General features: G+C 67.3%; 105 protein-coding genes, 3 tRNA genes and 1 riboswitch (2 of these 109 running past the window's edge). Of the genes, 52 read left to right on the top strand and 56 right to left on the bottom strand.

The genetic code is table 11. From position 1 onward, the window contains the following. Both C4N9_RS07925 and C4N9_RS07920 read left to right on the top strand, forming a co-directional pair. Positions 1-1,063, top strand: the 3' portion of a protein-coding gene (locus tag C4N9_RS07925; protein ID WP_109532775.1) for a sulfatase family protein. The gene continues 554 nt to the left of window position 1, outside the view; only the last 1,063 of its 1,617 coding nucleotides appear in the window; the start codon falls outside the window, past its left edge; the stop codon is at positions 1,061-1,063. 10 nt (positions 1,064-1,073) lie between these two features. Further along, positions 1,074-2,252, top strand: a complete 1,179-nt coding sequence (locus C4N9_RS07920; RefSeq protein ID WP_109532774.1) for an FAD-dependent oxidoreductase — start codon at positions 1,074-1,076, stop codon at positions 2,250-2,252. 22 nt (positions 2,253-2,274) lie between these two features. Here the strand turns inward: C4N9_RS07920 and C4N9_RS07915 are convergent, their stop codons facing one another. Genes C4N9_RS07915 through C4N9_RS07895 form a run of 5 tightly spaced genes read right to left on the bottom strand, consistent with a single transcriptional unit; the run spans position 2,275 to position 5,888 of the window. Beyond that, positions 2,275-2,796: a hypothetical protein gene (locus tag C4N9_RS07915; protein ID WP_109532773.1), complete on the bottom strand. Its 522-nt coding sequence runs from the start codon at positions 2,794-2,796 to the stop codon at positions 2,275-2,277. After that, positions 2,793-3,518 (bottom strand): SDR family oxidoreductase, encoded by a 726-nt coding sequence (locus C4N9_RS07910; RefSeq protein ID WP_109532772.1) that lies wholly within the window; start codon positions 3,516-3,518, stop codon positions 2,793-2,795. The genes C4N9_RS07915 and C4N9_RS07910 overlap by 4 nt, the downstream gene beginning before the upstream one ends. Next, the gene (locus C4N9_RS07905) at positions 3,518-4,552 is read right to left on the bottom strand and encodes an aromatic ring-hydroxylating oxygenase subunit alpha (protein ID WP_109532771.1); all 1,035 of its coding nucleotides are present in this window, start codon (positions 4,550-4,552) and stop codon (positions 3,518-3,520) included. Before C4N9_RS07905 ends, C4N9_RS07910 begins: the two co-directional genes overlap by 1 nt. A 38-nt stretch (positions 4,553-4,590) precedes the next feature. Then, positions 4,591-4,917, bottom strand: coding sequence for a recombinase-like helix-turn-helix domain-containing protein (locus tag C4N9_RS07900; protein WP_210403995.1), 327 nt, complete (start codon positions 4,915-4,917; stop codon positions 4,591-4,593). Positions 4,918-4,934: 17 nt separating this feature from the next. Further along, positions 4,935-5,888 carry a cupin domain-containing protein gene (locus tag C4N9_RS07895; RefSeq protein ID WP_109532770.1) on the bottom strand — a complete coding sequence of 318 codons (954 nt, stop codon included), beginning with the start codon at positions 5,886-5,888 and terminating at the stop codon, positions 4,935-4,937. An 85-nt stretch (positions 5,889-5,973) separates the two neighbouring features. Between C4N9_RS07895 and C4N9_RS07890 the strand changes: the two genes are divergently transcribed. After that, positions 5,974-6,720 (top strand): IclR family transcriptional regulator, encoded by a 747-nt coding sequence (locus C4N9_RS07890; RefSeq protein WP_210403994.1) that lies wholly within the window; start codon positions 5,974-5,976, stop codon positions 6,718-6,720. 7 nt (positions 6,721-6,727) lie between these two features. On the opposite strand, the gene C4N9_RS07885 is transcribed toward C4N9_RS07890, so the two are convergent. From C4N9_RS07885 to uraD, 5 genes are all read right to left on the bottom strand, one after another. Next, positions 6,728-7,636, bottom strand: coding sequence for a BMP family protein (locus C4N9_RS07885; RefSeq protein ID WP_168192164.1), 909 nt, complete (start codon positions 7,634-7,636; stop codon positions 6,728-6,730). Positions 7,637-7,746: 110 nt separating this feature from the next. After that, a complete protein-coding gene (locus C4N9_RS07880) occupies positions 7,747-8,712 on the bottom strand; it encodes a Bug family tripartite tricarboxylate transporter substrate binding protein (RefSeq protein ID WP_168192163.1) in 966 nt (321 codons plus the stop codon). Between the two features lie 44 nt (positions 8,713-8,756). Then, positions 8,757-10,271: a tripartite tricarboxylate transporter permease gene (locus tag C4N9_RS07875; protein WP_109532767.1), complete on the bottom strand. Its 1,515-nt coding sequence runs from the start codon at positions 10,269-10,271 to the stop codon at positions 8,757-8,759. A 3-nt stretch (positions 10,272-10,274) separates the two neighbouring features. After that, positions 10,275-10,772 carry a tripartite tricarboxylate transporter TctB family protein gene (locus C4N9_RS07870; RefSeq protein ID WP_168192162.1) on the bottom strand — a complete coding sequence of 166 codons (498 nt, stop codon included), beginning with the start codon at positions 10,770-10,772 and terminating at the stop codon, positions 10,275-10,277. 35 nt (positions 10,773-10,807) lie between these two features. Then, complete coding sequence (gene uraD, locus C4N9_RS07865) at positions 10,808-11,356, bottom strand: 2-oxo-4-hydroxy-4-carboxy-5-ureidoimidazoline decarboxylase (protein WP_109532765.1); 549 nt, start codon at positions 11,354-11,356, stop codon at positions 10,808-10,810. A gap of 102 nt (positions 11,357-11,458) precedes the next feature. Here uraD and C4N9_RS07860 point away from each other — a divergent pair, with 102 nt between their 5' ends. The 3 genes from C4N9_RS07860 (at position 11,459) to C4N9_RS07850 (ending at position 13,691) form a co-directional block, all read left to right on the top strand. After that, on the top strand, positions 11,459-12,394 hold the full coding sequence (locus tag C4N9_RS07860; protein ID WP_109532764.1) for a LysR family transcriptional regulator: 936 nt from the start codon (positions 11,459-11,461) through the stop codon (positions 12,392-12,394). 91 nt (positions 12,395-12,485) lie between these two features. Next, on the top strand, positions 12,486-13,280 hold the full coding sequence (locus C4N9_RS07855) for an SDR family NAD(P)-dependent oxidoreductase (RefSeq protein WP_109532763.1): 795 nt from the start codon (positions 12,486-12,488) through the stop codon (positions 13,278-13,280). An 87-nt stretch (positions 13,281-13,367) separates the two neighbouring features. Continuing rightward, positions 13,368-13,691: a 2Fe-2S iron-sulfur cluster-binding protein gene (locus C4N9_RS07850; RefSeq protein ID WP_109532762.1), complete on the top strand. Its 324-nt coding sequence runs from the start codon at positions 13,368-13,370 to the stop codon at positions 13,689-13,691. Between the two features lie 29 nt (positions 13,692-13,720). Here C4N9_RS07850 and C4N9_RS07845 read toward each other — a convergent pair whose 3' ends face one another. Continuing rightward, the gene (locus tag C4N9_RS07845; protein WP_109532761.1) at positions 13,721-14,209 is read right to left on the bottom strand and encodes a MarR family winged helix-turn-helix transcriptional regulator; all 489 of its coding nucleotides are present in this window, start codon (positions 14,207-14,209) and stop codon (positions 13,721-13,723) included. Positions 14,210-14,281: 72 nt separating this feature from the next. Here C4N9_RS07845 and C4N9_RS07840 point away from each other — a divergent pair, with 72 nt between their 5' ends. The 5 genes from C4N9_RS07840 to C4N9_RS07820 all read left to right on the top strand — a co-directional run bounded on the left by C4N9_RS07840 (position 14,282) and on the right by C4N9_RS07820 (position 20,365). Then, the gene (locus C4N9_RS07840) at positions 14,282-15,958 is read left to right on the top strand and encodes a dihydroxyacetone kinase family protein (protein ID WP_109532760.1); all 1,677 of its coding nucleotides are present in this window, start codon (positions 14,282-14,284) and stop codon (positions 15,956-15,958) included. Between the two features lie 106 nt (positions 15,959-16,064). Further along, positions 16,065-17,276 (top strand): cytochrome P450, encoded by a 1,212-nt coding sequence (locus C4N9_RS07835; protein ID WP_146195135.1) that lies wholly within the window; start codon positions 16,065-16,067, stop codon positions 17,274-17,276. A gap of 56 nt (positions 17,277-17,332) precedes the next feature. Further along, positions 17,333-18,448: a TRAP transporter substrate-binding protein DctP gene (dctP, locus tag C4N9_RS07830; protein ID WP_168192161.1), complete on the top strand. Its 1,116-nt coding sequence runs from the start codon at positions 17,333-17,335 to the stop codon at positions 18,446-18,448. An 82-nt stretch (positions 18,449-18,530) separates the two neighbouring features. Next, a complete protein-coding gene (locus tag C4N9_RS07825; protein WP_168192160.1) occupies positions 18,531-19,049 on the top strand; it encodes a TRAP transporter small permease in 519 nt (172 codons plus the stop codon). Then, the gene (locus C4N9_RS07820; protein WP_109532756.1) at positions 19,049-20,365 is read left to right on the top strand and encodes a TRAP transporter large permease; all 1,317 of its coding nucleotides are present in this window, start codon (positions 19,049-19,051) and stop codon (positions 20,363-20,365) included. Before C4N9_RS07825 ends, C4N9_RS07820 begins: the two co-directional genes overlap by 1 nt. Positions 20,366-20,494: 129 nt before the next feature. Here C4N9_RS07820 and C4N9_RS07815 read toward each other — a convergent pair whose 3' ends face one another. Further along, positions 20,495-22,204, bottom strand: coding sequence for a thiamine pyrophosphate-requiring protein (locus tag C4N9_RS07815; protein WP_109532755.1), 1,710 nt, complete (start codon positions 22,202-22,204; stop codon positions 20,495-20,497). 161 nt (positions 22,205-22,365) lie between these two features. Between C4N9_RS07815 and C4N9_RS07810 the strand changes: the two genes are divergently transcribed. Then, the gene (locus C4N9_RS07810; protein WP_109532754.1) at positions 22,366-23,292 is read left to right on the top strand and encodes a LysR family transcriptional regulator; all 927 of its coding nucleotides are present in this window, start codon (positions 22,366-22,368) and stop codon (positions 23,290-23,292) included. Between the two features lie 200 nt (positions 23,293-23,492). On the opposite strand, the gene C4N9_RS07805 is transcribed toward C4N9_RS07810, so the two are convergent. After that, positions 23,493-23,582: transfer RNA gene (locus C4N9_RS07805), tRNA-Ser, on the bottom strand. A gap of 523 nt (positions 23,583-24,105) precedes the next feature. On the opposite strand from C4N9_RS07805, the gene C4N9_RS07800 reads away from it, so the two are divergent. Beyond that, positions 24,106-25,599: a Do family serine endopeptidase gene (locus tag C4N9_RS07800; protein ID WP_109532753.1), complete on the top strand. Its 1,494-nt coding sequence runs from the start codon at positions 24,106-24,108 to the stop codon at positions 25,597-25,599. Between the two features lie 74 nt (positions 25,600-25,673). Here C4N9_RS07800 and C4N9_RS07795 read toward each other — a convergent pair whose 3' ends face one another. Both C4N9_RS07795 and C4N9_RS07790 read right to left on the bottom strand, forming a co-directional pair. Then, positions 25,674-26,471, bottom strand: a complete 798-nt coding sequence (locus C4N9_RS07795) for an endonuclease/exonuclease/phosphatase family protein (protein ID WP_109532752.1) — start codon at positions 26,469-26,471, stop codon at positions 25,674-25,676. Continuing rightward, entirely contained in the window at positions 26,471-27,031 is a 561-nt protein-coding gene (locus C4N9_RS07790; RefSeq protein ID WP_109532751.1) for a gamma-glutamylcyclotransferase family protein, read from the bottom strand. The genes C4N9_RS07795 and C4N9_RS07790 overlap by 1 nt, the downstream gene beginning before the upstream one ends. Positions 27,032-27,158: 127 nt before the next feature. Beyond that, positions 27,159-27,250: riboswitch (glycine riboswitch) on the top strand. A gap of 142 nt (positions 27,251-27,392) precedes the next feature. Here C4N9_RS07790 and gcvT point away from each other — a divergent pair. From gcvT to C4N9_RS07750, 8 genes are all read left to right on the top strand, one after another. After that, complete coding sequence (gene gcvT, locus C4N9_RS07785; protein ID WP_109532750.1) at positions 27,393-28,481, top strand: glycine cleavage system aminomethyltransferase GcvT; 1,089 nt, start codon at positions 27,393-27,395, stop codon at positions 28,479-28,481. Positions 28,482-28,491: 10 nt separating this feature from the next. Then, on the top strand, positions 28,492-28,851 hold the full coding sequence (gene gcvH, locus C4N9_RS07780; RefSeq protein ID WP_109532749.1) for a glycine cleavage system protein GcvH: 360 nt from the start codon (positions 28,492-28,494) through the stop codon (positions 28,849-28,851). An 18-nt stretch (positions 28,852-28,869) separates the two neighbouring features. Further along, the gene (locus C4N9_RS07775) at positions 28,870-29,220 is read left to right on the top strand and encodes a VOC family protein (protein WP_109532748.1); all 351 of its coding nucleotides are present in this window, start codon (positions 28,870-28,872) and stop codon (positions 29,218-29,220) included. Further along, the gene (locus C4N9_RS07770) at positions 29,213-29,704 is read left to right on the top strand and encodes an SRPBCC domain-containing protein (protein WP_109532747.1); all 492 of its coding nucleotides are present in this window, start codon (positions 29,213-29,215) and stop codon (positions 29,702-29,704) included. Before C4N9_RS07775 ends, C4N9_RS07770 begins: the two co-directional genes overlap by 8 nt. Before the next feature lie 8 nt (positions 29,705-29,712). After that, positions 29,713-32,553 (top strand): aminomethyl-transferring glycine dehydrogenase, encoded by a 2,841-nt coding sequence (gcvP, locus tag C4N9_RS07765; RefSeq protein WP_109532746.1) that lies wholly within the window; start codon positions 29,713-29,715, stop codon positions 32,551-32,553. Then, positions 32,550-33,449 carry a ketopantoate reductase family protein gene (locus tag C4N9_RS07760; protein WP_109532745.1) on the top strand — a complete coding sequence of 300 codons (900 nt, stop codon included), beginning with the start codon at positions 32,550-32,552 and terminating at the stop codon, positions 33,447-33,449. The genes gcvP and C4N9_RS07760 overlap by 4 nt, the downstream gene beginning before the upstream one ends. A 130-nt stretch (positions 33,450-33,579) precedes the next feature. Further along, a complete protein-coding gene (locus tag C4N9_RS07755; RefSeq protein WP_109532744.1) occupies positions 33,580-34,608 on the top strand; it encodes an LLM class flavin-dependent oxidoreductase in 1,029 nt (342 codons plus the stop codon). Positions 34,609-34,888: 280 nt separating this feature from the next. Next, complete coding sequence (locus C4N9_RS07750; protein ID WP_109532743.1) at positions 34,889-37,813, top strand: valine--tRNA ligase; 2,925 nt, start codon at positions 34,889-34,891, stop codon at positions 37,811-37,813. Between the two features lie 51 nt (positions 37,814-37,864). On the opposite strand, the gene C4N9_RS07745 is transcribed toward C4N9_RS07750, so the two are convergent. From C4N9_RS07745 to C4N9_RS07735, 3 genes are all read right to left on the bottom strand, one after another. Further along, positions 37,865-39,181, bottom strand: a complete 1,317-nt coding sequence (locus tag C4N9_RS07745) for a DUF3422 family protein (protein WP_245902492.1) — start codon at positions 39,179-39,181, stop codon at positions 37,865-37,867. Between the two features lie 135 nt (positions 39,182-39,316). Next, positions 39,317-40,270, bottom strand: a complete 954-nt coding sequence (locus C4N9_RS07740; protein ID WP_109532742.1) for a YcjF family protein — start codon at positions 40,268-40,270, stop codon at positions 39,317-39,319. A 3-nt stretch (positions 40,271-40,273) separates the two neighbouring features. Then, positions 40,274-41,662 (bottom strand): YcjX family GTP-binding protein, encoded by a 1,389-nt coding sequence (locus C4N9_RS07735; protein WP_210404004.1) that lies wholly within the window; start codon positions 41,660-41,662, stop codon positions 40,274-40,276. Between the two features lie 123 nt (positions 41,663-41,785). Here C4N9_RS07735 and C4N9_RS07730 point away from each other — a divergent pair, with 123 nt between their 5' ends. Both C4N9_RS07730 and truA read left to right on the top strand, forming a co-directional pair. Beyond that, positions 41,786-42,607, top strand: coding sequence for an NAD-dependent epimerase/dehydratase family protein (locus tag C4N9_RS07730; RefSeq protein ID WP_109532740.1), 822 nt, complete (start codon positions 41,786-41,788; stop codon positions 42,605-42,607). Positions 42,608-42,711: 104 nt separating this feature from the next. Continuing rightward, positions 42,712-43,479, top strand: coding sequence for a tRNA pseudouridine(38-40) synthase TruA (truA, locus tag C4N9_RS07725; protein ID WP_109532739.1), 768 nt, complete (start codon positions 42,712-42,714; stop codon positions 43,477-43,479). A gap of 150 nt (positions 43,480-43,629) precedes the next feature. On the opposite strand, the gene C4N9_RS07720 is transcribed toward truA, so the two are convergent. From C4N9_RS07720 to C4N9_RS07705, 4 genes are all read right to left on the bottom strand, one after another. Next, a complete protein-coding gene (locus C4N9_RS07720; RefSeq protein ID WP_109532738.1) occupies positions 43,630-47,097 on the bottom strand; it encodes a DNA translocase FtsK in 3,468 nt (1,155 codons plus the stop codon). A 7-nt stretch (positions 47,098-47,104) separates the two neighbouring features. Continuing rightward, entirely contained in the window at positions 47,105-48,283 is a 1,179-nt protein-coding gene (locus tag C4N9_RS07715) for an aminotransferase class I/II-fold pyridoxal phosphate-dependent enzyme (RefSeq protein WP_109532737.1), read from the bottom strand. Positions 48,284-48,525: 242 nt separating this feature from the next. Continuing rightward, positions 48,526-49,086 carry a 16S rRNA (guanine(966)-N(2))-methyltransferase RsmD gene (gene rsmD / locus C4N9_RS07710; protein WP_109532736.1) on the bottom strand — a complete coding sequence of 187 codons (561 nt, stop codon included), beginning with the start codon at positions 49,084-49,086 and terminating at the stop codon, positions 48,526-48,528. A gap of 7 nt (positions 49,087-49,093) precedes the next feature. After that, positions 49,094-50,299 carry an NAD(P)/FAD-dependent oxidoreductase gene (locus C4N9_RS07705; RefSeq protein WP_109532735.1) on the bottom strand — a complete coding sequence of 402 codons (1,206 nt, stop codon included), beginning with the start codon at positions 50,297-50,299 and terminating at the stop codon, positions 49,094-49,096. 103 nt (positions 50,300-50,402) lie between these two features. On the opposite strand from C4N9_RS07705, the gene C4N9_RS07700 reads away from it, so the two are divergent. Further along, positions 50,403-50,888 carry a peroxiredoxin gene (locus C4N9_RS07700; protein WP_109532734.1) on the top strand — a complete coding sequence of 162 codons (486 nt, stop codon included), beginning with the start codon at positions 50,403-50,405 and terminating at the stop codon, positions 50,886-50,888. Positions 50,889-50,975: 87 nt separating this feature from the next. Here C4N9_RS07700 and C4N9_RS07695 read toward each other — a convergent pair whose 3' ends face one another. The 7 genes from C4N9_RS07695 to C4N9_RS07665 all read right to left on the bottom strand — a co-directional run bounded on the left by C4N9_RS07695 (position 50,976) and on the right by C4N9_RS07665 (position 58,241). After that, positions 50,976-51,869: a mechanosensitive ion channel family protein gene (locus C4N9_RS07695; RefSeq protein WP_109532733.1), complete on the bottom strand. Its 894-nt coding sequence runs from the start codon at positions 51,867-51,869 to the stop codon at positions 50,976-50,978. A 146-nt stretch (positions 51,870-52,015) separates the two neighbouring features. Then, on the bottom strand, positions 52,016-52,315 hold the full coding sequence (locus tag C4N9_RS07690) for a 4a-hydroxytetrahydrobiopterin dehydratase (protein ID WP_109532732.1): 300 nt from the start codon (positions 52,313-52,315) through the stop codon (positions 52,016-52,018). A gap of 18 nt (positions 52,316-52,333) precedes the next feature. Beyond that, positions 52,334-53,491, bottom strand: coding sequence for a GNAT family N-acetyltransferase (locus C4N9_RS07685; RefSeq protein WP_425440798.1), 1,158 nt, complete (start codon positions 53,489-53,491; stop codon positions 52,334-52,336). An 83-nt stretch (positions 53,492-53,574) separates the two neighbouring features. Next, entirely contained in the window at positions 53,575-54,354 is a 780-nt protein-coding gene (locus C4N9_RS07680; protein WP_109532730.1) for a glycerophosphodiester phosphodiesterase family protein, read from the bottom strand. Next, the gene (locus C4N9_RS07675; RefSeq protein ID WP_109532729.1) at positions 54,354-54,818 is read right to left on the bottom strand and encodes a RidA family protein; all 465 of its coding nucleotides are present in this window, start codon (positions 54,816-54,818) and stop codon (positions 54,354-54,356) included. The genes C4N9_RS07680 and C4N9_RS07675 overlap by 1 nt, the downstream gene beginning before the upstream one ends. 428 nt (positions 54,819-55,246) lie before the next feature. Next, positions 55,247-56,545, bottom strand: a complete 1,299-nt coding sequence (locus tag C4N9_RS07670; protein ID WP_168192159.1) for an HlyD family type I secretion periplasmic adaptor subunit — start codon at positions 56,543-56,545, stop codon at positions 55,247-55,249. Continuing rightward, complete coding sequence (locus C4N9_RS07665; RefSeq protein WP_168192158.1) at positions 56,538-58,241, bottom strand: type I secretion system permease/ATPase; 1,704 nt, start codon at positions 58,239-58,241, stop codon at positions 56,538-56,540. The genes C4N9_RS07670 and C4N9_RS07665 overlap by 8 nt, the downstream gene beginning before the upstream one ends. A gap of 108 nt (positions 58,242-58,349) precedes the next feature. Between C4N9_RS07665 and C4N9_RS07660 the strand changes: the two genes are divergently transcribed. Both C4N9_RS07660 and C4N9_RS07655 read left to right on the top strand, forming a co-directional pair. Beyond that, entirely contained in the window at positions 58,350-59,087 is a 738-nt protein-coding gene (locus C4N9_RS07660; protein ID WP_109532726.1) for an MlaA family lipoprotein, read from the top strand. Next, positions 59,065-59,682, top strand: a complete 618-nt coding sequence (locus tag C4N9_RS07655; protein ID WP_245902491.1) for an MlaC/ttg2D family ABC transporter substrate-binding protein — start codon at positions 59,065-59,067, stop codon at positions 59,680-59,682. Before C4N9_RS07660 ends, C4N9_RS07655 begins: the two co-directional genes overlap by 23 nt. A 117-nt stretch (positions 59,683-59,799) precedes the next feature. Here C4N9_RS07655 and C4N9_RS07650 read toward each other — a convergent pair whose 3' ends face one another. Next, positions 59,800-62,022: a transglycosylase domain-containing protein gene (locus C4N9_RS07650; RefSeq protein ID WP_109532724.1), complete on the bottom strand. Its 2,223-nt coding sequence runs from the start codon at positions 62,020-62,022 to the stop codon at positions 59,800-59,802. Between the two features lie 282 nt (positions 62,023-62,304). Between C4N9_RS07650 and C4N9_RS07645 the strand changes: the two genes are divergently transcribed. After that, positions 62,305-62,643 (top strand): P-II family nitrogen regulator, encoded by a 339-nt coding sequence (locus C4N9_RS07645; RefSeq protein ID WP_109532723.1) that lies wholly within the window; start codon positions 62,305-62,307, stop codon positions 62,641-62,643. A gap of 28 nt (positions 62,644-62,671) precedes the next feature. Beyond that, positions 62,672-64,024, top strand: a complete 1,353-nt coding sequence (locus tag C4N9_RS07640) for an ammonium transporter (RefSeq protein ID WP_210403993.1) — start codon at positions 62,672-62,674, stop codon at positions 64,022-64,024. 130 nt (positions 64,025-64,154) lie between these two features. Here the strand turns inward: C4N9_RS07640 and C4N9_RS07635 are convergent, their stop codons facing one another. Beyond that, the gene (locus C4N9_RS07635) at positions 64,155-65,189 is read right to left on the bottom strand and encodes a LacI family DNA-binding transcriptional regulator (protein ID WP_109532722.1); all 1,035 of its coding nucleotides are present in this window, start codon (positions 65,187-65,189) and stop codon (positions 64,155-64,157) included. Positions 65,190-65,451: 262 nt separating this feature from the next. On the opposite strand from C4N9_RS07635, the gene C4N9_RS07630 reads away from it, so the two are divergent. Then, positions 65,452-65,528: transfer RNA gene (locus tag C4N9_RS07630), tRNA-Arg, on the top strand. A gap of 37 nt (positions 65,529-65,565) precedes the next feature. Here the strand turns inward: C4N9_RS07630 and C4N9_RS07625 are convergent. Both C4N9_RS07625 and C4N9_RS07620 read right to left on the bottom strand, forming a co-directional pair. Beyond that, a complete protein-coding gene (locus C4N9_RS07625) occupies positions 65,566-66,396 on the bottom strand; it encodes a hypothetical protein (protein WP_109532721.1) in 831 nt (276 codons plus the stop codon). Between the two features lie 159 nt (positions 66,397-66,555). Next, positions 66,556-67,701: a calcium-binding protein gene (locus C4N9_RS07620; protein ID WP_109532720.1), complete on the bottom strand. Its 1,146-nt coding sequence runs from the start codon at positions 67,699-67,701 to the stop codon at positions 66,556-66,558. A 273-nt stretch (positions 67,702-67,974) separates the two neighbouring features. Between C4N9_RS07620 and rpsO the strand changes: the two genes are divergently transcribed. From rpsO to C4N9_RS07600, 4 genes are all read left to right on the top strand, one after another. Further along, entirely contained in the window at positions 67,975-68,244 is a 270-nt protein-coding gene (gene rpsO / locus C4N9_RS07615) for a 30S ribosomal protein S15 (protein WP_109532719.1), read from the top strand. A 132-nt stretch (positions 68,245-68,376) separates the two neighbouring features. After that, the gene (locus C4N9_RS07610; RefSeq protein ID WP_109532718.1) at positions 68,377-69,036 is read left to right on the top strand and encodes a potassium channel family protein; all 660 of its coding nucleotides are present in this window, start codon (positions 68,377-68,379) and stop codon (positions 69,034-69,036) included. Between the two features lie 41 nt (positions 69,037-69,077). Next, positions 69,078-70,427 (top strand): TrkH family potassium uptake protein, encoded by a 1,350-nt coding sequence (locus C4N9_RS07605; RefSeq protein ID WP_425440797.1) that lies wholly within the window; start codon positions 69,078-69,080, stop codon positions 70,425-70,427. A 183-nt stretch (positions 70,428-70,610) separates the two neighbouring features. Further along, positions 70,611-71,777 carry a sensor histidine kinase gene (locus tag C4N9_RS07600; RefSeq protein ID WP_168192157.1) on the top strand — a complete coding sequence of 389 codons (1,167 nt, stop codon included), beginning with the start codon at positions 70,611-70,613 and terminating at the stop codon, positions 71,775-71,777. Between the two features lie 30 nt (positions 71,778-71,807). On the opposite strand, the gene C4N9_RS07595 is transcribed toward C4N9_RS07600, so the two are convergent. Beyond that, complete coding sequence (locus C4N9_RS07595; RefSeq protein ID WP_109532716.1) at positions 71,808-73,046, bottom strand: aminopeptidase P family protein; 1,239 nt, start codon at positions 73,044-73,046, stop codon at positions 71,808-71,810. Between the two features lie 417 nt (positions 73,047-73,463). Between C4N9_RS07595 and pnp the strand changes: the two genes are divergently transcribed. Next, the gene (gene pnp / locus C4N9_RS07590; protein WP_109532715.1) at positions 73,464-75,599 is read left to right on the top strand and encodes a polyribonucleotide nucleotidyltransferase; all 2,136 of its coding nucleotides are present in this window, start codon (positions 73,464-73,466) and stop codon (positions 75,597-75,599) included. Positions 75,600-75,822: 223 nt separating this feature from the next. Here pnp and C4N9_RS07585 read toward each other — a convergent pair whose 3' ends face one another. Both C4N9_RS07585 and C4N9_RS07580 read right to left on the bottom strand, forming a co-directional pair. Next, positions 75,823-76,929, bottom strand: a complete 1,107-nt coding sequence (locus C4N9_RS07585; RefSeq protein WP_210403992.1) for an aspartate-semialdehyde dehydrogenase — start codon at positions 76,927-76,929, stop codon at positions 75,823-75,825. Between the two features lie 317 nt (positions 76,930-77,246). Next, positions 77,247-78,758 carry a DUF2125 domain-containing protein gene (locus tag C4N9_RS07580; protein WP_146195134.1) on the bottom strand — a complete coding sequence of 504 codons (1,512 nt, stop codon included), beginning with the start codon at positions 78,756-78,758 and terminating at the stop codon, positions 77,247-77,249. A gap of 157 nt (positions 78,759-78,915) precedes the next feature. Here C4N9_RS07580 and C4N9_RS07575 point away from each other — a divergent pair, with 157 nt between their 5' ends. The 4 genes from C4N9_RS07575 to C4N9_RS07560 are packed head-to-tail and all read left to right on the top strand — an operon-like array spanning position 78,916 to position 81,218. Then, positions 78,916-79,683 (top strand): SDR family oxidoreductase, encoded by a 768-nt coding sequence (locus C4N9_RS07575; RefSeq protein WP_109532712.1) that lies wholly within the window; start codon positions 78,916-78,918, stop codon positions 79,681-79,683. Further along, on the top strand, positions 79,680-80,306 hold the full coding sequence (locus C4N9_RS07570; RefSeq protein WP_109532711.1) for an enoyl-CoA hydratase/isomerase family protein: 627 nt from the start codon (positions 79,680-79,682) through the stop codon (positions 80,304-80,306). The genes C4N9_RS07575 and C4N9_RS07570 overlap by 4 nt, the downstream gene beginning before the upstream one ends. A 32-nt stretch (positions 80,307-80,338) precedes the next feature. Continuing rightward, positions 80,339-80,695 (top strand): hypothetical protein, encoded by a 357-nt coding sequence (locus tag C4N9_RS07565; protein WP_109532710.1) that lies wholly within the window; start codon positions 80,339-80,341, stop codon positions 80,693-80,695. Positions 80,696-80,735: 40 nt separating this feature from the next. Then, positions 80,736-81,218 carry a copper chaperone PCu(A)C gene (locus C4N9_RS07560; protein WP_109532709.1) on the top strand — a complete coding sequence of 161 codons (483 nt, stop codon included), beginning with the start codon at positions 80,736-80,738 and terminating at the stop codon, positions 81,216-81,218. Between the two features lie 70 nt (positions 81,219-81,288). Here the strand turns inward: C4N9_RS07560 and C4N9_RS07555 are convergent, their stop codons facing one another. Next, positions 81,289-81,888, bottom strand: coding sequence for a TetR/AcrR family transcriptional regulator (locus C4N9_RS07555; RefSeq protein WP_109532708.1), 600 nt, complete (start codon positions 81,886-81,888; stop codon positions 81,289-81,291). A gap of 90 nt (positions 81,889-81,978) precedes the next feature. Here C4N9_RS07555 and C4N9_RS07550 point away from each other — a divergent pair, with 90 nt between their 5' ends. From C4N9_RS07550 to rpmB, 3 genes are all read left to right on the top strand, one after another. Beyond that, a complete protein-coding gene (locus C4N9_RS07550; protein WP_109532707.1) occupies positions 81,979-82,353 on the top strand; it encodes a hypothetical protein in 375 nt (124 codons plus the stop codon). 90 nt (positions 82,354-82,443) lie between these two features. Next, positions 82,444-83,463, top strand: coding sequence for a methylmalonyl Co-A mutase-associated GTPase MeaB (gene meaB, locus C4N9_RS07545; protein WP_109532706.1), 1,020 nt, complete (start codon positions 82,444-82,446; stop codon positions 83,461-83,463). Positions 83,464-83,568: 105 nt separating this feature from the next. Continuing rightward, complete coding sequence (gene rpmB / locus C4N9_RS07540; RefSeq protein WP_109532705.1) at positions 83,569-83,850, top strand: 50S ribosomal protein L28; 282 nt, start codon at positions 83,569-83,571, stop codon at positions 83,848-83,850. A 296-nt stretch (positions 83,851-84,146) separates the two neighbouring features. Here the strand turns inward: rpmB and C4N9_RS07535 are convergent, their stop codons facing one another. Further along, on the bottom strand, positions 84,147-85,217 hold the full coding sequence (locus tag C4N9_RS07535; RefSeq protein ID WP_109532704.1) for a 5-(carboxyamino)imidazole ribonucleotide synthase: 1,071 nt from the start codon (positions 85,215-85,217) through the stop codon (positions 84,147-84,149). Then, on the bottom strand, positions 85,210-85,689 hold the full coding sequence (purE, locus tag C4N9_RS07530) for a 5-(carboxyamino)imidazole ribonucleotide mutase (RefSeq protein WP_109532703.1): 480 nt from the start codon (positions 85,687-85,689) through the stop codon (positions 85,210-85,212). The genes C4N9_RS07535 and purE overlap by 8 nt, the downstream gene beginning before the upstream one ends. A 96-nt stretch (positions 85,690-85,785) precedes the next feature. Here purE and C4N9_RS07525 point away from each other — a divergent pair, with 96 nt between their 5' ends. Further along, on the top strand, positions 85,786-86,886 hold the full coding sequence (locus C4N9_RS07525) for a THUMP domain-containing class I SAM-dependent RNA methyltransferase (RefSeq protein WP_109532702.1): 1,101 nt from the start codon (positions 85,786-85,788) through the stop codon (positions 86,884-86,886). Between the two features lie 3 nt (positions 86,887-86,889). Here the strand turns inward: C4N9_RS07525 and C4N9_RS07520 are convergent, their stop codons facing one another. Together C4N9_RS07520 and C4N9_RS07515 are read right to left on the bottom strand one after the other, a co-directional pair. After that, positions 86,890-87,426 carry a hypothetical protein gene (locus C4N9_RS07520; RefSeq protein ID WP_146195133.1) on the bottom strand — a complete coding sequence of 179 codons (537 nt, stop codon included), beginning with the start codon at positions 87,424-87,426 and terminating at the stop codon, positions 86,890-86,892. Positions 87,427-87,553: 127 nt separating this feature from the next. Further along, entirely contained in the window at positions 87,554-87,772 is a 219-nt protein-coding gene (locus C4N9_RS07515) for a YdcH family protein (protein ID WP_109532700.1), read from the bottom strand. A 199-nt stretch (positions 87,773-87,971) separates the two neighbouring features. Between C4N9_RS07515 and C4N9_RS07510 the strand changes: the two genes are divergently transcribed. From C4N9_RS07510 to C4N9_RS21855, 4 genes are all read left to right on the top strand, one after another. Then, complete coding sequence (locus C4N9_RS07510) at positions 87,972-88,388, top strand: Hsp20 family protein (protein ID WP_109532699.1); 417 nt, start codon at positions 87,972-87,974, stop codon at positions 88,386-88,388. A 68-nt stretch (positions 88,389-88,456) separates the two neighbouring features. Continuing rightward, a complete protein-coding gene (locus C4N9_RS07505; RefSeq protein WP_109532698.1) occupies positions 88,457-88,678 on the top strand; it encodes a DUF1150 family protein in 222 nt (73 codons plus the stop codon). A gap of 140 nt (positions 88,679-88,818) precedes the next feature. Next, the gene (locus C4N9_RS07500) at positions 88,819-89,922 is read left to right on the top strand and encodes a CobW family GTP-binding protein (protein ID WP_109532697.1); all 1,104 of its coding nucleotides are present in this window, start codon (positions 88,819-88,821) and stop codon (positions 89,920-89,922) included. A 210-nt stretch (positions 89,923-90,132) separates the two neighbouring features. Continuing rightward, a complete protein-coding gene (locus C4N9_RS21855) occupies positions 90,133-90,690 on the top strand; it encodes a hypothetical protein (protein WP_168192143.1) in 558 nt (185 codons plus the stop codon). A 92-nt stretch (positions 90,691-90,782) separates the two neighbouring features. Here the strand turns inward: C4N9_RS21855 and C4N9_RS07490 are convergent, their stop codons facing one another. From C4N9_RS07490 to C4N9_RS07475, 4 genes are all read right to left on the bottom strand, one after another. Then, positions 90,783-91,547, bottom strand: coding sequence for an ABC transporter permease (locus C4N9_RS07490; RefSeq protein ID WP_109532695.1), 765 nt, complete (start codon positions 91,545-91,547; stop codon positions 90,783-90,785). Further along, positions 91,544-92,326, bottom strand: coding sequence for an ABC transporter ATP-binding protein (locus C4N9_RS07485; protein WP_109532694.1), 783 nt, complete (start codon positions 92,324-92,326; stop codon positions 91,544-91,546). Before C4N9_RS07485 ends, C4N9_RS07490 begins: the two co-directional genes overlap by 4 nt. An 81-nt stretch (positions 92,327-92,407) precedes the next feature. After that, positions 92,408-93,391, bottom strand: a complete 984-nt coding sequence (locus C4N9_RS07480; protein WP_245902494.1) for an ABC transporter substrate-binding protein — start codon at positions 93,389-93,391, stop codon at positions 92,408-92,410. Between the two features lie 271 nt (positions 93,392-93,662). Further along, positions 93,663-94,538, bottom strand: coding sequence for an N-formylglutamate amidohydrolase (locus C4N9_RS07475; protein ID WP_109532692.1), 876 nt, complete (start codon positions 94,536-94,538; stop codon positions 93,663-93,665). 126 nt (positions 94,539-94,664) lie between these two features. Here C4N9_RS07475 and C4N9_RS07470 point away from each other — a divergent pair. Together C4N9_RS07470 and ykgO are read left to right on the top strand one after the other, a co-directional pair. Continuing rightward, a tRNA-Val gene (locus C4N9_RS07470) sits at positions 94,665-94,739 on the top strand. A gap of 96 nt (positions 94,740-94,835) precedes the next feature. Continuing rightward, the gene (gene ykgO / locus C4N9_RS07465; protein ID WP_072247233.1) at positions 94,836-94,961 is read left to right on the top strand and encodes a type B 50S ribosomal protein L36; all 126 of its coding nucleotides are present in this window, start codon (positions 94,836-94,838) and stop codon (positions 94,959-94,961) included. A 203-nt stretch (positions 94,962-95,164) separates the two neighbouring features. Here the strand turns inward: ykgO and C4N9_RS07460 are convergent, their stop codons facing one another. From C4N9_RS07460 to C4N9_RS07420, 9 genes are all read right to left on the bottom strand, one after another. Then, positions 95,165-96,820, bottom strand: a complete 1,656-nt coding sequence (locus tag C4N9_RS07460; protein WP_168192156.1) for a peptidoglycan-binding protein — start codon at positions 96,818-96,820, stop codon at positions 95,165-95,167. 32 nt (positions 96,821-96,852) lie between these two features. Next, positions 96,853-98,073, bottom strand: a complete 1,221-nt coding sequence (locus tag C4N9_RS07455; RefSeq protein WP_109532690.1) for a phenylacetate--CoA ligase family protein — start codon at positions 98,071-98,073, stop codon at positions 96,853-96,855. 54 nt (positions 98,074-98,127) lie between these two features. Next, positions 98,128-98,964 carry an ABC transporter ATP-binding protein gene (locus C4N9_RS07450; protein ID WP_109532689.1) on the bottom strand — a complete coding sequence of 279 codons (837 nt, stop codon included), beginning with the start codon at positions 98,962-98,964 and terminating at the stop codon, positions 98,128-98,130. A gap of 77 nt (positions 98,965-99,041) precedes the next feature. Beyond that, on the bottom strand, positions 99,042-100,328 hold the full coding sequence (locus C4N9_RS07445; protein WP_109532688.1) for an ABC transporter substrate-binding protein: 1,287 nt from the start codon (positions 100,326-100,328) through the stop codon (positions 99,042-99,044). Positions 100,329-100,396: 68 nt separating this feature from the next. Next, positions 100,397-101,473 carry a branched-chain amino acid ABC transporter permease gene (locus C4N9_RS07440; RefSeq protein WP_109532687.1) on the bottom strand — a complete coding sequence of 359 codons (1,077 nt, stop codon included), beginning with the start codon at positions 101,471-101,473 and terminating at the stop codon, positions 100,397-100,399. Between the two features lie 4 nt (positions 101,474-101,477). Beyond that, a complete protein-coding gene (locus C4N9_RS07435) occupies positions 101,478-102,464 on the bottom strand; it encodes a branched-chain amino acid ABC transporter permease (protein ID WP_109532686.1) in 987 nt (328 codons plus the stop codon). Between the two features lie 10 nt (positions 102,465-102,474). Then, a complete protein-coding gene (locus C4N9_RS07430) occupies positions 102,475-103,299 on the bottom strand; it encodes an ABC transporter ATP-binding protein (protein ID WP_109532685.1) in 825 nt (274 codons plus the stop codon). An 11-nt stretch (positions 103,300-103,310) separates the two neighbouring features. Next, complete coding sequence (locus C4N9_RS07425) at positions 103,311-105,299, bottom strand: AMP-binding protein (RefSeq protein WP_109532937.1); 1,989 nt, start codon at positions 105,297-105,299, stop codon at positions 103,311-103,313. Positions 105,300-105,413: 114 nt separating this feature from the next. Then, positions 105,414-106,034, bottom strand: a complete 621-nt coding sequence (locus C4N9_RS07420; protein ID WP_109532684.1) for a LysE family translocator — start codon at positions 106,032-106,034, stop codon at positions 105,414-105,416. A gap of 178 nt (positions 106,035-106,212) precedes the next feature. Between C4N9_RS07420 and C4N9_RS07415 the strand changes: the two genes are divergently transcribed. Further along, a complete protein-coding gene (locus C4N9_RS07415; RefSeq protein WP_245902489.1) occupies positions 106,213-107,175 on the top strand; it encodes a cation diffusion facilitator family transporter in 963 nt (320 codons plus the stop codon). Here the strand turns inward: C4N9_RS07415 and C4N9_RS07410 are convergent. Continuing rightward, a complete protein-coding gene (locus C4N9_RS07410; RefSeq protein WP_109532683.1) occupies positions 107,172-107,588 on the bottom strand; it encodes a DUF1801 domain-containing protein in 417 nt (138 codons plus the stop codon). The two genes, C4N9_RS07415 and C4N9_RS07410, sit on opposite strands and share 4 nt — an antisense overlap. A 67-nt stretch (positions 107,589-107,655) precedes the next feature. After that, complete coding sequence (locus C4N9_RS07405; RefSeq protein ID WP_109532682.1) at positions 107,656-108,240, bottom strand: TetR/AcrR family transcriptional regulator; 585 nt, start codon at positions 108,238-108,240, stop codon at positions 107,656-107,658. A gap of 76 nt (positions 108,241-108,316) precedes the next feature. Here C4N9_RS07405 and C4N9_RS07400 point away from each other — a divergent pair, with 76 nt between their 5' ends. The 3 genes from C4N9_RS07400 to C4N9_RS07390 all read left to right on the top strand — a co-directional run. After that, entirely contained in the window at positions 108,317-108,769 is a 453-nt protein-coding gene (locus C4N9_RS07400; RefSeq protein ID WP_245902488.1) for a cupin domain-containing protein, read from the top strand. 48 nt (positions 108,770-108,817) lie between these two features. Further along, on the top strand, positions 108,818-109,198 hold the full coding sequence (locus C4N9_RS07395) for a hypothetical protein (RefSeq protein WP_109532680.1): 381 nt from the start codon (positions 108,818-108,820) through the stop codon (positions 109,196-109,198). A gap of 176 nt (positions 109,199-109,374) precedes the next feature. Further along, positions 109,375-111,367 carry the 5' portion of an NADPH-dependent 2,4-dienoyl-CoA reductase gene (locus tag C4N9_RS07390; RefSeq protein ID WP_109532679.1) on the top strand. 23 nt of this gene lie beyond the right edge of the window, so only the first 1,993 of its 2,016 coding nucleotides appear in the window; the start codon lies at positions 109,375-109,377; its stop codon lies off the right edge, out of view.

Below are 111,367 nucleotides of genomic sequence, written 5' to 3'. Positions count from 1 at the left end.
CATCGGCCATGGCGATCAGGTCGAGGGGCATTATTCCGGCTGGTTGCAAGAGCGGCTGAACGGCGCCCCCGATCCGCGCGGACGGGCGCAGGCGCTGCCCGACGACAAGGGCGAGGCGCCGCAGATCTGGCGCACCGCTTTGCCCGAGGATCTGTATCCCACCGCCTATATTGCCGAGGAAGCCTGCACTTTTCTCCAAGAGACCGACCCGCGCCCCTTCTTCCTAATCGTCTCGTTCCCCGATCCGCACCACCCGTTCACGCCGCCGGGACGCTATTTCGATCTCTATGACCCCGACGCCATCGCCCTGCCCGCCAGTTTCACGCACCCGACCGGCGCGCGCGGGGATCTGCCCGACAGCCTGCTTCAGGGCTATGCGCGCGGGGATGCCGACCGCGATGCCTATTGGCCGTTCCACGCCGATGCCGACACCACCCGCCGCATGATTGCCCTGAATTACGGCGCGATCACCATGATCGACGACAGGATCGGACAGGTCCTGGCCGCGCTCGATGCTGTGGGACGCGCGGGCGACACGGTGCTGTGCTTCATGTCCGACCATGGCGATTACATGGGCGATCATGGCACGATGCTGAAACACGGGCTGCATACACGCGGCGTGATCAATGTCCCCTTCCTGTGGGCCGATCCGCAGGGCGCGCAGGGCCATGTCAGCCGCCTGCATGGCAGCGCCATCGACTTCGCGCCCACGGTGCTGCAGCGCGCCGGGCTGAAGATCCCGGTGGGGATGCAGGGCCACGACCTGTTGGCCGACGACGCGCCCGACCTGCCCGTCCTGATCGAGGATCCCGGCATGGGTGTCTATGGCGATCCGGATGCCGACAGTTCGATCCGCTCGGTGGTGTTCGGGGGCTGGCGGCTCAGCGTGTTCGAAGGGTCGGATCTGGGCGAGCTTTACGACCTGAACACCGATCCCGACGAGCTGGTAAACCTGTGGGCCGAACCCGCCGCGCAATCGAAGCGGGCCGAAATGCTGCTGATGCTGATCCAACGGCAGATCGCGCTCAGGGACAAAGCCGTGCTCGCCACCCACCAAGCCTGAGGAGGGCGCCATGACCGGACTGGATATCATCATCATCGGCGCGGGGATCGCCGGCTGTTCGGCGGCCATCGCGCTGACGCAGGCGGGTCACCGCGTGCGGGTTCTGGAAAAGCAGACCGAATGGCGGTTCCAGTCCTCGGGCATTTTTGTCTACTCGAACGGGCTGGAAACGCTGGACGATCTAGGCCTGCTCGATGACATCCTCGCCACCGGCTTTGCCGTCGACGGGGGCGAGAATGCCTATTTCGACCATCACGGCACGCCGCTGACCACCACCCATTACCCCACGGCCCGCAACGGCCGCGTGCCCGCGATCCTGGGCATCAAGCGGGCCGAGCTGCACCGCGTGCTGTCGCAGCGCATGGATGCGCTGGGGGTGCAGGTCACGCTGGGGGCCGAGGTCACGGCGCTGGACCCGGCAGGCGGCATGACACTGGCGGATGGTACGGAATTGCGCGCCGATCTGATCCTTGGCGCCGATGGCGTGCGGTCATGGACCCGCGCACAGCTCGCGCCGGGGGTCGAGCCGCGTTATACCGGCTTCGGCATCTGGCGCTCGGTCCATGAACGGCCTGCCGATCTGACGCAGAAGATCATGATGATGGGCCCCGCCAAGCGCTTCGGCATCATGCCGATCAGCGACGACCGGCTCTATACCTTCGGCACCGTCGCGCATCCCAAGGGGCGCCATATCGACCCGACCGACTGGCCCGGCGCGATGCGCGCGGCGCTGGCCGAATTCGATGGCCCCGCCGCGCCCTTCCTGTCGGAGCTGAACGACGACAGCGAGATCCTGTTCACCGCCGTGGACGAGGTGGTCATGCCCCTGCCCTGGCACCGCGACCGCGTGCTGCTGATCGGCGACGCGGCCCATGCCTCAACCCCGTTCATGGGACAGGGCGGCGCGATGGCGATGCAGGACGCGCTGGTGCTGGCGCGGATCCTGGGCGCCGGGGACGATCTGGAAACGGCGCTTGCGACCTTCGGCACGCTGCGCCTGCCGGTCTGCCAGTTCGTACAGGATGTGTCGCGCGCGGTGGGCGAGGCGGGGGCAGACGAAGACCTTGCCAGCCTGCCCCAACGCCATGAACAATTGCGTGCAACGGCGCAGGACGCGGTCGATGGATTCTACGCCAGGCTTCGGGCGATGAACGCCGAAGCGGACGCGAAAATCGCCGCGCTGGCGTAAGGCGCCGGCCCAAGGCCCAGTGTCAGAGCCCTGTGCGGCGGCCGTCGACAACCATGCCGACCTGCTCGAGCGCGTGCAGCTCGGCCCCGTCGGCCCAGGCGCCGCCCAGCACTTCCGAGCCCGAGAAATCGGCATGACCGGTGATCCGCGCGCCCGCCAGCGACAGGTTCGCCAGACAGATGCAGTCGCGCGCGATCAGCGTGCCAATCCGCGCCCGGTCGAGCGTCAGCACGCCCTGAAATTCCGCGCCCGACAGGATCAGCGTGTCGCAGACCAGCCCGTCCATGCGCAGATCGCTGCGGAACACGGCGTCCGACAGATCGACCTTACCCGTCACCTCGGCCCGGTGCAGCCAGGCCATGCCGCGAAACACCGCGCGCTGCGCCGACAGGCCCGCGCCGAAACGCGCGCCCGTCAGATCGAAACTGCGCAGAACCTTGTCGTCCAGTACCACGGGCGCGTCGAAGGACGCGCCCGCAAGCTCGGCATGCTCGCCATGCGCCCAGGGCCGGGTCAGGCTGTCGGTCAGCGCATCGGGCGTCATGTGAACACGAAGCCCCGGTTGACCGGCAGTACCTGCCCGGTCAGCGTCAAAGCGCCTTCGGACAGCAGGAAGACCACGGTGGGCGCGATATCCTCGGGCGGCTGCGGACCGGGCACGGCGCGGCCGTCCTCGTACAGCTTGTGGCGCGCCTCGGGGACGTAATCGGTCGAGGGCGTGGTCAGGATGCCCGGCGCCACAGCGGCGATGCCGATCCGGTCGGGCCCCAGCTCGCGCGACAGCGACCGCGTCATCGACATGACCGCGCCTTTCGAGGCCGTATAGCTCAACAGGTTCGGCGCGCCCCACAGCGCGGTATCCGAGGCCACGTTGACCACCCGCCCGCTGCCCGATTGCCGCAAGAGCGGCGCGCAGGCGCGGATCATCAGCCAGGTGCCGCGCACGTTGACGCGCATCACCCGGTCCCAGGTCTCAAGCTCGATATCCTCGAACCCGATCCCGCCGATCCCGGTGGCAATGGCGCCGTTATTGACCAGCCCGTCAAGCGGGCCGTCCAGCGAGGCGACGGCCGCCTTGATGCTCTCGGGCTCGCCCAGATCGACACGAACGAAACCCGCGCCCAGCTCGGTCGCCAGCGTGCGGCCCTCTTCCTCGGCGAGATCGGCGATGGTCAGGCGGGCCCCCGCCTCGACCACCGCGCGGGCCAGCACCGCGCCCAATCCGCGCGCGGCGCCGGTCACCATGACATGGCGTCCGTCCAGCATCACGCTGCCGAATCCTCGGCCGCGATCTGCGCCTTGGCCGCGCTGTTCAGCGCGCGGCGCAGATGGGCCACGCCGATATCGTGCTGGTACAGCATCTCGCGCTTGCGGGCATCGTCGGGCATCCCTTCGAGCATCACGCGGTCCTGTTCCAGCACCGCCCAGTGACGCTCTTCCAGCATCGTGCGGTACAGGAAACGCCAGCTCTGACGCTCGATGCCGGTGACCTTGCGCATCCGCCAGAAAAACACCTTGCAATGCGTCTCGTCGATCGGACAGACATAGCCCAGGATGCGCATGTTGCCCCCCGGACCCGCCGCCGGCGGATAGGGGATGTCGAGGAAGCAGAACATCCCGCTTTCGGCCACGACGAATTCCGACCAGTCGAAATTCTCGCCCGTCTGACCCACGCGGCTGACGCGGAACCCGTCGTCGCGGCGGTCGAGCTCCAGCAGATCCTGTTTCGAGCCGAAGGCCAGCGTGAAGCTTTCGGCATGCAGGTAGCAGCCGTGCATCGGGTCGGCGAGGTTATCGAGCGCGTAGCGGTAATTCACGTCCCAGACCGAAGTGCACAGGAAACCGGTCCATTCCGGATCGGACAATTCCTTGGGCAGCGGCAATTCGGGCGGCTCGGGGCGGTCGACCGAGGGGATATAGACGAAGACCGCGTCATGCGCTTCCTGCACGACGAAGTCGCGCAGGGCCTTGCGGCCTTCCATCGCGCAATCGGGCATCGCGGGCACGCGCTGCACGGTGCCGGTCCCGTCGACGATGACACCGTGATAGCGGCAGCCGATATTGCCGTCATGCACTTCGCCGTAGCTCAGGGGCGCACCCCGGTGCGGGCAGTAATCCTCGATGCAGCGGATCTTGCCGTCGCGGTCGCGCCACAGGACGATCTTCTCGCCCAGAACCTTGGTGCCATAGGGCCGCTTGGCCGAGATCTGCACCGATTTGGCGACCGGGTACCAGTATCCGCGAAGCCCCTCGTTCACGCGGGCTTCGATCCTTGCTTTGGTGGCTGGGTCAGTCAGCATTCTCTGTCTCCCTCGCGGTTCTTGATCCGCGGCGTCGGTCAGGCGCCGATGCCGTTCTCGGCATAGGCGGCGTCATAGGCCTCATTGATGGCGGTCAGTTCGGCTTCGAACAGCGCCGCGTCCCAGTCGGTGCGACCCGAAACCGGGGCTTTCACGCCCCGCTCGGTCAGCGCCTTGGCCATGGCGGCGGGATCGCTGACCCCGCTGCCGTAGATGTCCATCATCGCCTCGGCCAGCGCATGCTCCTCGGCCGAGGGCGCGCGGCCGGTGCTCTGATGCGCCAGCTCGGCACGGCCCGGCTCACGCAAGGCGGCGGCCATCACATCGGTGAAGGCGTCGCGCGATTTCTGCTGCTCATTGCTCATGGCGTTCCTCTTGATCTTCAGGCGGCCTGATAGGCGAAATCGTCGTTCTCGGCCTGGCCGATCACTGTCCACAGCGTGGCGGCACCGGCGCCGTTGTTGCGGATGTAATGCGCCTGACCGGCCGGGGTACGGACCAGATCGCGCGGACCCAGCTCGATCACCGCCTCGTTGCCATTGTCATCGACCCAGACGACCTCGACCGAGCCTTCAAGGCACAGGATGGCGTCTTCCACCTTGCGGGTGAAGGGCTTGAGCGTGCAACGCGACGGCACGCCCCACATTTCCTTGCGGCAGCTGTCGTTGTTCACGGCCTTGGGCGCATCGCCGACATAGATCTTGCGGGTAAAGCCCGCGTCTTCCCAGATCGTCGGCAGCTCGGTATGGCGGACGACGAATTTCGCCATCAGCTCCTGCAGCGGATGCGTGCCGTTGCGGTCGAAGGGCAACGTCTTGCCCGGCTCGGCGCCAAAGGACCGGGCCAGTTCGGCGGGGTGGTCCTTGGGGTGATAGCGATAGACCGGCGGCAGCGGCTTGCCCACATCGACCGAGATCGACATCATCACCGGCTCGACCCCGTCGACGCGGAAGCCATGCGCCACTTCGCGGGCGTTCAGGATCATGTCCTTGGGTCCGAGATTGACCTCGACCACTTCGCCGTCCTTTTCCCAGCCGACAATCAGCGCGCCGTCGAGGATCAGGAAGCTTTCTTCAACCTCGTGGCTGTGGCAGGCGGCATAGCGGCCCGGCTCCTTGTAGATCAGGCTCAGGGTGAAGTTCTCGGGCTTGATGGTGGTGGTATCGCCGACCTTGGGCGAGCCACCGGCGCCGATATAGCGCATCTGCGCGCGCTCGAGTTCGGGGAAGCCCACATTCGACGGGAAGGCCTTCCAGTCGAAGGTCTTGTCGACGAAACGCCCGGTGCCCGCTTCGAGCGCGGATTGAAGATCGGAGACTGCGTTCTGAATGTTCATATTTGCACCCATTGTTCATGTTGGCTTGACACGACAATAGGCGAAGGTGTTTCAAGAGGAAGAAACCGTTTTACGGGTGAAACACGTGAGCGATTCCAAAGACCCCTATCTGGTCCCCGGATTGATGCGCGGGCTGGCCGTGTTGCAGGCCTTTACCCCGCTCAAGCCCGAACTGACCCTGACCGGCATCGCCAACGAGCTGGGCATCACCCGCTCGGCGGCGTTCCGGACGGTGCATACCCTTGTTTCCGAAGGCTATCTTCTGGCCACGCGCGAAGGCACCTGTTACCGGCTGGGCCCTGCCGTGGTGCGGCTGAGCTATGGTTATCATGCCAGCCGCGAATTGCTGGAAGTGGCGCAGCCGGTGCTGGCCAAGGTGCGCGATGTGCATGACTGGTCGACCCATCTGGGCGTGCTGGACGGACGCCATGTGCTCTACCTGATGCGGTTGCCCGCGACGGGGGGATTGTCGTCGCTGGTGCATGTCGGCAGCCGGTTGCCCGCCGCGACGACGGCAATGGGCCGCGTGCTGCTCTCGGGCAAGCCCGAAAGTTTCTTGCGCAAGCTCTATGACGATCTGGAACCCCGCGCGGTCGAGGCGATTCTCACCCGCGCCGCGCAGGACCGCACGACCGGCCATGTCGCAGGGATCGGCAGCTTCGAAAGCGGCCTGTCCAGCATGGCGGCGCCGGTTCTGGACCTGACGGGCGAGGTGGTCGCCGCGATCAGCGCCACCCGCTCGACCGAGACGATCCCCGACGACATCGCCCATGCGCTGAACGACGCGGGCGCCAGGATCAGCCGCGGGCTGGGCTGGCGTCCGGTCGCCTGAGGCGCGGTCAGGCGCGCTCCATTTCGGGTCCGGAATAGATTGTCGCGGGCAGGATCCGGCCTTGCGACAACGCCCCGGCCATGGCGGCGATTTCGTCCATCACGGTGGCGGGCACGTCGGGCGCCATGGATAGCTTTATCGCGTCGGATGTGGCCAGCCCCAGCGGCACGACGGTGTCGGGCGAAACTCCGGCCAGCATGTCGCGGATCGCGCGCTCGACGCCCCGGTCGATCCCTGCCATGGCCGAGCCGATGAACACCGCCGGATCCACCGCGCACCAGTCGATGACATTGCCGATCTGGCGGATCCCGGCGCTGCGGCAGGCCGCGATCGCGCCGCCCCGCGCCGCGTTGAGCATGGTGAAGAGGATATCCACCCCCTCTCCCGCCAGCGCTTCGGTCCAGGCGCGCGTGACGGCGCTGTCGTCCTGCGTGCCGCAGAACCCCGTCAGGACGCGCACCGAGGGATCGGCCTGCGCGACGCCCGACACGAAAGCCGCGCGCCCCTTCAGTCCCGGGGTGACCCGGTGGCCCGACAGATGCCCGACGATGCCGCTGCGCGTCATCCGTGCCGCCAGCACCCCGGCCAGAAACGCCGATTCCTCCTGCAGCACATCGTAGCTGGCCAGGTTCGGCCCTGTCACCTCGCCCTGCACGACCGCGAAAGCGGTGCGCGGGCAGGCAGCGGCGACGGCGTGCGTCACGCGGTTGCCCTGTCCGCCGACGATGACGCAGCCCTCGGCGCGCGCGGCCACGGCAAACAGCGCCTGTTCGATGGCCGCCTCGTCATAGGGCAGGTCGTTGACGATCTCGATCTCGACCCCCGGCAGATCGCGTGCGCGAAGGGCGCCTTCCAGCCCGCTGGCGTTGAAACCCTGATCGTGGAGTTCCCCCACGAAAACGACGGCAATCTTCATGCATATACCTCGGAGACGAGCGGCCATGGGCGCGCTCGGGCAGACAGGCCCGGGCGACAGGCGCCCGGGACAAGGGTTCAGGAAGGAACGCGCGCGGCGACGAAACGCGGTCAGCCGCCGTTTACATTCGCCGACAGGATCAGCGGGCGCCAGGTCTCGATCGTGCCGCCGACAAAGCCCGTGAACTCTTCAGAAGTCATCGCGGTGTGGGTGATCCCCCATTGCGCCAGCTGGTCGACCACCGGCTGCATCGCCATGATGGCTTCGACCGTGTCGTGGATGGTCTGCACCGTCTCGGGATCCATCCCCGCAGGCCCCGACAGGCCGGTCCAGTTCTCGATCACCACGTCATAGCCCAGCTCACGGAAGGTGGGGATTTGCGGGAAGAGCGGTGAGCGCGCGGGCGCGGCCAGCGCCAGCGGCAGCGTCTCGCCATCGTTGATCAGGTCCCGGTTCTGCGCGAGCATGTCGTAATAGCTTTCCAGCACCCCGGCGCGGAAATCCTGAATCGCGGGCGCGCTGCCCTGATAGGGAACGTGGATCTGCTCGATCCCCAGCGCGCTGTCGACCGCCTGCCCCAGAATATGCGTGATAGAGCCCACGCCCGAGGAACCATAGGTGATGCCGTTCTCGTTGGCATAGGCGATGAAGTCGTCAAGCGTGGCGATGCCCATCGTCGGCTGGACGTACAAAGCCGGGGTCGAGGCGCCGAGATAGGCGATATGGGTAAAGCCCGCCATCGGGTCGTAGGGCAGGCTGTCGAACTGCGTGGGCGCGATGGTGAAAGGCGCGTTGTTGCCCAGGATCAGCGTCGTGCCGTCGGGGTCCTGCTGGGCCACGTAATCGGCCGCCACGGTGCCGCCCGCGCCGGGACGGTTGTCGACCACGGCACGCTGGCCGAATTCGCTTTCGAAATACTGCGCAAGGATACGCGCGATCAGGTCCGAGGTCCCGCCCGGCGGGAAGGTCACGACGATGCGCACGGGCTCGTCGCTCCAGGCGCCCGGCTCGGCCAGCGCGGTCGAGCCCATCAGGGCGGCGGCAAGGGTCAGGGCAGTCGCGGCACGGAAACTCATCGGTAGGGAACCTTTCTTGGGGAGGAGACGCAGAAACGAGGGAATCATTCGGCCGAGCGCATCGCCGCGCGCACCCGCCGCTTGGCGCGCAGGGCCGACAGGATGGACCAGACCAGAAGAACGACGGTCAGCACGATCAGCACGCCGCTGATCGGACGGGTCAGGAAAACGCCGGCATCACCGCGCGACAGCAGCATGGCGCGGCGCAGCTGCTCTTCCATCATCGGTCCCAGCACGAAGCCGATCAGCAGCGGCGCGGGCTCGAAGCGGAACAGCCGCATCAGATACCCCGCCCAGCCGAAGGCCAGCGTCAGCCAGACGTCGAAGACGTTGTTGTTGATCGAATAGACGCCGACGCAGATCAGCACGATGATCGTCGGGTACAAGTACTTGTAGGGGATCTGCAGCAGCCGCACCCAAAGCCCGATCAGCGGGATATTGAGGATCAGCAAAAGAATGTTGCCGATCAGGAAGCTGGCCACGAGTCCCCAGAACAGGTCCGAATGATCGACCAAGAGCCGCGGCCCCGGCACGATGCCGTGGATCATCAGCGCCCCGATGACCAGCGCCATCGAGGCCGAGCCGGGCACGCCCAGCGTCAGCGTCGGTATGAACGCGGTCTGCGTGGCCGAGTTGTTGGCGGATTCGGGCACCGCCACGCCTTCGACCGCGCCCTGCCCGAAGCGGGCCCGCGCCGGCGAGAGTTTCTTCTCGACCGCGTAGGCCACGGCCGAGGCCACGGTCTGTCCCGTGCCGGGCAACGCGCCGAAGAAGCTGCCGATGCCACCGCCGCGCAGGATCGGCGCGACCATCGCCTTCCACTCGGCGCGGGTCGGGTAGAATTGCGCATAGTCGATCCGGTTCTGATGCGCGCCCGAGGCATTGGCCTTGATCGACACGATCAGCTCGCCCACGCCGAACAGACCCATCGCCACGATCACCAGCGACACGCCGTCGCGAAGTTCGGGAATGCCCATGGTGAAACGCTCGGCCCCGGTGGTGATGTCGACGCCGATCGTGCCCAGCATCAGCCCCGCGACGACCATCGCCACGCCCTTGACCGGCGAGCCGTTCGACACCGCCGAGGCCGCGACGAGGCCCAGCAGGATCACAGCGAAATACTCGGTCGGCCCGAAATTCAGCGCCAGTTGCGCCAGAACCGGCGCCAGCACCGCCATCACCACCATGCCGATCATGCCGCCCCCGAACGAGGCGATGGCGCTGGCGAACAGGGCGACGCCCGCGCGGCCCTGCCGCGCCATCGGGTAGCCGTCGATACAGGTGATGGACGACGACGGCGTGCCTGGGATGTTCATCAGAATCGACGCGATCGACCCGCCATATTCCGCGCCGTAGTAGACGCCCGCGATCATCACCAGCGCCGAGGTCGGCTCGAGATAGAAGGTCAGGGGCAGGATCATGGCGATCGCCGCCATCGAACCGATGCCCGGCAGCACGCCGATGAAGGTCCCCAGCGTCACGCCGATGAAGCAGTAGAGCAGGTTCTCGGGCTGAAGCGCGACCATGAGCCCGTGGCTGAATCCGGCGATGATTTCCATGGCTCAGAACCCCTTGAACGCGTCGAAGGGCAGGCCCAGCGCGCCGATGAACAGCCCCCAGCAGCCCAAGGCCACGATACCGCCCAGCAACAGCTTTCCGCGCCACGGCAGGCTGGGGTCCGGCAGGCTGGCGATGATCACGGTCAGGAATACCCCGGGCGCCAGCCCGATCCGCTCGACGCTGGAGGCAAAGACCATCAGCGCCGCGCCGATGGCGGCGAAGGCCAGCCAGTCGGGCCGTTCGGCATCCGATGTGTCACGCAGATCCATGACGATGACCGCCAGCGACAGAAGCGCCAGCGCGATGCCGGTAAGAACCGGAAACGCCCCCGTCCCCAGACGGCGCGGCGAACCGACGCCCAGTTCGATCCCGCCCCAGATGAACAGAACGCTCAGCGCCAGCAGAGCCACCCCGCCCAGCGCCCCCAGCCAGGCATGGGGCGGGCGGGCCGTGTCCTCGGCCTGTTGCAGCCGTTGAAAGACGGAGATGACGCTGGGCATGGCCGGTCCTTTCGGGGCGGAAATCGGGAAAAGCATCACACGGCCTCGCCGATTGCGGCGCCGCCGGTCATCCGAGCCAAGCGCGCCGTCGCGACCGAGACAACGTTGCTCAGCGCCTGCACCATTTCTTCCACGGGGTCGTTGCGCAGCCTGCCTTCGAACTGGGCGAGAACCGCGTCCAGATCCTGCATTGCGTGCAGCGCGATGATGAAGGGATAGCCAAACCGCTCCGAATACTGGCGATTGAGCGCGGACAACCGACCGGCGATCGCGGGCGACGGGTGTGCCAGTCCAAGGCGACCCTGCTCGCCCTGCGAAGCGGCGGTCATCGTTTCCGGCGTCGCGGGCGCCAGCTCGGGATGGGCGCGCAGCAGAAGAAGCCGTTCGTCCCGCGACAGGGCCATGATCGTGCGGCGCAGCAGAGCGGCCAGTTGCGCCGCATCGGCAAAAGGCCGCGCCCCAGCAAGGCGCCGGGCCAGCCATGGCGACCGCTCGACCACCGGCGCCAGCATCGCGACGGCATCCTCGGGCGAAGCGGCATTGAGCGCGGCAATCGAAAGCGGGGGCTGTTCGCGGTAGGGCATCCGGCGGTTCCTGCGTGTGACGCGGAAAACCTAGCGAAGAAAAGCATTGCCAACTATTTCAATCGGGGTCAGCCTGCATTCTCAAAAACAGAACGGAACCGCATGAGCCTGCACCTTGTCCCGCGCGCGTTGCTCTATCTGGAAACCGTGGCCCGGCTGGGCTCGATCCAGGCGGCATCGCGGGCGCTGGGGATTGCCGCCTCGGCCATCGACCGGCAGGTCATCGCACTGGAAGACGCCTGTCAGGCGCCACTTTTCGAACGCCATCCGCGCGGAATGCGGCTGACCACGGCGGGCGAATCCGTGGTACTGCTGGCCCGGCGCTGGCAGGACGATGCCGACCGGCTGGAGGCCGAGCTGCGCGAGATGCGCGGCGAGCAATACGGCACGGTGCGGCTGGGCGCGATGGACAGCCTGTCCAACAGCGTGCTGCCGCTGCTGGTCGACACCATTGCCCGCGACCATCCGCGCATCCATCTGGCCATCGAGATCCTGTCACCGCCCAAGGCCGCCGCCGATCTGGACAGCGGGGCGATCGATCTGGCCATCGTCTTCAACCTACCCGCCGACCGCTGGCGCCACGTCTTGTGGAGCGCGCCGCTGCCCTTCGGTTGCATCGTCGGCCCGGGCCATCCGCTGTGGGGCGTGCCCGAAACCACGCTGAACGAGGCCGCGCGCTTTCCGATGGCCGCGCAAAGCCGCGACCTGCCGGTGCGCGAATATCTCGACCGCCGCTATGGCTGGCTGTTCGACCCGGTCGAGCCGGTGCTGGTGTCGAATTCCCAGCAACTGATGAAGAAGGCGTTGCAGCAGGGAAGGCTGATGGCGATCACCTCGGAACTGACGGCGATCTCCGAACTGCGCGCAGGCGAGTTGTGGTTTGCACGGCTGACCGATCCGGGGCTGAAGCCGCAGACGATTTCGGTCACCGTCGATGCCCGCCGCCCGCTTCTGCGCGCCGCGCGGCTGGTGGGGGACGCGCTGTCATCCATCGTCGAGGGCGAACTGGCCGCGCGCCGGACCGAGGCCCGGGCATAGGCCATACGCCCGGAGTGTCGCCGCGCGCTTCCCCTGACGGTCGCGGCATGCCAGTTTCAGCGCAGCCAAACGCAAAAGCCCGAGGACCCCGATGTTCAGACTGGACGGAAAGATCACCCTGATCGTCGGCTGCGGCGCGCCGGGTGACGGCGTCGGCAACGGGCAGGCGATTGCCGTGGCGATGGCCCGGCAGGGCGCGGTGATCTACGGGCTCGACCGCGATCTAGCCGCCGCGCGGCGCACGGCGGATCAGATCCGGGATGAGGGCGGGCAGGTGACGATCCGGCAGGCCGATGCGACCCTCTCGTCCGACCTGAATGCGGCGGTGCAGGATTGCGTAGCCCGGCACGGTCGGATCGACATTCTGGTCAACAATGTCGGCCAGTCCGAACCCGGCGATCCCGGCACCATGGCCGAAGAGACATGGCACGCGCAGCTTGACCTGAATCTCAACACCGCCTTTCTGGGCTGCAGGGCGGTTCTGCCGGTCATGGAGCGACAAGGCACGGGCGCCATCGTCAATGTCTCGTCCATCGCCGGGCTGCGCTATATCGGCAAGCCGCAGGTCGGCTACGCGGCGGCAAAGGCCGCGCTGATGCAGATGACGAAGACCACGGCGGTGATCTATGCCGAGCGCGGCATCCGGCTGAATTGCGTGGTGCCGGGGCTGATCTTCACCCCGCTTGTCCGGCGTCTGGCCGAGAAATACGCAGGCGGCGACTATGAAGCCTTCGTGCAGAAGCGTCACGATCAGGTCCCGATGAAGCGCATGGGCAGCGCCTGGGACGTGGCCCACGCCGCCGTTTACCTTGCCTCGGACGAGGCGGGCTATGTCACGGCGCAATGCCTGGTGATCGACGGCGGGCTCACCGAAACGACCCCGTGACCGCCTTTCCATGGCACAGGGCTTCCCTGAATTGCGGGTTGTACTATAAACGAGTTTATAGTTAAACTTTGCGCTGGAGGACCAGCCATGATTCAGATCACCTTTATCGACCATTCCGGCAAAGAGACCCGCCTTTCGGTGCCCGAGGGCACGTCGATCATGCAGGCGGCGGTTCAGAACGGGGTCGAGGGCGTGATCGGCGAATGCGGCGGCTCGGCGATGTGCGCCACCTGCCACTGCCATATCGAGGCGGATTTCGCGCCGAAGCTCCCGCCCATGGGTGACATGGAAGAGGCGATGCTGGAATGCGCGACCGCGCCGGTCGACGATCGCAGCCGCCTGGGCTGTCAGATCGAACTGACGTCCGATCTGGACGGGATCACCGTTTATCTGCCCGAGAGCCAGGTGTGATGACAGCCGCCTGCGCAGCGACCGCGCGCTCAGCGCCCGGTCAGGTCGTGGTCGACCGCATCGACCTTGCCCAGATTGGCGCGCATCCGCTCGAGCAAGGTGAACATCGTGTTCAGCTCGTCCTGCGAGAAGCCGTCCAGCAGCGCCGCTTCCCGCCGCAGGGCGATGGCGATGATCTTGTCATGCAGGTCGGCGCCCGACGGGGTCAGCCACAGCAGCCGGCGGGCCCGGTCCAGTCTGGACACGACATGCCCCATGTCTTCGAGCCTGCGGGTCGAACGGCTGACCACCGACTTGTTCATGCCCACCATTTCGCCAACGCGCAGAGCCTGGACCCCGGGCTCGTTGCGCAGAGCGGACAGGATGCGCCACTCGTTCAGGCCGATGTCGAAGAGCTTCAGATAGACCTGCGACGCGCCCCAGGACAGCCGGTTGTTGATGACCGACAGGAAATACGGCGCGTAGCGCGTGGCCTGCACCGATTTTCCGTGTTCGGTAATCAATTCGGGATCGTTCATCCGGCGGGCTCCATTGTGTTCGCAGACTTTTATCAGCAACCAGTTTAATTACAAACCGAGAGGGAGGGCGAGATGAAGAAACTGATCAACGACGTGGCCGAGGTTGTACCGCAGGCTCTGAGCGGGCTTGTCGCGACGTCGAACGGGCTGCGCCTGATCGAGGGCACCACCATTGTCGTGCGCGACGATCTCGACGCCGTCACCGGCGCGGGCAAGGTGGCGCTGATCTCGGGCGGCGGCTCGGGGCACGAACCGGCCCATGCGGGCTATGTGGGTCCCGGCATGCTCAGCGCGGCCGTAGCGGGAGACGTGTTCGCCTCACCCTCGACCGATCAGGTGCTGATGGCGATCCGCGCCGTCGCCGGTCCGGGCGGCGTGCTGCTGATCGTCAAGAACTACACCGGCGACCGGCTGAATTTCGGTCTCGCCGCGCAGATCGCGCAGGGCGAGGGGATCGATTGCGACGTGCTGGTCGTGGATGACGACGCGGCCCTGGGCAGCGCCGAGAAAACCGCCGGACGCCGGGGAATCGCGGGCACCGTGCTGGTGCACAAGATCGTCGGTGCCGCCGCCGAGGCTGGTCGTTCGCTGGCCGAAGTGAAAGCGGCAGGCGAGGCCGCCGTCGCCGCCACCGGCTCGATGGGCGTGGCGCTGAGCCCCTGCATCGTGCCCGCCGCCGGAACGCCGAATTTCGATCTGGCGCATGACGAGATCGAACTGGGTCTCGGGATCCACGGCGAAGCCGGCCTCGAGCGCGTCAACCTGCGGCCCGCCAGACATCTGGCGCGCGACATGATCGCCACCATCGCCAGGGATCGCGGGCTTAAATCGGGCGACAAGGTCGCGCTGCTGGTCAACAATCTGGGCGCCACGCCGCCGATGGAAGTGTCCATCATGGCGGGCGACGCGCTTGACGCCTGCGCCGCGCTGAGGCTCGACGTGCAGCGCGTCTGGTCAGGCACTTACCTGACCGCCATCGACATGGCGGGCGTCTCGCTGTCGCTGATGGCCCTGGACGAAGCGCGGCTCGAGGCGCTGGACGCGCCGGCCAGCGCCCCGGCCTGGACCCTGCCGGGCCGGCGGCTTGGCCAGACCATTCCCGCGCCCGAGGCCCAGCCCGCCACCGCGTCGAACGGGCGCGCCGATCCCGCCGTGCTGGCCGCGCTGGTGGCCGGATGCCGCGCGATGGTCGACGCCGAGCCGGAACTCACCCGCATGGACCAGCAAGTCGGCGACGGCGATATCGGCCGCTCGCTCGCCGGCGGGGCCGAGGCGCTGCTGGCCGAGCAGGACACGCTGGCGGGACTGACCGGCGCGGCCTTCTGGCGGCATGTCGGCGCGGTGATCCGCCGCTCGACCGGCGGCACCTCGGGGCCGCTCTACGCGATCCTCGCCTTCGGGGCCGCCAATGCGCTGGAAGAGACGCAGGGCGATGCCGGCGAAACCCTTGCCGCGGCCTTCGCCCATGGCGTGAAAGCCCTGTGCGATCTGGGCGGCGCCGAGCCGGGCGACCGAACGATGGTCGATGCGCTGGCCCCCGCCGTCACGGCGATGGCGACCGCCGGCAGCGCCGCCGAACGACTGACCGCCGCCGCCCGCGCCGCCGCTGACGGCGCCCAGGCCACCCGGCAGATGAAGCCCCGGCGCGGGCGCTCCAGCTATGTCGGCGACCGCGTGCTGGGCCACCCCGATCCGGGTGCCGTCGCGGTGGCGAAGTGGCTCGACGCGGCCGCGGGTACCCGCGCCTGACCGCATGAGAGGCCGCCTTTGGCACAGAAACGCGCAAGCGGAATGAGACATTCCGCTTGCACAATAAATCAGTTGCTAATTAAACAGGCTATGAGAGGAGATTCGCATGTCCGTCCCAGATGCACATGATCGTCCGGTGCTGGACATCGACCCGTTCAGCCGCGAGTCGATGGACAACCCCATCGCCCTTGACGAAACGATCCGCGCGGCGGGGCCGATCGCCTGGGTTCCGAAATACGGTTTCTGGATCTCGGGGCAGGACGCCGTCGTGCGCGAGATCTTCGAGGATTGGCGCCGCTTTTCCTCGGCCTTCGGCACCGGGCTGACCAATGTCGTGCGCGAAGAGCCGTGGCGCAAACCCTCGTCCATCCTGGAAGCCGATCCGCCGGTGCATACGCCCAACCGCAAGGTTCTGGCGCGCGTCCTGTCGCCCGGCGCGCTGCGCAAGATGGCCGACGATTTCCGCGCCGAGGCCGAACGCATGGTCGACGGACTTCTGGAACGCGGCGGCGAGATCGACATCGCCACCGATCTGGCCTTTGCCTTTCCGTTCAAGGTGCTGCCCGACGCGGTCGGCCTGCAGCCTTCGGGACGGCATCACCTGATGCCGTATTCCGAGCTGAATTTCAACGCGATGGGTCCGAAGAACGACCTGTATCTCGCGGCCCGCAAGGTGGTCGAGGAGCAGGGAACCTTCGAATATGTCGCGGCACAGATGGCCGAGGAAAACCTGCTTCCCGGCGGATTCGGCGAAGAGATCTACGGCTACGCCCATCGCGGCGAGATCAGCCACGAAGATGCCGGTATGCTGGTGCGCGCCTTCATCTCGGCGGGCATCGACACCACGGTGTTCGGCATCGGCATCGCCATCAAGGCGCTGATCGACAACCCGTCGGAATGGAACAAGCTGCGCGCCGATCCGGGCCTTGCCCGCGCGGCGTTCGAAGAGGGCCTGCGCTGGTTCGCCCCCTCGCCGGTGATCGGCCGCACGACCAGCGCCGCGACCGAAGTGGCGGGCGTGCCGCTGGGGGCCGAGGAAAAGGTGATGATGTGGCTTGCCGCGGCGAACCGCGACCCGGTCCGCTGGGACGATCCCGACCGCTACGACATCAGCCGCCGCACCGTCGGGCACCTGGCCTTCGGCACCGGGATCCATGGCTGCGTGGGCCAGATGGTCGCCCGGCTGGAAGCGGAATCGGTACTGGGCGCGCTGGCGCGCAAGGTGTCGCGCATCGAGATGGCGGGCCCGGCCGAGAACGTCCACATCAACTGGCTGCGCGGCTATCACCGCCTGCCGGTCCGGCTGACCGCCGCATGAGGTTTCACGAAGTTTCACAAGCGCCTTTTCGGCGTGACTTTCTGGGAGGAGTAAAGATGACGATGACCAAGACACTGACCCTGACAAGCGCGCTGGCCGTGCTCGCCACCGGGGCGCTGGCGCAAAGCCCGATCTACGGCTCGTGGCCGCCGGCGTCGGATTACCTCAATACCGACACGCTGCCCGAAGCCTTCGAGATGATCTCGGAAGCGACGGACGGGGCGCTGCAATGGGAACTCATCGCGGGCGGTCAGCTTGCCGACGGTCGTGGCACGCTGGCGGCGGTGACCGATGACCTGATGCAGGGCGGGCTGCAGATCCCGGTCTATACCCCGCAGGCCATGCCGTCGCTGACGCTGCTCTATTCCATCGTCGTGCCGGGCGATGACCCGATGGCGGCCGCCGCCGCGGCTGCCGAGACGGTGTTCCTGAACTGCCCGTCCTGCCTGGCCGAAGCGCGGGACAACAACACGCTGTTGCTGGGCGGCTTCGCCTCGGCCTCGTACCGGCTGATGTGCACCTCGCCCGTCCGCACGATCTCGGACATGGAAGGCCTGCGCATCCGCGCCACCGGCGGCTATTCGGAACTGGCCGCGATGGGCGGCGCGACGCCGATGTCGACCACGCTGACCGAGGCCGTGGGCCTTCTGCAGCGCGGCGGCCTGGACTGCCTGATGGCGACGCGCGAATGGCTGCAGACCTATGGCTACGGCGAATACGCGAAATACGTCACCGACCTGCCGCTGGGCAATTCGGCCCCGGCCATCGGCCTGCTGATGAACCGCGCGCTGTTCACCGGCCTGTCGGAAGACGAGCAACAGGCGATGCTGCACGCCTCGGCCTTCATCACCGCCAAGCACACGATCGGCAACTACGTGCTGCGCGACCAGGAAAGCTTCGAGAACCAGCAGGAGGTCAACGGCGTCGAGCTGGTCGAGCCGGATGCCGAGCTGGTCGCCATGGTCGAGGGCTTCTCGGAAGCCGACCGCGCGCGCCTGATCGAGGTCGGCACCCAGCTGGGCGTCGAGGATCCCGAAGCGCTGATCGAGACCTATCTCGCCGCCGTCGAGCGCTGGCAGGGTGTCTCGGCCGAGCTGGGCACGGATATCGACGCCTGGACGCAGCGCCTGTGGGATGACGTCTTCTCGCAAGTCGACGTCTCGTCGCTGTAACATCATCCGCAGGGGCGCCGCCCGGTGCCCCTGCGATCCAAGCCCGCGACCGTCGTCGCACCCAATTCCCCCGGGGCTCGATATGACCCTTCTGCACCGCCTTGTCTCGCGTCTGGCCGACGCCCTCTTCGCCGCGTCGCTGCTGGCCGGCCTGCTGATGATGCTGCACGTGACCGCCGACGTGGTCTCGCGCACGCTGTTCAACGCGCCGCTTGCCGGAACCGGCGAAATCACCGCCACCTATTACATGATTGCCGTGGCCTTCCTGCCGCTGGCCTGGATCACGCTGCGCGATCAGCACGTCACCGCCGATATCTTCGTCAGCGCCCTGCCCGGGGCGATGCGCGCCGTGATCGCGGTGCTCGTCGATCTGCTGATCATCGTCTACGTCTCGGCCTTCGTCTGGCAGACATGGATTTCCGCCCTTGCGCGGACCGAACGCGGCGAGGTGTGGGAGATCCTCGGCGGCTTCCTGCCCGTCTGGCCCACGCGCTGGCTGCTGCCGGTCGCCGGCGCCGCGATGGTGCTGACCATGATCTTCCGCCTGATTGCCCGCCTGACCCGCTACGACTACGCCTACGACAGCGAAGGACAGAACTGATGGATCCGTTGACCTTCGGCCTGGTGACACTGGGCTGCATGCTGTTCCTGATCGCGCTGCGCGTGCCGATCGGTGTGGCGCTGGGCGTCGTATCGATCCTGGGGCTGGCCTATGTGCGCAACTTCCCCATCGCGCTGTCGATCCTGCGCGAAACGCCCTTTGCCTTCGCCGCAAGCTGGGACCTGACCGCGATCCCGATGTTCCTGCTGATGGGCGCGATCGCCAACCATTCCGGCATCTCGTCTGCCCTGTTCCGCGCGGCGCGGCTGTGGTTCAGCGCCCTGCCCGGCGGTCTGGCCGTGGCCGCCAACATGGCCAGCGTCGGCTTTGCCGCCGCCTGCGGCTCGTCGTTGGCGTCGTCGGCGGCGATGGGACGGCTGGCCATCCCCGAGATGCTGCGCGTGGGCTACGACAAGGCGCTGGCCACCGGCGTCGTCGCCTCGGCCGGGACGCTGGCCGCGCTGATCCCGCCCTCGATCATGCTGGTGCTCTACGGCGTCTTCGCCGAGGTCTCGATCTCGCGCCTGCTGATCGCGGGGATCCTGCCCGGCATCCTGACCGCCGCCGCCTATGTCGCGCTGATCGTCATCCGCTGCAAACTGAACCCGGCGCTGGCGCCGAAGCTCAGCGATGACGAGCTTCAGACCCTGCGCGCCGACCGCATGTCCGCGCTGAAAGAGGTCTGGCCGGTCACCGTGCTGATCCTCGGGATCATCGGCGGGCTTTATGGCGGCATCGTCACCCCGACCGAGGCCGGGGCCGTCGGCGCCGCGCTGGCCCTTGTCATCGCGATGGTGCAACGGCGCATCAACGTCGCCACCTTCATCGACGCGATGAAGGAATCCATGTCAGGGACCGCGCAGATCTTCTTCGTCGGCATGGGCGCGGTGATGTATACCCGCCTGCTGTCGCTGACCGGCGTGTCGCAATTGCTCGCCGACATGGTCGGCGGCTATGCCGGCGATCCGCTGCTGGTGATCCTTGCGATCTCGGTCGTGTTCCTGGTGCTGGGGATGTTCCTCGACCCGCTGGGGATCATGCTGATCACCCTCCCCGTCTTCCTGCCGATGATGGAGGCGCTGGATCTCAACCTGATCTGGTTCGGCATCATCGTCGTGAAATACGTGGAAATCGGGATGATAACCCCGCCCCTCGGGATGAACGTCTTCGTGGTCAAATCCGTGATCGGACCGGCCGTGCCGATCTGGACGATCTATCGCGGCGTGCTGTGGTTCCTGGCCGCCGAGGTGGTGGTGATGGCGCTGCTCATCGCCTTCCCGCAGATCAGCCTTTTCCTCCCCGAACTGATGCGCTGACGCACCGGTTCGAACTCGCGGCGCGACCTTGGGGGTCGCGCCGCTTTTTCCTTCAAGGGCCGGAAGGCCGGAAAAAAGGGCCCGGCGATCACGCCGGGCCCTGTCAGCATCACGGCGCCTCATGACCGGTCAGTCGGGACGCACCGCGATGTTCAGCAGGACCTGCCGCCGCTCATCAGTCGCGACGCGGATCGCGCGCTTCAGCGCGTCGGGCAACTCGGCGCCGTCGGTCACGGTTTCGACATGCGCCCGGCTGGCGGCGGCGGTCAGGGTGAAATCCGGGCTGGGCTGCAGGCTGGTCAGCGGCACCGCGTTCGCGCGGTCCGCCTCGCCGCCCGGGTAAAGCCCCAGCACCGATTGCCGCACCGCGCCCCATTCCCCGTTATTGAGCACCAGCGTGATGACCGGCAGCGCATGCGCCTCGGCCACCAGATGGCAGGCGGTGGGATTGGCGAACATGTAGCTGCCGTCCCCCATCGTGGCAAAGATCAGCCGCCCGGGATCGGCCAGTTGCGCGCCCATCGCCGCGGGCAGGCCCCAGCCCAGACCGCCCGAATGCGGCTCCTGGAAGTAGCTGTTGTGATGGTCCAGATCGAGATGCGGCAGCGGGCAGCCCAGTTCGTGGAACACCGTCGCCGGGCGCTCCTGCGCCTTGATCGCGCGGCCCAGGCAGGCGGCGACCCAGGCCTTGGTCATCGGCTCGCCCCGGCCCTGCTCCGAGGTTTTGCGCAGAATTTCGCGGTCACTCGCCGCCGCCGCGGCGATGCGGTCGCGCCGTGCGTCCAGCGCCGCGGCATCGCGGGGCAGGCGTTCGACGGCCTCGATCAGCGACAACAATGTCGGCGCGGTTTCCCCCACCAGCGACAGATCCGCCGGAAAGTTGCGAATGGGCGTGCGGGTGAACAGCGGATCGGGACCCAGCTGGATCACTTTCAGATCCGGGCGCAATTGCACGCGGTCGGGCCACCACGGCGCCAGCGAATCGATCACCAGCACCACGTCCGCCTCGGCCAGCCACGCATCGGGATTCCAGCCGATATGCATCGGGTGGCCCAGCGGCAATGCGAGCCGCGTCGCCCAGTATTGCGACACGGGCAGCGCACGATCCTCGACGAAGCGCGACAGCGCGGCAAAGGCCGTCTCGCTTCCCGCCCCGCGCTGCGCGATGATCAGCGGCGCCCTGGCCTGCGCAAGAAGGCGCGCGGCCTCTTCCAGCGCGGCGGGATCGGGCGCGGGGCGCACGGGCGCCATGCGCGACGGTTGGTCGAGCCCTTCGGGCGGGGTGTCTTCGCACAGAACCTCGCGCGGGAGCGTCAGATAGACAGGCCCCTGCGGGACCGAGCTTGCGATCGACCACGCGCGGTCGAAAACCTCGGCCACCTGATCGGGAAAACGCAGCTCGTAATCCCACTTGGTGCATTCGCGTACCAAAGCGGTCTGATCGAACATCTCCTGTCCCCAGCCGACCGGCACGGTGCGCGCCCCGAAGCGCCGGGCCTCGGCCACGGGCGTCCGTCCCGACATCATCATCACCGGCACCCGGTCGCACCAGGCGTTGATCGCACCGATGGCGCCGTTGGCCAGCCCCACATTGGTGTGCAGCATCACCGCCGGCACCTTGCCCGAGATCAGGTGATAGCCATGCGCCATGCCCATCGCGACGCTCTCGTGCGGGCAGGTCACCGGGTCGGGCAGGCGCAGACCCTGCCGCCGCGCCTCGATCAGGCCCTCGACGATGGGCGGGAAATCGGTGCCCGAATTGACAAAGACATGCTCGACGCCCAGCGCGCCCAGCTTGCCGAAGATCGCGCCGCCGGCGGTCATCGCTGTTTCGTTCATCGCTGTTTCGCCTCTTGATTGACCTTGCCGGCGGCCTTTGTCCGGGACGCCACTCGCAGCCCCCCGACCGCCATTTGGTTTCCCAACCCGATCCGATCTGCGAATAAGCATGGATCGCGGCGGCGATATTGTCCAAATTATCTTCGGCATGGAGATTATTGATGAAATCAATACGGCTGGAAACGCTGGACCTGAACCTGCTGAAGCTGTTCGTCGCCGTGGCGGAAACCGGATCGGTCTCGCAGGCGGCGTTGCGGGTGGGTCTGACCCAGCCCGCCGCCTCGAACGCGCTTTCGCGCCTGCGCCACGCCCTGGGCGATCCGCTGTTCCGGCGCGAGCGCCACGGCATGATGCCCACGCGCTATGCCTCCGCCGTGTTGCCCTCGGTCCGCGCGGCTCTGGACGGGGTGATCGGCGCCCTGAGCGAAGCCAGTCATTTCGACCCGGCCCAAAGCCGGCGCTGCTTTCGCCTGTCGCTCTCAGGGCTGGGCGAGGCCCTGTTCCTCCCGGCGCTGGTTCGCACGCTGTTCGACGAAGCGCCGCATATCCGGATCCAGAACGACCCGGTGGCGGCCCCGGACCTGGCGGAGGCGTTGCATCAGGGCCAGATCGACCTGGCGCTGGGATTGCTGGCGCTGGATGGCCCCGAGATCGGTGTCAGGGCGCTGCATTCCGAGGATTACGTTGCCCTTACCGGGCCGCATGACGGCCCTCTTCCGGCGACCGACAAGGCCTTGCGAGACTCGCGCCTGGTCGTCGCCGCCCCCGCAGCCACCTATGCCGCCGAGGTCACCGCGATCCTGGCGCGCCGCGGCCTGGGCGGCAATGTGGCGGTCTGTCTGCGCGACGTCTCGGCGCTGCCGGACCTGTTGCTGGACGACCGCTTCCTTGCCATCGTGCCGCGCGCCTATGCGACACGGCTGGCCCGCGCCGGGCGCGCGCGGATGCTGCCCGGCTCTCTGGGATCATCGAACGCGCCCGTCACCATGATCTGGAGCCTTCGCGCCGAGTCCGATCCCGGCTTCCGCTGGTTCCGCGACCGGGTGACGGCGATCAGCGAGGCGGGCGGCTTCAGCGACGGCGCCTGACACGCCGATTCCGAGGGGGGGATCCGGACGCGGAAAGCACCGCTGGCGCAAACGCCTGTCGACGCTTCACCTGGGCAGGCGTTGCCTGCGACAAGGGTGCGGCAAAAACGTGTTTGGCGCTTTGGCCCCGGCTTGCCACGTTGGCGGCGTCTTCGCAGAACCATTTATGGAAAAAACGAAAAATGTGAACGGAAGGAAAATGGCGGAGACGAAGGGATTCGAACCCTCGAGACGGTTTCCCGTCTGCACCCTTAGCAGGGGTGTGCCTTCGACCACTCGGCCACGTCTCCGCCTGCGGCAATAACCGGGAATGCGGGGCGGGTACAAGAGGAAATGCGCGCGGGCGGAGGCGAAGCGGAGCCGAAGTTGCAGGGGCAGAGGATGGCGCGCCGGGCAGTGCGGGCTCGTCCGTCGCGGGCGGGCCGGGGCGCCGGCAAATCCCGCGCGAAAGGCACTAGCCGATGAGACCATTGGCCTAAGCCCCGGGCACAGAACCGCAGCGGCCGGGGCGCCTCGGAGCGGCGCGCTTTCCGCCCCGTCCGATCTCAGCCCCCCGCGAACCCCGCGCGCTGACAGGGCTCGCGCGCTTCGGAACCTGCACCGGTCAAAGCCCGTGCCCTTCAGGGCCGCTTTGCAAGGGGCGCTTGCCTTTGTCGCGAAGCGCGGGCCTTGCTGCGCACGGGAAATTAACGCGATATTCACCTTCGCTTGAAAACGCTCGGACAATGTTTGCACCGCGCGTCAATGGTCATAAGTTCGGGCATGCCCCGGGGTGAGAGGCTCCGGGAGCGATATCATCAAGGGGAAATCAACATGACGCATCTCCAGGAGAGCACCGCGCGTGCGGCGGCCGTTGCGCGCAGCGCGCCCGGCCGGGTCGCGCTGCAATGGCTGAACTTCCTGGGTCTGGTGGCGCTTGTGCTTGCGATGGCCCTGCCGTTGCAGGCCCAGGATCGTCCGGTCAGCTTTGCGGACCTTGCCGACCAGGTCAGCCCGGCGGTGGTGAACATCACCACCTCGACGACCGTGAGCACCAATCTCGACCAGACCATGCCGCAGCTCCCCGAAGGCGCTCCCTTCGAGGATTTCTTCAACGACTTCTTCAACCGCGACGGCGGCCGCAGCCAGCCGCGCCCGCGCCAGAGCCAGGCGCTGGGATCGGGCTTCGTGATCTCGGCCGACGGCTTCATCGTCACCAATAACCACGTGATCGAAGGCGCCGACGAAATCGAGGTCGAGTTCTTCGACGGAACGCGGCTGGATGCCGAGCTGGTGGGCACCGATTCCGCCACCGACATCGCGCTGCTGAAGGTCGAAGGCGACCGCGAGCTGCCCTTCGTGCCCTTCGGCGATTCCGAGGCTGCGCGCGTGGGCGACTGGGTGCTGGCCGTGGGCAACCCGCTGGGTCAGGGCTTTTCGGTCTCGGCCGGGATCATCTCGGCCCGGGGCCGCGCGCTGCAAGGCAATTACGACGACTTCATCCAGACCGACGCCGCCATCAACCGCGGCAACTCGGGCGGCCCGCTGTTCAACATGAGCGGCGAGGTGATCGGCGTGAACACGGCGATCCTGTCGCCCAATGGCGGTTCGATCGGCATCGGCTTCGCCATGTCCTCGCATGTCGTGGAACGCGTGATCTACCAGCTGCGCGAATACGGCGAAACCCGCCGCGGCTGGCTGGGCGTGCGCATTCAGGACGTGACCGCCGACGTGGCCGACGCGCTGGGTCTGCCGGCTGTCGAAGGCGCGCTGGTGACCGAGGTCATGGACGGCCCGTCGCGGGCGGCCGGTGTGGAATCGGGGGACGTGATCCTCAGCTTCGACGGCGGCGAGGTGGCGGATACCCGCGACCTGGTGCGCCGCGTGGCGGATGCGGGCGTGGGCCGCGAAGTCGACGTGGTCGTGTTCCGCGACGGCGAGCAGCAGACCCTGCAGGTCACGCTGGGCCTGCGCGAGGAAGAGCGCCTGGTTCCCGCCGCGGGCAGCAACCAGAGCGAAGAGCCCGAAGCGGGCAGCCAGATCCTGGGCCTTGACGTGGTGGCGCTTTCGCCCGAAATGCGCAATGACATGGGTCTTGACGCCGGCGTCAACGGCCTGGTCGTGCGCGCGGTCGAACCGGGGTCGGATGCCGAAGCCAAGGGCCTGCGCGCGGGCGACGTCATCACCGAAGCCGGACAGGCGCCGGTCTCGTCGGTCGACGACCTGCGCGCGGCGCTGGACAGCGCGCGCGATGCCGGGCGCCGGACGCTTCTGCTGATGGTCCGCTCGGGCGGCGACCCGCGCTTCGTGGCGCTGTCGATCGAATAACAGCCCGTCAGAGGCGATCCCTCGTAACCTTGAACCGGGCGTTCGCGCCCGGTTTTTTCTGTGCCGCGAGGCCGTCAGAAATCCAGCACCAGCGGGCAGTGATCGCTGATCTCGGGCTGGTAGAGCACGTCGAAACGGCGGACCCGGATCTCGTCGCTGACCAGCAGGTAATCGGCAAAACGTCCGGGCTTCGTGTAGCGCGCGGTCCGCGTACCGGGAAAGCCGCCCTCGCTCACCAGCTCGCGCAGGCCCAGCGCCCTCAGCCGCGTCAGGGTCTCGCTATCGGGCTCGACGTTGAAATCGCCGCAGACGATCAGGCCGTCGCCGGGCTCGCGCAGCGCGTCGATCAGGGCGATCAGCCGCGCCGCCTGCGCCGCGCGCTCGGGCGTATCGGCCTTGCCCGCCGACGGATCGCGCAGCCCGTGCATCTGCGCCACGACGACGGGCCTTCCGCCGTCCCAGATCCGGAACACATGCGCCGGGCGCGAGCGGGGATGAGCCCCAAAACCCGCTGCCGAATAGCTCTTGTGCACGAAGCCCTGCACCTGCCCGATCACCGGCACCGTGTCGCGGATGACACTGGCCAGCCCCCAATGCGACGGCACCGTCCGGTCGCCGTCCCACAGAACCCCGGTCGCCGCCGGGCAGAAGGTGGCGACATGGCCGGGCAAGGCCGCGCGCAGCTCATCGAGCATCCGCGCGCGCTGTGGCAGGACATGCGCGCCGTCGCGGTATTCCAGCCAGTTCTGCGCGGCGCCCGGGGAATGGATGACCTCTTGCAGGCAGAAGATATCCGCCGTCTCGGCCTGCAGCCACGGGATCAGCGCGTCGTGCAGCGTACCGCCCCAGGCGTTGAGGCAGACGAGCCGCATCAGACCACCCGCACACCGTATTCCGTCAACCGCGCATCGACGAAGGCGGTTTCCGACCCGGTCAGCACCTGCGCGCGCGGGTAGCGCGGCGCGGCGCGGTCATCCAGAACCGGGGTGTCCCAGCCATCGGTCGTGGCGAAGAAATCATGCGCGCCGACCTCGCCGAATTCGCGCAGATAGCCCTGCACCACCACGTCGAGATAGCTCAGCAGGATGGGCGCGGGATCGTCCTGCACCACCATCGACACGACCGGCACCGCGTAGACCTGAGCGGCCAGCGCCGGGTCGCCCTCGACCACCAGCCCCGAGGGGATCGCGTGGCGGTCGTAACCCTCTTCGCGCAGATCGAGCGCCGCCCAGTCGCCGCCCGGCACATGCGCGACCAGCCCGTCGATGGCCGACCCCTCGTCGCGAATGCCGGTCAGGAAGGGCGTCACCCGCCCCTGCGTATGCTTCCACGCGCGGCGCCAGCCGCTCAGCCGGGCGCGGTAGGCCGGGGTGTAGATATGCGTCTGCCGGTTCACCAGCGAGCCATAGCCAAAGAAATAGGGTTCGGACACGGGACGGCCTTTTCTTGAAGGGGGCGGATCGTCCAAGGGATGCCCGCTCGGGCCCCGGGGCGCAAGACCCGCGACCGGCCGCGCGCGATGGGACTTGCCAGCGCCGCATCGGGCTTGCTATCGACAAGGGGTGATGACGGGAGAATCCGGCCCCCGGGCCGGTGCCGAAGGAGCAACCGCCCCGGTAAACTCTCAGGCGCCAAGGACCGTGATCGCACTGGAACTCTGGAGAGTGGCGCATGCGCGCCCGCCGAAGGGATAACGATCTCAGGCGCCCGGACGGGCAAGGACAGAGGGGGCACCATGGGCGCGGTCAGCGCCCGATCTGGTGCCGGTCATCCGACCGGAGGGGAAGGACGGAATGACCGATCTGCAACGCACATGTCTTCATGACCTGCATGTCGAACTGGGCGCCCGCATGGTGCCCTTCGCCGGCTACGAGATGCCGGTGCAATACCCGATGGGCGTGATGGGCGAGCATCAGCATACCCGCGCGCAGGCCGGGCTGTTCGATGTCTCGCATATGGGGCAGGTGATCCTGCGCGCCCCGGCAGAGGCGCTCGAGGCTCTGGTGCCGATGGATATCGCCGGCCTGGCCGAGGGGCGCCAGCGCTATGCGTTCTTCACGGATGATCGCGGCGGCATCCTGGATGACCTGATGGTCGCGAACCGGGGCGATCACCTGTTTCTGGTGGTAAATGCCGCGTGCAAACACGCCGATATCGCCCATCTGCGCGCCCATCTGGACGGGGTCGAACCTGTCGCCGACCGCGCGCTTCTGGCCCTGCAGGGGCCGATGGCGGAAACGGCGTTGGCGCGGCTGGTGCCGGGCGTCGATGCGATGCGCTTCATGGATTTGCGCAGCCTCGATTGGGAGGGGACCGAACTCTGGATCTCGCGGTCGGGCTATACCGGCGAGGACGGGTTCGAAATCTCGCTGCCGGAAACCCGGGCCGAAGCTTTCGCCCGCGCCCTGCTGGCCATGGACGAGGTCGCGCCGGTCGGCCTTGGCGCGCGCGATTCGCTCAGGCTGGAAGCGGGGCTGTGCCTTTACGGCCATGACATCGACGCCACCACCTCGCCCGTCGAGGCGGGGCTGACCTGGGCGATCCAGAAACGCCGCCGCACCGAGGGGGGCTTTCCCGGTGCCGCGCGCATCCAGCGCGAACTGGCAGACGGTCCCGCCCGCCTGCGCGTGGGCCTCAGGCCCGAGGGCCGCGCACCGATGCGCGAGGGGACGAAACTGTTCGCGACCGAGGACAGCCCCGAGCCGGTCGGAACCATCACATCGGGCGGTTTCGGGCCGTCGCTGCAGGCGCCTGTCGCCATGGGCTATCTCCCTGTGGAACTGACCAAACCCGATACCGTTGTCTGGGGCGAACTGCGCGGCAAACGCCTGCCCGTGCGCGTCGTCCCCCTTCCCTTCCGTCCCTCCACCTATCGCAAATGAGGCTAACGCGATGAAATACACCGAAGAACACGAATGGCTCCGCGTCGAGGGCGATCTGGTCGTCGTCGGCATCACCGAACATGCCGCAGAGCAACTGGGCGATGTTGTCTTCGTGGAACTGCCCGAGCTGGAAACGCAGGTCGCCAAGGGCGACGAGATCTGCGTGATTGAATCGGTCAAGGCGGCCTCGGACATCCTCGCCCCGCTGGATGGCGAGATCGTCGAGACCAACGAGGCGCTGATCGACAACCCCGCGCTCGTGAACGAGGACCCGACCGGCGATGCGTGGTTCTTCAAGATGAAGATCGCGGATATGGCCGAACTCGACAGCTACATGGATGAAGACGCCTACAAGGACTTCATCGGCTAAGCCCGGATCGGAAACGCCATGGCCGTCACCAGCCTTGTCCCCAACCTGCCCGCACGCGACCCGCTGGCGCTGGCGCGCTTCTACGAGGCGGTGTTCGGCCTCAAGGCCGATTTCGACATGGGCTGGATCGCCTTTCTCGGCATCCCCGGCGCGACCGGCACGCGGCTGCAACTGGCGGCCGAGGGCGGGTCGGGGACCGATCTGCCGGCCATTTCCATCGGCGTCGACGATCTGGACGTGACGCTGGAACGGCTGAAGGCCACGGGCCACCAGCCGGTCTATGGCCCCGTTACCGAGCCCTGGGGCGTGCGGCGCTTCTACCTGCGCGACCCCGAGGGCAATCTGGTCAACGTGGTGACCCATGATTGACCCCGATCGCCGGCCAAAGGCCGATCCCGCCCGCCGGGACCGGGCCACGCGCCAGATCGCCGCGGCGCCCGAAACCCTGTACGGTTGCTGGACAGACACCGCGAAACTCGCCCGGTGGCTGCCCCCGGACGGGGCCGAGGCGCATATCGAAGCGCTCGATCCCCGGCCCGGCGGCGCGTTGCGCATGGTCCTGCGCTTCGCGTCCGGCTCGCCGGGCAAGGCGGGCAACGCACACGATGTCGTTCGCGCCCGTTTCGTCACGCTAGAGCCGCCGCACCGGCTTGTGCTCGACATCCGTTTTCCCAGCCTCGACCCGGCCTTCGACGGCACGATGCGGATGGCGTGGCGCTTTGACCCCGCCCCGGGCGGCTGCCTGGCCTCGGTCGAAGCCACGCAGGTGCCCCCGGGCATCGAGCAAGACATCCATGAACGCGCGCTGGCCTCGTCGCTCGCCAATCTCGACCGCCTCGCGCAAACCTTGTGAGACCCGCCATGCCTTTCACCGAATCCGCCTACGATCCGTATGATTTCGCCAATCGCCGCCATATCGGCCCCTCGCCCGCCGAGATGGACGCGATGCTGAAAGCCGTCGGCGCGCCCAGCCTCGACGCGCTGATCGACGAGACGATTCCGCCGTCGATCCGGCAGGACAAGCCGCTGGACTGGGCGCCCTTGTCCGAAGGCGGGCTTCTGGCGCGGATGCGTGCCGTGGGGGCGAAGAACAAGGTGCTGACCTCGCTCATCGGGCAGGGCTATTACGGCACCATCACGCCCCCGGCGATCCAGCGGAACATCCTGGAAAACCCGGCGTGGTACACCGCCTATACCCCCTATCAGCCGGAAATCGCGCAGGGCCGTCTGGAGGCGCTGCTGAACTTTCAGACCATGGTCGCCGACCTGACCGGCCTGCCCGTCGCCAATGCCTCGCTTCTGGACGAGGCGACGGCGGCGGCCGAAGCGATGGTCATGGCCCAGCGGGTCGCCAAGTCGAAGGCCACGGGCTTTTTTGTCGACACCAATTGCCATCCGCAGACCATCGCCGTCATCAAGACCCGCGCGGCGCCGCTGGGCATCTCGGTCATCGTGGGCGAGCCTGAAACGCTCGAACCCGCCGTCGTCTTCGGTGCGCTGTTCCAGTATCCGGGCACCTATGGCCATGTGCGCGATTTCACCGATGACATCGCCGCGCTGCACGCGCACAAGGCCATCGCCATCGTCGCCACCGATCTGCTGGCTTTGTGCATGATCAAGGAGCCGGGCGCGATGGGGGCGGATATCGCCGTGGGCTCGGCCCAGCGCTTTGGCGTGCCCCTGGGATATGGCGGGCCCCATGCCGCGTTCCTGTCCTGCGCGGATGCCCATAAACGACAGATGCCCGGGCGACTGGTCGGCGTGTCGGTCGATGCGCGGGGCAACAAAGCCTACCGTCTGGCCCTGCAAACCCGCGAGCAGCATATCCGCCGCGAGAAGGCCACCTCGAACGTCTGCACCGCGCAGGCACTGCTGGCCGTCATGGCCTCGATGTACGCGGTGTTTCACGGCCCCGCCGGTCTGCGCGCCATCGCCGAGCGGGTGCATTTCATGACCGAGCGGCTGGCCCGCGCGCTGAAAGCCGCCGGCGCCGTGGTCGAGCCCGAGGCCTTCTTCGACACGATCACCGTCGAGGTCGGCGTGGGTCAGGCCGGGATCCTTGCCGCCGCGCGGCAAGAGGGGCTCAATTTCCGCAAGATCGGCACCCGCCATGTCGGCATCGCGCTGGATGAGACGACGGACGAGAACGTCCTCTACCGCGTGCTGAAAGCCTTCGGCATCGACGGCGTACCGCCGCACCGCGCCAAACTGGGCTTTCCCGCCGCGATGGCGCGCGAGAGCGATTATCTCACCCATCCCATCTTCCACATGAACCGCGCCGAAAGCGAGATGATGCGCTACATGCGCCGCCTGTCGGACCGCGACCTGGCGCTCGACCGGGCGATGATCCCGCTGGGGTCCTGCACGATGAAGCTGAACGCCGCGGCCGAGATGATGCCGATCAGCTGGCCCGAATTCGCAGCCCTGCACCCGTTCTGTCCGCCCGATCAGGCGGCGGGCTATGCCGAGGTGATCGAGGATCTCTCCGCCAAGCTGTGCGAGATCACCGGCTATGACGCGATGTCCATGCAGCCCAATTCCGGCGCGCAGGGGGAATATGCGGGTCTGCTGACGATCCAGGCCTATCACCGCGCCAAGGGCCAGCCCGAGCGCGACATCTGCCTGATCCCGATGTCGGCGCATGGCACGAACCCGGCCTCGGCCCAGATGGCGGGGATGCAGGTGGTGGTGGTCAAATCCGCCCCCAACGGCGATATCGACACCGAGGATTTCCGCGACAAGGCGGCGGCGGCCGGGGACCGGCTGGCCGCCTGCATGATCACCTATCCCTCGACCCATGGCGTGTTCGAGGAAACCGTGCGCGAGGTCTGCAAGATCACCCATGACCATGGCGGACAGGTCTATATCGACGGCGCCAACATGAACGCCATGGTGGGCCTTGTGAAACCGGGCGAGATCGGCGGCGATGTCAGCCACCTGAACCTGCACAAGACCTTCGCCATTCCCCATGGCGGCGGCGGTCCCGGCATGGGCCCCATCGGCGTGAAGGCGCATCTGGCCCCCCACCTGCCCGGTCACCCCGAAACCGGCGGCACCGAGGGGCCGGTCAGCGCAGCCCCCTATGGCAGCGCGTCCATCCTGCTGATTTCCTGGGCCTATTGCCTGATGATGGGCGGGCCCGGCCTGACGCAGGCCACCCGCGTGGCGATCCTGAACGCCAATTACATCGCCGCCCGGCTGCACGGTGCCTATGACGTGCTGTTCATGGGCAACAAGGGCCGCGTGGCGCATGAATGCATCCTCGACACCCGCCCCTTCGCCGAAGCGGGCGTGACGGTCGAGGACATCGCCAAGCGTCTGATCGACAACGGTTTCCACGCGCCAACGATGAGTTGGCCGGTCGCGGGCACGCTGATGGTCGAGCCGACGGAATCCGAGACCAAGGCCGAGATCGACCGCTTCATCGCCGCGCTTCTGGCGATCCGCGATGAGATCAGGGCCGTCGAGGCCGGCGAGATCAGTGCCGAAGCCTCGCCCCTGCGCCACGCGCCCCACACGGTCGAAGACCTCGTCGCCGACTGGGACCGCGAATATTCGCGCGAACAGGGCTGCTTCCCGCCGGGCAGCTTCCGCGTCGACAAGTACTGGCCGCCGGTGGGCCGCGTCGATAACGTCTATGGCGACCGGAACCTGTTCTGCGTCTGCCCGCCGCTTACCGATTATCAGGAGGCCGCCGAATGACCATCGCCATCTTCGGCGCGGGCGCCGTCGGTTGCTATTTCGGTGCGCTGCTGGCGCGGGCGGGCGAGGATGTCGTGCTGATCGGGCGCCAGACGCTTGTGGACGCGATGAGCTTTCGCGGCCTGCAGCTGGAAAAGGACGGCCGGATCGAGCATGTCACGGTCCGCGCCAGCACCGATCCCGCCGCCATCGCCGGGGCCGACCTGGTGCTGGTCTGCGTCAAATCCCCCGACACGCAGGCGGCGGCGCAGGCGATGAAACCGCACCTTTCCGCCGATGCCACCGTTCTCAGCCTGCAGAATGGCATCGGCAATGCGGACCTGTTAAGCGCCGAGCTGAACCGCCCCGTGATCCCCGCCGTGGTCTATGTCGCGGTCGGCATGGCCGGGCCGGGCCATGTCCAGCACAAGGGGCGCGGCGAGCTGGTACTGGGCGAAGGCCCCGGCGCCGATGCCGCCGCGACCCGGCTCAACGCCGCGCAGATCCCGACCGAGGTCTCCGCGCAGGCGGAAACCGCGCTCTGGACCAAGCTGACGCTCAATTGCGCGGTCAACGCGATCTCGGCCCTGACGCGCCGGCCCTACGGCGTGATCGCCCGGCGCCCCGAGGCCGAAGCGACCTTCGCCGCGCTCGTCGCCGAATGCCGCGCGGTCGCCCAGGCCAGCGGCGTCACCCTCCCCGAAGACATGCTCGATCAGGTCATCGGCATCACCCGGTCGATGAGCGGACAGCTTTCGTCCACCGCGCAGGACGTGATCGCGGGCAAGCCCACGGAAATCGCCATGCTCAACGGCGAAATCGCCCGACGCGGCGCGGCCCTGGGGATCGACGCGCCCCTCAACCGCGCGCTGGCGATGATGGTCGGGCTGATCGAGCCGCGCCGGGACGCGACTTAGACCGGGCAACCGGCCCCGTCCGGCCGCACACCGTCGCGCCCCCGGTGCATCCCTGCACATCCCCCTTGCGCGCACGCGCCTTTGACCGCGCGCCCCGAACCCTTATCTCTCGCTCAAACAGGAGACGATCATGAGCGAGATTTCCCTCGGCCTCGATACTTTCGGCGATATCAGCATGGGCGCCGACGGCCAGCTCAAACCCATGGACCAGGTGCTGCGCGACGTGGTCGAAGAAGCGGCCTATGCCGACGAACTCGGCATCGACTTCATCGGCCTGGGCGAGCACCACCGCGACGATTTCGCGATTTCCTCGCCCGAAATCGTGCTCGGCGCCATCGCCGGGCGCACCAAGCGCATCAAGCTGGGCACGGCGGTGACGATCCTGTCGACCGACGATCCCGTGCGCGTGTTCCAGCGCTTCTCGACCCTCAACGCGGTCTCGAACGGCCGCGCCGAGCCGATCCTCGGGCGCGGGTCCTTCACCGAAAGCTACCCGCTCTTCGGCTACGACATGAACCTCTACAACGAGCTGTTCGAAGAAAAGCTCGACATCTTCGCGCGCCTTCTGCGCGAGGACGAGGTCAGCTGGCAGGGCCAGACCCGCGCACCGCTGCACAAGGCCAAAGTCTACCCGCCGCTGGGCCAGCCGATGACCACATGGGTGGGCGTGGGCGGCAGCCCGGATTCGGTCGTCCGCGTCGTGCGCCACGATTTGCAGCTGATGCTGGCGATCATCGGCGGCGACCCGCTGCGCTTCAAACCCTATGTCGATCTTTACCATCGCGCGGTCGACCAGCTGGGCATGACCGCCCGCCCGATCGGCATCCATTCGCCGGGCCTCGTGGCGAAAACCGACGAGGAAGCCCGTGAACGCCTCTGGCCGCATTACGCCGCCAATTTCGGCCGCATCGGGCGCGAGCGCGGCTGGGGCCCGATGAGCAAGGACAAATACCTCGCCGAAGTGGCGCATGGGGCGCTGGTCGTGGGCTCGCCGGAAACTGTCGCCCGCAAGATCGCCCGCGCGGTCAAGGGGCTGAACGTGCAGCGCTTCGATCTGAAATACACCACGGGCCCGGTGCCGCACGAGCAGAACATGGAAGGTCTGAAGCTGTACGGCGAAGAGGTCATCCCGATGGTGAAGGACATGCTGGCCAGCTGACCCGGCGCCGCGCCCGCATCGACCGCAGGGAGGGGGCTGTCTGCCCCCTCTTTGCCTGTCGGCAAATTCACCCCCGAGGATATTTGAGGAACAAAGACGCGGCGTTAGCGCTTCGTTAACCCTGCGTCTTTGTTCCCCAAATATCCCAGGGGGTCCGGGGGAGGATCCCCCGGCCTCTCCATCCCGCGCGCCTGCCGGAACGCAGCGCCGCTCTTTCCCTTTCAGCCCGGCCCCGCTAAACAGCGCGAAAGCCCGCCGAACGCCGTGAGGGAAGACGCAGATGACGATGGACAAGACCTTCAACGCCGCCGAGGCCGAGGCGCGGATCGCCGCGCTGTGGGAAGAACGCGGTGCGTTCAAAGCCGGCGCCAATGCCAGCCGCGATGCGAGCTTCTCGGTCATGATCCCGCCGCCCAACGTGACGGGCAGCCTGCATATGGGGCATGCGTTCAACAACACGCTGCAGGACATCCTCGTGCGTTGGCACCGGATGCGCGGTTTCGACACGCTCTGGCAGCCGGGTCAGGACCATGCCGGCATTGCCACGCAGATGGTGGTCGAGCGTGAGCTGGCCAAGGACAAGTCGAACGCCACGCGGCGCGAGATGGGGCGCGAGGCCTTCACCCGGAAGATCTGGGAATGGAAAGCGCAATCGGGCGGCACGATCATCGGTCAGCTGCAGCGGCTGGGCTGCTCGCTCGACTGGTCGCGCAACGCCTTCACCATGTCCGGCGCCCCCGGCGCCCCGGCGGGCGAGGAAGGCAATTTCCACGACGCGGTGATCAAGGTCTTCGTCGATCTTTACAACAAGGGCTACATCTATCGCGGTCAGCGGCTGGTGAACTGGGACCCGCATTTCGAGACGGCGATCTCGGATCTGGAGGTCGAGAATACCGAGGTCGCGGGCCATATGTGGCACTTCAAGTACCCGCTGGCGAACGGCGCGACCTACGAATATGTCGAGCGCGACGAGGACGGCCGCGTCACCAAGCGCGAGACCCGCAACTACATCTCGATCGCCACGACCCGCCCCGAGACCATGCTGGGCGACGGCGCGGTGGCCGTGCATCCCACGGACGAGCGCTACAAGCCCATCGTGGGCATGCTGTGCGAGATCCCGGTGGGTCCGAAAGAGCACCGCCGCCTGATCCCGATCATCACCGACGAATACCCCGATCCGAATTTCGGCTCGGGTGCGGTGAAGATCACCGGCGCGCATGATTTCAACGACTACGCGGTCGCCAAGCGCAACAACATCCCGCTTTACAACCTGATGGACACCAAGGCGCGGATGCGGGCCGATGGTCTGTCCTACGAGGAAAGCGCGCAGATCGCCGGGGCCATCGCGCGCGGCGAGCGCGAGGCGGGCGACGTGAGCCAGATCAACCTTGTCCCCGAAGAACTGCGCGGTCTCGACCGCTATGACGCGCGCAAGGCCGTGGTCGAAGCGATCAATGCCGAGGGGCTGGCGGTCACCTATCTGAAGAAGACCATCGACCCCGAGACCAAGGCCGAGGACCTGACCCGCGAGCCCCTGGTCGAGGACAAGCCGATCATGCAGCCTTTCGGCGACCGCTCGAAAGTGGTGATCGAGCCGTTCCTGACCTGGCAATGGTTCGTCGATACGTCGAAGATCGTGGGCCCCGCGCTGGACGCGGTGCGCAAGGGCTGCGCGGCCGAGCGGGACGGGACGTTCGATCCGCAGGCGGGCTATACCCGGATCCTGCCGGAATCGGGCGAGAAGGTGTATTACCACTGGCTGGAGAATATCGAGCCCTGGTGCATCTCGCGCCAGCTGTGGTGGGGGCACCAGATCCCGGTGTGGTACGACGACGAGGGCAACCAGTATTGCGCGCCCTCGGAAGCCGAAGCGCAGACGATGGCGCCCGGGAAGACGCTGCGTCGTGAAGAGGATGTGCTGGACACCTGGTTCTCGTCCGGCCTGTGGCCCATCGGCACGCTGGGCTGGCCTGAGCAAACCCCGGAACTGGCGAGGTATTTCCCCACCGACGTGCTGATCACCGGGCAGGACATCCTGTTCTTCTGGGTGGCGCGGATGATGATGATGCAGCTGGCCGTCGTCGACCAGGTGCCGTTCCACACTGTCTACTTGCACGGCCTGGTGCGCGACGCCAAGGGCAAGAAGATGTCGAAATCGGTGGGCAACGTCATCGACCCCTTGGACATCATCGACGAGTTCGGCGCCGATGCGCTGCGGTTCACCAATGCGGCGATGGCCAGCCTTGGCGGGGTGCTCAAGCTCGATACCCAGCGCATCACCGGCTATCGCAACTTCACCACCAAGCTGTGGAACGCCACCCGCTTCGCCGAGATGAATGGCGTGTTCGAGGGCGCGCCCGTGGCGCAGGTGCCGCAGCCGCAGGCCACCGCCAACCGCTGGATCATCGGCGAGACCGCGCGCACGCTGGCCGTGGTCAACGAAGCCTTCGCCAATTTCCGTTTCAACGACGCGGCGAACGCGCTTTACGCTTTCGTCTGGGGCAAGGTCTGCGACTGGTATGTCGAATTCGCCAAGCCGCTGTTCGATGGTGATCAGGCCGATGAAACCCGCGCGACGATGCGCTGGGTGCTCGATCAGTGCTTTGTCCTGCTGCACCCGATCATGCCCTTCATCACCGAAGAGCTGTGGGGCCTGACCGGGCCGCGCGAGAAACTCTGCGCCCATGCCGACTGGCCCGATTACACGACCGATATCGCCGATGCCGCAGCCGATCGCGAAATGGGCTGGACCATCGGCCTGATCGAAAGCATCCGCTCGTCGCGCACGCAGATGCGGGTGCCGGCGGGGATGAAGCTGCCGATGCTGGTGGTGGATCAGGACGACACCGCCAGGGCCGCCTATGCCCGCAACGAGGCGCTGATCCAGCGTCTGGCGCGTCTGGACGGGCTGCATGAAGGCGCCGAGATCCCGAAAGCCGCGCTGACCGTCGCGGTCGAGGGGGCGACCTATGCCCTGCCGATCGAGGACGTGATCGACATCACCGCCGAGGCCGACCGGCTGGAGAAATCGCTGCAGAAGCTCGACAAGGAAATCGGCGGGCTGAGCGGGCGGCTGAACAACCCGAAATTCGTGGCCAATGCCTCGGACGAGGTGGTCGAGGAAGCCCGCGCCAATCTGGCCGAGCGGTCGGACGAAGCCGCGCGCCTGCGCGAGGTGCTGGAAAAGCTGCGCGCGATGGCCTGAGCCCGGCACGACGGAAACGAGTAAAGGGGGGCTTCGTGCCCCCCTTTTGCGTCAGTGCAGCTTGGACCGGATGCGCCGCAGCGCCAGCCAGACGGCCAGCACCACGACCGGCGTGACCATCGCGTAGACCGAGGTCTTGCTCAGCCCCATCGGCTCGGCCAAGGGCGTGACCATGTTCGACACCAGCCCCACCGCGTAATAGCTGATCGCCACGACCGACAGCCCCTCGACCGTGTGCTGCAGGCGCAGTTGCAGATCGGCGCGGCGATCCATGCTTTGCAGGAGCTCGGCATTCTGCGCCGAGCGCGCGACCTCGACCTGCGTCGACAGCAGCCGCCCGGCCCGCATCGCGCGCTCGGACAACAGCGCCAGCCGGCTTTCGGCGGCGCGCACGGTGCGCATCGCCGGATCCCAGCGGCGGCGCATGAACTCGGCCAGGGTCTGGCGCCCTTCGTACCGTTCCTCGCGCAGCACGGCGATACGGTCATGCACGATGGCCTCGTAGGCCCGCGTCGCTCCGAACCGGAAGGACGAGGCCATTTCAAGCCGCTCGAGTTCGGCCGAGACCTCGATCAGCGCGCCCAGCACCTCTTCGGCATGGCTGGCCCCGCCCGACATCCCTGCCTGCAGATCGCCCAGCCGCCGGTCCAGTACCCCCATCTGTCCCGAAACCTGCCGCGCCCGCGCCAGCCCCAGCATCGACATCGCGCGGTAGGTCTCGATCTCGCACAGGCGCTGGACGATCCGACCCACCCGCCGCCGCCCGGTCTGCGGATGCACGAAGATCGCCATGCGCAGATGCCCGGCCGGGTCGATGCGGAAATCCGACGCCACGATCGCCGCGCGATCCAGCACATAGGTGGCCGCAAGGCTTTCGGCGACGAACCAGTCCTCCAGCTTCGGACGGATCGCCGCCGGGTCGCATTCCCCGTCCGCGAGCGGCATTTCCTCGATCCGGAACAGGATCGAGGTGACGCGCATTCCCGGCACGCGCGCCAGCCAGTCGCCGGGAAAGACGTCGAAGGCGGCGGGATCGAAGGGCCGCTGCGTCAGCCCGTCGGAAAACGCCATCCAGGTCGTCATCTCGGTGTGGTTTTCCCATTTCAGCCCGTGGCGACCGGCCCGGACGAAATGATGCGTGGCGTCGGGCGCGGGATGGGCCGCGCCGTGACGGTCGAGAAGATCCACCAGATGCGCCCGGTCCCTCCCCCGGTCGCGCGCCACCGCGTCCTGCGAGGGCTTCACGGCCAGAAACACGGCCGTCGCCGGCACCGCCACGACCGGCGAGGGCCGGGCATGCAGCTCGTTGGTCAGCGCATAGCGCAGCGGATGGTCCTGAAAGGGGGGCGTGGCGGGCGTCATGGGCATACCGGCTGTCGAAACGGGTTTTCCCATTAGGACGATGCGCGCGCCTGAGAAAAGCGCGCCATGCGCCGCAGTCCGGCCAAGGCGCAGTATGCAATCGTGTCCTTGTAATTCGGCAACAAACGCGCCCGGCAGCGCCTAGCCGCGGTCGAAGAGACCTCGCAGCGCATTCGCCGTGACCGTCGTCACCGCCGGTTTGCGCCCCATGCGGAAGGGCAAAGGGCGGCACAGCTCCATCGCGGCCAGCCCGACGCGGGCGGTCAGTGCGCCGTTGACGACGCCCTCGCCAAATCGCCGCGAGAGCTTGGACAGCAGGCCGCCGCCCGCGAGCGAGCCCACCAGGTCGTCGCCCACCGCAACCATGCCGGTCGCCATCAGATGCACCGCCACGGACCGCGCCAGCCGCCAGTTGCCGAAGGTTCCGGGCCGCCCGCCATAGATCTCGGCAATCCGCCGGATCATCCGCAGATTGGCCGTCAGCGCCGCCGCGACATCGGCGAAAGCCAGCGGAATCAGCGCGGTCGCCAGGGCCACCTGCCGGGCCGAGGCCTGAATTTCCATCTGCGCACGCTGATCGAGCCCGATCAGCAGATGCGCCTCGGCGCCTTCGATCACCGCCTCGGCGTCCAGCGCCTCTTCGGTCGGATCCTTCGCTCCGTAAAGCGCCGCGACCGAGGCCGCCACCGCGCGCGCTTCTGTCAGATCGCCGGTGCCCACGGCCAGTTCCGCGCGCGTGCGGATCGCGTCGAGCCGGCGCACCCGCAGATATCCCAGCGCCTCTTTGCCCGCCCAGAGCACCAGCGCCACGACCAGAGCCACCGACAGCGCCGCCGCCAGCCAGCCCAGAACCGGCACCCGCTCGATCAGGCGCGCGGCGAAATCCCATGCCGCGACGCCCAGCACCAGCGAAACCAGCGCCGCGCCCACGCCCAGCACCCAGCGGCCCGGCCCCGAGGGACGTCCCTTGGCCATGCCGGCCACCGCCATCTGCATCGCCGCGCCGTCGGGCGGGCCGTCGATTTCGGGTGCGCCCGCCACGTCGGCATGGCCCTCGCCCTCGTCCAGCTCGATCAGAATGGGTCCGTTGCTCATGCTTTACACCAGCCTGTCGCCAATCAGGAATTCCGCCGCCGCGTCCAGCCGGATATGCGGCAGGCCCTGCCCCGGCAGCCGGCTCTGCACCGGCGGCGCGAAATGCATCACGCCGTAATCGCCCTGCAGCCAGCGCTCGGCGCCCTCGCGCGCGGGCGATAGCAGCCGCGCGGGATCGTCGGGCAGCGCGCCCGCATTCACCGCCACCTGCCGCCCGTCGATAAGCCGCCCGCGCACCGTCTCGACCTCGCGCCCGCCATGCGCACGGGTCTCTTCCACCGTGGCGCGCAGCGCGGCGATCGACATCGCCGCCGTCTCGGCGCCGGAAAACCGCGCCTTGTCGCGCGCCTCGCGCAGCATCGCCTCGGCCAGCGCCGTCAGCCGGGCATGCTGCGAATGGTGCAGGTGGTCGGCCTTGGTCGCGGCAAAGAGCAGCTTCTCGATCCGCTTGCCGCGCAGAAGCGTGCTGAAAAACCCGTTCGCGCCGGGCCGGAACGCGGCCAGCACCTCGGCCATCGCGCGGCGCTGATCTTCCAGCGCGGCGGGGCCCCGGTGCACCGCTTCCAGCACGTCGATCAGGATCACCTGCCGGTCGATCCGCGCGAAATGCGTCTCGAAGAAGGGCCGAACGACCTGCGCCTTGTAGGCCTCGAACCGCCGCGCCATCTCGCGCACCAGCGTGCCGCGCCGCTCCTCGGCGGCCGGCAGCGGCGCGAAGGTCAGAGCCGGCGACCCGGCCAGATCCCCCGGCAGCAGGAACCGGCCGGGCGTGCAGTCCGACCAGCCATTCTCGCGCGCGGCCACCAGATAGCCGGTGAACAGCCGCGCCAGTTCCTGCGCATCGGCCTCGTCGAAGCGTTTCGCCGGGTCTATACCCTCCAGCGCCGCGCGAAAGGCGCCCGCTTCCGGGCGGCGCGGCAGACGGTCCATCACCTCGGCCGACCATTCCGCATAGCTTTTGCCCATCAGGCCCAGATCCAGCAGCCATTCGCCCGGGTAATCGACGATATCCAGATGCAGCCGCCGCGGCCCCGTGAGCCCGCCGAACATCCCCGTAGGCGCCAGCCGGAAGGACAGCCGCAGCTCGCTCACCGCCCGCGTGCCATCCGGCCAGCGCGGATCGTCGCCCGTCAGGCTGGCCAGATGCGCCTCGTAATCGAAGCGCGGCAGCGTCATGTCGGGCTGAGGCTGCAGCCACGCGCCCTGGATCAGCCCCTGCTGCACCGCGCGCATCCGCTGCATCCGGCCCGGCTCGGTCAGGTTATGCACCAAAGCGGTGATGAACACCGTCTTGCCCGCGCGGCTCAGCCCGGTCACGCCAAGCCGCAGCACCGGCTCGAAGAAGGCCTCGGAAACGGTATCGCCCAGGGCCTCGATGGGGCGCGTGATCATGTCGGTCAGTGAGGGGGGCAATCCGGCGCTCCGAAGTCTGTGCCTCAAAAGAATAGGCAGCCGGGGGGTGGATTTGAAGGGCAGCTCTTGCCCCGCCCCGCCCTGCGGCATTAGCTGGGCGCCATGAAAACGCTTCTCTCCATCGGCCACGGCTATTCCGGCCGCGCCACCGAAGCCGCGCTCGGTCCCGGCTGGCGCCTTCTGGGCACCTCGCGCACGCAGGGCGCCGCCGCCGTGCACTGGCCCGACGAGGCCGCCACGGCGCTGGCCGAGGCCACCCATGTCATCAGCTGGGTCGCCCCCGACCGCGAAACCGGCGAGGACCCGGTCCTGGCCCGGATCGCCACCCTGCCGATGCCCAGGCTTGAATGGCTCTGCTATGCCTCGGCCAGTTCGCTCTACGGCGATACCGGCGGCGCCTGGATCGACGAAAGCGCCCCCGACCGGCCCGATACCGGCCGCGGCACCGCCCGGCTCCGGGCCGAGGCGGGCTGGCGCGCGCTGGCCGAGAAACACGCCCTGCCGCTCTGTGTCCTGCGGATCGCCGGGATCTACGGCCCCGGCCGCTCGGCCTTCGACGCCCTGCGCGAAGGCCGCGCCCAGCGGGTGGTCCGGCCGGGCCAGGTCTTCAACCGCATCCATGTCGAGGATCTGGGCCGCATCGCCGCCGCCGCTGCCGAGGCGCGGCTCGACGGCCCGCTGATCGTCTCGGACGACGAACCCGCGCCCAATGCCGATGTCATCGCCTACGCCGCCACCCTTCTCGGCATGACCCCGCCGCCCGAGATCCCGTTCGAAGAGGCCACGCTCTCGCCCATGGCGCGCAGCTTCTGGGCCGACAACAAGCGCCTGCGCTCGCGTCGGATCGGGCCCGAGCTGAAGCTCACCCTCAACCACCCGACCTACCGCGACGGGCTGAAGGCAATCCACGCCCGCGAAAGCTGATCCCGAACCGCCCTTCATCTTCGTTCCGCAAATATCCTGGGGGGTGAGGCGCAGTTGCGCCGAGGGGGGCAAAGCCCCCCTGCCCCCTCACCATCCGAGCCGCCATGCCCCGCTTCGCTTTCCGCATCGAATATCTCGGCACGCCGTTCAACGGCTGGCAGCGTCAGGACGGCCAGCCCTCGGTCCAGCAGGCCGTCGAGGAAGCGCTCGCGCGCCTCAACCCGACCGAGCCGCGCATCGCCGCCGCCGGGCGCACCGATACCGGCGTGCATGCGACCGGACAGGTCGCGCATGCCGATCTCGACCGCGACTGGGATCCGGCGCGGCTGCTCGAGGCTGTGAACCACCATCTCAAACCCGCACCCGTGGCGATCACCGCCTGCGCCCGCGTGACCGAGGATTTCCACGCCCGGTTCTCGGCCATCGAACGGCGCTATACGTTCCGCCTCGTGGCCCGACGGGCACCCGTGGTGTTCGATGCGGGGCAGGTCTGGCAGGTGCGCCACCGGCTCGATGCGGAAGCGATGCGCGCGGGCGCGGCGCATCTTCTGGGCCTGCACGATTTCACGACCTTCCGCGCCTCGCTGTGCCAGGCGAAATCGCCGGTGAAGACCCTCGACGAGATCACCATCGACGAGCATCCCTATCCTGCCGGGCAGGAGATCCGCTTCCACCTGCGCGCGCGCAGCTTCCTGCACAACCAGGTCCGCTCGATCGTCGGCACGCTGGAACGCGTGGGGGCCGGGGCCTGGGAGCCCGACCGCGTCAAACAGGCGCTCGAGGCGCGCGAGCGGGCCGCCTGCGGACCGGTCTGTCCGCCGCAGGGACTGACGCTGACCGGCGTGGGCTATCCGCAGGACCCCTTCGCCTGACGCCTGACGCCTGACGCCGGAATCGTCCCGAACGCAGAACGCCCGGTCCATCGACCGGGCGCAATCTTTCTGGTGCCGTCTTTCTGGCGCGCAGGCGCGCGGGGTGGGTGGGCGGGAGCGACGCCTGCGCGCCTCCCCGCGCCACGGGCCTTACTGCATCTCGGGGATCAGGATCTCGCGCTTGCCGACATGATTGGCCTGGCTGACGACGCCCTGATCCTCCATCTGCTCGACCAGCCGTGCGGCCTTGTTATAGCCGATGCCCAGCTTGCGCTGGATATACGAGGTCGAGCATTTGCGATCCTTGGCGACGATCGCCACCGCCTGATCGTAAAGCGCGTCCTCGCCACCGCTGTCTCCGCCCAGCCCCAGCACCGCGTCGATATCCGCCTCGCGGTCGCCTTCGGGCCCCTCGACCACGCCGCCGACATAATCGGGGGGACCGAAGCTTTTCAGATGCTGCACGACTTCCTCGACCTCGCTGTCGGACACGAAGGGCCCGTGCACGCGGGTGATCTTGGCGCCGCCCGCCATGTACAGCATGTCGCCCATGCCCAGAAGCTGCTCGGCCCCCTGCTCGCCCAGAATGGTACGGCTGTCGATCTTCGACGTCACCTGGAAGGAAATCCGCGTCGGGAAGTTCGCCTTGATCGTGCCGGTGATGACATCGACCGAGGGCCGCTGCGTCGCCATGATCAGGTGGATGCCCGAGGCCCGAGCCATCTGTGCCAGGCGCTGGATGCAGGCCTCGATCTCTTTCCCCGCAACCATCATCAGGTCGGCCATCTCGTCGACGATCACCACGATGAAGGGCAGCGCTTCGGGCGCGAATTCCTCGGTCTCGAAGACCGGATCGCCGGTCTCGTCGTCGAAGCCGGTCTGCACTGTGCGCTTGAACATCTCGCCCTTGTCCAAGGCCTCGCGCACGCGGCCGTTGTAGCCGTCGATATTGCGCACGCCCATCTTGGACATCTTGCGATAGCGTTCCTCCATCTCGCCCACGACCCATTTCAGCGCCACGACGGCCTTCTTGGGGTCGGTGACGACGGGGCTGAGCAGGTGCGGGATGCCGTCATAGACGCTGAGTTCCAGCATCTTCGGGTCGATCATGATCAACCGGCATTCAGCGGGCGTCAGCTTGTACAAGAGCGACAGGATCATCGTGTTGATCGCCACCGACTTGCCCGAGCCCGTGGTCCCCGCGATCAGCAGGTGAGGCATCTTGGCGAGGTTCGCCACCACCGCCTCGCCGCCGATATCCTTGCCCAGTGCCAGCGGCAGACGCATGGTCGAATCGCCGAAATCCCGGGTTGCGAGGATCTCGCGCAGCACGACCGTATGACGGTCGGCATTGGGCAGTTCGATCCCGATGACCGAGCGCCCCGGCACGGTCGAGACGCGCGCCGACAGCGCCGACATCGAGCGCGCGATATCGTCGGCCAAGCCGATCACCCGGCTGGCCTTGAGACCCGGTGCGGGTTCCAGTTCATACATCGTCACGACCGGGCCCGGCTTGCACGAGATGATCTCGCCGCGCACGCCGTAATCTTCCAGCACGCTTTCCAGCATCCGCGCGTTCTGGTCCAGCGCATCATGCGAGATGATCTGACGCTTTTCCAAGGCGGGATCGCGCAACAGCGCGAGCGGCGGCAATTCGAACCCCTCCCCGGCGGGCTCGAAGGCCAGCGACGGCTGCGCTTCTGCCTGCGCGCGGCGCGACGGGACGGGCGCGCGGGCGGGGGCTTGCTGGACACGGCTGGCGACGGGGGCCGCAACCGGGGCAGCGGGCGCGCGCGGCGCGACGGGGGCCGCATAGGCATCGTAATCGTCATCCGCCAGATGCGGATCGAACGGATCGTCTTCCTCGTCCAGAAGCGCGGGTTCTTCAGGCCGTTCCGTGAAACGTCCGGGCGCGGGCGCGGTGGCGCCCGGATAGCTGGCGGGCGCGGGCTGATAGCCGAATGCGTGGCTGAAGCTGTAGCTTTGCGGCGGCGTCGGAACAGGCTGCGGCGCGGCGGCGGTTGCGGGCACCATTGCGGGGGCCATCGGCGCGACGGCAGGCTGACCGGCCGTCAGCGCGGGTTCGCGACGCGGGCCGGACATCTCGGCAGCCGGGCGCACGGCCTCGGCGGCGGCGCGGGCGGGATAGGCATCGGGATCGAAACGCAGGACCGGCTTCGAGCGTTTGCGCGAGCCCATCAGTTCCGCGATCCGCGCGCGCAGACCTTCGGGGCTGGGTGGCGTCGCCTCGGCCAGAGCGGCGGGCGATTGCGGTTCGATCAGTTCGCCATCGGGCATCGACCAGTCGGAACGGCTTGGCTCGGCTTCGGGCGCGGGGTCTGAACGCCGGCCCAGCGCGGAGACGCGGCTCAGCAAGCCCCCCCGCTCGTCCCCGCGCGGCGGCTGACCCCAGGCCTGCGGCGCGGGTCCGGGCACAGGCTCGGCCATAGGCTCGGGCGCACGCGCGGAGGCGGGCGCACGGTGCTGCGGGGTGTAGCGCTGGCCATAGCCCTCGGCACGGCCGGAATCATGGGATGCATCGCGCCGGGATTCGTAAGGATCGTGGCCCCGCGGCTCGGACCGCGACCGGTCCTGAGCGACTGGGCACGTATCGGGGCGCGGCGCCGGACGGTTCGAGATCGGAGGCTCGACATGGTTCCGCGCCGCGGGACCCGGCGCCTGACCGCGCGTTGCCTGCAGCGGGCGATAGCCCGGATGCGGCTGCGGATCGTAGCGCGGATCGGTTCCGTAATCCGGCCCATGATCCGGACCGTAATCGTCGGGCAGGTACTCCAGCGGGTAATCGTCGTCCGGCGCCGCCGGGTAAGCGGGCGCATAGCTGCCCTGCGGCTCGCTCCAGCGCTGATGCTGGGCCAGCGCCTGCTCGGCGGCGGCGCGCGCCTGCGCGCGGGTCTCGCGGCGATGCTGCCAGCTTTCATGGCCTTTCAGCGCCAGACCGCCCATGCCCCGCGCCGACAGGCCCAGAAGCGAGCACAGACCCGCATAGCTGAGGATCAGCCCCGAGAGCAGGAATTGCCCGATGCGCTTGAGTTCCGGCAGGGTCGAGCCCAGAACGTAGAGATACAGCGCCACGGTCGCCGCGAAACTGGCCAGCGTGACGAGGTTGGCCACGAAGGCCGTCATCGGCAAAGCGGTCATCACCGCCGCCAGGACGGTGTCGCCGAACATCCCGCCCTGACCGTGATCGACCGTCCAGCCCGCGCCGGGCACCAGCGAGGACAGCCAGACCGCGCCCACGGCAATCGCCACCGGCGCGAAGAACGAGCGTTGCAGGACGTATTCCTCGCCCTGATGGATCACCAGCCGAAGCCCCCAGATGCAGAGCGCCAGCGCGATCCCCCAGGATCCCAGCCCGATGATCTTGGTCATCGGCGCGGCGATGGCCGCCCCGACCCGGCCAAGCGCGTTATGCACCGGGGCATCGGTCGCGGCCATCCAGGTCGGGTCCTCGGGCGAATACGAGCCCAGGATCAGCGCCAGGATCAGGCCCAGCCCGATCAGGCACAGGCCCAGCAATTCCTTGCCGCGCTGCGACAGGATCGCCTGCAGGCGGCTGTCGATCAGCGGGTCGCGGTTCGGTGTGGGGAAGCTGGCCATCGGATCCTCACGTATACAGGCAGTTGCGCAGCAGGGTCAGGCCGTGGCGGGTCTCGTCAGCGTTATTGACGAGCGCCACGCGGATATATCCCTTGCCGGGATTGCCGCCCTCTGCGTCGCGCGACAGATAGGCGCCGGGAAGCACGCGCAGCCCGGTCTCCTGCCACAGTTTCAGCGTGGCCTCTTCGCCATCGGCGACGGGAAGCCACAGGAAAAAGCCCGCTTCGGGCGGCAAATAGGCATTGAGCCCGCCGAACACCTCGTCGGCGATGCGGTACTTTTCCTGATAAAGCGCGCGGCTTTCGGCCACATGCGTCTCGTCCGACCAGGCGGCGGCGGCGACGGCCTGAATCGGGGCGGGAACCGGCGCCCCCGCATAGGCGCGCAGCTGACGGATGGCGCGCGCGGATTTCGGCCCGGCGGCCAGGAAACCCGCGCGCAGGCCCGGCAGGTTCGAGCGTTTCGAGAGCGAATGGAAGGACACGACCCGCTCGGGATCGGCACCGACCCGCGCCGCCACTTCCAGAATGCCGGGCGGCGGGGCGTCGCGGTAGATCTCGGAATAGCATTCATCCGCGAAGATGCGGAAATCGTGCTTCTCGGCCAGCGCCAGAAGCTCGGCCCAGTAATCCTGGCTGGCAACCGCGCCCTGCGGATTGGCGGGCGAGCACAGATAGGCGATCGTCACCCGGTCGAGCAATTCGGCAGGCAGCGAGGCGTAATCGGGCAGATGCCCGGTCGCCGAGGTCGCGGGCACATAGACCGGCTGGGCCCCGACGGTCAGCGCGGCGATGGCATAGACCTGATAGAACGGGTTGGGGGTCAGGATCACCGGAGTGGCGCCGTTCTTGGTTTCCGGCGACAGCGCGACGGCGGCGTTGAACAACCCTTCGCGCGTGCCGTTCAGCACCATCAGCCTGTCCTGCGCGACATCGACACCGTAGCGCCGCTTCAGCCAGCCGGAGAACGCCGCCAAGAGCTCGGGCGAGCCTTCGTTCGGCGGGTAGCGGTTGAAGCCCGCCAGAGTCGCGGCCAGCACCTCGCCCACGAAGGCGGGCATCTGATGGCGCGGCTCGCCGATGGTCATCGCCATCGGCTCGCCACCCGGGGTCAGGTGATCGAGAAGCGCGCGCAGGCGCGGGAATGCGTATTCCGGCAGGTTCGAGAACCGCTGGGGAAAATCCATGGATGCCTCTGCTCGACGGGATCGTAGCGCCCCGTTTTTTGCGACGATAACCCGTGAGGGGCGTTGGGTCCAGAAAAAGCATGGGGATAACGGGCGCTTGTGGCTTTTGCGCCGCGTCGGAAGCGCGCACTTAGGCGCCGGGTGGCGAGGGGGCTGTCGCCCCCTCGCGCTCCCCTGCCCGGGGAGGGGGCACGCCCCCTCCCCGGACCCCACCCGTGAGTATTTGGAGCAAAGTGAAAGGCTCAGGGGGCGCGCAGGAGCGTGATCCAGGTCTCGCCGTAGCGGCGCTGATCGAGGGGCTCGAACCCGTCGGGCGCGGGCTGCGGCGCGTTCTCTTCCCACACGATAATGGCCCCGGGGGCCAGCCAGCCACCACCCATGGCGGAGGCGAGCGCCCGTTGCCCCAGCGCCTTGCCATAGGGCGGGTCCATGAAGACGAGACCGAATCCGGCGCCGCGATTGGCGCCCAGATCGGTGGCGTCGCGACGATAGAGCCGGGTGGTTCCCATCGCCTGCATGGCCTCGATATTGGCGCGGATGAGAGCCCGCGCAGTGGCACCGTCATCGACCAGCGTCACCTGCGTGGCGCCGCGCGACAGCGCTTCGAGCCCCAGCGCGCCGGTGCCGGCAAACAGGTCGAGCACGCGCTGGCCGGTGACCAGATCGCCCCATTTGCCCTGACAGAGCCTGTTGAAGAGCGCCTCGCGCACCCGGTCCGAGGTCGGGCGCAGATGCGCCTGCGTGTCGCCTGCGCCGATCTCGGCCAGCTTCAATCCGCGCCGCGCGCCGCCGACGATGCGCATCAGGGCCTCATGCCTTGAGCAGCGTTTTCAGCTCGGTCGCCGGATCGGCAATGGCGGCCGGGTCGGGGCTTTTCGCCATTTCCAGAAGCCGTTTGCCCACCATGTAGCCGCGCGGATCGTTCATCGCGTCGACCGCGAGGAAGGTGTCGCCCTTGTAATACCAGTGGCTGCGCGCGCCGCCGGTATCGCGGGTGACGATGCGGTCATAGCCGGTATTGAGGCCCGCGATCTGCAGTTTCATGTCGTATTGATCCGACCAGAACCACGGCATCGGCACATAGGGCTTTTCGGCGCCCATCATGTTGGAGGCCACTGCCTCGGCCTGGTCGATCGCGTTCTGCACGCTTTCGAGCCGGATGCGGTTGCCCCGGTATTCGAGGCTGGCGCAATCGCCCGCGGCCCAGATCGAGGCATCCGAGGTGCGACCGTAATCGTCGGTGCGGATGCCGTTCTCGATCACCAGCCCGGCCTCTTCGGCCAGGTCGGTGCCGGGGATGATGCCGATGCCGACAATGGCGAAATCCACGTCCAGATGCGTGCCATCGGCCAGTTCGGCGCCGTCGACATGGTCTTCGCCGGTCAGACGCACAAGGCCCGTCCCCTCGCGGATATCGACCCCGTGCGCGGCGTGCAGCTTGCGCATGTCGTCGGCGGTTTCGGGCGCGGCGACACGGCCGAGGATGCGCGGCGCGGCCTCGATCAGCGTGACCTTCAGGCCCTTGAGCGCGGCGACCGCGGCGGCTTCGAGGCCGATATAGCCCCCGCCCACGACCAGAAGCCGCTTGCCCTCGGTGAAATAGGGCGCCATCGCGTCGATATCCGACAGCCGGCGCACGCCGAACACACCCTTCAGCTCCCCGCCGATCGCGGCGGGCAAGCGGCGCGGTTCGGAGCCCGTGGTCAGCGCAAGCTGCTCGTAGGGGATCGCCTCGTCGCCCAGAAAGACCTGCTTTGTCGCCGGGTCGATCCGCGTCACCTTTGCATCCTTGCGCAGGGTGATGGCGTTGTCGGCGTAATAGGCCTCGGTCCGCAGGAACAGCCGGTCGAGCGCCATGTCGCCCAGAAGGTATTTCTTCGACAGCGGCGGGCGCTGATAGGGAGGCACCGGCTCGTCGCCGATCAGCGTCAGCGCCCCTTCATAGCCAAGGCTCCGCAGTTTCGCGACCAGCGAAGACCCGGCCTGCCCGGCCCCGATGACGACGATTCCACCCATTCCCCGTTTCCTTCCTGTCCGTTTCAGATTGGCGTACTGGAACGCCCCCTTCGCGGGTATATATCCCCGGTCATCGACCTAACCCAACAGGAGAGCGCATACCATGACCATTTCCACCGGCGAAACGCTGCCCGATGCCACCCTGCAGAAAATCGGCGCCGACGGGCCCGAAGCGGTGTCGGTCAAGGACCTGACCGAAGGCCGCAAGGTGGTGATCTTCGCGGTGCCGGGCGCCTTCACGCCGACCTGCCATTCCGCCCATGTCCCGAGCTTCGTGCGCAGCATGGACGCGCTGAAGCAAAAGGGCGTGGACGAGGTGGTCTGCATTTCGGTCAACGACGCCTTCGTGATGAAAAGCTGGGGCGAAGCCACCGGCGCGACCGAGGCGGGCATCACCATGCTGGCCGACGGGATGGGCGAGTTTACCGAGAAGCTGGGCCTGTCCTTCGACGCGCCGCCCGTGGGCCTGAAGGGCCGGTCGAAGCGCTACGCGATGATGGTCGAGGACGGGGTGGTGACGGTCTTCCACCCCGAAACCGGCTCGGGCTGCGAGATTTCGGGCGGCGAGGCGATGGTCGAGGCGCTCTGAGCGTGCCGCTGTCCTTTCGGGCGCTGAAGACAGACAAAGGGGCCGCACCATCGGGCGGCCCCTTTTGCGTGGCGGCGTCGCGTGACGTCAGATCCCGGCCTGCGCGGACCGATCGGGCATCGCCGGCGCTTCGCCCCCGGCCATGACCAGCGTGCGATAGGGGAAGGGGATCTCGATCCCGGCCTCGTCCAGCGCCTCTTTGACCCGGCGCTTCATATCGGCCTGATAGTAGAAATAGTCGCCCGCATCGACCCAGACCCGGACCAGGAAATCGACCGAGCTGTCGCCGAGATTATTGACCTGGAGCCACGGCTCGGGGTCTTTCATCGAGCGCTCATCGGCCATGATCGTGTCCAGGATCACCGTCTCGGCCTTTTTCAGATCCGAGCCATAGGACACGCCGAAGGTCCATTCCGCGCGGCGCAGCGGGTAGACCGAGTAATTCTCGATCGTGTTGCCCCAGACCTCGGAATTGGGAATGATCACCTGCGTGTTCCCCAGCGAGGCCAGCTCGGTATAGTTCAGCGAGATATCCTTGACCGTGCCCATCTCGTCGGCGATCTCGACGAAATCGCCGACCTTGATCGGGCGGAACAGGATGATCATCACCCCCGCCGCGACATTCGACAGCGTGCCCTGCAGGGCCAGACCGATGGCCAGCCCGGCGGCGCCCAAAGCCGCGACAAGCGACGTGGTTTCAAGCCCGAAGCGGTTGAGCACGAAGATCACCGTCACCGCCATGATCGCGTAACGGGTGATCGAGCCCAGGAAGTTGAACAGCGTGGTGTCGAGCCGGCTGTGCTGCGCGCCCAGCCGCCGGATGCGTTTGGCGGCCCAGCGCCCGATCAGCATGCCCAGGAACAGGATCGCGACGGCGGCCAGCACGTTGCCCAGCACCGAGGCCAGGAACTCCACCGTGAGAACATCGCCGATGGTCACGCCCTCGGCAATCCGGACAGACAGGAAATCGGATAGGGTCATCGGCGCGGGATCCTTTCAATCGTTCGGTACCGCCGCTGACTTAGCCCGGGCCGGCGCGATGTCGACCGCCCGGCGCGACCGGCTGTAGGGTGCGTGATTCCACGCACCACCGCGGCACCACTGCCGTCGGTGCTGCATCCGGGGCCCTAAAGCGCCGCGTCCATCGCCTCGGCCAGCTTCACGTCCAGCTCGGTCAGCCCCTTCACGTCATGCGTGGTCAGGCTCACCTCGACCCGGTTGTAGACATTCGACCAGTCGGGGTGATGGTCCAGCTTCTCGGCCGCCAGCGCCGCGCGGGTCATCCAGCCGAACGCCGCGCTGAAATCCTTGAACCTGAAGCTGCGGCTGATCGTGTCCGCCCCGGCATCATGGGTCCAGCCCGCCGCTTTCAGCGCCTCGAGCGCCTCGTCGCGCGCCCTGCCCGCCAGTTTCGAAGGTCGTGCCATGTCTTGCTCCTTTGCGCGTCAGCCGCCGCCTTCGGGTCCCCGCCGGAAGGGTGCAAAGCCCTCCAGAAGGCGCATCTCGTCACCGACAGCCGCGGTCTCGGCCTTCAGGTAGTCCTCGACCGCTTCACGGAAACGGGTATCGGGGAACCAGTGCAGCGAATGCACCTCGCTCGGCAGATACCCGCGCGCCAGCTTGTGTTCGCCCTGAGCGCCCGCCTCGACGCGGCTGAGGCCATTGGCCAGCGCCCAGTCGATCGCCTGATAATAGCACAGTTCGAAATGCAGGCAGGGATGATCCTCGACGCAACCCCAGTAGCGCCCGTAGAGCGTCTCGGCGCCGATGAAATTCAGCGCGCCCGCCACCCAGCGCCCTTCGCGCTCGGCCAGGATCAGCAGGATATCGTCGCGCATCGTCGCGTGGATCTCGTCGAAAAACGCGCGCGTCAGATAGGGCGTGCCCCATTTGCGGCTGCCGGTATCCTGGTAGAACGCCCAGAACGCATCCCAGTGTTCGGGCTTCAGATCGTCGCCGGTCAGCGCATGGATCGTGCCGCCGAATTCCTGCGCCTGCCGCCGCTCGCGCCGGATCGTCTTGCGCTTGCGCGAGGACAGGGCCGACAGGAACCCCTCGAAATCGCCATAGCCCTCGTCCTCCCAGTGGAATTGCTGGGTGACGCGGTGCAGGAACCCTTCTTCCACGCCCAGAGCCGCCTCGTCCGCCGTGCAGAAGGTCACATGGGCCGAGGACAACTGGTTCGACCCGGTGATCTCGGCCAAAGCCCGCAACAGGACGGGCTGCAATTCGCGCGGCCCCAGAAGACGCGGCCCGGTCGCGGGGGTGAACGGCACCGCCGCCTGCAGCTTGGGGTAATAGCGCCCGCCCGCCCGCTGCCATGCATCGGCAAAGGCATGATCGAAGATGTACTCGCCCTGGCTATGGCCCTTGGCGTAAAGCGGCATCGCGGCCAGCACCTGCGCCTCGTGGCGCACGACCAGATGCTTGGCCTCCCAGCCGGTGCCCGGTCCGACCGAACCCGAGGCTTCCAGCGCCTGCAGGAACCTGTAGGTGGTGAACGGATCCATCGGCCGCACGCCCGGCACGGCCCCGCTCAGCGCGTCCCATGCGGGCGCGCCGATCTCGCTGATCGCGTCGACAAGCGTGATATCCAAGCTGATCCCCAAACCGGCCCCTTCTGTCCCAGAACTGGGCGCGGCACGGCGGAGGTCAAGCCCGCCGCCGCGCCGAACGGCCGATCGGATCAGCCGATTTCGGCGGCGTAGCCCTCGAAGGTGATGTTCTGCGCCACCCGCCGCGCCACCGCCTCGTCCTCGGGCGACTTGATTGTCCAGCACAGGATCGCCGCGCCCTGCGCCTTCAGCTCCGTCACGCGCGGCGCGTTCAGATCGTGCCAGTCATGCGAGATGAACGAGGCCCCGACCGCGTCGAAATCGGCAATCGCGGCCAGGTGCCGGCGATGCGCCTCGGCTTCGGGACCGGCATCCTCGGGCCAGTGTTCGCGCGGGAAGGCATAGGTCGTCAGGCCGCGTGGCACCTCGGGCGCCAGCCGCTGCAGATGCGCGACCGACGACGGGTTGAACGACATCACCGCCACCGGCCCCTCATAGCCCCGCAAGGCCGCCGCCGCCGCCGCCTCCAGAACGCCGTTGGTCGGCCCCATCGCGCCGGACTGGTCCTTGATCTCGACCAACAGCGGGACCCGGCCCGCGACCTCCGACAGCACCTGCCGGAAGGTCGGGATCGGCTCGGGGCTGGCGCGCACGCGGATGCGCTGCAGCTCGGCGGCCGAGCGGGCATTGACCGGGCCGGTATCCAGCGTCAGCCGCTCCAGCGTATCGTCGTGGAACACCATCGCCTCGCCATCGGCCGAGACCTGCAAGTCGATCTCGATCCCGTAGCCCGCGCGGATCGCCGCGCGGATCGCGGGCAGCGAGTTTTCAGGCCGGCGGGCGGCGGCATCGTGATAGGCGCGATGCGCGATCGGCAGGCGCAGAAACGCCTCGGGCAGCGGCGCGCGCATCAGGCCAGCTCGAAGATCGCCTCGATCTCGACCGCCACGCCCAGCGGAAGCGAGGGCGCGCCGACGGCCGAGCGTGCATGCCGCCCGGCATCGCCCAGAAGCTCGACGAACAGATCCGAGGCGCCGTTGATCACCTTGGGCTGGTCGGTGAAATCGGCGGTGCAATTGACGAAGCCCGTCAGCTTGACCACGCGCGCCAGTTTCGCCCAGTCGCCCCCCATCGCCTTCTTGCACTGCGCCAGCAGCGACAGCGCGCAGGCGCGCGCGGCCTCGGCGCCCTGCTCGGTGCTCAGATCGGCGCCCAGCTTGCCGGTGATGAGCCCGTTCGCCCCCATGCTGACCTGCCCGGACACATAGACATGCTGGCCCGAGATCACGAACGGCACGTAATTCGCCGCCGGCGCGGGCGCATCGGGCAGCGTCAGGCCCAGCTCTTGAAGGCGGGCGTCGATGGCATGGGTCATGGCAGGCTCCTGTTGGGCGCGCGGCGGGGCGCCGGTAATCGGGGGCCGCGCCGCCCGACGGACAGCGTTCGGCGCAGGTCGTGATGGCCGGATCGCAGGGTCCGGCCGCGTCTCCCGGCACGCGCCGGGTCGCGGCGGAGGTAAGCACGTTTGCCCGGTTTCGAAAAGCCCCGGATTGGCGCGCCCATGTCCTTGAATGACGCCGCCCTGACAGCACAAGTCGCACTTGCGCCGCCCCCCGACGACGGCGCGCGCCCAGGGGACAGGACCGGCGATATTGGGGGGTCAAGGATGGACGTTCCAGGCTTTGGCAACCCTGCATCTTTGTTCCCGAAATATCCTCGGGGGTGAATTTGGCACCGCCAAAGAGGGGGCAGACAGCCCCCTTACCCGGGTGGCCACTTGCGCGCGGCAAGGGGGGACAGCCCTCATGGTTCGCGCAGGGCGCGCAGGAAATGGTCGCGCAGCGGGTCGACGAGATAGGCCAGCGGCGTGCGCTCGCCGGTGGCAAGGAATGCCTGCACGCTCATCCCGGGAATGAGCGCGTCGCGCCCCAGGATGGCCAAGGTCTGCTCTGTCGGGTGGATGTCGGCGCGGAAATACTGCGTGCCGGTCAGCTCGTCGATGAAACTGGCCGCCGAAAGGTTCGTCACCAGCCCGGTCAGGTCGGGCAGTTCGCGTCCGGCCAGCCCCGGAAACCGCAGATAGGCCAGCTGGCCCAGCCCGATATGATCCACGTCGTCGGGGCGCACGCGTACGGTCAGCACCGGGTCGCTTGGCGGAGTGACGATCTGCATCACCTCTTCGGCCGGCCGCAGCACGCTGTGCGGGCCAAGCTGCGCCAGCCGGTGAACCACGCCCGAGGTCGGCGCGCGCAGGTCATAGGCGTCGAGCCGGGCCAGCAGCGTCGCGCGGCGGGCATGCAGGTCGATCAGCGCAAGCCCCGTATCGGCGAAATCCTGTTCCGCGCTTTCCCGCCGCGCCGCGACCAGGGCTGCCGATTGCATGGCGATCTCGGCCACCTGGCCGCGCAATTCCCGCTCCAGCGCGTTCAGCGCCACGCGGTCGCGGGAAAGCTGCGCGCGCGCGCGGGCAAGGAAATTCACCTGCGATGCAACGGCCAGCCCCTGCGCGCGCAGCGTCTGCTGGTTGCGCAATTCGGCCTGCAGGATCTCGGTCTCGGCCAGAAGTTCGGTGCGCTGGTCGATCATGCCCTGAAGCTGGGCTTCGGTCTGACGACGCCGCTCCTGAAGCTGCGCCTGCTGACGCTCGAACGTGTCGCGGCGCGCATCGTAGAGCCGCAATTGCGCCCCCAGCGCCGCGACGCGGGCGCGGTCGCGCATGTCCTCGACCGCAAGCACCGGGAAATCGAGGCCGTCACGCTCGGCCCTGAGACGCACGAGCCGCGCCTCGGCCTCGACGATCTGTTGTTCGAGGGGATCGAGCGCAGCACGCAGGTCCGAGCCGTCCAGCCGCACCAGAAGGTCGCCCGCCTCGACCTCCTGTCCCTCGTGGACATAAACCTGCTCGATCACGCCGCCGTCGACATGCTGCACCGGGTGGCTGTAGGGCGCGACCGCCACGGTGCCGATCGCCACCACCGCCGAGGTGATCGCCGCCGTCGCCGCCCAGCCCACGAGCCCCAGCACCAGCACCGCACACGAGGCAAGGCCCAGCGCGAAGGGGCCTTTCGGATCCATCTCGGCGACGTCGGGGGGATCAGCCATCGTGTCCCGGCCCCCGTCCATGCCCGACGACCGCCATATGGTTGCGCACCATCTCGCGCAGGATGATGTCGCGGGGGCCGAACCCGGTCTGGATCCCGCTGTCCAGCACCAGAAGATCGTCGCATTCCGATACCGAGGTCGGGCGCAAGGCCGTCACCACGACGACCGCGCCGCGCTCCTTGAGCGCGCGCACCGCGGCGTTGAAGGCGCTCAGCCCGTCGGCATCGAGATTGGCGGCCGGTTCGTCCAGCACCACCAGCACCGGGGCCTTGTAGAAGGCGCGGGCCAGCCCGATCCGCTGGACCATGCCGCCCGACATATGCGCGACATCGGGCTCGGTCGAGGTGGCGTAGCCGTCGGGCAGGTTGACGATGGCGCCATGCACGCCCGCCAGCCGCGCGGCGGCTTCGATATCGGCCTGCGTGGCGTCGGGATCGTGCCGCGCGATCGCCTCGCCCACGGTGCCGGGCAGCAGGTCGAAACGCTGCGGCAGATAGCCGATGCGGGTGATCGGCACGCGCGCCAGCGACACCTCGCCCAGCCGCATCACCCCGGCCGAAGGCGGAACCGCACCGGCCAGGACCCGCGCGAACAGGCTCTTGCCCGACCCGCCCGGGCCGATCACGCCCAGCGCCGTGCCGGGCGGAACCGAGAAGCCGTTGATGCGCAGCACCGCCTCGCGCCGGCCCTGCGGGACCACGATCAGCCCGCGCACCGACAAGATGCCGCCCGCGGGGGCATCGACCGGGTCGATGGCAAGGCCCGTGGCGCGCAGGAAGGAATCGAGCCGCCGCCAGCCGCTGAAGGCCACATGCAGCGAGCCCCAATGCGCGGCCAGTTGTTCGACCGGCGCCAGCGCGCGGCCCAGCAGGATCGACGAGCCGACCATCAGGCCCGCCGACAGCTGATCGTTCAGCACCAGCCACGCGCCCAGCGCCAGCGTCGCCGATTGCAGGAACAGCCGGAACGTCCGCGCGAGCGCGGTGGAGCGCACCGAGCGGTCGGCGGTGCGCAGCAGCGCCGAGAGCGAATCGCGCCGATGGGCACGCCAGCGCGCCAGAACATCGGGGGTGAGCGCCGCCACGCGGTCGCCGCCCTGCGCTTCGATGGCGATCTGCAGACGGTCGGCCGCGTTGGACTGAATCCGCGCATTGCCCAGAAGCTGCCGTTGCTGCAGATGCCCCGTCACCGCCATCAGCGCCAGCGCCACGCCGCCGCCCAGCGCCAGCCAGCCCAGCATCGGGTGCACGAAGTACAGCAGCACCAGGAACAGCAGGGTCCAGGGCAGATCGAGCAGCGCCAGAACCAGGGATGAGCCCAGCACCCGCTGAATCGTGTCCAGATCCTGCATCGCCACCGCCGCGCGCGGATCGGGCGGATCGCGCAGCCGGGCGCGCAGGCTGGCTTCGAACACGCGCGCTTCCAGTTCGTGACGGATGCGTGCGCCGATCCGGGCCAGCAATTGCGAGCGCGCGGTGTCGATCCCCGCCATCATCGCGAACAGGAACGCCACCAGCGTGAACAGGACCAGCAGCGTCGCCGCGGACCGCCCGGTCAGCACCCGGTCATAGACCTGAAGCATGAAGATCGGCCCGGTCAGGACCAGAAGATTGGACACCGCCCCGAAAATCAGCGCCGCCGTCCACAGGGCGCGCGTCTTCGACGTCCAGTTGCCCGCCGTGATCCTGTTCGGCATCATCGTATCCCAAGACGCGGGAATGTGCGTTTACACTTGTCACCTTCCCCTTTTAAGACACCTCTAAGCGGAAGAGGTTCGCATCCGGTAAATTCCCAGGAGGACACGATGGCCGTAACCAGATTTGGGGCAGCGCTTGCGTTGGGTCTGATGCTTCTGGCCGGATGCAGCCCGCTGGGCCCGTCGGAAAGCGGCTATAACGACCCCTACGAATCGACCAACCGGGCATGGTTCGACAACAATCTGGCGCTGGTCGAGGCGATCACGCCGGGGGACGGGGCCCAGTCTGCCGAGCCCCCTGCGCAGCCCGGCCCGGTGCGCCGGATGGTCGCCAATTTCGGCGCCAATCTCGGCCTGCCTTCGGTCATTCTCAATGACTTGCTGCAGATCCGCCCCGACCGCGCGGCCGAGAATACCGTGCGGCTGGTGATCAATACCACGGTCGGCCTGGGCGGACTGTTCGACCCCGCGACCCGCGCGGGCGTCTATGGCCGGCGCACCGATTTCGGCGAGACGATGTATCGCTGGGGCGCCGCCGAGGGTCCCTACATGGTCCTGCCGGTGATCGGGCCGACGACCCAGCGCGACGCGTTCGGGCGGATCGTCGACATCGCCATCAACCCGCTTCGCTACGCCTTGGCGCCCGACGAGGCGAGCTATGCCACCGCTGCGCGGCTGGCCGGGCGCGTGGCCGAAGCCGGCGCCTATTCCGAGCTGCTCGACGCGAATGTGATCGACACGGCCGACCCCTATGCCCAGGCACGGCTCCTCTATCTGCAGACGAGGCGCTATCATCTGGGCAGCGACGCCGAGGAGGACTTCATTGACCCATACGCCGATTTCTGACCCGACCCGCCGCGCGCTGCTGGCAGGCTTCGCCGCCGCTGCCGCGCTGCCCCTGATTCCCACCCCCGCCCGGGCGCTGAGCCAGGGCGAGGCTTCGCAACTGATCGGCGAAGTGATGGCCGAGGTGCAGGGCATCATCAATTCCGGCGGCTCTGAATCGCAGATGATCGCGCGGTTCGAAAACCTGTTCAGCCGCTATGCCGACGTGCCGGTGATCGCCCGCTCGGCGCTGGGTCCGCCCGCGCGTGCGGCCACGCCGGCGCAGCTTTCGGCCTTTACCGACGCCTTCCGCAGCTATCTGGCGCGCAAATACGGTCGCCAGTTCCGCAGCTTCATCGGTGCCAGCACGCAGGTCGAAGGCGCGCGGCAGGTGCAGACGGTGATCGAGGTCCGCTCGACCATGCTGATGCGCGGCGAGGCGCCGTTCACCGTGCTCTGGCACGTGTCCGACCGCTCGGGGCGGCCGCTCTTCGTCAATATCATCATCGACGGGGTGAACGTGCTGGCCGCCGAACGGCAGGAGATCGGCACGCTTCTGGAACGGCGGGGCGGCAATATCGACGCGATGATCGAGGATCTGCGTCGCGCGGGCTGACCCGCCCGTTGACTGCCTGCCGTTGACTGCCGGCCGTTGACTGCCCGGTGACGGAAAAAGCGCCGTCCCCCCGCCCCTGACGACCAAGGCCCGCGCTTTCCGGCGCGGGCCTTTTCGTCAGTTCCCCAGGATGCCGCCCAGAAGGTCGCTGATCGCATCGCCCAGCGAACCGCCGCGGCCCTGCAACTGCGTGCCCGGCGTGCCGCGGGTGGCCGGCGGCTCCAGATCGGCACTGGGGCGGCGCGGTTCGATCATCGGCAGCGGATGCAGCGGCACGTTCTGATTGATCCGCACCATCGTCTCGCGCCAGATCTCGGCTGGCAGGCCGCCGCCCGTGACCCCGGTCAGGGGGGCGTTGTCGTCGTTGCCCATCCAGACACCGACGACGAAATCGGCCGTGAAGCCCACGAACCACGCATCGCGCGCGCTGGTCGTGGTGCCGGTCTTGCCCGCCGCCTCGCGCCCGTCGGGCAGTCGCGCGCGCCGCCCGGTGCCGTAATCGGCGACGATCACCTGGTGCATCATCCAGATCAGCCGTTGCGCCGCGTCCTCGGAGATGACCCGCTCGCCGATCCCCGACCCGATGGTCATCAGCGGGGCCGATTCGCCCGCCAGCGTCAGCGAGGTGAAACCATAGGGCCGGACCGAGCTGCCCCCGTTCAGGATGCCCGCATAGGCCGCCGTCATGTCCAGCAGCGTCGATTCCGAGGCCCCCAGCGCCAGCGCGGGCCCCTCGGCCATGTCCGAGTTCAGCCCGAACGCGTTCGCCGCCTGCCGGACCCTTTCGCGGCCCATCGCCTCGGAGATGCGCACGGCCGGAATGTTCTGCGAGCGTGCCAGCGCCTCGGCCAGCGTCATCATGCCCAGAAAATCGTTGGTATAGTTTCGCGGCGACCAGGGACCCGATCCGGGCACGGTGATCGTCAGCGGCGCGTCCTCGACCAGATCGAAGGGCTGATAGCCGTCATCCATGGCCAGCGCATAGACGAACGGCTTGAAGGCCGAGCCGGTCTGCCGCTGCGCCATGAAGGCCCGGTTGAAGCCACCGACCGTGTAACTGCGGCCGCCAACCATTGCCCGCACTGCGCCGTCAGCGGACATCACCACGACCGCCGCCTCGGCCTCGGAGCCTTCCCGGACCTGTTCGTCGAACACGGCCGCGACGGCTTCCTCGGCCGCGCGCTGGATGCGCTGATCCAGCGTCGTCTGGATCACCACATCCTCGGTCGTGTCGCGGGTCAGATAGGCGGGGCCGGTCTGCATCACCCAGTCGGCGAAGTATCCGCCGATATGGCTTTCCGCCGCGTCGTGCAGCGTGGCCGGGTTGGCACGGGCGCGCTGGAATTCCTCGTCCGTCAGATAGCCCTGATCGTGCATCAGGCCCAGGACCACGGCGGCGCGGTTCTGCGCGCGCTCAAGGTTGCGGGTCGGCGCGTAATAGCTGGGCGCGGGCAGAAGACCGGCCAGCATCGCCGCCTGTTGCGGGTTCAGGTCACGCGCGGAGATGCCGAAATAACGCTCTGCTGCGGCCTCGAACCCGCGCGAGCTGGCGCCGAGGAACGCGCGGTTCAGATAGATCGAAAGGATCTCGTCCTTGGAATAATGCAGCTCCAGCGCGAAGGCATAAGGCAGTTCCTGGATCTTCCGCCAGACCGTGCCCTCGCGGCAATCGGCCTCGTAGGCGGCTTCGTCGGACCAGACATCGGGATCGAAATCGCGCCCCAGGCACAAGAGTTTCGCCACCTGCTGCGTCAGGGTCGAACCGCCCGCGCCGCGGAACGGCCCCCGCCCGGCGGCGATGTTGGACGCGATCGCCCCGGCGATCCCGCGCGGGCTGACGCCGAAATGCCAATAGAACCGCCGATCCTCGGAGGCCACGACGGCGTTGCGCAGATGTTCCGACACGTCCGACGCATGGGTGAAGCCGCCGAAGGATTCGCCGCGCCACGCGAAGACCTCGCCATCGGCGTCGCGCATCGTCACCGATCCGCGCGCGCGTCCGTCGAGCAGCGCGTTCACGTTGTCAGGGAGCGTCGTATAGAAGTACCCGGTCGCCACCGCCATCACCAGCGTGACCACCAGCGTCATCCGCCAGGTAAAGCCCCAGACGATCCGCCAGACGAATTTCAGCACGTTTCGCAGGAACCGGAGGATCGGGTTGCCGGGTCGGCGCGGAGGGCGTCCGCCGCCACCGCCGCGCGCGCGGCTGCCTCCCTTGCCGCCCCCCGCGCCTCCGCTCTTGCCGCTGCCCGAGGCTCTGCGGGTCGTGGTCTGTGCGCGCGGGGCAGGCGCCCGCCTGTCCGCGACCAGTGGAGGACGCCGAGTTCCGTTCGATGCCATACGCGAGCCTGCCCGTGTTCCGTCGTGTGTTCCGCTTCTTCGTGACGGGTAACATACGCCCCGGCAAGCGGATTGTCAGCGTGCGGAAACACGGCGATTCGCCTTCGTGATGCGCCCATTATTTAATCACACGCGCCCATTTGTTCATTTTTTGAGCAATTTTGCCGGATTCCCGGCGTGTTCTTGCCCAGCGATGCGTTGCGCCAGGCTCACTTTCTGAGCGCTATGAGCGCAGGACGCGCCCCGAGCCGGGCGCACCGGGACCGCAATAAGGGGGCACACGTGAAGTACATCATTGCAGCGATCAAGCCGTTCAAGCTGGAGGAGGTGCGCGAGGCGCTCACCGCCATCGGCGTCCGCGGCCTGATGGTCACCGAGATCAAGGGCTTCGGAACGCAGTCGGGTCACACCGAGATCTATCGCGGCGCGGAATACGCCGTGAACTTCGTTCCGAAGGTGAAACTGGAAATCGCCGTTCCCGACAGCCTGGCCGACGAAGTGGTCGAGACCCTGTCGCGCACGGCCCGCACTGGCAAGATCGGCGACGGCAAGGTCTTCGTGCTGGATCTGCAGCAAGCGACACGCGTGCGCACCGGCGAAGCCGGCGACGACGCGCTTTAAGTGTTAGGGAACAAGGGAACGAACCGTGATGGACTTTAAGAAAATCCTTCCCCTGGCGGCGGTAGTGGCGACTGTGCCGCTTGCGCTCTACGCTCAGGACACGACCGTGGCGGAGGTTGCCGCCGAGGTCGACATGACGCCGCCGAACGAAGATATCGGCTATATCTTCACCACCTTCATGTTCCTCGTGGCCGGGTTCCTGGTCATGTGGATGGCGGCGGGCTTCTCGATGCTCGAAGCGGGCCTCGTGCGGTCGAAGAACGTCACGATGCAGTCGCTCAAGAACGTGTCGCTCTTCGCCTTCGCCGCGATCATGTACTACCTTGTCGGCTACAACCTGATGTATCCGGGCGATGCCTGGACCATCCAGGGGATGCTGGGCGCCTTCGCGCTGACCGGGCTGGAGCCGGTCGGGCTGGCTGACACCGCCACGGACCTGACCTATGCCTCGGTCGGTTCGGACTTCTTCTTCCAGCTGATGTTCTGCGCCACCACCGCCTCGATCGTCTCGGGCACGCTGGCCGAGCGCATCAAGCTGTGGCCGTTCCTGATCTTCACCATCGTGCTGACCGGCTTCATCTACCCGATCCAGGCGTCGTGGAAATGGGGCGGCGGCTTCCTTGACGCCGATTACGGCTTCCTCGACTTCGCCGGTTCGACCGTCGTGCACTCGGTCGGCGGCTGGGCGGCTCTGGCCGGTGCGCTGATCCTCGGTCCGCGTCTGGGCAAGTACAAGGACGGCAAGATCAACCCGATGCCCGGTTCGAACCTGACCCTCGCCACGCTGGGTACGTTCATCCTGTGGCTCGGCTGGTTCGGCTTCAACGGCGGTTCGCAACTCTACATGGACACCGCCGCCAATGTCGCCGACATCTCGCGCATCTTCTCGAACACCAACACGGCCGCTGCCGGCGGGGCCATCGCCGCGCTGATCCTGACGCAGATCCTGTACAAGAAGCCTGACCTCACCATGGTGCTGAACGGCGCTCTGGCCGGTCTGGTGTCGATCACCGCCGAACCGCTGACCCCGACCCTGGGCGCGGCCACGCTGATCGGTGCCTTCGGTGGCGTGCTGGTCGTGCTGACCGTTCCGCTGCTGGACAAGCTGAAGATCGACGACGTCGTCGGCGCCATCCCGGTGCACCTCGTCTGCGGTATCTGGGGCACGCTTGCCGTCGTGATCACCAACCCCGATGCCACGCTCTTCGGGCAGGTCTTCTCGATCGTCGTCGTCGGCGTGTTCGTCTTCGTGGTCTCGGCCGTCGTCTGGCTGATCCTGAAAGCGACCATGGGCCTGCGCGTCTCGGAAGAAGACGAGATCATGGGTCTCGACAAGGCCGAGCTGGGGATGGAAGCCTATCCCGAATTCTATCGCGGCTGATCCTCTCCACATCCGCGCAAACCGACCCCCGGGCCACGGCCCGGGGGTTTCCTTTTGCGCCGATTGCTCGCGTGGCACCACGCAAAACGCGCCCGGCAACGGGCGCGTTTGTGTCGGTCCGGGCGGAGGCTCAGCGGCGGATCGTGTCGCCCGCTTCCAGCCGCGGCGTCAGTTCGATCCGGTGACCGCCGATCACGCCGTCCTCGAATCCCTTGCCCGCGATGATCGAAGCCGCCTTTTCGCCGATCTCGTGCCGGCAGGCGTCGATCGTGGCCAGCTGCATCGGCAGCCCGTCCAGGAAATCGGTCCCGTTGAACCCCGCAAGACCCAGCTTGCCGGGAATGTCATAGCCCTTGTCCAGACAGTAAAGCAGCCCGCCCGCCCCGATCATGTCGTTGGAGTAATACAGGAAATCCAGATCGGGCGAGCGTGTCAGGATCGCCTCGGTCAGCTCGCGCCCCTTCTTCAGCGCCGATCCGCCCGAATAGAACTCTGTATCGGCGATCTCGATCCCGTGCTCGGCCAGCCCCTCGGTCAGACCCTCGAAGCGTTTCCGCGCCCGGTGGTCATCGGCCATCTTGGTGCCCAGAAATCCGATCTTGCGATAGCCGGCGGCGACGATCGCCTCGGCCATCTGCCGCCCGGCACTGCGATGCGAGATGCCCACGACGCTGTCGATCGGCTCGCCGTCGGAATCCATGATCTCGACGATCGGGATGCCCGCATTCTCCAGCATCGCGCGCGCGGCCTCGGTATGTTCGAGCCCGGCGATGATCACTCCCGAGGGCCGCCACGAGAGCATCTCGTAGAGCACCTCTTCCTCTTTCTCGGGCGAGTAATTCGTCACCCCGAAAACCGGCTGCAGGCCGCTATCCTCCAGTGCCTTCGACACGCCGCTCAGCACATCGGGAAACACCATGTTCGACAGCGACGGCACGATCACCGCGACCAGGTTCACCTGCTGCGAGGCCAGCCCCCCGGCGATCTTGTTGGGCACGTATCCCAGCGAGCGCGCGGCGGCGATGACCTTCTCGCGCGTCGCGGGCGAGACATCCTCGCGATTGCGCAAGACGCGGCTCACCGTCATCTCGGAGACGCCGCAGGCTTCGGACACGTCGCGCAGTGTCAGGGGACGGCGGTTATCGCCCGAGCGTGGAAGTGCCATGATTTCTGATCCCCTCTCGCGATACCGTCGCCGGCATCCCCCGTCGCCAACATGCATGGGAATGTTGTAGAACGCGCGGAACGACGGTGTCAAAGCCTTGAATGCGTGACTGATAGCGCCCACAAACCGCACGGCACCCCGCCCCACGACCTGCGACACCCTCTCAAGGGTTACAACGAGACGGCCCGCACCCCGACCGCCACCGCCATTTTCCCCCGGCCCCCTTGCCATACCCGCCACAAGCCGCAATAGAGAACGAGGCGGCCCCGTGGCTCAACTGGATAGAGCAGCCCCCTCCTAAGGGGCAGGTTGCAGGTTCGAATCCTGCCGGGGTCACCATTCATCGTGCTTTTGGATGGCCACTCGGACGGGCCGGTCAGGCCGTTGGGAGGCCCGTTTCCAGGATTTCCCGCAGACGCGCGGCCTGAGGGGGATCGAGGGCCTCGAGTTGTTCAAGATACGGCGCGGCTGCGGCGTTGTTGCCGGCGAGGGCCCGCGAGGCGCCGGCGTGGAACAGGTAGTTCGGAGAACGTTCGCAAACCGGATCGTAGAGCGCGCGCAGGTCTTCCATGCGGGCATCGCCTTGCAACAGGGCCGTCATCACCGGCTTGAGGATCCCGCATTCCTTCAGCGTTTGCAGCACCTTGTGTCCGGCATGGGGAAAGGGAAACGCGCGGATCGGTATGCGGTCTTGCAGATACCGCACATGCGCGGCGTCCAGCGGCAGGTCCGGATCGTAGACGATTTCCGGGACCACGGAGAGGCTGGCCACCACGTCATCGCGAACGAAAGGCCGGGCATTGAAGGCGTCCGACCAGATCGGGTGCAGCGGCACGGACGGCTCGGTGTAGACCGCTTGCGGCGCGACGGCGAGGATGCGCGTGCAGCCGATATCGCCCGCCAGCATCAGGGCACCGTATCCGCGCATGCTGCTGCCATAGGCCAGCCGCTCGGCGTAGCCGTCGCTGGCCGCGCGGAGGGCCGCACACATCGCGTCGAGATCCGGAACTTGCCAGCAATGGTTGCTGAGGGCGCTGACGAGGATGGTATCGAAACCCCGGAAGATCGAGGATGTCTTGCGCTCGGGCAGCGGATCGCCGAACTCGCTTTGCAGCGAGTCGAAGTGAATCACCACCCGATCGGTGCGCCGTTCGTCCTCGACGCGGATGCGGATATCAGAGCTTTCGTACCAGATGACGCGACCCACCGAAGCTTCCTTGCCTATAGGGCAGGTTCGGCGTGTTTTTTCGCGGCGTGTCAAGGGCTCCGGCCGATGAGGATCCTTTTGCGGCGGAGGGGCGCCCAGGAGACGCAGGCGGGTGAGCGAGCCCCGGCAGAGTGCGCTTCGGGTCGGGGAAGCGGCATGTCAGGTTTCCGGGGTCAGGACGATATCGTCCGCGCCCAGCGCCTCGATCCCGTGCAGAAGCGCGACGGGCTCACCGTTGACAAAGATGCGCAGCAGGCCGTTTTCGGCGTCGTACGCGGTGGTCACAGCGGGCTCATCGCCGGTGCCCGGCCAGCTGATCGAGATCTGGTCGCGCCCCGGCTCGAAATCGCTGATCACGGCGGGGTTTCCGCCTTCCAGCCAGCGATCCAGGGCAAAGGTATCGCGCCCCTCGCCGCCGCTGGCCCAGTCGTCGCCGCCCAGATGCAGCCAGTCGTCGCCGTCGCCGCCGTTCAGGTAATCCCGTTCGCCATGATCATGGCCGCCGTCGAGACTGTCGTTCCCGGCGCCCCCCATCAGAAGATCGCCCCCTTCGCCGCCATCGAGCGCATCATCGCCCAACCCGCCTTCGAGCGTGTCGGCGCCTTCGCCCCCGTTGAGTGTATCCGCGCCCTCGCCGCCATTGAGCGAATCCGCGCCCGAGCCGCCGTCAAGGATGTCGTCGCCCCCCTCGCCGCGCAGATCGTCCGCGCCGTCATCACCCGTCAGGATGTCGTCGCCGCCGCCGCCCAGCAGGGTGTCCGCACCGCTGCCGCCATCGAGGCTGTCCTCCCCGCCCTGCCCGTCCAGCCAGTCATCGCCCGCGCCGCCGAGGATCGTGTCCAGCCCCTCGCCACCGACGACGGTGTCCCCGTCATCGCCCAGTGGCAGATAGGCATCCGCAGGCGGGATCGGCGGGTCGTCGGAGCTGACGAACTCGCCTTCGCCGCCGGGGCCGGAATATGCGTCGGACGTGCCGGGCGTGGGCTGTCCGCCAGCCGAATCCGGGTCGGGCGCGGGATCGGAAACGAGATCGGGCGTGGCGCCGGCTTCCGCCGAATTGTCCACGTCGGGATCGTCAAGGCCCGGCTCGTCCAGGCCTGGATCGTCCAGCGCCGAGAGCAACAGATCGCCCTGCCCGTCCGCCACGCCGCCCGCCATGCCGCCGACATCGTCCTGCCCCGGCCCCGCATCGGCGTCGGAATCGGCGCCGTCTGCATCGCCGGTGTCAGCATCGACGGGCCGCACCATCATGTCGGTCACGCCCGCGGCGACCGCAACGCCCAGCAATCCCAGCAGCATCCACATCGCAAAACCCTCACGCCCGCACCGATACCGGGCGGGGTGCAGTCAAACCGCCAACCCTGAACAAAACGCGATTTCGGGCGCGAAATCACCGGAAACCTGAGAAGCTGGTTAACGCGCCAGCGCGCGGCCAGCCCGCCGAATCCGTTTGCGCTTTGGCCGGCGATCGCCTATACGCGCGCATCCTCGCCCCGCTTCCGGGGTCAGGAACCTCCATGGGCCTGCGCTGGACGACATCCCGGCCTGCGCCTTAACCCTTTGACACAGGAGACCCCGATGTCGATCACCGTCGAAGAAAAACAGCGTCTGATCAAGGAATTCGGCACCAAGGAAGGCGACACCGGTTCGCCCGAAGTGCAGGTTGCCATCCTGACCTCGCGCATCACCACCCTGACCGAGCACTTCAAGACCCACAAGAAGGACAACCACTCGCGTCGTGGCCTTCTGATGCTCGTGGCCCAGCGCCGCAAACTGCTGGACTACCTCAAGGCGAAAGATGTCGCTCGCTATCAGGACCTGATCGGCCGCCTCGGCATCCGCCGCTGAGCCCCCGACAGACCCCGTAGAACGCCCGCCCTCCGGCGGGCGTTTTCGTTTTCACGGCTCCCCCTGCGACACCCTTGACAGCCGGACTTCTGCGGCGCAGCGTGCGGCTCGTTTCCGCAGCGGAGAAGTGACATGGCCCGGGGAACCCGCAGTTTCGCCGTGATCGGACTGGGCGCTTTCGGAAGTACCGTCGCCACCGAGCTGGCGCGGTTCGGCAACCGGGTGATCGGGCTGGATCTCGATGACCGGCGTGTGAGCCAGATGACCGCTACCCTGTCCAGTGCCGTCATTCTGGATACCACCGACGAAGGCGCCCTGCGCGAGGCGGGGATCGACCGCTACGATGTGGCGCTGGTGGCGATCGGCGACGATCTGGAATCCAGCATCCTGACGGTGATGAACCTCAAGCTGATGGGCCTGAGCGAAATCTGGGTCAAGGCCGCGAACAAGGCGCATCACCGCATCCTGTCGAAGCTGGGCGTCGACCGCGTCATCCAGCCCGAACAGGAAATGGGTCGCCATATCGCGCAGATGCTCAACAACCCGGCGCTGCAGGATTACGTGAGCCTCGGCAACGGGTTCAGCGTGGTGAACATCGTCGTGCCCGAGCGTCTGGCCGGGCGCCACCTGACCGCGCTGGGGCTGGGCACGACTCATGACCTGCGGCTTCTGGGGGTGATGCGGGGCTCGGAGTTCCGCCACGCGGACGAGGACTCGGTGCTGGAAACCGATGACAAGCTGATCGTGCTAGGCAAACGGCCCGACCTGCGCAAATTCGGGGATTCGCTGTGAAAACCGCTCGACCGGGGGAAAGGGGCAGCCGTCCCGCCTCTCTGCGCGGGTCGCGGCTCTGGCGCCGGCTGACGCTCTGGCTGGGGCGGTTCCCGCCGCCGCTGATCCTGGCGCTGCTCTACGCGCTGCTGATCGCGGTGGGCGCGGCGCTGATCATGCTGCCCGTTTCGCGCAACGTACCGATTTCCTGGGGGGATGCGGTCTTTACCGCCACCTCGGCGGTGACCGTGACCGGGCTGGTCGTGTTCGACGTGGGCACGACGATGACATGGTTCGGGCAGGCGGTGATCATGGCGCTGATCCAGCTGGGCGGGCTGGGGCTGATGACCTTCGCGGTGCTGGTCCTGGCCGCGCTGGGCATGCCGCTGGGCATCACCGGACAGGTCTTCCTGCGCGAGGATCTCAACCACAACACGCTGCATCACCTGACCCGGCTGGTGGCGGTGATCCTGCGGGTGGTCGTGGTCTGCGAACTGGCAGGCGCGCTGTTCCTGTCACTGACCTTCGTGCCCCGTCTGGGGCTGGTCGAGGGTGCATGGGCCGCGCTGTTCCACTCGATCTCGGCCTTCAACAATGCCGGGTTCTCGACCTTCGGCGACGGGCTGGTGGGCTATGCGACCGATCCGGTGGTCAACCTTGTCATCCCCGCGCTCTTCATCATCGGCGGCATCGGCTATGTCGTGCTGCAAGACGTGATGGGCCCCCGCCCGGCCCGCGCCTGGACGCTGCATACCAAGGTGATGCTGCTGGGCACCGGCATCCTGATCCCGTGGTCGGTGGCCTGTTTCGCGGTGCTGGAATGGAACAATCCCGGCACGCTGGGCCAGTTCGACAGCGCCGGCGCGAAGCTGGTGGTGAGCTGGTTTCAGGGCGTCACCACGCGGACGGCGGGCTTCAACACCACCGATATCGGCGCGATCCATGACAGCACCGCGATGCTGTTCATCTCGCTGATGCTGGTGGGGGGCGGGCCGGCTTCGACCGCCGGCGGGATCAAGGTCACGACCTTCGTGGTCATGCTGCTGGCCACCATCGCCTTCTTTCGCCGCCAGACCCAGCTTCACGCCTTCGGCCGCTCGATCGGGCTGGAACAGGTGCTGAAGGTGATGGCGCTGACGGCGATCTCGGTGCTGGTGATCTTCACCGCCGTGTTCCTGATGACGGCCTCGCATGACGGGCATTTCCTCGACATCGCCTTCGAGGTCTCGTCAGCCTTCGGCACGGTCGGCCTGTCGCGGGGCTTTACCGGAGAGATCAACGATTTCGGTCGCGCAGTGATCATCCTGGTGATGTTCCTGGGCCGTGTCGGACCCCTGACGCTGGGCTTCTTCCTGGCGACCCGCAGCGTGCCGCGGCTGCGCTATCCCGAGGCGACGATCCACCTGGGCTGACCGCCCCGATCAGCGCCGGCCGACTTGACAGCCGCCTTGCGCAACTATGTTCTGTCCAGGTGCTCGACGGCGCCCCGGGACCGGATCCCGGCGGTTCCGGCGCGGCATGTCTTGCCGCGCAGCTCTCACGCGGGGCGCGCTGACCCTTTTCGCTGAATGCCCCGCCTGTTAGAAACGCCGCCGATGACCACGCCCGACCTTCCCGCCCCCTCGCTGCAGCGCTTTCCCGATACGGTGGGCCGCGATCACGCCTCCGCGCTGAACGACCCGGACCGCCTGTCCGCACTGGCCAGCACCGGCCTGATGGACAGCCTGCCCGAAGACGTGTTCGACCGCGCCTCGCGGCTGGCCAGCCGGCTTCTGGGCGTGCCCATTTCGCTTCTGTCGCTGGTCGATGCGCGGCGGCAATTCTTCAAATCCGCAACCGGACTCGATCAGAGCCTGACACAGACACCACTCAGCCACAGCTTCTGCCAATACGTGATTTCGCAAGACAGCGCGCTTGCGGTCGACGATGCGCGCGAGCATCCGCTTCTGCACAGCAACGGCGCGGTGGGGGACCTGAACGTCATCGCCTATCTGGGCGTGCCGGTCCATGCGCCCGACGGCTCGGTGCTGGGCTCGTTCTGCGCGATCGACACGCGGCCGCATCACTGGACCGACCAGCAACTCACCGACCTGCGCGACCTAGCCGCCATCGTCGAGACGGAAATCGCCCTGCGTCACTCGCTCGATGAACGCCAGCTTCTGATCGACGAGCTGAACCACCGGGTGAAGAACCTGTTCTCGGTCGTCACCGGCATCGTCCGCATGAGCCAGTCGCAGGGCGAATCCCCCACCGACCTGCATCAACGGCTTCTGTCGCTGTCGCGCGCGCATGACCTGATCGCGCCCGCGATCCATGCCGACCGGCCCGCCGAACAGGGCACCGAGCTGGCCACGCTGCTTCACACGCTGCTGATGCCCCATGCAAGCGGGCCCGAGCGCATCTCGCTGGCCGGTCCCGAACAGGCGCTGGGGCCGAAGGCGTCCACCGCGCTGACGCTGGCGCTGCACGAACTGACCACGAATGCCGCGAAATACGGCGCGCTGTCCTACCGCGCGCCGCAGGGGCTGCTTCAGGTCTCGTGGCATGCCGACGGCGATGACCTGATCGTCGACTGGATCGAGCGGAATCTCCCGGACCTCAGCGCCGACGCCGACACTTCCGTCCCGCGCGCGCACGGCTTCGGCTCGAAACTGCTGGCGATGACCGTCAGCGCGCAGCTGGCGGGCCGGATCGAGACGACGCGCGACGCGACATCGCTCAGGCATCGCCTGACCCTGCCGCTCGATACGCTCGCACGCTGACGCCGCGCGGTTCCGCCTGCGGTGACCGGCTCAGGCGATCACGTTCGCCTCGGGGCCGTAGGGGAAGCCGGTGATGTTCTCGGCCCCGCTTTCGCCGACCACCAGGATGTCATGCTCGCGGTAGCCGCCGGCACCGGGCGTCCCCTCGGGCAGCCACAGCATCGGCTCCATTGACACGACCATGCCGGGCGCCAGCACCGTGTCGACATCCTCGCGCAGCTCCAGCCCGGCCTCGCGACCATAGTAATGGCTCAGGATGCCGAAGGAATGCCCGTATCCGAACGAGCGGTAGTGCAAGAGCCCCTCTTCCGCGAAGAAACGGTTCAACTCGTCGCAAATCGCCGCGCAGGAGATCCCGGGCCGGATCAGCGACAGGCCCAGTTCATGCGCCGCGACATTGGCGCGCCAGATCCGCAGGGTCTCGGGCTCGGGTTCGCCCAGATGCAGGGTCCGCTCCAGCGCGGTGTAATAGCCCGAGATCATCGGAAAGGCATTCAGGCTCAGCAGATCCCCGCACCGCAACGCCCGGGTCGTTACCGGGTTATGCGCGCCGTCGGTATTCAGACCCGACTGGAACCACACCCAGCTGTCGCGGAGTTCGCTGTCGGGATGCGCGCGGGCGATCTCGCGCTCCATCGCGTCGCGCCCGGCCATGGCGACATCGATCTCGCGCACGCCCTCGGCAATCGCGTCGCGGATCGCGGCGCCCCCCAGATCGGCGATGCGCGCCCCCTCGCGGATCAGGGTGATCTCCTCGCGCGATTTCACCATCCGCGCGGCCATCGTCGCCGGAGCGATATCGACCAGCTCGGGCGCGTCCAGCATCGCGTCGAGTGTCGCGCGCAGGCTCAGCGTCAGGTGATCGCCCTCGATCCCCAGCCGCCCCGCGCCCGGGGTCAGCACCGCCACCGCGCGCCAGAAATTGTCGCGTTGCCAGTCGGTATAGATCAGGTTGTCGCAATGACTGCGCCGCCACGGCTGACCGCCGTCGATATTGGCACTGATGAGCGTGCAGTCTTCCTGCGTCACGACCAGTCCGTAGGGCCGCCCGAAGCTGCAATACAGAAAGCCCGAGTAATAGGCGATGTTGTGCATCGAGGTCAGCAGTACGGCGGGCAGGTCCATCCGCCCCATGATCGCCCGCAGCGCCGACAGGCGGCGGGCATATTCGATATCGCTGAAGGGCAAGGGCGCCTTGTCGCCGTTGTGGCAGGCAAAGATCTGCGGGCGCGGGGTCGCGGTTGGGGCCGTTGAAAGATGCGGCGTCATCGGGTCATCCTCGTCAAAGGACCGGACGCGATGAGAAGCGCCCGGCATCTCATCCGGGCGTACAGGACAATCCCTCATCTCGAAGGATGAGCGCGGGCCCGGTCGAGGGGGTGACGCCATCACCCCGGGGCCTGCGTGACCATGGTTAAACCGGCGCCGCCCGGCAATCAACGGATTCCCGGCCCGCGCGCTGCGGCGACCGTGCCGCGCCTGCCCTGAACCGAAGCCCGCCGGAACCCGGGCGGTCGCGACACGTCACGGCTTTCCATGAGCCCGGTTTTCCTGTATGGCCCGCATCCATCTGTGACGTGACGCATCGACCCCGGCGTGATGCAGAGAGATAGGGGTCGGCGGCAATGGGGCCGCCATAGGAACGGGAGCCCCGCAGGGGCGGGTGAGCTCCCTTGAGGAAACTGAATGTTCAATATCACCAAGAAATCGATCCAGTGGGGCCAGGAAACGCTCACGCTGGAAACGGGGCGCGTTGCCCGTCAGGCCGACGGCTCGGTCATCGCCACGCTGGGCGAGACCTCGGTCATGGCCAACGTGACCTTTGCCAAGGCGCCCAAGCCGGGTCAGGATTTCTTCCCGCTGACCGTCCATTACCAGGAACGCACCTATGCCGCGGGCAAGATCCCCGGTGGCTTCTTCAAGCGTGAAGGCCGTCCCTCGGAAAAAGAGACGCTGACCTCGCGCCTGATCGACCGCCCGATCCGCCCGCTTTTCGTCGACGGCTTCAAGAACGAAGTGCTGGTCGTCACCACCGTGCTGTCGCATGACCTGGTGAACGAGCCCGACATCGTCGCGATGATCGCCGCCTCGGCCGCGCTGACCATTTCGGGCGTGCCGTTCATGGGCCCGATCGCCGCCGCGCGCGTCGGCTTCGTCGATGGCGAATACGTGCTGAACCCCGAATGCGACGACATGGTCAAGCTGCGCGAGAATCCCGAGCAGCGCCTGGACCTGGTCGTGGCCGGCACCGCCGACGCGGTGATGATGGTCGAATCCGAAGCCTACGAGCTGTCGGAAGCCGAGATGCTGGGCGCGGTGAAATTCGCGCATGAAAGCTACCAGCCGGTGATCGGCCTGATCATCGACTTCGCCGAGGAATGCGCGAAAGAGCCCTTCGACTTCGAAGCGCCCGACTATTCGGCGATCCTGGCCCGCATCAAGGAACTGGGCGAAACGCAGATGCGCGCCGCCTTCGGCATCAAGGACAAGCAACAGCGCGTCAACGCGATCTCGGAAGCCCGTGCCGCCATCAAGGCGCAGCTGACCGAGGAAGAACTGGCCGACAGCCAGCTCGACACCGCGATGAAGAAGCTGGAAGCCTCGATCCTGCGCGGTGACGTGATCAACGGCGCCCCGCGTATCGACGGCCGCTCGACGACCGATATCCGCCCGATCGTGTCGGAAACCTCGGTCCTGCCGCGCGCGCACGGGTCGGCGCTGTTCACCCGGGGCGAAACCCAGTCGCTCTGCGTGGCGACGCTGGGCACCGGCGATGACGAGCAGTTCGTGGATGCCCTGACCGGCACCTACAAGTCGAACTTCCTGCTGCACTACAACTTCCCGCCGTATTCGGTCGGCGAAGTGGGCCGCATGGGGTCGCCGGGCCGCCGCGAGATCGGCCACGGGAAACTCGCCTGGCGCGCGCTGCAGGCCGTCCTGCCCGCCGCCACCGATTTCCCCTACACGATCCGCATGGTGTCCGAGATCACCGAATCGAACGGTTCGTCCTCGATGGCCACCGTCTGCGGCGGTTCGCTGTCGATGATGGATGCGGGCGTGCCGCTGAAAGCGCCGGTCGCCGGCGTGGCGATGGGCCTGATCCTGGAAGACGACGGCCGCTTCGCGGTGCTGACCGACATCCTCGGCGACGAGGATCACCTCGGCGACATGGACTTCAAGGTCGCGGGCACGGAAACGGGCATCACCTCGCTGCAGATGGACATCAAGGTCTCGGGCATCACCTTCGAGATCATGGAGCAAGCCCTGGCGCAGGCCAAGGACGGCCGGATGCACATCCTGGGGGAGATGGGCAAGTCCCTGTCGGCCCCCTCGGGCTTCAGCCAGTACGCGCCGAAGATCGAGACCATGACCATCCCCACCGACAAGATCCGCGAAGTGATCGGCTCGGGCGGCAAGGTCATCCGCGAGATCGTCGAAACCTCGGGCGCCAAGGTCGATATCAACGATGACGGCGTGATCAAGATCGCCTCGTCGGATGCCGAGGCGATCAAGAAGGCCCACGACATGATCTATTCGATCGTGGCCGAGCCGGAAGCGGGCAAGATCTACACCGGTACCGTGGTGAAGATCGTCGATTTCGGCGCCTTCGTGAACTTCTTCGGCAAGCGCGACGGTCTCGTCCACGTGTCGCAGATCGCCAACAAGCGCCTGAACCATCCGTCGGACCTGCTGAAGGAAGGCCAGGAAGTGAAAGTGAAGCTTCTGGGCTTCGACGATCGCGGCAAGGTGCGTCTGGCGATGAAGATGGTCGATCAGGAAACCGGCGAGGAAATCACCGAGAGCAAGGACGATTCCGAATAATCGGTCGTTCCGCTCAGGGAAAGGAAGGGCCCCGGCAGCGATGCCGGGGCCCTTTTCCGTGGCCGGGGCGGTGCGTGCAAGCACGCACCCTACAACGCCGCACGGGATGGCGGGCCTCGCTTGCTGGACCCGTCCCCTCCCGGCAGCCTGACGCGGAACAAGGCGGCCTCTCGCCCACGCTGTAGGGTGCGTGCTTGCACGCACCGATCCCCGCATCGCGCGCTCAGCGCGGCAGCAGCGTCTCGGCGATCTGAACCGCGTTCAGCGCGGCGCCTTTCAGCAGCTGGTCGCCCACGATGAACAGGGCGAGTGACCGCCCCGACGGATCGCCCAGATCCTCGCGCAGCCGTCCGACCAGAACGGCCTCCTGCCCGGTGGCCTCGACCGGCATCGGGAAGTGGTTGCCGACGCGGTCGTCGACCAGCCGCAGTCCCGGTGCCACGCCGATAAGCTGGCGCGCTTCTTCGAGTGAGATGGGACGATCGAATTCGACATTTACCGCCATGCCATGCGCGCGCAGCACCGGCACGCGAATACAGGTGATCCCCACCGGCAGATCCGGGCGGCCCATGATGCGCCGGGTTTCGGCCACGACCTTGTCCTCTTCGCCATTATACCCCGTGTCGGGATCGACATCCGCGTTATGGCTGAAGAAGTTGAACGCATAGGGATGCGGCAGCACTTTGGGCGTGAAAGGCTGGCCGTCCAGATAAGCCCCCGTCGCCGCCCGCAATTCCTCCATCGCCGCCGCCCCGGCGCCCGAGGCCGCCTGATAGGTCGCGACGTTCAGCCGCCGGATCCGCGCCGCCTGCGCCAGCGGCGCCAGCGCGACGGTCAGGATCGCCGCCACGCAATTGGGATTGGCGATGATGCCCTCATGCGCCGCCATCGCGGGCGCGTTCACCTCGGGGACGATCAGCGGCACGCCGGGATCCATCCGGAAGGCCGAGGAATTGTCCACCACCACCGCACCCGCCTTTACCGCCAGGGGGACGAAGCGGCGCGAGATCGTCGCCCCGGCCGAGAAGAACGCGACGTCGACGCCCTCGAAACTGTCTTCGGTCAGTTCCTCCACGACGATCTCGCGGCCCCGGAAGGGCAGCCGCAGTCCCGCCGAGCGGGCCGAGGCCAGCAGCTTCAACCGCGCCACCGGAAAATCGCGCGCGGTCAGGCTCTCGATCAGCTCGATCCCCACCGCGCCGGTCGCGCCGACGATGGCGACGACGGGATGCGCGGGCAGGCGGCGGTTGATCGGGGGCCGCGCAGCGGATGGCGCGGGCGCGTCCTGAACGGGCGGCAACGAAGCGGGGGGATCGAGAAGGTCGGTCATCATCGTCTTCCTGTATCGAAGGACGAGACCGCTTTTTTCCCTGCGCGCCCCGTCCGGTTTCCGGCGGGGCTTTCGGGGATGTCAGTTCGATCTGTCGACCGCGCACACCCGATGCACCCCCGCCGAAGCGGTGGTCTTCATGGTGCGCTTGAGGGTCGATTGCGTGAACATGACGGCGCAGGTAGCACCGCCGCGTTTTCCGATCAAGGGGCATGTTGCGCGCGCCAGGCGCGGCATCGGGCGTGTTGCAAGGCCGATACGCAAACGGCGCGCGAGCGATGGCCCGCGCGCCGCAAGATGGTGTCCGATCGCCGCGATCAGAACGGCAGCGGCGCCCCGTTCACCGTGATCTGCCCGCCCGGGCGGATCGCCACGTCCGAGCGCAGGTGATCCTCGCCCACCGAACGCGAGAAGCCGTTCATCATCATGCGCACGACGAAAAGCTGATCCTGCGGGATGATTCCCATCGATTGCAGCCGCGTCAGCAGCCGCTCGCCGCCCACGAGGTCGAAGGTGAAATCGCCGTTCGCCTCGGGCATCGGCCGTCCGATCTGTGCCATCAGCCCTCCTACCAGGTCGACCGCGCCCGAGCCGGTCAGCTCGCTGTCGCCGACGGCAAGGCGCAGATCGTCAAGGCTGAAACTGCTGATATCCAGCGGCGGCGTGTCGGATTCGGCCCATTCTGGACCCAGTTCCTGCGTCAGGCGCCCCATCGCGCCCAGGTCCAGCACGACCGAAAGGCTGTCGCCCGCGAAGGTGCCGGCCCCCATCATCGTCAGCAGTTCCGGCGAAATCGAGACGTCGTTCAGCGCGACCCTGTAGCGGAATTGCTGATCGTCCTCGGTCACGACCAGCGGGAAGCCGAAGGCCGCATCGGCGCTGCCGAAGGTGGCCGCGCCCTGCATCGGGCCATAGCTGCCCGAGACCGCGACGGTGCCGGCGGTGCCGGTCAGATCGACCCGCCCGTCGAGCGCCGCGAGCCGCATCGAGCTGGCCGCGCCTTCGGACGTCATCGTCAACGGGGCCTCGCCCATCATCTGCCGCGAGGTCTGCTCGGATCCGCCGGTCGAGAATTCGAGCACCGCCGAGAATCCCGCATCGAAGGCGCGCGCCAGCATTCCCGGCTCGTCCGAGAGCATGTCCATCTCGGTCCCCGTGAAGGTGATGCGCGGCGCCTCCATCGTGCCCGCCTGCGCGACCGTGTTGCCCGCGGTGCCGGCGGGGTCGCGGTATTCCACGTCATAAGTCAGGCTGTCGGCACCGATCACCACATCGACCGCCCCTTCGGCACTGGCGCGAAGCGCCGCGTCGAAATCCGCGAATTCCATCGAGAACCGGCCCGGCAGCGGCGCGCCCTTGGCGCTCTGGCTGGGCAGCATCCGCGCCGCGAGGCTGGCGAAATCCAGGTCCAGAACGGCGTTCTCGTCGTCCACCATGCCGACGATCTCGCCCGAATGGGTGACTTCGAAGTCGCGCGTGACGCCGCCGCCCGTCATCACCGAGACCGACACGACCGGCGAGGGCACCAGCGCGATCTGCTCGCCGCGCGGCTCGATGTGCATCTCGTCCATGCTGACGACGACCTCGTTGGGATCGTTGGTCGGAAAGATCCGCACGCCCGACAGCGTGACCACGCCGCCCGCCTCGTTCACGCCCGTGGTGCTGATCGACAGGCCCGACTCGCCCGCCAGCGATTGCAGACCGTCCCAGGCCTCGCTCGCGCTCATCGACTGCGCCGTGGCCGGCCCGCACAGCGCGAAGCCCGCGATCAGCGCCGGGGCCATCGCCCGGCGCGTGACGGCCCGCATCGGTTTTGAAACGGTTTGCATGGCTGAAAACTCCTTTTGGCCTTGCGGCGAATTGCCGGGATTCTGGCGTCCGGTCCGGGATGGTCAAGCGAAAAGCCTCGACCCGGGGATGGTCAGGCGTAAAACAGCGCGTTACCTAGGTTGCAAGGATCGAAGCCCCCGTTCACGGAGACGCGACATGACCGATCAATCCGACCGCGATGCCCTTCTGCGCGACAAGGTCGTGCTGATCACCGGCGCCAGCCGGGGCATCGGCGCGGCCACCGCGCGCCGCTTCGCCCGGGCCGGCGCGGTGCTTGCACTGGCTGGCCGGCCCTCGGCCGGGCTGAAAGCGGTGGCGGCGGAGACCGGCGCACTGCAGCTGACCTGCGATGTCGCCGACCCGTTCCAGGTCAAGGACGCGGTCGAGCAGGTGGTGCGCGACCGTGGCCGGCTGGACGTGCTGATCAACAATGCCGGTACGATCGACCCGATCGCGCTGATGGCGGGCGCGGATCCCGCCGTCTGGGGCCAGCAGATCGACATCAACCTGAAGGGCGTGTTCCACGGCATGTGGGCCGCGCTGCCCGTGATGCAGGCGCAGGGCGCGGGCACGATCCTGACCGTGGGATCGGGCGCGGCCTACAACCCGCTCGAAGGTTGGAGCGGTTATTGCGCCTCGAAAGCGGGAGCGATCATGCTGACCCGCTCGGCCCATCTGGAAGCGGGCGACCGGGTGCGCGTGCTCTCGCTGTCTCCGGGGACCGTCGCCACCGACATGCAGCGCGCGATCCGCGATTCGGGCGTCAACGCGGTCAGCCAGATCGACTGGGAGACGCATATCCCGCCCGAATGGCCGGCCGAGGCCTTGGCCTGGATGTGCACGCCCGACGCCGACGATTTCCTGGGCGCCGAGGTCTCGTTGCGCGACGAGGGCGTGCGCAACCGTATCGGGCTGTCGCGATGATCCGGCGCGCGGATGAGGGCGCGCTGACAATCCTGTCGCTCGACCGGCCCGACAACGCCAATTCGCTGACCCGCGCGATGATGCTCGACCTGATCGGCCATCTGAGAGATGCCGGAGCGACGCAGAAGGCTGTCATCCTGACCGGCACGGGCAAGGTCTTTTCCGCCGGCGCCGATCTGGACGAGGCGCGCGCGGGCCTTGCCACCGATCCGGTCTGGGAAGAGCTGTCGGGCACCGTTGCCGCCCTGCCCTGCCTGACGATTGCCGCGCTGAACGGCACGCTGGCGGGCGGCGCGTTCGGCATGGCGCTGGCCTGCGACATCCGGCTTGCGGTGCCCACGGCCAAGTTCTTCTACCCGGTGATGAAGCTGGGCTTTCTGCCGCAGCCCTCGGATCCCGCGCGCATGGCCGCGCTGATCGGTCCGGGGCGCACACGGATGATCCTGATGGGCGGCGCCCGCGTCGAAGCGTCCGAGGCGCTGGCCTGGGGGCTTGTCGACCGGCTGGAAGCGCCCGAGGCCCTGCTCGACGCCGCCCGTGCGCTGGCCGCCGATGCCTGCGCCGCGCCCGACGGCCATGCGGGCCGCATCAAGGCGCTGATCCCGCGCGTTTGGTCGCACTAGCCGACCCGCTCGCCGCCGCTTATACATCCTCCATGCGCGCCCTGATCCGCAGCCTGTTTCTGATCGGCCTTGTGCTGGGCTTCGTCACCGGATCGGTGGCGATGGCCTCGGCGCATTACCAGATGCGCGGCGCGGGTCAGATCGTCGTCTGCACGGGTTTCGGCGCCACGACGATCACGCTGGACGCCGACGGCAACCCGGTCGACGACAAGCGCATCCTGTGCCCCGAATGCACGCCCGCGCTGGCCGCGTTGACCGAAACCGCGACGCCGCTGCCGGTGCTGACGGGCACGCTGACGCCCGTGACCTATGCGCGCCGCGACATCCCCATGCCCGCGCCCGAAGCGCCGGTTCACCGCCATTCGCGCGCGCCCCCTGTCCCGGTCTGACCCCTTCGTTTCAGACCCCTTTCAAGACAGGACAAAACCGATGATCCGTATCCTTCCGCTTGCCGCCGCCGCGGCCCTTTTCGCCATGCCCGCCCTCGCCTGCGAGGGGTTTGGCCCGCATGACGCCTATGCCCGCTTCTCGACCTCGATGTCGCAATCGGGCGCGGCCTTCATGGTGCTGCACAACCACGGCACCGAGGATTGCCATATCGCCGGCGCCCGCAGCGACGTCGCCGAGCGCACCGAGCTTCACACCCACGAAATCGGCGACAACGGCGTCGCCCGCATGATCCATGTCGAAGAGGGCTTCCCGCTTCCCGCCGATGGCGAACTGGTGCTGGAACGGGGCGGCAAGCATGTCATGCTCATGGGCCTGACGCGGGCGCTGGAACAGGGCGACACGTTCGACCTGACGCTGATCTTCGCCGATGGCAGCGAAAGCACCTTCCCGGTCACCGTCGATAACGAGCGGATGCCGGGCCAGATGCCCGAAGGCGCCACGATGAGCGGCCACGACCACTGAACGACCGGGCGGGGGCCCTGCGCCCCCGCCTTTTCCGGCGTCCCTGGTCCGAAGCGCCGTTCCCGGCCTGTCACGGCGCGTAGAGCCGCTTCAACAGCGCCAGCGCCCGCTTTCCCCGCGCGGCGCAGGCCGCCGCGTCGGGCGCTTCCATCCGCCCGATGACCCGGCGGATCTGCACGTCGCCGATCAGCAGCCCCAGATAAACCTCCCGCACGTCGTCGACCTCGTCGAACGCCAGCGCCCCCTGCGCCCGCGCCTGCTCCAGCAATTGCCCGATCAGCGGGGCGATCGTCTCGCGCCCTTCGCGGCCGATGGCCTGACCCAGCTCGCCGGTCGGATCCGCCGCAGCAGCCCGGTTCAAGGCCACCGCGCGCTCGCCCGTCAGCACCGCCAGCAGGGCAGGCCCCAGCCGTTCCAGCGCCGCAAGAGCGTCGCCGCCCCCCGCGATCTGCGCCGCGAGCATCTCGCGCAGTTCGGCCGCGTTGCGCCGCACCAGCGCATGGAACAGGCCCGTCTTGTCGCCGTACCAGTTGTAAAGCGTCTCGTTCGACGCCTTCGCCCGCCGCGCAATGGCCAGCATCGACGCGCCGGAATAGCCCTTTTCCTCCAGCACGGCATAGGCCGCACTCTCGATCTGCGCCTGTCGTGCCTCGCGTGTCTCGTCGCGCATGAACCCCTCCGGAAAATCCGTTGACAGAAACCGTAACGGCAATTACGGATAATGGCAACCGTACACCAAATTACGCCAAAGGAGGTTTCCATGTCCCAGACCCATCGCCAGAGCTATGCGGCCCTCGCCGCGCTCGTGATCCTGCAGGGGATCATGCTGGGCTCGCTCTATGCGGGCGTTGCCCCGCATCCGCCCGCCACGATCCCGCTCTTCGGGATGGGGCCGTTCCTGGGCGCGGCCATCGCCGCCGCCATCGCCGCGATGATCCTTGGCCCACTGGACAGCCGCGCCGGGCGCCTGCTGGCCGGACTGGCCGCCCTTGCCGCGCTCGCCTCGTTCGGGCCGCAGAAATACCTCGACGCGCAATTCCCGCTGATCTGGCCCGCCGTGATCTCGGCCCAGATCGCCGCGATCGCGGTTTTCGGGGCGCTCGTCACCAGCCGCCAGCGCCGCGCCACGGCCTGAGGCCCACACGACAACACGGACGGCACGGGGGGCTCAGCCCCCCCTGCCTGCGCTCTGGACAGAGCCCGCGCCAGCGGGCAAGGAAGGGGTATGAGCGACAGCCCCTCTTCCGATCTCGCCGCGCGCATCCTCGACACCGACCGCCGCGCGCTTGCCCGTGCGATCACGCTGGTCGAATCGACCCGCCCCGATCACCGCGAGCAGGCCACCGCGCTGCTGACCGAACTGGCCGGCCATGGCCGCCAGGCGCTGCGAATCGGGCTTTCGGGCACGCCGGGCGTCGGCAAATCCACCTTCATCGAAAGCTTCGGCACGCTCTTGGCCGACAAGGGGCTGAAGATCGCCGTCCTTGCCGTGGACCCGTCGAGCGCCCGTACCGGCGGCTCGATCCTGGGCGACAAGACGCGGATGGAGCGCCTGTCGCGCAACCCCAACGCCTTCATCCGCCCCTCGCCCAGCCAGTCGCATCTGGGCGGCGTCGCCCGCCGCACGCGCGAGGCCGTGGCCCTGTGCGAGGCGGCGGGTTTCGACGTGGTGCTGATCGAGACCGTGGGCGTGGGCCAGTCGGAAACCGTGGTCGCCGAACTCAGCGACGTCTTCGCGCTGCTGCTCGCCCCGGCAGGCGGAGACGAATTGCAGGGCGTCAAACGCGGCATCATGGAAGCCGCCGACCTGATCGTGGTGAACAAGGCCGATGGCGACCTCAAGGCCACCGCCACCCGCACCTGCGCCGATTACGCGGGCGCGCTGCGGCTGCTCCGCAAACGCCCGCAGGACGCGCCGGGCTTTCCCAAGGCGATGACCGCCTCGGCTCTGAACGAGGAAGGGCTTGCGAATGTCTGGCAGCAGATCACCGATCTGGCCGACTGGCGCAAGGCCAACGGCTTCTGGCAATCGCGCCGCGACGAACAGGCGCGCCACTGGTTCCGCGAAGAGGTGAAACAGGCGCTTCTGGCCGGTCTCGACCGCCCGGCGGCGCGCGCGAAGATGGCCGAACTGGCCGAAAAGGTGGCCAGGGGCGAGACCGCGGCCGCGGCCGCCGCCCGTGCGATGATCGCCGCCCTGCCCGATTTGCGCGAATCCCTTGACGACGGTGTCAATTCCGCCTAAGACGCCCCACGAGTTTCCGGGCCCTGCGTTGCAGCGGCCTCTGCTGTTGACGGCGCCCCCGCTTTCGCAAACCGGCGCCCGCCTGATAAAGACGAGGATGACACCATGTCGCGCCGCTGCGAACTGACCGGTAAGGGCCCGATGTCGGGCAACAACGTGAGCCACGCCAACAACAAGACCAAGCGGCGCTTCCTGCCGAACCTGGTCGATGTGACCCTGGCGTCGGAAACGCTTGGCAAAAGCTTCAAGATGCGCATCTCGGCCTCGGCCCTGCGCTCGGTCGACCACCGCGGTGGCCTCGACGCGTTCCTCGCCAAGGCGAAGGATGTCGAGCTTTCGGACCGCATGCTGGCCGTGAAGAAAGAACTGGCCAAGGCCGCAGCCTGATCGACCGGGGCAGACGTTGAGTTCAGAAGGCCCCGCTTCGGCGGGGTTTTTCGCGTTGCGCTTTCGGACCTGAAGAAAGGGGGCTGTCTGCCCCCTCTTTGCCTGACGGCAAATTCACCCCCGAGGATATTTTCGGCGTAAAGATGGGGGTTAACGAACCCTTAATCCGTCCTTGTCCCCCGGTATCCATTGGCACGGTCGGAGGGGAGGTCCGGAGGGGGCGCCTGCGGCCCCTCCGGGCGGGTGCGAGCGGCAGCCCGCCGGGCCGAGGGGGCTCGATGCCCCCGAGGCCCGGCCTACCCCCGGACGATCCGGTTGACGTGACCCATCTTGCGCCCCGGTCGCGCGGCGCCCTTGCCGTAGAGATGGATCTGCACATCCGCCGCGCGCGCCAGCTCCGGCACGCGGTCCACGTCGTCGCCGATCAGGTTTTCCATCACCACATCCGCGTAGCGCTGGCCGTTGCCCAAAGGCCACCCCGCCACCGCGCGGATATGCTGCTCGAACTGGTCGACCGTGCAGCCGGCCTGCGTCCAATGGCCCGAATTATGTACCCGGGGCGCGATCTCGTTGACGATCAGCCCGCGCGGGGTGACGAACAGCTCGACCCCCATGACGCCGACATAATCGAGCGCGTTCAGGATCTTCCCCGCCAGCAGCACGGCGTCCATATGCTGGCCCGGGGCCAGCCTTGCTGGCAGCGTCGTCGTGCGCAGGATGCCGTCGCGGTGCACGTTCTCGCCGGGATCGTAGCAGGCGACCTCGCCGGTCACGCCGCGCGCGGCGATGACGGAAACCTCGTGCGTGAAGTCGACGAAACCTTCGAGAATCGCCTCGGCGCCGCCCATCTCGTCCAGCGCCGCACCCGCCTGCGCGGGTTCCATGATCCGCGCCTGCCCCTTGCCGTCATAGCCCAGACGCCGGGTTTTCAGGATGGCGGGCGTGCCGATCTCGGCAAGGGCCGCGTCCAGCGCCGCCCTGTCCGGCACGTCGCGATAGGGCGCGGTTTTCAGGCCCAGCCCGGTCAGGAAATCCTTTTCCGTCAGCCGGTCCTGTGACACGGCCAAGGCCCGGCGCCCCGGGCGCACGGGTTTCAGGCTTTCCAGCAGGTCGAGCGTCGCAGTGGGGATGTTTTCGAATTCATAGGTGATGACATCGACCGAATCGGCGAAGGCGCGCAGCGCCGCCTCGTCATCCCAGGGTGCCGTGGTCACCGTCTCGGCCACATGGCCGGCAGGCGGGTTCGCGCCCGGGTCGTAGACATGGCAGCGCAGCCCCAGCCGCGACGCCGCCACCGACAGCATGCGTCCCAGCTGCCCGCCGCCCAGAATTCCGATCACCGCGCCCGGCTGCAAGGTCTCACTCATCCGTGGGCTCCTCGGCGATGGAAGCGCTGAGCGCCTCGCGCCACGCGTCGACGCGTCCGGCCAGCGCCGCGTCGCTCACCGCCAGCATCTGCGCCGCCATCAGACCGGCATTGGCGCCGCCGCCGATCGCCATGGTCGCGACGGGGAAGCCCTTGGGCATCTGCACGATGGAATAGAGGCTGTCGACGCCCGACAGGGCGCGGGTCTGGATCGGCACGCCGACGACGGGGATCCGCGTTTTCGAGGCCATCATTCCGGGCAGATGCGCAGCCCCCCCGGCGCCCGCGATGATCACCTTGAGCCCGCGCTCGGCTGCCGTCTTGCCGTAGGACCACAGCCGGTCGGGCGTGCGGTGGGCCGAGACGATCTTGGTCTCGTAGGAGATGCCCAACTCGTCGAGGATCGCCGCCGCCTCGCGCATCGTTGGCCAGTCCGATTGGCTGCCCATGATGATTCCCACGTCCACGGCCATGCTGTCCCCCTGGATTGCTGTGGCGCGGCGTTAGCATTTTGAGGCTGCGTTGCAAAGGCTCTCGCCCCCTTGCGCGAAAGCGCGTAAGCCGGGGCCATGCCAGAGACCTTTTTCCTTGTCGCCGCCCCCGGGCTGGACGAAACCCTCGCCGCCGAGGCCCGCGCGGCGGGGTTCAACGGTGTGACGCTTGTCCCCGGCGGGGTCGAGGTGGCGGGCGGCTGGCCCGAGATCTGGCGCGCCAACCTGATGCTCAGGACGGCGACGCGGGTGCTGGCACGGGTGGCCGAATTCCGGGCAATGCATCTGGCGCAGCTCGACAAGCGCGCGCGCAAGGTCGACTGGGCCTCGGTCCTGCGCCCGGATGTACCGGTCAGGGTCGAGGCAACCTGCCGCAAGTCGAAGATCTATCACGCCAAGGCCGCGACCCAGAGGATCGAGCGCGCAATCGCCGAGACACTGGGCGCGCCGATTGCCGCCGATGCCGCCATCGTCGTGAAGGCGCGGATCGAGGACGATCTGTGCACGATCAGCCTCGATAGCTCGGGCGAATCGCTGCACAAGCGCGGGCACAAGACCTTCACCGGCAAGGCGCCGATGCGCGAAACCCATGCGGCGGCGATTTTGCGGATGCTGGGTTTCGACGGCACACAGGCCGTGGTCGACCCGATGTGCGGCTCGGGCACCTTCGTGATCGAGGCGGCGGAAATGGCGGCGGGGCTTCTGCCCGGACGCGAACGGGACTTCGCCTTTCAGAAACTCGCCGCGTTCGACGCCCAGGCTTTCGACAAGATGAAAACCACGCCTCAGCCGGAAGCGCAGCTCCGGTTCTTCGGCTCGGACCGCGATCAGGGCGCGATTCAGGGGGCGACCGCCAATGCCCGGCGCGCGGGCGTGGCCGACTGGTGCCGCTTCACCCGCAGCCCGGTCTCGGAGCTGACCCCGCCCGACAGCGTGGCGCCCGGTATCGTCGTCATCAACCCGCCCTGGGGCGCGCGGATCGGCGACCGGAAGATGCTGTTTGCGCTTTACGGCGCGCTGGGGCAGGTGCTGGCGCAGCGGTTTCAGGGCTGGACCATCGGGCTGGTTTCCCCCGATGCGGGGCTGGTGAAGGCCACGGGCCTGACGCTGAGCGCGACAGAGCCCGCGATCGATCTGGGCGGCACCCGCGTCACGCTGTGGCGCGGGGTGCCGGGCTGACATTCAGCCGCGCAGGTCGCCGATCCGGCTGCAATCGCTGATATAGCGGCCCATATGGCTGGCCAGACCGCTCAGGGGCAGGTGCTCGACCGCACCGCCGGGAACCTGGTAGGTCAGCCTGTTCTGGCCCGCCATCACGCCCCAGAGCGGATCGGACAGATCCAGCGCCACGCTGATCCCCCATGTGCCCTCTTCCGGCTTCACGACCATCGCGTCGTGATACATCGCATAGCCCGGCGCCATGATCTCGACCTCGACCTTGTCGCCTTCGCTCAGGTTCGACACGTCATAGGCCAGCGTGAGCGCGCCATAGACCCAGTTCGCCCCGATATTGCAGCGCGACCATGCGCGCACCGCATCGGTTTGCGGGATGCCATAGGACAGACCCAGATAGGTATCGAGCGGGTTCGCCTCGACATAGCGGTGATACTCCCACACCATCCCGTCCTGAGCGCTGGCGGGCAGGCTGGAAAGGACGGAAGCGGCAAGCGCGAGACCGGCAGCAGCGAGGGAAAAGCGGCGGGGAGCGTGGCGGGACATGGTGACGACCTTTGTTGCGATTGCGTGTTTCAAAGCCTGCCTTGTCCGGCGTGGCTATGGGTCCATGAAATCGCAAGAGCGACGGGGCATCAGTTCCGCCGGGAACAGGCCCGTTCGACCCGCCGCTTCAGGCAATGATATCCGGCGTCAATTCGTCTTCGATGCGGGAAATGGCGTCCTTGAGCGACAATTTCCGCTTCTTGAGGCGCTTCATCGCCAGTTCGTCCCCGGTGCCCCGGTCATGCATGGCCGCGATCGCCTCGTCGAGATCCCGATGCTCGCGGCGCAACACCTCGAGCTTCACGCGCAGCACCTCTTCGTGGTTCAGTTCGCTGGGAGCATTCATCGGTGATCGACTCGACTTAGGGTGCAGGAAGTGTAGCCGCTTTCCCCGCACAAGCAAAGCTTTCAGAGGGTTACCAGAACCCGACCGGGCGACGCGCCAGCCCTTGCAGGGCGCCCGTGCGCCCCCCATATTTGTCGGGACACCGCGCCAGCCGCACAAGCGGGGGCCGGGTCGCGCGTCGCTGATACAGGACCGGACCATGACGAAATTCGCCTTTCCCTCGCACCCGCTGCTCTTGGGTTTCGAGCCGCTCGAACGGCTTGTCGAACGCACTGCGCGCGCCGGGGCGGACGGGTATCCGCCCTTCAACATCGAACTGGTGGAGCCCAATCGCTTCATCATCACCCTCGCCGTCGCGGGCTTCACCGCCGAGGATATCGCCATCACGCTGGAAGACCGGCAATTGGCGATTCGCGGTCAGCAGGCCGACCCGGGCGACGAGCGGGTCTTTCTTCATCGCGGCATCGCCACCCGCCAGTTCCGCCGCGCCTTCGCGCTGGCCGAAGGGGTCGAGGTGGCGGGCGCAAGGCTCGACAACGGGCTTCTGGAGATTACCCTTGAAAGGCGGGAGCCCGAAACCGTGGTTCGGACCATCCCCATCACCCGCGCGCCCTGACACGCGCCCCAGATCTTCGCGCGCGGACGCGTCCGCGCCTTTTCCCCGCGGCTGACAGGAGCAAGGACATGCAAACCCCCTATCCCTTCGTTCCGGACGGCAAACTCGCCTATATCCGGCAAATCGACATCGACACCCTGCCCGACGACATCCGCAGCCAGATCCCCGGCGGCGTCGAGGTCTGGGGCGTGCACAGCGACGACGGCGAATGCATCGCGCTGACGCAGGATCGCCCGACCGCGTTCTTCGTCGCGCGCGAGCATGACCTGGAGCCGGTCAGCGCGCATTGACCGCGCGCAGGGGGCGCTGCCCCCGGACTTCTGTGGATGACAGACGGGGCGGCCCTTTCGCGGGGGCCGCCCCGTTCCGGCCTGCGGCTTGCACTCGGGCCTCGCGCGGCCTAGCTCTGGCGCAGATACAGGAGATGCCCATGCCCGCGCCCATTCCCGTCACGCTGCTCACCGGCTTTCTCGGCTCGGGCAAGACCACGCTTCTGAACGCGCTGCTGAAAGATCCGGGCATGGACCGCGCGGCCGTGGTGATCAACGAATTCGGCGAGATCGGGCTGGATCACGACCTGATCGAATCCTCGACCGAGACGATGGTGCTGATGGGCTCGGGTTGTCTGTGTTGCACGGTGCGCGGCGATCTGTCGCAGACGCTGGGCGACCTGCGGGACCGGCGCGAGGCGGGCGAAGTGGATTTCGACCGCGTGGTGATCGAAACCACGGGCATCGCCGATCCCGGCCCGATCGTGCAGACGCTGGTGATGGATGGCGACCTGTCCTTCGATTTCGCGCTGGACGGGGTGCTGGTCACGGCGGATGCCGCGACGGGCGCGCGCACGCTGGAGAAGCAGTTCGAGGCGGTGCAGCAGATCGCCATGGCCGACCGTATCGTGCTGACCAAGACCGATCTTGTCAGCGCCGCGCAATTGCAGGACTTCGAATCGCGCATCGTCGCGATCAACCCGGGGGCGCCGCGCACGAAGGCCGATCACGGGCGCATCGATCCGGCGATCCTGTTCGGCCTGTCGCCGACGCAGGAAAGCTCGCGCAAGCAGGCGCTCGACTGGGTGGCGGCGGCGAAATCGAAGCCGTCCCTGCCGCCGCTCTCGGGCCTGAAGGACACGCGACCGATGGGCAGCACGCAAAGCCACGGGCTGTTCGGTGCGGGCCCGCGATCGGCCAGCTATCCGGCCAGCCATGACGGGCGCGTGAGCTCGCAATCCATCGAGATCGCCGAGCCGATCTCGCCCATCGTGTTCGACCTGTGGCTGGAAAGCCTGATGAACTCGGCCGCGGCGGATATCCTGCGGCTCAAGGGCGTGGTGCATGTCGAGGGCATGAAGCATCCCTTCGCGCTGCACGGGGTTCAGCACATCTTTCATCCGCCAGTGCCGCTGAGCCACTGGCCCGAGGACGACAAGACCACGCGCATCGTGGTGATCGGGCGCGACCTGCCGCCCGGCTATCTTAACGAGAGCCTCGCTTTCTTGAAATCCAGACCGCCGGTCGAAGAGCACCGCATCTGACACCCGCGTCTTGACCGAAGCCGCCGCCCATGCGGGCAGCAGGGGGGCGGATTGATGAAAAACGGGGCGCCGCCCGGCATGGCCGCAGCGCCCGGCGGGCGATTTCAGTCATCGGCTTGTCACGGATCAAAGTGTACGCGAGGGATAAAGGCCAGACTCGCCTGACCCAGCGTCACATCCGACCCAACCGTTCCAGCCGAGGAGACCGCCATGAGCAACCACAGCCACCCCTTCGCGCCGGCAATCCATTTCTGGTCCAGCCTCTGGCAGGCGCAGATCGAGCAAAGCCTGCGGATCTGGGGCCTCTGGGCACAATACATCCCGCATGACAGCGCGTCGGCGCTGGCGCGCGAGGCCGCCAAGCCCGCCCCCGTGGTGCGGACGGCCCCGGCCCGCAAGGCGACGGCGCCCAAGGCCCAGGCCAAACCGGCCACCCGGTCCAGGGCGGTGCCTGTGGCCAAGGCCGAGGCGAAACCTCAGGCCAAGCCCCAGACCAAGACCCAGACCAAGACCCAAGCCAAGCCCGCGACCAACCCGGTTTCCCCCGCAAAAACCGAAACCGCCACGGTCGCCCCCCTGCGCCCGGCACCCGGCGCGCAGCCTGCGGCGAAAACGGCCAGCACGGCCGACCCGAAGCCCGCTTCAACGGCAACCCGTGGCGCCGACCCCAAACCTGCGACCGAGCCGGCGCGCCCCACCCGCACCGCCGCGCCGCGCAAAGCGGCCGAGGGCGACGCCAAGCCCGACACGCCGCCGACCGTGCACTGATCCGAACGGCGCCCCGGATAAGGCCCCGCAAAAAGGCCACGAGAAAAGGCCCCGGGCCCGCAAGGGTCCGGGGCCTTCGCCTCAGACGCGGATCAATGCGCGGTGCGCACCGCCCAGCCCGCGAAGATGTATTCGAGCGCCACCACCGCGTAATACAGCACGATCCCCAAAGCCGCGAGCGCCAGCAGAACCGCGAACATCAGCGGGAAGTCGCTGTTGGTCTGCGCGCTCTGGAACAAATGCCCCAGCCCGCGCCCGTGCGGCGTGATGATCTCGACAAGGTTGGTGCCGATGAAAGCCAGCGTCACCGCGACTTTCAGCGCGCCGAAGAACTCGGGCAAGGTTTTCGGCAGGGCGATCTTCCAGAACACCGTCATCCGGCTGGCCCCGAGCGAGCGCAGGATGTCCCGATATTCGGGCTCAAGCGTGCTCAACCCGATGGCGACCGAGACGGCGATGGGAAAGAACGAGATCATGAAGGCCATCAGGATCGTGTTGAAATCGTGCTGCCCCACGAACATCAGCGCGATGACCGGCACGACCGTCGCCTTGGGGATTGCGTTGAACCCCACCAGAAGCGGGTAAAGGGCGTCGTTCATCACCTTGGACAGGCCCATGATCATGCCCAGAAGCGTGCCGAACACCACCGCCACGCCCAGCCCCACCACGGTGCGCCACAGCGTCTGCCAACCGTACAGCCAGAACAGCTCCTGGTAGCGCAGGAAGGCAGGCCACAGGTCCGAAGGCGAGGCCATCTTGTAATCGGGCCAGCCCATCACCCAGACCAGAAGCTCCCACAACAGCAGCAGGATGACGATCGCGCTGACCGGGATCAGGATCTTCTTCCAGTCGATCATGCCACCGCCCTCCCCTGCGCGATCTGGATCTCGCGGCGCAGCACCGCCAGGCGCTCGACCGTCTCGGGTTCGTAAAGCATCTCCAGCGGACGCGGCCCCGGCACATCCACCTGCATCACGTATTGCGTCGTCGCCGGGCGGCCCGACAGCACCACCACCTGATCGCCCAGATAGACGCTTTCGCGCAGGTCATGGGTGATCAGAAGCGCGGTGAAAGGCTCTTTCGCGCGCAGCTGGTGCATGGTCTGCCACAGATCCTCGCGCGTGAAGGCGTCGAGCGCGCCGAAAGGCTCGTCCAAAATGATGATGTCGGGCTTGTGCACCAGCGCCCGGCACAGGCTGGCGCGCTGGCGCATCCCGCCCGACAGCTCGGACGGGCGCTTGTTTTCGAAGCCTTCCAGCCCGACCAGCGCCAGTAGCTCTTTCGCGCGGGCCTCTTTCTGCGCCTTGGGCATCGACGGCGCGACGATCTCCAGCGGCAGGATCACGTTCTGCAGGATCGTGCGCCATTCCAGCAAAACCGGGTTCTGGAACGCCATCCCCACCGTTTTTCGCGGGCTTTTCACCAGCTCGCCATGCAGCCAGACCTCGCCCTGATCAGGGAACATCAGCCCCGCGATCAGCCGCGTGAGCGTCGATTTCCCGCAGCCCGACGGCCCGACCACGGCGCAGAAGGAATGCTGCGGGATGGCGATGTTCAGGTCTCGCAACACCGGGAAGGGCCCGGCCTTTGTCTTGTAGGCATGTGTCACGCCCTTGATGTCGATCAGGTTTTCCACCCGTTTGTCCCCGCTTGCTGTCCCCTCGGAAAAAGGCCCGGTCGGTCGACCGGGCCTTTTTGTTTCATCCCGCGTGACGGATCATTCCATCATCAGGCTGCCATCGGTGGGCAGGTACTCGCTGGTGAAATAGCGCGACGCATCGGGCTCGTTGGTGAACTCGTAGGTCATCGCGATCTGCTCCAGCGACGAGGCGAAGCGTTCCTCGTCGATGCCGCCGATGCCGTTCTCCATCACCCAGTCGGTCAGGATATTGTCGCGCAGCGCCATGTTCAGGCGGGCGACTTCCAGCTCGCTGTCCAGCGCCGGGTTGCGTGCGGCAATCGCTGCGACCCCCGCTTCGGGATCGGCCGCCGCGTCGCGCACGCCCTGCGCCACGGCGCGCAGGAAGCCCGTGACCAGCTCCGGGTTCTCGGCTGCCCAGTCGGTGTTGACGATGATCGCGTTGCCATAGAGGTCGACGCCGTAATCGGCCATCAGCATGACGACGATGTCATCCTCGGGCACGCCCAGACGCATGGTCGACAAGGACGAGGTGAACGAAAAGCCGGTCACGGCTGCGACCTGGCCCTCGGCCAGCATCGGCTCGCGCGTGGGGAAGCCCACGGGCTCGACGGTGATCGCGTCCATGTCGAGGCCCTGCTCGGCCGCGAAGACCGGGAACTGCGCCCAGGCGCCATCGGGCGGCGGCGCGCCCAGCACGCGGCCTTCCAGATCGGCGGGGGTTTCCACGCCCAGGCTGCGGCGCCCGACGACGGCAAAGGCCGGGACGTCGTACATCATCATGATCGCGGTGACCGGCGCATCGGGGTTCTGATCGATGAACTTGATGACGCTGGCCATGTCGGCAAAGCCGATCGGGAAGGCGCCGGTGGCGACTTTCGGAATCGCGTCGAGCGAGCCCTGTCCGGGCGAGATTTCGACGTCGAGGCCCTCGGCTTCGAAATAGCCGTTGTCGATGGCCAGGAAATAGGGCGCGGCCGGGCCTTCGAAACGCCAGTCCAGGGTGAACGGAACCGAGGTCTGGGCAAAGGCGGCGGGCGCGGCGAGCACCGCGCCAAGCAGGCTGGCAAGAAGAAGGGGTCGTGTCACGATGGGCTCCCATTTACGTCGGACTGACGTCATTGTCGGCGCTCCGCCCCGGCATGGAACGAGTCGTTGCGCGCTTTGCAACAAGGCGGCGGTCGCCGCCCAAAGTTGAGGCCGTTTTTAGCACGGCAGCGCAAAGTTACATCACTTGTGGCGTGTCGGCTTCGCAAATCGGCAGAAACACTTGTCTTGAAACCGGAAGAATGCGGGCGGTGACCGGCTGTCTGCCGGTTTTCAGGGCACCCGCCTATTCCGCCGCCAGGTCCGGCGCCCCGGTATCCAGTTCAGGTGCCAGAGGCAGCGCCGCCAATTGGCCGATGACCCGGGCCATCAACTGGCGGAAGCCTTGGAAATCTGGCAGCGGCTCGACCCGCCGCTCATCGAGATAGAGCGCGCGGTCGATCTCGATCTGGACCGCGTGCATCCCCTGCGAGGGCCGCCCGTAGCGCTGGGTGACATAGGCCCCGGCGAAAGGCGCGTTGCGCGCCACCCGAAACCCGGCCTCGCGCAGCACCTGCTCGATCTGTTCGACCACCCCGCCCGAGGCCGAAGCCCCCCAGCGGTCGCCGACCACGATATCGGGCCGCGCGCCGCCGCGCGCGGTGTAGCCGCTCAGCGCCTCGTGCGGCATCGAGTGCATGTCGCACAGCAAGACCTGCCCGAATCGCGCCCGCTGCGCCTCGATCAGCGCGCCCAGCCCGGCATGGTAGGGCACCCAGTACCGCGCGATTCGCCGCTCGGCCTCGGCCAGTGGCAGCTTGCCGCGATAGATCGCCCGCCCGTTCGACACGACCCGCGCCAGCACGCCGAGCCCCGAGGCGATTCGCGGGTTGAGCCCGGCGCGCGGCGCCCCCTCGATCAGCGCCGGGTCCAGCTCGTCCGCGGCGCGGTTGAAATCGACATAGGCGCGCGGCACCTCGGTCGTAACCAAGGGCGCACCGGAGGCCGGCGCGGCGCCCAGAAGCAGGTCGATATAGGCATCCTCGGACGAGCGCAGCACCTGCCCGTCCACCTGCGCCCGGGCCATCATGTCGGCCGGATAGACCCGCCCGGAATGGGGCGAGGCAAAGACCACGGGCGAGGTGATCTCGGCAGGTTCATGGATCTCGATGGCACGCGGCATGGGGTTTCCTTTGTCCCGACTATATCGGGCAAAAATCCGGTGCGGAAAGCCCTTGCGCACCCCGCCGAGTCCTTTTATAGACCCGTCCACGGACGCGGCTCCCCTTCGGGACGGGGCCAGCCGGACGGGCGCGTAGCTCAGTGGTAGAGCACTACGTTGACATCGTAGGGGTCACAAGTTCGAACCTTGTCGTGCCCACCATGGCCTTCCTGTTAGGCCGGTGTTCATCGCGTCCCTGGGACCTCCCGGGGGCGTCAAAGTTTCAAGGCGCCCAGCGCCGCGAAGAGGAGACGACCGATGAAGGTCAAGAATTCCCTGCGCTCGCTGAAGCAGCGCCACCGCGATTGCCAGATCGTGCGCCGCAAAGGCCGCGTCTACGTGATCAACAAGACCCAGAAGAAATTCAAGGCCCGCCAAGGCTGATCCAGCCGCGGCCGTCTGGCCCGGTTCAGGGTAAAAGCCCGGACCGTGATGGACCCGAGGGACAGAAAAAGGCCGCGCATCAGCGCGGCCTTTTGCTTTGCCAGGGGCCAAGGCAGGCGGTGATAACCGGCCCCGACCGGCGCGACGCTGTAGGGTGCGTGCTCTGCACGCACCGCTCGCGGTCCCGGACCGCCCCGCCCGCCTCACCGCAGGATGTCCACCACCCCCTCGGCCAGCAGCCGGGCGACGATCGGCTGGGTCAGGAAACCCGTCACCGGCAGGTCGGCGCGCCGCTGGTAACGCCGGATCGCCCGGCGCGTGTCATCGTCGAAGACCCCGTCCGCCGGGCCCGGTTCCAGCCCCAGCCGCTCGAGCCGCTGCTCGACGATCACGCGGGTAAAGGTCGGCAGCCGCATCAGGTCCTCTTCGGCCTGCGCGGCGGCGTAATCCACCTCGGGCGGTGCCGGGCGGCGCAATTCCTCGATCCGGCCCCGCGCCTGCTCGGCGAAGGCGCCGTCGGGATTGGCCTGCAGATAGCCCTGATACGCGGCGATCGTGTCGGCTTGCGCCGCCTGGTCCCAGGCCGCGCGGTCGCGCGCCTGCGCCGCCTCGCGGCGCTGCGCCTCGATCTGCGCCAGCCGGTCCTGCGCGACCGGGGCGAAGATCCCGTCGGGGAAGCGTTCGAGATAGGCGCGCATGCCCACCTCGTCCTGCCCCGAGCCGGTATCGCGCCAGAACTGCCGGTCCTGCCGCTCCTGCTCGGCGGCGCGGGCGCGGGCTTCTTCCTCCAGCTCCGCCGCCCGGCGCGCGCCCTGCTGTGCAAGGCGGAAGATCTGGTCGCGGTCCAGGTATCCCGTGACCGCGATGTCGTTGCGCCCCTGCCACGACCGTATCGCGCCCCGGGTCCCCGACCCGAAGATCCCGTCGATGCCGCGCGGGTCGAAATTCAGGATCGTCAGGTCCCGCTGGATCGCCCGGCGCTCGTCCCGGCTCAGACCCAGCGCCGCCTCGATCCGCTCGGGCGTGTTCATCAGCTGCTGACGCGCGGCGCGGGCCTCGGCCACGAAAGCGCCTTGCGGATAGGCCGAGAGATAAGCGTCATAGCCTTCGACCGTGCCCAGATCGCGCGCCGTCTGCCACGCCACGCGGTCCTCCTGGCTGCGGTCGGGGGCAGGCGCGGGCGCCGGGCTGGTCCCGTCGGGCAGGAAGGCCAGGTAGGGCGGGTTGAACCCGTCCAGCGTGACGTCGCTGCGCCCCGCCGCCGCGTCTCCGACGGTCGTGCCCGGCGCGCTCACGTCGCGCAGCACGGCGGCGACGCCGACCGACGAGCCGCGCACCAGCGTCACGCCCTGCGGCACCTCGATCATCGGCGGCAATCCGCCCCGGAACCCGCCATCCAGATCATCGGGAAACCCGTAATCCGCCAGCGCGACGATGGCCCCGCCCTGAATCTGGCCCGCGATGGACAGAACGGTGTCCAGCCGCACGCCATAGCCCTCGACCGACGCCATGTCGGGCGCGCGGCTGTCGGTGCCCATCAGCCAGACGGTCCCGCCCGCGCTGACGGTATAGCCCGAAAACAGGATCACCACCCGTTCATGGCCGTCGTCGCGCAGGCTTGCGGACAGCGTCGAGAGAGCCGCCCGCATCGCGTTGGCCGACAGGTTCGTGGCGATGTCGACGTCGAAGGCCGCGCCGCCGAGGATCCGCTCCAGCTGCACCATGGCGCCCGATCCGCGCGCGTTGCGCAGCTCGGTGTAATCTTCATTGGCGACGATCAGCGCCGTGCCGGATTGCCCCCAGACCGGGGTCGCGGAAAGAATAGCCGCCGTCAGCAGGGCGAAAATACGGGTCGTCATCCAGGGCCTCCCAGTTTGCGGAGGCATTCAGGTTACTCGTAGCTTCGCAGATCCTCGATCACCTTGCCGTCATTGGGCAGGGTGCCGGGCGGCACGAGCTCGACCTTGCCCCGCAGTTTCAGCGTATCCAGCACGCTTTGCTCATACAACGCCGGATTGGACGCCCGGGTTTCGATACGCACCGTCATCACGTCCATTTCCCCCTCGCGCGAGGCGATGACGCGGGCGCGCGCCACCTCGTCGTGATGCGACACGAAGGCCGCGACCTGTTCGGGGCGCACGAACATGCCCTTGATCTTGGTGGTCTGATCGGCGCGGCCCATCCAGCCCCTGATGCGCAGATTGGTGCGCCCGCAAGGGCTTTCGCCCTCCATGATCGCCGACAGATCGCCGGTGGCGAAGCGCACCAGCGGGTAATCGCGGTTGAGCGTGGTCACGACCACCTCGCCCACCTCGCCATGCGGAACCGGATCGCCGGTGCCGGGGCGCACGATCTCGACGATCACGCCCTCGTCGATGACCATGCCGTCCAGCGCGTCGGTCTCGTAGGCGATATTGCCCAGATCGGCGGTGGCATAGCATTGGCGGCAGATGATGCCCCGGTCGGCATAGAATTGCCGCAGGCTGGGAAACAGCGCGCCGCCGCCGACCACCGCCTTGGTCAGGCGCAGCGTCTCGCCCATCTCGTCGGCTTTCTCGAGGATGATCTTCAGGTAATCGGGCGTCCCCGCATAGGCCGTGGTGCCGATATCGACGGCGGCACGGACCTGCAATTCGGTCTGGCCGGTTCCGGCGGGCAGCACCGCGGCGCCGACGGCCCGCGCGCCGTTCTCGAACATCAGCCCGGCGGGCGTCAGGTGATAGCCGAAGCAATTCTGCACGATATCGCCGCGCCCCACGCCCGAGGCCGCAAGGAACCGTCCCAGCCGCCACCAGTCGGGGCTGGCGCGGCCGGGCTCGTAGATCGGGCCGGGGGACTGGAAGACATGGTCGAAGTCATGCACCGCCAGCGCCGCATAACCGCCGAAGGGCGCGGCCCGACCCTGCGCGGCGACCAGCTCGGATTTGCGCAGCACCGGCAGCGCGGCAAGCGCGGCGGCGTCGGTGATCGCGGCGGGATCGATATCGCCCAGCGCCTTTTCCATCCCCGCGGTCGTCTGCGCGCGCGCGATCAATTGCGGAAGGTCCACCGCCAGATCGGCGGCGCGCTGATCGGCCGAGCGGGTCTCCAGCGTGTCGAAATGCTTGCTCATGGCTCCCACGATTGCCTCCCGTTCTTGGTCTGCGTGGCGATGGCGGCGGGGTTTTCAGGCCAGCCAGCGTTTGCGGCGGCGATAGCTGCGCACGTCGCGGAAGGATTTCCGGCCCTTGTCGGACATGCCGAGATAGAATTCCGCCACGTCGGGATTCTCGCGCAGTGCCTTGGCGCTGCCATCCATCACGACGCGGCCGTTTTCCAGAATATAGCCGGTATGGGCGTATTTCAGCGCCACGTTGGTGTTCTGCTCGGCCAGCAGGAAGGTCACGCCCTGCTCTTCGTTCAGCCGTTTCACGATCTCGAAGATCTGCTCGACCAGCTGCGGCGCAAGCCCCATCGAGGGCTCGTCCAGCAGGATCGTCTCGGGGCGGGCCATCATCGCGCGGCCGATCGCGACCATCTGCTGCTCACCGCCCGAGGTATAGCCCGCCTGCGACTTGCGGCGGGTCTTCAGCCGGGGAAAGTACTCGTAGACCATGTCCAGATCGGCGGCGATCGCGCCGCGCCCGTCGGTGCGGGTATAGCTGCCGGTCAGCAGGTTCTCCTCGACCGTCAGGTGTTCGAAGCAATGGCGGCCTTCCATCACCTGGATGACCCCGGTCTTGACCAGGTCGGCGGGGTCCTTCCCGGCGAGATTCTCGCCGCGATAGACGACCGATCCCTTGGTGATCTCGCCACGCTCGGATTTCAGCAGGCCGGAAATGGATTTCAGCGTCGTCGACTTGCCCGCGCCGTTGCCACCCAGAAGCGCGGTGATACCGCCCTTGGGGACCGACAGGCTGACACCTTTGAGCACGAGGATCACGTGGTTGTAGATCACCTCGATATTGTTGATCTCGAGCAGCGTCTCGGCGGCGGTCTGGGCGTCTGGGCGGTGGTCGAACATGGGTGCAATCCCGTCAGAAACTCGGTTGGGGGTGGGACGGGCGCGCGAAGCGCCCGTCCCGGATCTTGCAGAACCGCTTACAGGCAGCCCGGCGTGATGTTGTTTTCCGCCGCGTAGGCCGCCGCATCGGCGGTGGCGAGTTCGCCGATCAGCTCGCGATCCGAATCGATCCAGTCGGTGATCAGGCTCCAGGTCTGCGTATCCGCATCCCATTGCTGGATCATCGCCGCGCCCGAACCGCCGTGGTTCTGGCAGGACACGTCGAACGGCGCCGAGAAGTTCGGCAGGCCCAGTTCGGCCAGACGCTCTTCGGAGATGCTGAGCGCTTCCATGCCCGCACGCATTTCCGCCGGAGTGATCTGGGCGTGACCGGCCAGTTCCTGCGCGGTGCGCGCGGCTTCGACCGCCAGCATCGCCGCGTAGAGACCGCGCGAATACACCGCCGAGCCGATCTGGTCGCCATTGCCGGCGGCAAGACCGCGATCCACGACATAGGTCTGGATGTCGTCATAGACCGGGTAATCGGTGCCGACACCGTGGAAGGTCAGCGCGGTGTAGCCATCGGCGCCCGCACCGACCGGGACCACGTCGTTTTCCGAACCCGACCACCAGATGCCGATGAAATTCTCCATCGGGAAGCGGATATTGGCGGCTTCCTGGATGGCGACGGCGTTCATCACGCCCCAGCCCCACATGATCACGTAATCCGGGCGCTCGCGACGGATCTGCAGCCACTGGCTGGACTGTTCCTGACCGGGCGAGTCGACGGGGATCTCGACCAGTTCGAAGCCGTAGCGTTCGGACAGGTTCTGAAGCGTCGGGATCGGCTCACGGCCATAGGCCGAGTTGTGATAGATCAGGACGATCTTCTTGCCTTCGAGCGAATCGTCGTTCTGATCGAGCAGGTAGTTGATCGCGACCGAGGCGCCGTCCCAGTAATTGGCGGGATAGTTGAACACCCACGGGAAGGTTTCGCCTTCCATGGCCGAGGTCCGGCCGTAACCCATCGTGTGCAGCGGCACGCCGTCTTCGGTCACGCGGGGGATCAGCTGATAGGTGATGCCAGTCGAGAGCGGCTGCACGATCAGCGGGCTGTCGCCGCGGATCGATTCATAGCATTCGACGCCGCGCTCGGTATTGTAGGCGGTTTCGCATTCGGTGGTGCGGATCGGCAGGCCGCCGATACCGCCGTCGCGCTCGTTGATGAGCGTCAGGTAGTCCTGATAGCCATCGGCGAAGGGGATGCCGCCGGGGGCGAAAGGCCCGGTCCGGTAGTTCAGCATCGGAAAGTGCAGGTCCTGCGCAACCACGGGCGTGGCGATCGCAGCGGCCGCAACCAAGGCGGCTATTTTGGTCATCTTCATTGGTTCTCCTCCCAGTCGATGACGGTTTCGTTCGTTATTCCCAACCCTGTAATCCGGCCCCGCCCTCCTCAATGCGGGAACGGCCACAGTCGCAGTTTCTCTTTCACGGTGCGCCACAGCGCGGCCATGCCGTGCGGCTCGGCGATCAGCACGATGATGATCAGCGCGCCGATGATCATGATCTCCAGGTGCCGCGCCAGATCCGAGGGCCAGCCCAGCCCGTCGACCAGCAGCAGTTTCAGCAGCACCGGCAGCACGACAAGGAACGCCGCCCCTAGGAACGAGCCCAGGATCGAGCCCAGCCCGCCGATGATCACCATGAACAGCACAAGGAAGCTCTTGTTGATCCCGAACGCCTCGCCCGCCTCGACCGCGCCCAGATAGACGGCGAAGGTCAGCGCGCCGGCGACGCCCACGAAGAAGGACGACACGGCAAACGAGGACAGCTTGGCGATCAGGGGATTCACGCCGATGATCTCGGCCGCGATATCCATGTCGCGGATCGCCATCCAAGTGCGGCCCAGCGTGCCGCGCGTCAGGTTGCGCGCCAGCCATGCCATCGCGACGGTGAAGATCAGGCAGGTGAAATAGACCGCCGTCGAGCTGGCCGAGGCGCCGGTGATGACGACCCCGAACATGGTGCGCTCGGGCATCGAGATCTGGCCGGTCGACGAGTAGTTGAAGAACCAGCCATAGCGGGTGAACAGCCAGATCAGGAAGAACTGCGCCGCCAGCGTGGCCACGGCCAGGTAGAAGCCCTTGATCTTCAAGGACGGCAGCCCGAACAGCACCCCCACCGCCGAGGTGACCAGCCCCGACAGGATGAAGACGATATAGATCGGCATCTCGGGGAAGGCGGTGGTCAGCTTGAAGGTCGAATAGGCGCCCACGGCCATGAAGGCGGCGGTGCCCAGCGACAGAAGGCCGGTATAGCCGATCAGGATGTTCAGCCCCAAAGCCGCGATCACGTAGATCAGGAAGGGGATGACGATGGAATTGGCCCAGTAATCCGTCAGCACCATCGGCACCAGCAGGAAGGCCACGGCCATGACGGCCCAATAGGCGGTGCGGTCAAACCGGATCGGAAAGGTCTGGTTGTCGCTGGCATAGGACGTCTTGAAATCGCCCGCTTCACGGTAAAGCATCGTGTCAGACCCTCTCGATGATACGTTCGCCGAACAGGCCCTGCGGACGGAACAGCAGGAAGACCAGCGCAAGCATGTAGGCAAACCAGTTCTCGGTGGCGCCGCCGATGATCGGCTGCATGAAGAAATCGAACAGCTTCTCGCCTACGCCGATCAGAAGCCCGCCGACGATGGCACCGGGGATCGAGGTGAAGCCGCCGAGAATGAGCACCGGCAGCGCCTTCAGCGCGATCAGCGACAGCGAGAACTGCACGCCCGATTTCGACCCCCACATGATCCCCGCGACGAGCGCGACGATGCCGGCGATGGACCATGTCAGCACCCAGATGAACCGCAGCGAGATGCCCACCGACAAAGCTGCCTGGTGATCGTCGGCCACCGCGCGCAGCGCCCTGCCCTGCTTGGTGTATTGCGAGAAGATCACGAGCGCCGTCACCAGCACCGCCGCGATGCCCAGCGCCCAGAGCGACAGCTCGTCCAGGTAGAAGCCATAGCCGAACAGGTTGTAGGTGACTTCGTCCACCCAGGGCGACATGCCCTGCGGGATGCCGACATCCAGCCGCTTGACCTCGGCCCCCCACATGATGTCGCCCAGTCCTTCTAGGAAATAGGCCAGCCCGATCGTGGCCATGAACAGGATGATCGGCTCCTGGTTGACCAGATGTTTCAGCACCAGCCGCTCGACCAGGATGGCGATCAGGATCATCACCAGCACGGTCAGGATGATCGCCAGGACGGCGGGCATGGTGAAGCCGAAATCGTGGATGTTGGTGCCGAAGATGGCGTTGATCAGATGCGAGAACGGCACCTGCCCGGTCTGGAACCCCACCAGCGTCAGCGCCGCGAACAGCGCCAGCACGCCCTGCGCGAAGTTGAAGATGCCCGAGGCCTTGAAGATCAGGACGAAGCCCAGGGCCACCAGCGAATACATGATGCCCACGGTCAGGCCGTTGGCCGCCGCTTCAAGCGCGAAGAGTACGTTGTCTGACATGCCCTGCCCCTTATTCGTCGTGGCTGACGCCGAGATAGGCGTCGATCACGTCCTGATTGTTCCGCACCTCGTCGGGCGTGCCGTCGCCGATCTTCTTGCCGTAATCCATCACCACCACGCGGTCGGACAGGTCCATGACCACGCCCATGTCGTGCTCGATCAGCACGATGGTCGTGCCGAATTCGTCGTTCACGTCGAGGATGAAGCGGGACATGTCCTCTTTCTCTTCGACGTTCATGCCCGCCATCGGCTCATCCAGCAGCAGGATCTGCGGCTCGGCGGCCAGCGCGCGCGCCAGTTCGACGCGTTTTTTCAAACCGTAGGGCAGACGCGCGACCGGGGTCTTGCGGATATGCTGGATCTCCAGGAAATCGATGACCTTCTCGACCTTCTCGCGGTGTTCGTCTTCCTCGCGCGCGGCCGGTCCCCACCACAGGGCCTGTTTCAGGAACCCCGATTTCATCAGGTTCATCCGACCCGTCATGATGTTGTCGAGCACCGACATGCCCTCGAACAGGGCGATGTTCTGGAACGTCCTGGCGATCCCCGTGCGCGCGACCTGATAGGGCGGCATCTTGGCACGCTTGTAGCCCTTGTAGATGATCTCGCCTTCCTGCGGCACGTAGAAGCCCGAGATGACGTTCATCATCGACGACTTGCCGGCGCCGTTGGGGCCGATGATCGCGCGGATCTCACCCTCGCGGATGTCGAAAGAGATGTTCTTTATCGCCTCGACGCCCCCGAAACGCAGGGTGATGTTCTTCAGCTCCAGCACCACGGGGCCGATCTGGCGACCATCGGCGGTGACGTAGCCTTCTGCGGATTGGTCCAGCATGTTCGTATCCCTCATTCCGCCGCCATCCGCTGCCCGTCAGGCGCCACGACCTTGGCGTCGCGCAGCTCGACCGTCGCTTTCAGCACGCCCTTGCGGCCGTCCTCGTAGCTGACCTCGGTCTCGGTATAGACGCTGTCGGCACCGCCATAGAGGCCCTCGATCAGGTCGGCGAATTTCTCGGCGACGATGTTGCGGCGCACCTTGCGGGTGCGGGTCATCTCGCCGTCGTCGGCATCGAGTTCCTTGTGCAGCACCAGGAAGCGGTGGATCTGGCAGCCCGAGAGCATCGGGTCCTCGGCCACCGAGGCATTCACGGCCTCGACATGTTCCTGGATCGTGGCCAGCACGCGGGGATGGCCGGCCAGTTCCTGATAGCTGGAATAGGCGATGTTGTTGCGTTCGGCCCAGTTGCCGACGGCATTCAGGTCGATATTGATGAAGGCCACGCAGCGGTCGCGCCCGTTGCCGAACACCACGGCCTCGAGGATGTTGGGATAGAACTTGAGTTTGTTCTCGACATATTTGGGCGCGAACATCCGGCCATCGGCCATCTTGCCCACGTCCTTCGCCCGGTCGATGATCCGCAAATGGCCTGTATCGGGCTCGAAGAAACCCGCATCGCCGGTGGCGACCCAGCCTTCGGCATCCTTGGTGGACGCGGTGCTTTCGGGGTTCTTGTAATATTCCACGAAGACACCCGGCGAGCGGTAGAACACTTCACCCGACTCGGCGATCTTCACCTCGACACCCGGCGACGGCACGCCCACCGTATCCGAACGCACCTCGCCATCGGGCTGCTGGGTGATGAAGACCGAGGCCTCGGTCTGGCCGTAAAGCTGCTTCAGGTTGATGCCCAGCGAGCGGTAGAAATCGAAGATCTCGGGCCCGATCGCCTCGCCCGCGGTATAGGCCACGCGGATATTGGACAGGCCCAGCGTGTTCTTCAGCGGCCCGTAGACCAGCATCTCGCCCATGCGGTACTTCAGCCGGTCGCCCGCCGAGACGGGCTTGCCGTCAAGGATCAGGCCGCCGACCTTGCGGGCATGGGCCATGTACTTGTCGAACATGCGCTTTTTCGCGGCGCTCGCGTCTTCCATGCGGATCATCACCTGCGTCAGCATGGTCTCGAAGACGCGGGGCGGGGCAAAGAAATAGGTCGGCCCGATCTCGCGCAGATCGGCGGCCATGGTGGTTTCGTTTTCCGGGCAGTTGACGCAGAACCCCGCCCAATAGGCCTGACCCATCGAGAAGATGAAATCGCCGACCCAGGCCATCGGCAGATAGGCGAGGATCTCGTCCTTGCGGGTCAGCGTGTCGAACTGGCACGAGGCCTTGGCGGTTTCCAGGATGTTGCGGTTGGACAGGACCACGCCCTTGGGCTTGCCGGTCGTCCCCGACGTGTAAAGCATCACGCAGGTGCTGTCGTAATTCAGCGCGGCGCGCCGCGTCTTCAGTTCCGCCTCGAACCGGCTGCGCGCGGCCAGACCCTCGGCCTGCACGTCCATCAGCCAGTTCATGCGGGCGTGGTCGTATTTGCGCATGCCGCGCTTGTCGAGATACAGGATCTGCTCGATCCCCGAGACCTCCTCCTGCACCTCAATGACCTTGTCGACCTGCTCCTGATCGCCGCAGATGGCAAAGCGCGCGCCGCAATGGTCCAGCACATAGGCCATCTCGTCGGCGGCCGCGTCCTGATACAGGGCGACGGGCACGGCCCCCACGGATTGCGCCGCGACCATCGACCAGTACAGGGCCGGGCGGTTGCGGCCGATGATGGCGACGTGATCGCCCGGGGCCATGCCGAGCGCCAGAAAGCCCATCGCCAGCGCATCGACCTCGGCCTTCACCTGTTTCCAGGTCCAGGATTGCCAGATGCCGAATTCCTTCTCGCGATAGGCGGTCAGGTTGGCATTCTCGATGGCGTTGCGCGCGAGCAGCGCGGGCACGGATTCCAGCGCCGACTGCGTTGCGGTCGTGGTCACCACTCTGTCTCCTCCCATGTCGCGCCCGGCAAACCCCGCCTCCATTCAGGGTCCGCCGCGCGGTGCTAGATTGGTGGCGGCCGAGTTTTGCCGCAGTTTGTCGCAATCCTTACGAATTGTAACACGGTGCGTTCAGCGCTCCTGCAGCGCCAACCGCAGGCCCAGCGCGCAATAGACACCGCCCACCACCTTGCCCTGCCAACGCCGGATGGCGGGGTTGGCCTGCAGGATCCGCGACACGCGCCCCGCGCCGACCGCCACGATCAACGTGGCCAGCGTGCCCATCGCGACGAACAGAAGACCCAGAACGCTGAGTTGCAGCGCGACCCGGCCCAGCGCGGGGTCGACGAATTGCGGCAGGAAGGCAAGGAAGAACATCGCCGATTTGGGGTTCAAGAGCTCGGCCAGCATCGCCTGCCGGAACGCCCGCCCCGCGCCCAGCGGGCGGGCGCGGGCCAGGTCGGGCGCGCCTTCGAAAAAGCTGCGCAGGCCCAGCCAGATCAGGTAGCCCGCGCCCAGCATCTTGATGACGAAGAACGCCTCGGCCGAGGCCAGCACGATGGCCGAGATCCCCACCACCGCCAGCGCGGTATGCATGAGATCGCCCAGCGCGATGCCAAGGCTGGTGGCGACGCCCACCCGCGTGCCCGAGCTGGACGCGCGCGCGAGCGTCAGCAGGATCGACGGGCCCGGAAAGAACACGAACCCGGTCAGCACGGCAAGATAGGTGATCAGCGTGTGAAGCTCGGGCATGGGGTCTCTCCTGCGGATGGCCTGCCGATACTGCCCCCGGTGCGGGAGCCGGGCAAGGCACGACGCGCGACGTGCCCTTTTGCGCGCAAGCGACCGCAGGGGATGGCCGCCCGGCGCAGCGGCGCTTATCCCCAGATTCTGCGTTGCAGCGGACTGGACCGGGGGCTACCGAAGCGCCATGCTGACCCCCATGACGACCCCCGCCGCTTCTGATTCCCGCCAGACCCAATGGCTGAACATGTCCGCCGGGCTGGCCTCGGTCGGGGTGGCGGTCACGCTGGTGGTGCTGAAGCTCTGGGCGCTGATCGCCACGGGCGCGCTGTCGGTTGCGGCGTCGCTGGCGGACAACGCGCTTGACGTGATGATGTCGGTGGGCGCGCTGGCCGCCATCGCCTATGCCGCGCGGCCCGCCGATTCCGACCACACGTTCGGCCATTCCTCGGCCGAGGACCTGGCGGCGCTGGCGCAATCGGCGCTGGTGCTGACCTCGGCGCTGGTGATCATGGCGATGGCCCTGTCGCGGCTGTTCGCCGCCGAGGCCCGGCCGCCGGCGGAAGAAGGCTGGGGCATCGTGGTGATGCTGGTCTCGGTCGTGCTGACCATCGCGCTGGTGCTCTGGCAGCGTTATGTCGCCCGCGCGACCGGCAACAAGGTCGTCGCCGCCGATTCGCTGCATTACCTCGGCGACCTCTTGCCCACGCTGGGGGTTCTGGCGGCGCTGGCGACCTCGGCCCTGTGGGGATTGTCGCGCGTCGATTCCATCGTCGCGGCGCTGGCGGCCCTGTGGCTGGCGCGCAGCGGCCTGAAAATCGGGCGCGAGGCCTGGAACGCGCTCATGGACCACGCCGCCGCGCCCGAAGTGGTCCAGCGGATCAACGTGATCGCCGCCGACTGGCCCGGCATCACCGGTCATCACGACGTGAAGACCCGGATGGCAGGCAGCCGGACCTTCATTTCGCTGCATGTCGAACTGGATGGCCGGCAGACCCTGAACGAGGCCCACGCGGTCGCCGACGGGCTGGAGCACAAGCTGGAGGCCGAGATCCCCGGCGCCGAAGTCATCATCCATCTGGATCCGGTCGGGCCGGGCTCGGGCCGGGTGCCGCGGGGCGACGATTTCGAACGGCCGTTCGAGCGTTAATCCGCAACCTTGCCGAAACCGGGCAGCGCGCTGGCCTGGCGACACCAATCGGCCAGCCGCGCCTCGTCGAGGGGCGCCTTCTCGCTGACATGCAGATAGCGCGTGGACGGGTCCTTCGATCCTTCGGGCGGCGGCGGATCGAGCGAGGCACCCGCGAAGAAGGCGACTTTCACGTACCGCGTCATGACGTGGTAACTGACGACATAGTCACCGCCCGCCGGCCCGTAGAAGGGCGAGTTCCATTTGACCGCCTTGCGGACCCCGGGGATCGACCTGGAAATCACCCTGTCCAGATCTTCGCAGGCCTGCCGCTTCCAGCCCTCGAGCGCGTCGATATAGGCACGCACGGGGGCGTCGCCCAAACCCTTGGGGATCTGCGGATTGCCGCCCGTCAGCAGTCTCGGCTTTGCCATGATCCGGTTCCCTCACGCTCGCGTCGGATGGAGCCTAGCAGACAACGGACACCGATCAATCCACCGGTCACGCCGCAGGCAGGAACCGGTCCAGCAGCGCGTCGACGGCGGCGCGACCGACGCGGTCCGCGTCGTCATCCTCCAATCCGCAGACATCGCGCGCGGCAATGTGGTATTCGATGCCGGTCCCGGTGGTGGTCAGGCACAGGATCAGCATCCGGAAATCGGCCTCTGTCATGCGCGCGCGAACCGGCTCCAGCGCGGTCTCGAAGGCCGGGATGCGCCGGGCGCCGCGCCGGATCGGCTTGTCGGGTGCCCAGGCATCCATCATCCGCGCCAGGAACTTGCGAAAGCCCGGCTCGTGCTCGCGACCGAACCGGCGGAAATAGTCGCTGACGATATGCACGCGCCGGCGCACATCCGTCTCGTCGCCCAGCAGAAGCACAGTGGGTGTCACCGCGACATCGAGCGTGGCTTCCGAGGCCAGGACGCCGGGATCCGAGAAGTAACGATACGCCGTCGCCTTCGAGATATTCGCGTGCCGCGCCACGGCCTGAACGGTGATCTCCTGCCCCGCCGCCGAAAGCTCGCGCGCGGCCTGCAGCAGGGCCGACCGCGTCCGGGATTTCTGCGCGCTGCGTCCGTTCGTCATGCCGCTTGCCAATTCAAAAATGTGAGACTAGTGTCTCATTATAAGACTTATTCCCATTATACCCGGAGTTTTCACCGTGGCAACGCATCGTCGATTTCATCTTCTCGGAAACATCCTGCACTTTCACAAATTCAGCCACGAGACGAACGGCACCTATTGCCTTGTCGAAGCCCGGGTTGCTCCCGGTGCGGGCGCCCCGCCCAACCGCCACCCGGGCGAAGAAGAAGCCTTCGTCGTGCTGGAGGGGCAGTTCGAGTTCCTGCTGGGCGACCGGACGGTTCGCGTCACCGGCGGCGACAGCGTGACGATCCCGTCGGGCGCCGTGCATGCCTTCACCAATGTCGGCGACACGCCCGGTCGCCTGATGATCTTCAACGCGCCGGGCGCCGTGCATGACGCGTTCTTCGCCGGGCTCGGCGATCCGGTGGACGCGGGATCGTGGGATTTCCCCGCCTCCGACGGCCCGCCCGATATTCCCGCCCTGATCGCCGCCGCGAAACAGACGGGCGTCGAGATCGTCGCCGGCTGAAGGCTCCCGTTTCCCTTCAAGACCCGTTTTTCCTCAAGGATTAAAGCCATGACACATCTTCCCAAGACCTGCCTTGTGACCGCCGCGCTCTTTGCCCTGATCGGCATGGGCTGGGGCATCGTCATGTCGGCGTCGGCCGATCATTCGCTGTCGCCCGCGCATGGACACCTGAACCTGATCGGCTTCGTCGCTTTGTCGATTGCCGGGCTTTACTATGCCGTCTCGCCCGACGCGGCGCGCTCACGGCTGGGCTGGGCGCATTACGGCCTGTCGGTGCTGGCGGTGATCGTGCTGGTGCCGGGTATCGCCATGGCGATCTCGGGTCAGGGCGAGGCGCTGGCCAAGGCCGGATCGGTGCTGGCCATTCTGGCGATGGCGCTGTTCGGCTGGGTGGTGCTGCGCTTCGGCGCGGGCCGCAGCGCTGGCTGAAGCGCGACAGCCCGGCCGCATGCGGGACGGCGCGGCCGGAATTGAGTATTTGTGGCAAAGTGAAAGGGCATGCCGCGTGCAGGAGACGACGGGCGGCACTGACGCAAGGTTTCGGATGACAATCCGGCCTGCCCGGCTAGGGTGACGACCACATCGCCAGACCGGAGGAGACGCCGATGTCCAGCCCCTATCCGCATATGCTTGCCCCGCTCGATCTGGGCTTCACAACGCTGAAAAACCGTGTGCTCATGGGGTCGATGCATTCCGGCCTGGAAGAGCGCGGCGACTGGCAGCGGGTCGCGACCTATTACGCCGAGCGCGCGGCGGGAGGCGTCGGGCTGATCGTCACCGGCGGGATGGCGCCCAATCCCGAGGGCGGCGTGTTTCCGGGTGCCGCCGGGCTCTACACGCCTCAGGACATCGCCAACCACAGGATCGTCACCGATGCCGTCCATGCCGAGGGCGGCAAGATCGCGATGCAGATCCTGCATGCCGGGCGCTACGCCTATGGGCCCGATTGCGTGAGTTCCTCGGCCATCAAGTCGCCGATCTCGCCCTTTCCACCCAAGGAACTGGATGAAGAGGGGATCGAGAAACAGATCGCCGACTTCGCCACGGCGGCTATCCGCGCGAAAGAGGCGGGCTATGACGGTGTCGAGGTGATGGGATCCGAGGGGTATTTCCTCAACCAGTTCCTGTGCCTGCATGTCAACAAGCGCGAGGATCGCTGGGGCGGCAGCTACGAGAACCGGATGCGCCTGCCGGTCGAGGTGGTCAAGCGTGTGCGCGAGGCCGTGGGGCCGGATTTCATCATCATCTACCGCATCTCGCTGTTGGACCTGGTGCCGAACGGTCAGACCTTCGACGAAGTGACGCAACTGGCCAAGGCCATCGAGGCCGCCGGCGCCACGATGCTGAATACCGGGATCGGCTGGCACGAGGCGCGGGTGCCGACCATCGCCACCAGCGTGCCGCGCGCGGGCTTCGCCTGGGTGACGAAGAAGCTGATGGGCAAGGTGGGCATCCCGCTGATCACCTCGAACCGGATCAACACGCCCGAGGTGGCGGAACAGGTGCTGGCCGAGGGCTGCGCCGACATGGTGTCGATGGCGCGCCCCTTCCTGGCCGATGCGCAATTCGTGGCCAAGGCGGCGGCGGGCAAGGCCGCGACCATCGCACCCTGCATCGGCTGCAACCAGGCCTGTCTGGACCATACGTTCAGCGGCAAGGTCTCGACCTGTCTGGTCAATCCGCGCGCCTGCCACGAGACCGAGCTGAACTACCTGCCGGCCGAGGCACCCAAGAGCGTGGCCGTTGTCGGCGCGGGGCCCGCCGGGCTGATGGCGGCGCTGGTGGCCGATCAGCGCGGACACAAGGTGACGCTGTTCGAGAAGGACAGCGTGCTGGGCGGACAACTGAACATGGCGCGCGTCATTCCGGGCAAGGAGGAATTCCACGGTCTGGTCGGCTGGTTCGAGACGATGGTCGCGCAATCGGGGATCACCGTGAAACTGGGCCATGAGGCCACGCCCGACGATCTGGCCGGTTTCGACGAGGTGATCGTCGCCACCGGCGTCAATCCGCGCGATCCGGGTATCCCGGGCGAGGATGCGCCGCATGTGCTGAGCTATATCGACGTGCTCCGGGGCCGCTCGCCGGTGGGGGACAGCGTCGCGGTGATCGGCGCGGGCGGGATCGGCTTCGATGTGGCGGAATACGTGCTGGGAGACGGCGACTCGCCGACCCTGCATCCCGAGGAATGGCGCCGGGAATGGGGGGTCGCCGATCCGTCCGAGGTCCCCGGCGGGCTGGCTACGCCCCAGCCGCCCGCGCCCGTCCGGCAGGTCACGCTGCTGCAGCGCAAGGCCGAGAAACCGGGCAAGCGGCTGGGCAAGACCACCGGCTGGATCCACCGCGCGGGGCTTTCCGCGCGCGGCGTGAAGATGGTGGGCGGCGTCACCTACGAGGCGATCACGCCCGAGGGGATCACGCTGGGCACGCCGAATGGCCCGCAAGAGCTGGCGGTCGAGAGCGTGATCCTGTGCGCGGGGCAGGAATCGAACCGCGCGCTGGCCGATGCGATCGAGGTGGCGGGCGGGCGCGTCCATGTCATCGGCGGCGCCGACGTGGCGGCCGAGCTGGACGCCAAGCGCGCCATCGATCAGGGCG

It is taken from the genome of Pararhodobacter marinus (genome assembly GCF_003122215.1).
GTDB lineage: Bacteria > Pseudomonadota > Alphaproteobacteria > Rhodobacterales > Rhodobacteraceae > Pararhodobacter > Pararhodobacter marinus.
This window is presented reverse-complemented; position numbering and strand designations above follow the sequence as displayed.

What these genes read in the sequence shown, in the direction of transcription:
- C4N9_RS07795 (WP_109532752.1), bottom strand. Translation starts at nt 26,471, where the DNA reads ATGCGGCTCGTCTGCCTCAACGCCTGGGGCGGTACGCTGCACGACGCG.
- C4N9_RS07720 (WP_109532738.1), bottom strand. Translation starts at nt 47,097, where the DNA reads ATGGCCAGCTTCCCCACACCGAACCGCGACCCGCTGATCGACAGCCGC.
- C4N9_RS07690 (WP_109532732.1), bottom strand. Translation starts at nt 52,315, where the DNA reads ATGGCACGACCTTCGAAACTGGCGGGCAGGGCGCGCGACGAGGCGCTC.
- C4N9_RS07755 (WP_109532744.1), top strand. Translation starts at nt 33,580, where the DNA reads ATGAGCGAGATTTCCCTCGGCCTCGATACTTTCGGCGATATCAGCATG.
- meaB (WP_109532706.1), top strand. Translation starts at nt 82,444, where the DNA reads ATGAGCGACAGCCCCTCTTCCGATCTCGCCGCGCGCATCCTCGACACC.
- C4N9_RS07850 (WP_109532762.1), top strand. Translation starts at nt 13,368, where the DNA reads ATGATTCAGATCACCTTTATCGACCATTCCGGCAAAGAGACCCGCCTT.
- C4N9_RS07435 (WP_109532686.1), bottom strand. Translation starts at nt 102,464, where the DNA reads ATGTCAGACAACGTACTCTTCGCGCTTGAAGCGGCGGCCAACGGCCTG.
- C4N9_RS07425 (WP_109532937.1), bottom strand. Translation starts at nt 105,299, where the DNA reads ATGGGAGGAGACAGAGTGGTGACCACGACCGCAACGCAGTCGGCGCTG.
- C4N9_RS07730 (WP_109532740.1), top strand. Translation starts at nt 41,786, where the DNA reads ATGAAAACGCTTCTCTCCATCGGCCACGGCTATTCCGGCCGCGCCACC.
- C4N9_RS07595 (WP_109532716.1), bottom strand. Translation starts at nt 73,046, where the DNA reads ATGACGCCGCATCTTTCAACGGCCCCAACCGCGACCCCGCGCCCGCAG.
- C4N9_RS07820 (WP_109532756.1), top strand. Translation starts at nt 19,049, where the DNA reads ATGGATCCGTTGACCTTCGGCCTGGTGACACTGGGCTGCATGCTGTTC.
- C4N9_RS07550 (WP_109532707.1), top strand. Translation starts at nt 81,979, where the DNA reads ATGTCCCAGACCCATCGCCAGAGCTATGCGGCCCTCGCCGCGCTCGTG.
- rpmB (WP_109532705.1), top strand. Translation starts at nt 83,569, where the DNA reads ATGTCGCGCCGCTGCGAACTGACCGGTAAGGGCCCGATGTCGGGCAAC.
- C4N9_RS07800 (WP_109532753.1), top strand. Translation starts at nt 24,106, where the DNA reads ATGACGCATCTCCAGGAGAGCACCGCGCGTGCGGCGGCCGTTGCGCGC.
- C4N9_RS07905 (WP_109532771.1), bottom strand. Translation starts at nt 4,552, where the DNA reads ATGCTGACTGACCCAGCCACCAAAGCAAGGATCGAAGCCCGCGTGAAC.
- C4N9_RS07900 (WP_210403995.1), bottom strand. Translation starts at nt 4,917, where the DNA reads ATGAGCAATGAGCAGCAGAAATCGCGCGACGCCTTCACCGATGTGATG.
- C4N9_RS07505 (WP_109532698.1), top strand. Translation starts at nt 88,457, where the DNA reads ATGCAAACCCCCTATCCCTTCGTTCCGGACGGCAAACTCGCCTATATC.
- C4N9_RS07660 (WP_109532726.1), top strand. Translation starts at nt 58,350, where the DNA reads ATGGCCGTAACCAGATTTGGGGCAGCGCTTGCGTTGGGTCTGATGCTT.
- C4N9_RS07600 (WP_168192157.1), top strand. Translation starts at nt 70,611, where the DNA reads ATGACCACGCCCGACCTTCCCGCCCCCTCGCTGCAGCGCTTTCCCGAT.
- C4N9_RS07525 (WP_109532702.1), top strand. Translation starts at nt 85,786, where the DNA reads ATGCCAGAGACCTTTTTCCTTGTCGCCGCCCCCGGGCTGGACGAAACC.
- C4N9_RS07520 (WP_146195133.1), bottom strand. Translation starts at nt 87,426, where the DNA reads ATGTCCCGCCACGCTCCCCGCCGCTTTTCCCTCGCTGCTGCCGGTCTC.
- C4N9_RS07825 (WP_168192160.1), top strand. Translation starts at nt 18,531, where the DNA reads ATGACCCTTCTGCACCGCCTTGTCTCGCGTCTGGCCGACGCCCTCTTC.
- C4N9_RS21855 (WP_168192143.1), top strand. Translation starts at nt 90,133, where the DNA reads ATGAGCAACCACAGCCACCCCTTCGCGCCGGCAATCCATTTCTGGTCC.
- C4N9_RS07895 (WP_109532770.1), bottom strand. Translation starts at nt 5,888, where the DNA reads ATGAACATTCAGAACGCAGTCTCCGATCTTCAATCCGCGCTCGAAGCG.
- C4N9_RS07430 (WP_109532685.1), bottom strand. Translation starts at nt 103,299, where the DNA reads ATGCTGGACCAATCCGCAGAAGGCTACGTCACCGCCGATGGTCGCCAG.
- C4N9_RS07610 (WP_109532718.1), top strand. Translation starts at nt 68,377, where the DNA reads ATGGCCCGGGGAACCCGCAGTTTCGCCGTGATCGGACTGGGCGCTTTC.
- purE (WP_109532703.1), bottom strand. Translation starts at nt 85,689, where the DNA reads ATGGCCGTGGACGTGGGAATCATCATGGGCAGCCAATCGGACTGGCCA.
- C4N9_RS07410 (WP_109532683.1), bottom strand. Translation starts at nt 107,588, where the DNA reads ATGGCAAAGCCGAGACTGCTGACGGGCGGCAATCCGCAGATCCCCAAG.
- C4N9_RS07745 (WP_245902492.1), bottom strand. Translation starts at nt 39,181, where the DNA reads ATGCCCATGACGCCCGCCACGCCCCCCTTTCAGGACCATCCGCTGCGC.
- C4N9_RS07860 (WP_109532764.1), top strand. Translation starts at nt 11,459, where the DNA reads ATGAGCCTGCACCTTGTCCCGCGCGCGTTGCTCTATCTGGAAACCGTG.
- C4N9_RS07835 (WP_146195135.1), top strand. Translation starts at nt 16,065, where the DNA reads ATGTCCGTCCCAGATGCACATGATCGTCCGGTGCTGGACATCGACCCG.
- C4N9_RS07735 (WP_210404004.1), bottom strand. Translation starts at nt 41,662, where the DNA reads ATGATCACGCGCCCCATCGAGGCCCTGGGCGATACCGTTTCCGAGGCC.
- C4N9_RS07880 (WP_168192163.1), bottom strand. Translation starts at nt 8,712, where the DNA reads ATGAGTTTCCGTGCCGCGACTGCCCTGACCCTTGCCGCCGCCCTGATG.
- C4N9_RS07455 (WP_109532690.1), bottom strand. Translation starts at nt 98,073, where the DNA reads ATGAGCAAGCATTTCGACACGCTGGAGACCCGCTCGGCCGATCAGCGC.
- C4N9_RS07585 (WP_210403992.1), bottom strand. Translation starts at nt 76,929, where the DNA reads ATGACCGACCTTCTCGATCCCCCCGCTTCGTTGCCGCCCGTTCAGGAC.
- C4N9_RS07770 (WP_109532747.1), top strand. Translation starts at nt 29,213, where the DNA reads ATGATTGACCCCGATCGCCGGCCAAAGGCCGATCCCGCCCGCCGGGAC.
- pnp (WP_109532715.1), top strand. Translation starts at nt 73,464, where the DNA reads ATGTTCAATATCACCAAGAAATCGATCCAGTGGGGCCAGGAAACGCTC.
- gcvT (WP_109532750.1), top strand. Translation starts at nt 27,393, where the DNA reads ATGACCGATCTGCAACGCACATGTCTTCATGACCTGCATGTCGAACTG.
- rpsO (WP_109532719.1), top strand. Translation starts at nt 67,975, where the DNA reads ATGTCGATCACCGTCGAAGAAAAACAGCGTCTGATCAAGGAATTCGGC.
- C4N9_RS07840 (WP_109532760.1), top strand. Translation starts at nt 14,282, where the DNA reads ATGAAGAAACTGATCAACGACGTGGCCGAGGTTGTACCGCAGGCTCTG.
- C4N9_RS07715 (WP_109532737.1), bottom strand. Translation starts at nt 48,283, where the DNA reads ATGGATTTTCCCCAGCGGTTCTCGAACCTGCCGGAATACGCATTCCCG.
- C4N9_RS07885 (WP_168192164.1), bottom strand. Translation starts at nt 7,636, where the DNA reads ATGAAGATTGCCGTCGTTTTCGTGGGGGAACTCCACGATCAGGGTTTC.
- C4N9_RS07395 (WP_109532680.1), top strand. Translation starts at nt 108,818, where the DNA reads ATGACACATCTTCCCAAGACCTGCCTTGTGACCGCCGCGCTCTTTGCC.
- C4N9_RS07620 (WP_109532720.1), bottom strand. Translation starts at nt 67,701, where the DNA reads ATGTGGATGCTGCTGGGATTGCTGGGCGTTGCGGTCGCCGCGGGCGTG.
- C4N9_RS07705 (WP_109532735.1), bottom strand. Translation starts at nt 50,299, where the DNA reads ATGGGTGGAATCGTCGTCATCGGGGCCGGGCAGGCCGGGTCTTCGCTG.
- gcvH (WP_109532749.1), top strand. Translation starts at nt 28,492, where the DNA reads ATGAAATACACCGAAGAACACGAATGGCTCCGCGTCGAGGGCGATCTG.
- C4N9_RS07450 (WP_109532689.1), bottom strand. Translation starts at nt 98,964, where the DNA reads ATGTTCGACCACCGCCCAGACGCCCAGACCGCCGCCGAGACGCTGCTC.
- C4N9_RS07650 (WP_109532724.1), bottom strand. Translation starts at nt 62,022, where the DNA reads ATGGCATCGAACGGAACTCGGCGTCCTCCACTGGTCGCGGACAGGCGG.
- C4N9_RS07915 (WP_109532773.1), bottom strand. Translation starts at nt 2,796, where the DNA reads ATGACGCCCGATGCGCTGACCGACAGCCTGACCCGGCCCTGGGCGCAT.
- C4N9_RS07815 (WP_109532755.1), bottom strand. Translation starts at nt 22,204, where the DNA reads ATGAACGAAACAGCGATGACCGCCGGCGGCGCGATCTTCGGCAAGCTG.
- C4N9_RS07510 (WP_109532699.1), top strand. Translation starts at nt 87,972, where the DNA reads ATGACGAAATTCGCCTTTCCCTCGCACCCGCTGCTCTTGGGTTTCGAG.
- ykgO (WP_072247233.1), top strand. Translation starts at nt 94,836, where the DNA reads ATGAAGGTCAAGAATTCCCTGCGCTCGCTGAAGCAGCGCCACCGCGAT.
- C4N9_RS07695 (WP_109532733.1), bottom strand. Translation starts at nt 51,869, where the DNA reads ATGACCCTATCCGATTTCCTGTCTGTCCGGATTGCCGAGGGCGTGACC.
- C4N9_RS07515 (WP_109532700.1), bottom strand. Translation starts at nt 87,772, where the DNA reads ATGAATGCTCCCAGCGAACTGAACCACGAAGAGGTGCTGCGCGTGAAG.
- C4N9_RS07700 (WP_109532734.1), top strand. Translation starts at nt 50,403, where the DNA reads ATGACCATTTCCACCGGCGAAACGCTGCCCGATGCCACCCTGCAGAAA.
- C4N9_RS07575 (WP_109532712.1), top strand. Translation starts at nt 78,916, where the DNA reads ATGACCGATCAATCCGACCGCGATGCCCTTCTGCGCGACAAGGTCGTG.
- C4N9_RS07870 (WP_168192162.1), bottom strand. Translation starts at nt 10,772, where the DNA reads ATGCCCAGCGTCATCTCCGTCTTTCAACGGCTGCAACAGGCCGAGGAC.
- C4N9_RS07405 (WP_109532682.1), bottom strand. Translation starts at nt 108,240, where the DNA reads ATGACGAACGGACGCAGCGCGCAGAAATCCCGGACGCGGTCGGCCCTG.
- C4N9_RS07565 (WP_109532710.1), top strand. Translation starts at nt 80,339, where the DNA reads ATGCGCGCCCTGATCCGCAGCCTGTTTCTGATCGGCCTTGTGCTGGGC.
- C4N9_RS07635 (WP_109532722.1), bottom strand. Translation starts at nt 65,189, where the DNA reads ATGGCACTTCCACGCTCGGGCGATAACCGCCGTCCCCTGACACTGCGC.
- gcvP (WP_109532746.1), top strand. Translation starts at nt 29,713, where the DNA reads ATGCCTTTCACCGAATCCGCCTACGATCCGTATGATTTCGCCAATCGC.
- C4N9_RS07560 (WP_109532709.1), top strand. Translation starts at nt 80,736, where the DNA reads ATGATCCGTATCCTTCCGCTTGCCGCCGCCGCGGCCCTTTTCGCCATG.
- C4N9_RS07750 (WP_109532743.1), top strand. Translation starts at nt 34,889, where the DNA reads ATGACGATGGACAAGACCTTCAACGCCGCCGAGGCCGAGGCGCGGATC.
- C4N9_RS07555 (WP_109532708.1), bottom strand. Translation starts at nt 81,888, where the DNA reads ATGCGCGACGAGACACGCGAGGCACGACAGGCGCAGATCGAGAGTGCG.
- C4N9_RS07535 (WP_109532704.1), bottom strand. Translation starts at nt 85,217, where the DNA reads ATGAGTGAGACCTTGCAGCCGGGCGCGGTGATCGGAATTCTGGGCGGC.
- C4N9_RS07910 (WP_109532772.1), bottom strand. Translation starts at nt 3,518, where the DNA reads ATGCTGGACGGACGCCATGTCATGGTGACCGGCGCCGCGCGCGGATTG.
- C4N9_RS07445 (WP_109532688.1), bottom strand. Translation starts at nt 100,328, where the DNA reads ATGAAGATGACCAAAATAGCCGCCTTGGTTGCGGCCGCTGCGATCGCC.
- C4N9_RS07675 (WP_109532729.1), bottom strand. Translation starts at nt 54,818, where the DNA reads ATGACCCATGCCATCGACGCCCGCCTTCAAGAGCTGGGCCTGACGCTG.
- C4N9_RS07665 (WP_168192158.1), bottom strand. Translation starts at nt 58,241, where the DNA reads ATGCCGAACAGGATCACGGCGGGCAACTGGACGTCGAAGACGCGCGCC.
- C4N9_RS07855 (WP_109532763.1), top strand. Translation starts at nt 12,486, where the DNA reads ATGTTCAGACTGGACGGAAAGATCACCCTGATCGTCGGCTGCGGCGCG.
- C4N9_RS07420 (WP_109532684.1), bottom strand. Translation starts at nt 106,034, where the DNA reads ATGCCCGAGCTTCACACGCTGATCACCTATCTTGCCGTGCTGACCGGG.
- C4N9_RS07570 (WP_109532711.1), top strand. Translation starts at nt 79,680, where the DNA reads ATGATCCGGCGCGCGGATGAGGGCGCGCTGACAATCCTGTCGCTCGAC.
- C4N9_RS07490 (WP_109532695.1), bottom strand. Translation starts at nt 91,547, where the DNA reads ATGATCGACTGGAAGAAGATCCTGATCCCGGTCAGCGCGATCGTCATC.
- truA (WP_109532739.1), top strand. Translation starts at nt 42,712, where the DNA reads ATGCCCCGCTTCGCTTTCCGCATCGAATATCTCGGCACGCCGTTCAAC.
- C4N9_RS07670 (WP_168192159.1), bottom strand. Translation starts at nt 56,545, where the DNA reads ATGGCTGATCCCCCCGACGTCGCCGAGATGGATCCGAAAGGCCCCTTC.
- uraD (WP_109532765.1), bottom strand. Translation starts at nt 11,356, where the DNA reads ATGCCCTACCGCGAACAGCCCCCGCTTTCGATTGCCGCGCTCAATGCC.
- C4N9_RS07500 (WP_109532697.1), top strand. Translation starts at nt 88,819, where the DNA reads ATGCCCGCGCCCATTCCCGTCACGCTGCTCACCGGCTTTCTCGGCTCG.
- C4N9_RS07440 (WP_109532687.1), bottom strand. Translation starts at nt 101,473, where the DNA reads ATGCTTTACCGTGAAGCGGGCGATTTCAAGACGTCCTATGCCAGCGAC.
- C4N9_RS07580 (WP_146195134.1), bottom strand. Translation starts at nt 78,758, where the DNA reads ATGCAAACCGTTTCAAAACCGATGCGGGCCGTCACGCGCCGGGCGATG.
- C4N9_RS07920 (WP_109532774.1), top strand. Translation starts at nt 1,074, where the DNA reads ATGACCGGACTGGATATCATCATCATCGGCGCGGGGATCGCCGGCTGT.
- C4N9_RS07740 (WP_109532742.1), bottom strand. Translation starts at nt 40,270, where the DNA reads ATGAGCAACGGACCCATTCTGATCGAGCTGGACGAGGGCGAGGGCCAT.
- C4N9_RS07875 (WP_109532767.1), bottom strand. Translation starts at nt 10,271, where the DNA reads ATGGAAATCATCGCCGGATTCAGCCACGGGCTCATGGTCGCGCTTCAG.
- C4N9_RS07475 (WP_109532692.1), bottom strand. Translation starts at nt 94,538, where the DNA reads ATGCCGCGTGCCATCGAGATCCATGAACCTGCCGAGATCACCTCGCCC.
- C4N9_RS07810 (WP_109532754.1), top strand. Translation starts at nt 22,366, where the DNA reads ATGAAATCAATACGGCTGGAAACGCTGGACCTGAACCTGCTGAAGCTG.
- C4N9_RS07775 (WP_109532748.1), top strand. Translation starts at nt 28,870, where the DNA reads ATGGCCGTCACCAGCCTTGTCCCCAACCTGCCCGCACGCGACCCGCTG.
- C4N9_RS07460 (WP_168192156.1), bottom strand. Translation starts at nt 96,820, where the DNA reads ATGACGACCCGTATTTTCGCCCTGCTGACGGCGGCTATTCTTTCCGCG.
- C4N9_RS07760 (WP_109532745.1), top strand. Translation starts at nt 32,550, where the DNA reads ATGACCATCGCCATCTTCGGCGCGGGCGCCGTCGGTTGCTATTTCGGT.
- C4N9_RS07415 (WP_245902489.1), top strand. Translation starts at nt 106,213, where the DNA reads ATGCTGACCCCCATGACGACCCCCGCCGCTTCTGATTCCCGCCAGACC.
- dctP (WP_168192161.1), top strand. Translation starts at nt 17,333, where the DNA reads ATGACGATGACCAAGACACTGACCCTGACAAGCGCGCTGGCCGTGCTC.
- rsmD (WP_109532736.1), bottom strand. Translation starts at nt 49,086, where the DNA reads ATGCGCATCGTCGGCGGCGCGCGGCGCGGATTGAAGCTGGCCGAGATC.
- C4N9_RS07680 (WP_109532730.1), bottom strand. Translation starts at nt 54,354, where the DNA reads ATGCGCGCGCCGCTGCCCGAGGCGTTTCTGCGCCTGCCGATCGCGCAT.
- C4N9_RS07640 (WP_210403993.1), top strand. Translation starts at nt 62,672, where the DNA reads ATGGACTTTAAGAAAATCCTTCCCCTGGCGGCGGTAGTGGCGACTGTG.
- C4N9_RS07845 (WP_109532761.1), bottom strand. Translation starts at nt 14,209, where the DNA reads ATGAACGATCCCGAATTGATTACCGAACACGGAAAATCGGTGCAGGCC.